The 112,386-nt window shown below is 71.0% G+C and carries 108 protein-coding genes and 3 pseudogenes (1 of these 111 running past the window's edge); 57 read left to right on the top strand and 54 right to left on the bottom strand.

Annotated features, from left to right (window positions below):
* Positions 1 to 17 precede the first annotated feature (17 nt).
* Genes P3T34_RS28575 through P3T34_RS28555 form a run of 5 tightly spaced genes read left to right on the top strand, consistent with a single transcriptional unit; the run spans position 18 to position 6,544 of the window.
* Complete coding sequence (locus tag P3T34_RS28575; protein ID WP_280668902.1) at positions 18 to 968, top strand: cobalamin biosynthesis protein; 951 nt, start codon at positions 18 to 20, stop codon at positions 966 to 968.
* Positions 965 to 2,491: a cobyric acid synthase gene (locus tag P3T34_RS28570; protein ID WP_280668901.1), complete on the top strand. Its 1,527-nt coding sequence runs from the start codon at positions 965 to 967 to the stop codon at positions 2,489 to 2,491. The genes P3T34_RS28575 and P3T34_RS28570 overlap by 4 nt, the downstream gene beginning before the upstream one ends.
* A 35-nt stretch (positions 2,492 to 2,526) precedes the next feature.
* Entirely contained in the window at positions 2,527 to 4,560 is a 2,034-nt protein-coding gene (locus tag P3T34_RS28565; protein ID WP_280672461.1) for a putative cobaltochelatase, read from the top strand.
* Positions 4,561 to 4,564: 4 nt separating this feature from the next.
* Positions 4,565 to 5,161: a cob(I)yrinic acid a,c-diamide adenosyltransferase gene (gene cobO, locus P3T34_RS28560; RefSeq protein WP_280668900.1), complete on the top strand. Its 597-nt coding sequence runs from the start codon at positions 4,565 to 4,567 to the stop codon at positions 5,159 to 5,161.
* A 12-nt stretch (positions 5,162 to 5,173) separates the two neighbouring features.
* Entirely contained in the window at positions 5,174 to 6,544 is a 1,371-nt protein-coding gene (locus tag P3T34_RS28555) for a cobyrinate a,c-diamide synthase (RefSeq protein WP_280668899.1), read from the top strand.
* Here the strand turns inward: P3T34_RS28555 and P3T34_RS28550 are convergent.
* Positions 6,527 to 7,675, bottom strand: coding sequence for a hypothetical protein (locus tag P3T34_RS28550; protein ID WP_280668898.1), 1,149 nt, complete (start codon positions 7,673 to 7,675; stop codon positions 6,527 to 6,529). The genes P3T34_RS28555 and P3T34_RS28550 overlap by 18 nt on opposite strands.
* Positions 7,676 to 7,796: 121 nt before the next feature.
* Between P3T34_RS28550 and cobC the strand changes: the two genes are divergently transcribed.
* Positions 7,797 to 9,233: an Rv2231c family pyridoxal phosphate-dependent protein CobC gene (cobC, locus tag P3T34_RS28545; protein WP_280668897.1), complete on the top strand. Its 1,437-nt coding sequence runs from the start codon at positions 7,797 to 7,799 to the stop codon at positions 9,231 to 9,233.
* On the opposite strand, the gene P3T34_RS28540 is transcribed toward cobC, so the two are convergent.
* Positions 9,209 to 9,835 carry a MerR family transcriptional regulator gene (locus tag P3T34_RS28540; RefSeq protein ID WP_280668896.1) on the bottom strand — a complete coding sequence of 209 codons (627 nt, stop codon included), beginning with the start codon at positions 9,833 to 9,835 and terminating at the stop codon, positions 9,209 to 9,211. The two genes, cobC and P3T34_RS28540, sit on opposite strands and share 25 nt — an antisense overlap.
* A gap of 120 nt (positions 9,836 to 9,955) precedes the next feature.
* On the opposite strand from P3T34_RS28540, the gene P3T34_RS28535 reads away from it, so the two are divergent.
* Entirely contained in the window at positions 9,956 to 10,459 is a 504-nt protein-coding gene (locus P3T34_RS28535) for a DUF4188 domain-containing protein (protein WP_280668895.1), read from the top strand.
* Between the two features lie 178 nt (positions 10,460 to 10,637).
* Here P3T34_RS28535 and P3T34_RS28530 read toward each other — a convergent pair whose 3' ends face one another.
* Positions 10,638 to 11,609, bottom strand: coding sequence for a DUF5937 family protein (locus tag P3T34_RS28530; RefSeq protein ID WP_348534705.1), 972 nt, complete (start codon positions 11,607 to 11,609; stop codon positions 10,638 to 10,640).
* Between the two features lie 71 nt (positions 11,610 to 11,680).
* Between P3T34_RS28530 and P3T34_RS28525 the strand changes: the two genes are divergently transcribed.
* Positions 11,681 to 13,030 (top strand): MFS transporter, encoded by a 1,350-nt coding sequence (locus P3T34_RS28525; RefSeq protein WP_280668894.1) that lies wholly within the window; start codon positions 11,681 to 11,683, stop codon positions 13,028 to 13,030.
* A 63-nt stretch (positions 13,031 to 13,093) separates the two neighbouring features.
* Here the strand turns inward: P3T34_RS28525 and glnII are convergent, their stop codons facing one another.
* Positions 13,094 to 14,116, bottom strand: a complete 1,023-nt coding sequence (gene glnII / locus P3T34_RS28520; RefSeq protein WP_280668893.1) for a glutamine synthetase — start codon at positions 14,114 to 14,116, stop codon at positions 13,094 to 13,096.
* Between the two features lie 167 nt (positions 14,117 to 14,283).
* Positions 14,284 to 14,472, bottom strand: a complete 189-nt coding sequence (locus tag P3T34_RS28515) for an LAETG motif-containing sortase-dependent surface protein (RefSeq protein ID WP_280672457.1) — start codon at positions 14,470 to 14,472, stop codon at positions 14,284 to 14,286.
* Positions 14,473 to 14,768: 296 nt separating this feature from the next.
* Between P3T34_RS28515 and P3T34_RS28510 the strand changes: the two genes are divergently transcribed.
* A complete protein-coding gene (locus tag P3T34_RS28510) occupies positions 14,769 to 15,440 on the top strand; it encodes a hypothetical protein (protein ID WP_280668892.1) in 672 nt (223 codons plus the stop codon).
* Between the two features lie 19 nt (positions 15,441 to 15,459).
* Here the strand turns inward: P3T34_RS28510 and P3T34_RS28505 are convergent.
* Positions 15,460 to 15,606, bottom strand: a pseudogene (locus tag P3T34_RS28505) (uracil-DNA glycosylase); the annotation flags it as partial.
* A gap of 60 nt (positions 15,607 to 15,666) precedes the next feature.
* The gene (locus P3T34_RS28500; RefSeq protein ID WP_280668891.1) at positions 15,667 to 16,548 is read right to left on the bottom strand and encodes an SDR family oxidoreductase; all 882 of its coding nucleotides are present in this window, start codon (positions 16,546 to 16,548) and stop codon (positions 15,667 to 15,669) included.
* A 138-nt stretch (positions 16,549 to 16,686) separates the two neighbouring features.
* Between P3T34_RS28500 and P3T34_RS28495 the strand changes: the two genes are divergently transcribed.
* Positions 16,687 to 17,280 (top strand): helix-turn-helix domain-containing protein, encoded by a 594-nt coding sequence (locus P3T34_RS28495; RefSeq protein WP_280668890.1) that lies wholly within the window; start codon positions 16,687 to 16,689, stop codon positions 17,278 to 17,280.
* 42 nt (positions 17,281 to 17,322) lie between these two features.
* Here P3T34_RS28495 and P3T34_RS28490 read toward each other — a convergent pair whose 3' ends face one another.
* Positions 17,323 to 17,643, bottom strand: coding sequence for a helix-turn-helix domain-containing protein (locus P3T34_RS28490; protein WP_280668889.1), 321 nt, complete (start codon positions 17,641 to 17,643; stop codon positions 17,323 to 17,325).
* Positions 17,644 to 17,785: 142 nt separating this feature from the next.
* Between P3T34_RS28490 and P3T34_RS28485 the strand changes: the two genes are divergently transcribed.
* Positions 17,786 to 18,625, top strand: a complete 840-nt coding sequence (locus tag P3T34_RS28485; protein ID WP_280668888.1) for an NAD(P)H-binding protein — start codon at positions 17,786 to 17,788, stop codon at positions 18,623 to 18,625.
* Positions 18,626 to 18,721: 96 nt separating this feature from the next.
* Here P3T34_RS28485 and P3T34_RS28480 read toward each other — a convergent pair whose 3' ends face one another.
* On the bottom strand, positions 18,722 to 19,972 hold the full coding sequence (locus P3T34_RS28480; protein ID WP_280668887.1) for a M24 family metallopeptidase: 1,251 nt from the start codon (positions 19,970 to 19,972) through the stop codon (positions 18,722 to 18,724).
* Positions 19,973 to 19,983: 11 nt separating this feature from the next.
* Complete coding sequence (locus tag P3T34_RS28475; RefSeq protein WP_280668886.1) at positions 19,984 to 21,018, bottom strand: NAD-dependent epimerase/dehydratase family protein; 1,035 nt, start codon at positions 21,016 to 21,018, stop codon at positions 19,984 to 19,986.
* 99 nt (positions 21,019 to 21,117) lie between these two features.
* Here P3T34_RS28475 and P3T34_RS28470 point away from each other — a divergent pair, with 99 nt between their 5' ends.
* Entirely contained in the window at positions 21,118 to 21,555 is a 438-nt protein-coding gene (locus P3T34_RS28470; protein ID WP_280668885.1) for a MarR family transcriptional regulator, read from the top strand.
* A 202-nt stretch (positions 21,556 to 21,757) separates the two neighbouring features.
* Here the strand turns inward: P3T34_RS28470 and P3T34_RS28465 are convergent.
* Positions 21,758 to 22,213 (bottom strand): annotated as a pseudogene (locus tag P3T34_RS28465) (uracil-DNA glycosylase); the annotation flags it as partial.
* A gap of 35 nt (positions 22,214 to 22,248) precedes the next feature.
* Entirely contained in the window at positions 22,249 to 22,524 is a 276-nt protein-coding gene (locus P3T34_RS39985) for a hypothetical protein (RefSeq protein ID WP_348534704.1), read from the bottom strand.
* A 184-nt stretch (positions 22,525 to 22,708) separates the two neighbouring features.
* Here P3T34_RS39985 and P3T34_RS28460 point away from each other — a divergent pair, with 184 nt between their 5' ends.
* The 3 genes from P3T34_RS28460 (at position 22,709) to P3T34_RS28450 (ending at position 26,783) form a co-directional block, all read left to right on the top strand.
* Positions 22,709 to 23,125, top strand: a complete 417-nt coding sequence (locus P3T34_RS28460; RefSeq protein WP_280668884.1) for a hypothetical protein — start codon at positions 22,709 to 22,711, stop codon at positions 23,123 to 23,125.
* A 173-nt stretch (positions 23,126 to 23,298) separates the two neighbouring features.
* Positions 23,299 to 25,770 (top strand): FxSxx-COOH system tetratricopeptide repeat protein, encoded by a 2,472-nt coding sequence (gene fxsT / locus P3T34_RS28455; RefSeq protein WP_280668882.1) that lies wholly within the window; start codon positions 23,299 to 23,301, stop codon positions 25,768 to 25,770.
* A gap of 179 nt (positions 25,771 to 25,949) precedes the next feature.
* The gene (locus P3T34_RS28450; protein WP_348534761.1) at positions 25,950 to 26,783 is read left to right on the top strand and encodes a hypothetical protein; all 834 of its coding nucleotides are present in this window, start codon (positions 25,950 to 25,952) and stop codon (positions 26,781 to 26,783) included.
* Positions 26,784 to 26,870: 87 nt separating this feature from the next.
* On the opposite strand, the gene P3T34_RS28445 is transcribed toward P3T34_RS28450, so the two are convergent.
* The 3 genes from P3T34_RS28445 to P3T34_RS28435 form a co-directional block, all read right to left on the bottom strand.
* The gene (locus tag P3T34_RS28445) at positions 26,871 to 27,548 is read right to left on the bottom strand and encodes a uracil-DNA glycosylase (protein WP_280668880.1); all 678 of its coding nucleotides are present in this window, start codon (positions 27,546 to 27,548) and stop codon (positions 26,871 to 26,873) included.
* 36 nt (positions 27,549 to 27,584) lie between these two features.
* A complete protein-coding gene (locus P3T34_RS28440; protein ID WP_280668879.1) occupies positions 27,585 to 28,676 on the bottom strand; it encodes an amidohydrolase family protein in 1,092 nt (363 codons plus the stop codon).
* An 82-nt stretch (positions 28,677 to 28,758) separates the two neighbouring features.
* On the bottom strand, positions 28,759 to 29,601 hold the full coding sequence (locus tag P3T34_RS28435; RefSeq protein WP_280668878.1) for an EamA family transporter: 843 nt from the start codon (positions 29,599 to 29,601) through the stop codon (positions 28,759 to 28,761).
* A 54-nt stretch (positions 29,602 to 29,655) separates the two neighbouring features.
* Between P3T34_RS28435 and P3T34_RS28430 the strand changes: the two genes are divergently transcribed.
* Positions 29,656 to 31,431, top strand: coding sequence for a TauD/TfdA family dioxygenase (locus P3T34_RS28430; protein ID WP_280668877.1), 1,776 nt, complete (start codon positions 29,656 to 29,658; stop codon positions 31,429 to 31,431).
* An 82-nt stretch (positions 31,432 to 31,513) separates the two neighbouring features.
* On the opposite strand, the gene P3T34_RS28425 is transcribed toward P3T34_RS28430, so the two are convergent.
* Positions 31,514 to 31,870, bottom strand: coding sequence for a ricin-type beta-trefoil lectin domain protein (locus tag P3T34_RS28425; RefSeq protein ID WP_280672455.1), 357 nt, complete (start codon positions 31,868 to 31,870; stop codon positions 31,514 to 31,516).
* Between P3T34_RS28425 and P3T34_RS28420 the strand changes: the two genes are divergently transcribed.
* Positions 31,812 to 31,994, top strand: coding sequence for a hypothetical protein (locus tag P3T34_RS28420; RefSeq protein ID WP_280668876.1), 183 nt, complete (start codon positions 31,812 to 31,814; stop codon positions 31,992 to 31,994). The genes P3T34_RS28425 and P3T34_RS28420 overlap by 59 nt on opposite strands.
* Before the next feature lie 144 nt (positions 31,995 to 32,138).
* Entirely contained in the window at positions 32,139 to 32,744 is a 606-nt protein-coding gene (locus P3T34_RS28415; protein ID WP_280668875.1) for a hypothetical protein, read from the top strand.
* Positions 32,745 to 32,812: 68 nt separating this feature from the next.
* On the opposite strand, the gene P3T34_RS28410 is transcribed toward P3T34_RS28415, so the two are convergent.
* On the bottom strand, positions 32,813 to 33,625 hold the full coding sequence (locus P3T34_RS28410) for a GntR family transcriptional regulator (protein ID WP_280668874.1): 813 nt from the start codon (positions 33,623 to 33,625) through the stop codon (positions 32,813 to 32,815).
* Positions 33,626 to 33,948: 323 nt separating this feature from the next.
* On the opposite strand from P3T34_RS28410, the gene P3T34_RS28405 reads away from it, so the two are divergent.
* Genes P3T34_RS28405 through P3T34_RS28380 form a run of 6 tightly spaced genes read left to right on the top strand, consistent with a single transcriptional unit; the run spans position 33,949 to position 39,070 of the window.
* Positions 33,949 to 35,112 (top strand): ABC transporter substrate-binding protein, encoded by a 1,164-nt coding sequence (locus P3T34_RS28405; protein WP_280668873.1) that lies wholly within the window; start codon positions 33,949 to 33,951, stop codon positions 35,110 to 35,112.
* Positions 35,113 to 35,120: 8 nt separating this feature from the next.
* Entirely contained in the window at positions 35,121 to 36,086 is a 966-nt protein-coding gene (locus P3T34_RS28400; protein WP_280668872.1) for an ABC transporter permease subunit, read from the top strand.
* Positions 36,086 to 36,907, top strand: a complete 822-nt coding sequence (locus P3T34_RS28395; protein WP_280672453.1) for an ABC transporter permease subunit — start codon at positions 36,086 to 36,088, stop codon at positions 36,905 to 36,907. Before P3T34_RS28400 ends, P3T34_RS28395 begins: the two co-directional genes overlap by 1 nt.
* A 53-nt stretch (positions 36,908 to 36,960) precedes the next feature.
* Positions 36,961 to 38,061, top strand: coding sequence for an ABC transporter ATP-binding protein (locus P3T34_RS28390; protein WP_280668871.1), 1,101 nt, complete (start codon positions 36,961 to 36,963; stop codon positions 38,059 to 38,061).
* An 8-nt stretch (positions 38,062 to 38,069) separates the two neighbouring features.
* On the top strand, positions 38,070 to 38,741 hold the full coding sequence (locus P3T34_RS28385) for an HAD family phosphatase (protein ID WP_280668870.1): 672 nt from the start codon (positions 38,070 to 38,072) through the stop codon (positions 38,739 to 38,741).
* A gap of 5 nt (positions 38,742 to 38,746) precedes the next feature.
* Positions 38,747 to 39,070 (top strand): multidrug efflux SMR transporter, encoded by a 324-nt coding sequence (locus P3T34_RS28380; RefSeq protein WP_280668869.1) that lies wholly within the window; start codon positions 38,747 to 38,749, stop codon positions 39,068 to 39,070.
* Positions 39,071 to 39,102: 32 nt separating this feature from the next.
* On the opposite strand, the gene P3T34_RS28375 is transcribed toward P3T34_RS28380, so the two are convergent.
* From P3T34_RS28375 to P3T34_RS28360, 4 genes are all read right to left on the bottom strand, one after another.
* Positions 39,103 to 39,732 (bottom strand): MBL fold metallo-hydrolase, encoded by a 630-nt coding sequence (locus P3T34_RS28375; RefSeq protein WP_280668868.1) that lies wholly within the window; start codon positions 39,730 to 39,732, stop codon positions 39,103 to 39,105.
* A 142-nt stretch (positions 39,733 to 39,874) separates the two neighbouring features.
* Positions 39,875 to 40,870 (bottom strand): transporter, encoded by a 996-nt coding sequence (locus P3T34_RS28370; protein WP_280668867.1) that lies wholly within the window; start codon positions 40,868 to 40,870, stop codon positions 39,875 to 39,877.
* The gene (locus P3T34_RS28365; RefSeq protein WP_280668866.1) at positions 40,867 to 41,766 is read right to left on the bottom strand and encodes an ABC transporter ATP-binding protein; all 900 of its coding nucleotides are present in this window, start codon (positions 41,764 to 41,766) and stop codon (positions 40,867 to 40,869) included. Before P3T34_RS28365 ends, P3T34_RS28370 begins: the two co-directional genes overlap by 4 nt.
* Positions 41,763 to 42,164 carry a GntR family transcriptional regulator gene (locus P3T34_RS28360; RefSeq protein WP_280668865.1) on the bottom strand — a complete coding sequence of 134 codons (402 nt, stop codon included), beginning with the start codon at positions 42,162 to 42,164 and terminating at the stop codon, positions 41,763 to 41,765. The genes P3T34_RS28365 and P3T34_RS28360 overlap by 4 nt, the downstream gene beginning before the upstream one ends.
* A gap of 107 nt (positions 42,165 to 42,271) precedes the next feature.
* On the opposite strand from P3T34_RS28360, the gene P3T34_RS28355 reads away from it, so the two are divergent.
* On the top strand, positions 42,272 to 42,655 hold the full coding sequence (locus tag P3T34_RS28355; RefSeq protein WP_280672678.1) for a hypothetical protein: 384 nt from the start codon (positions 42,272 to 42,274) through the stop codon (positions 42,653 to 42,655).
* A gap of 44 nt (positions 42,656 to 42,699) precedes the next feature.
* Positions 42,700 to 42,981, top strand: a pseudogene (locus P3T34_RS28350) (IS630 family transposase); the annotation flags it as partial.
* Between the two features lie 31 nt (positions 42,982 to 43,012).
* Here the strand turns inward: P3T34_RS28350 and P3T34_RS28345 are convergent.
* The 4 genes from P3T34_RS28345 to P3T34_RS28330 all read right to left on the bottom strand — a co-directional run bounded on the left by P3T34_RS28345 (position 43,013) and on the right by P3T34_RS28330 (position 45,418).
* Positions 43,013 to 43,438 carry a hypothetical protein gene (locus tag P3T34_RS28345; protein WP_280668864.1) on the bottom strand — a complete coding sequence of 142 codons (426 nt, stop codon included), beginning with the start codon at positions 43,436 to 43,438 and terminating at the stop codon, positions 43,013 to 43,015.
* A 208-nt stretch (positions 43,439 to 43,646) separates the two neighbouring features.
* A complete protein-coding gene (locus P3T34_RS28340) occupies positions 43,647 to 43,922 on the bottom strand; it encodes a hypothetical protein (protein ID WP_280668863.1) in 276 nt (91 codons plus the stop codon).
* Positions 43,915 to 44,214, bottom strand: coding sequence for a hypothetical protein (locus P3T34_RS28335; protein ID WP_280668862.1), 300 nt, complete (start codon positions 44,212 to 44,214; stop codon positions 43,915 to 43,917). Before P3T34_RS28335 ends, P3T34_RS28340 begins: the two co-directional genes overlap by 8 nt.
* Positions 44,215 to 44,332: 118 nt before the next feature.
* Positions 44,333 to 45,418 carry a Scr1 family TA system antitoxin-like transcriptional regulator gene (locus P3T34_RS28330; protein ID WP_280668861.1) on the bottom strand — a complete coding sequence of 362 codons (1,086 nt, stop codon included), beginning with the start codon at positions 45,416 to 45,418 and terminating at the stop codon, positions 44,333 to 44,335.
* Positions 45,419 to 45,560: 142 nt separating this feature from the next.
* Here P3T34_RS28330 and P3T34_RS28325 point away from each other — a divergent pair, with 142 nt between their 5' ends.
* The 3 genes from P3T34_RS28325 (at position 45,561) to P3T34_RS28315 (ending at position 49,644) form a co-directional block, all read left to right on the top strand.
* Positions 45,561 to 45,791 carry a hypothetical protein gene (locus tag P3T34_RS28325; RefSeq protein WP_280668860.1) on the top strand — a complete coding sequence of 77 codons (231 nt, stop codon included), beginning with the start codon at positions 45,561 to 45,563 and terminating at the stop codon, positions 45,789 to 45,791.
* A gap of 416 nt (positions 45,792 to 46,207) precedes the next feature.
* Positions 46,208 to 47,662 (top strand): hypothetical protein, encoded by a 1,455-nt coding sequence (locus P3T34_RS28320; RefSeq protein ID WP_280668859.1) that lies wholly within the window; start codon positions 46,208 to 46,210, stop codon positions 47,660 to 47,662.
* Between the two features lie 11 nt (positions 47,663 to 47,673).
* The gene (locus P3T34_RS28315) at positions 47,674 to 49,644 is read left to right on the top strand and encodes a phospholipase C, phosphocholine-specific (RefSeq protein ID WP_280668858.1); all 1,971 of its coding nucleotides are present in this window, start codon (positions 47,674 to 47,676) and stop codon (positions 49,642 to 49,644) included.
* A gap of 245 nt (positions 49,645 to 49,889) precedes the next feature.
* Here P3T34_RS28315 and P3T34_RS28310 read toward each other — a convergent pair whose 3' ends face one another.
* Both P3T34_RS28310 and P3T34_RS28305 read right to left on the bottom strand, forming a co-directional pair.
* Positions 49,890 to 54,575, bottom strand: coding sequence for a LamG-like jellyroll fold domain-containing protein (locus tag P3T34_RS28310; RefSeq protein WP_280668857.1), 4,686 nt, complete (start codon positions 54,573 to 54,575; stop codon positions 49,890 to 49,892).
* Positions 54,576 to 55,159: 584 nt separating this feature from the next.
* Positions 55,160 to 55,315, bottom strand: a complete 156-nt coding sequence (locus P3T34_RS28305; protein ID WP_280668856.1) for a hypothetical protein — start codon at positions 55,313 to 55,315, stop codon at positions 55,160 to 55,162.
* A gap of 175 nt (positions 55,316 to 55,490) precedes the next feature.
* Between P3T34_RS28305 and P3T34_RS28300 the strand changes: the two genes are divergently transcribed.
* From P3T34_RS28300 to P3T34_RS28285, 4 genes are all read left to right on the top strand, one after another.
* Positions 55,491 to 62,186: a polymorphic toxin-type HINT domain-containing protein gene (locus P3T34_RS28300; RefSeq protein WP_280668855.1), complete on the top strand. Its 6,696-nt coding sequence runs from the start codon at positions 55,491 to 55,493 to the stop codon at positions 62,184 to 62,186.
* Complete coding sequence (locus P3T34_RS28295) at positions 62,176 to 62,502, top strand: hypothetical protein (protein ID WP_280668854.1); 327 nt, start codon at positions 62,176 to 62,178, stop codon at positions 62,500 to 62,502. Before P3T34_RS28300 ends, P3T34_RS28295 begins: the two co-directional genes overlap by 11 nt.
* 315 nt (positions 62,503 to 62,817) lie before the next feature.
* Positions 62,818 to 63,282: a hypothetical protein gene (locus P3T34_RS28290; RefSeq protein WP_280668853.1), complete on the top strand. Its 465-nt coding sequence runs from the start codon at positions 62,818 to 62,820 to the stop codon at positions 63,280 to 63,282.
* A 125-nt stretch (positions 63,283 to 63,407) separates the two neighbouring features.
* Positions 63,408 to 63,866 (top strand): hypothetical protein, encoded by a 459-nt coding sequence (locus tag P3T34_RS28285; protein WP_280668852.1) that lies wholly within the window; start codon positions 63,408 to 63,410, stop codon positions 63,864 to 63,866.
* A gap of 267 nt (positions 63,867 to 64,133) precedes the next feature.
* On the opposite strand, the gene asnB is transcribed toward P3T34_RS28285, so the two are convergent.
* The 10 genes from asnB to P3T34_RS28235 form a co-directional block, all read right to left on the bottom strand.
* Positions 64,134 to 65,978, bottom strand: a complete 1,845-nt coding sequence (gene asnB / locus P3T34_RS28280; protein WP_280668851.1) for an asparagine synthase (glutamine-hydrolyzing) — start codon at positions 65,976 to 65,978, stop codon at positions 64,134 to 64,136.
* 9 nt (positions 65,979 to 65,987) lie between these two features.
* Positions 65,988 to 66,971, bottom strand: a complete 984-nt coding sequence (locus P3T34_RS28275; RefSeq protein ID WP_280668850.1) for an alpha/beta hydrolase — start codon at positions 66,969 to 66,971, stop codon at positions 65,988 to 65,990.
* A gap of 200 nt (positions 66,972 to 67,171) precedes the next feature.
* Positions 67,172 to 68,245, bottom strand: a complete 1,074-nt coding sequence (locus P3T34_RS28270; protein ID WP_280668849.1) for a hypothetical protein — start codon at positions 68,243 to 68,245, stop codon at positions 67,172 to 67,174.
* Entirely contained in the window at positions 68,242 to 68,622 is a 381-nt protein-coding gene (locus P3T34_RS28265; RefSeq protein ID WP_280668848.1) for a hypothetical protein, read from the bottom strand. Before P3T34_RS28265 ends, P3T34_RS28270 begins: the two co-directional genes overlap by 4 nt.
* A gap of 16 nt (positions 68,623 to 68,638) precedes the next feature.
* Positions 68,639 to 69,844, bottom strand: coding sequence for a hypothetical protein (locus tag P3T34_RS28260; RefSeq protein ID WP_280668847.1), 1,206 nt, complete (start codon positions 69,842 to 69,844; stop codon positions 68,639 to 68,641).
* A gap of 20 nt (positions 69,845 to 69,864) precedes the next feature.
* Entirely contained in the window at positions 69,865 to 70,968 is a 1,104-nt protein-coding gene (locus tag P3T34_RS28255; RefSeq protein WP_280668846.1) for a hypothetical protein, read from the bottom strand.
* Positions 70,969 to 71,105: 137 nt separating this feature from the next.
* Entirely contained in the window at positions 71,106 to 71,795 is a 690-nt protein-coding gene (locus tag P3T34_RS28250; protein WP_280668845.1) for a phosphonatase-like hydrolase, read from the bottom strand.
* Positions 71,796 to 71,810: 15 nt separating this feature from the next.
* Complete coding sequence (locus tag P3T34_RS28245) at positions 71,811 to 72,932, bottom strand: TIGR03364 family FAD-dependent oxidoreductase (protein WP_280668844.1); 1,122 nt, start codon at positions 72,930 to 72,932, stop codon at positions 71,811 to 71,813.
* A 170-nt stretch (positions 72,933 to 73,102) separates the two neighbouring features.
* A complete protein-coding gene (locus P3T34_RS28240; protein WP_280668843.1) occupies positions 73,103 to 73,741 on the bottom strand; it encodes a phosphatase PAP2 family protein in 639 nt (212 codons plus the stop codon).
* Positions 73,741 to 74,427: a DedA family protein gene (locus P3T34_RS28235; protein WP_280668842.1), complete on the bottom strand. Its 687-nt coding sequence runs from the start codon at positions 74,425 to 74,427 to the stop codon at positions 73,741 to 73,743. The genes P3T34_RS28240 and P3T34_RS28235 overlap by 1 nt, the downstream gene beginning before the upstream one ends.
* 137 nt (positions 74,428 to 74,564) lie before the next feature.
* On the opposite strand from P3T34_RS28235, the gene P3T34_RS28230 reads away from it, so the two are divergent.
* The 5 genes from P3T34_RS28230 (at position 74,565) to P3T34_RS28210 (ending at position 80,352) form a co-directional block, all read left to right on the top strand.
* Positions 74,565 to 74,957, top strand: coding sequence for a BlaI/MecI/CopY family transcriptional regulator (locus P3T34_RS28230; protein WP_280668841.1), 393 nt, complete (start codon positions 74,565 to 74,567; stop codon positions 74,955 to 74,957).
* Positions 74,954 to 75,973, top strand: coding sequence for a M48 family metalloprotease (locus P3T34_RS28225; RefSeq protein ID WP_280668840.1), 1,020 nt, complete (start codon positions 74,954 to 74,956; stop codon positions 75,971 to 75,973). The genes P3T34_RS28230 and P3T34_RS28225 overlap by 4 nt, the downstream gene beginning before the upstream one ends.
* A 21-nt stretch (positions 75,974 to 75,994) precedes the next feature.
* Complete coding sequence (locus P3T34_RS28220) at positions 75,995 to 76,981, top strand: carbohydrate kinase (protein WP_280668839.1); 987 nt, start codon at positions 75,995 to 75,997, stop codon at positions 76,979 to 76,981.
* Between the two features lie 137 nt (positions 76,982 to 77,118).
* Positions 77,119 to 78,438 carry a GAF domain-containing protein gene (locus P3T34_RS28215; RefSeq protein ID WP_280668838.1) on the top strand — a complete coding sequence of 440 codons (1,320 nt, stop codon included), beginning with the start codon at positions 77,119 to 77,121 and terminating at the stop codon, positions 78,436 to 78,438.
* A 156-nt stretch (positions 78,439 to 78,594) separates the two neighbouring features.
* The gene (locus P3T34_RS28210; RefSeq protein WP_280668837.1) at positions 78,595 to 80,352 is read left to right on the top strand and encodes an alkaline phosphatase family protein; all 1,758 of its coding nucleotides are present in this window, start codon (positions 78,595 to 78,597) and stop codon (positions 80,350 to 80,352) included.
* Between the two features lie 94 nt (positions 80,353 to 80,446).
* On the opposite strand, the gene P3T34_RS28205 is transcribed toward P3T34_RS28210, so the two are convergent.
* Positions 80,447 to 80,947, bottom strand: a complete 501-nt coding sequence (locus P3T34_RS28205; protein WP_280668836.1) for an SsgA family sporulation/cell division regulator — start codon at positions 80,945 to 80,947, stop codon at positions 80,447 to 80,449.
* Positions 80,948 to 81,292: 345 nt separating this feature from the next.
* On the opposite strand from P3T34_RS28205, the gene P3T34_RS28200 reads away from it, so the two are divergent.
* The 4 genes from P3T34_RS28200 (at position 81,293) to P3T34_RS28185 (ending at position 86,223) form a co-directional block, all read left to right on the top strand.
* On the top strand, positions 81,293 to 82,438 hold the full coding sequence (locus P3T34_RS28200) for a hypothetical protein (protein ID WP_280668835.1): 1,146 nt from the start codon (positions 81,293 to 81,295) through the stop codon (positions 82,436 to 82,438).
* 281 nt (positions 82,439 to 82,719) lie between these two features.
* Complete coding sequence (locus tag P3T34_RS28195) at positions 82,720 to 83,973, top strand: TerD family protein (protein WP_280672452.1); 1,254 nt, start codon at positions 82,720 to 82,722, stop codon at positions 83,971 to 83,973.
* A 176-nt stretch (positions 83,974 to 84,149) separates the two neighbouring features.
* A complete protein-coding gene (locus P3T34_RS28190) occupies positions 84,150 to 85,763 on the top strand; it encodes a peptide chain release factor 3 (RefSeq protein WP_280668834.1) in 1,614 nt (537 codons plus the stop codon).
* 112 nt (positions 85,764 to 85,875) lie between these two features.
* Positions 85,876 to 86,223, top strand: a complete 348-nt coding sequence (locus P3T34_RS28185) for a PadR family transcriptional regulator (RefSeq protein WP_280668833.1) — start codon at positions 85,876 to 85,878, stop codon at positions 86,221 to 86,223.
* Positions 86,224 to 86,255: 32 nt separating this feature from the next.
* Here P3T34_RS28185 and P3T34_RS28180 read toward each other — a convergent pair whose 3' ends face one another.
* Positions 86,256 to 86,510 (bottom strand): hypothetical protein, encoded by a 255-nt coding sequence (locus P3T34_RS28180; protein WP_280668832.1) that lies wholly within the window; start codon positions 86,508 to 86,510, stop codon positions 86,256 to 86,258.
* 226 nt (positions 86,511 to 86,736) lie between these two features.
* Between P3T34_RS28180 and P3T34_RS28175 the strand changes: the two genes are divergently transcribed.
* Positions 86,737 to 87,240, top strand: a complete 504-nt coding sequence (locus P3T34_RS28175; RefSeq protein ID WP_280668831.1) for a hypothetical protein — start codon at positions 86,737 to 86,739, stop codon at positions 87,238 to 87,240.
* Positions 87,241 to 87,245: 5 nt separating this feature from the next.
* On the opposite strand, the gene P3T34_RS39980 is transcribed toward P3T34_RS28175, so the two are convergent.
* Both P3T34_RS39980 and P3T34_RS28165 read right to left on the bottom strand, forming a co-directional pair.
* The gene (locus P3T34_RS39980) at positions 87,246 to 87,509 is read right to left on the bottom strand and encodes an alpha-N-acetylglucosaminidase C-terminal domain-containing protein (protein WP_348534703.1); all 264 of its coding nucleotides are present in this window, start codon (positions 87,507 to 87,509) and stop codon (positions 87,246 to 87,248) included.
* Positions 87,510 to 87,698: 189 nt separating this feature from the next.
* Entirely contained in the window at positions 87,699 to 88,193 is a 495-nt protein-coding gene (locus P3T34_RS28165) for an ATP-binding protein (RefSeq protein WP_280668829.1), read from the bottom strand.
* Positions 88,194 to 88,356: 163 nt separating this feature from the next.
* On the opposite strand from P3T34_RS28165, the gene P3T34_RS28160 reads away from it, so the two are divergent.
* From P3T34_RS28160 to P3T34_RS28140, 5 genes are all read left to right on the top strand, one after another.
* Positions 88,357 to 89,268: a helix-turn-helix transcriptional regulator gene (locus P3T34_RS28160; RefSeq protein WP_280668828.1), complete on the top strand. Its 912-nt coding sequence runs from the start codon at positions 88,357 to 88,359 to the stop codon at positions 89,266 to 89,268.
* Positions 89,265 to 89,471 carry a DUF397 domain-containing protein gene (locus P3T34_RS28155; protein WP_280668827.1) on the top strand — a complete coding sequence of 69 codons (207 nt, stop codon included), beginning with the start codon at positions 89,265 to 89,267 and terminating at the stop codon, positions 89,469 to 89,471. The genes P3T34_RS28160 and P3T34_RS28155 overlap by 4 nt, the downstream gene beginning before the upstream one ends.
* A 33-nt stretch (positions 89,472 to 89,504) precedes the next feature.
* Positions 89,505 to 90,341 carry an inositol monophosphatase family protein gene (locus P3T34_RS28150; RefSeq protein WP_280668826.1) on the top strand — a complete coding sequence of 279 codons (837 nt, stop codon included), beginning with the start codon at positions 89,505 to 89,507 and terminating at the stop codon, positions 90,339 to 90,341.
* Positions 90,342 to 90,361: 20 nt separating this feature from the next.
* Entirely contained in the window at positions 90,362 to 91,009 is a 648-nt protein-coding gene (locus tag P3T34_RS28145; protein ID WP_280668825.1) for a class I SAM-dependent methyltransferase, read from the top strand.
* A 144-nt stretch (positions 91,010 to 91,153) separates the two neighbouring features.
* The gene (locus P3T34_RS28140) at positions 91,154 to 91,921 is read left to right on the top strand and encodes a DUF2071 domain-containing protein (protein WP_280668824.1); all 768 of its coding nucleotides are present in this window, start codon (positions 91,154 to 91,156) and stop codon (positions 91,919 to 91,921) included.
* 11 nt (positions 91,922 to 91,932) lie between these two features.
* On the opposite strand, the gene P3T34_RS28135 is transcribed toward P3T34_RS28140, so the two are convergent.
* Positions 91,933 to 92,919, bottom strand: a complete 987-nt coding sequence (locus tag P3T34_RS28135; RefSeq protein WP_280668823.1) for a hypothetical protein — start codon at positions 92,917 to 92,919, stop codon at positions 91,933 to 91,935.
* A 273-nt stretch (positions 92,920 to 93,192) separates the two neighbouring features.
* On the opposite strand from P3T34_RS28135, the gene P3T34_RS28130 reads away from it, so the two are divergent.
* The 4 genes from P3T34_RS28130 to P3T34_RS28115 all read left to right on the top strand — a co-directional run bounded on the left by P3T34_RS28130 (position 93,193) and on the right by P3T34_RS28115 (position 95,663).
* Positions 93,193 to 93,777 carry a Uma2 family endonuclease gene (locus tag P3T34_RS28130; RefSeq protein ID WP_280668822.1) on the top strand — a complete coding sequence of 195 codons (585 nt, stop codon included), beginning with the start codon at positions 93,193 to 93,195 and terminating at the stop codon, positions 93,775 to 93,777.
* A gap of 88 nt (positions 93,778 to 93,865) precedes the next feature.
* Complete coding sequence (locus tag P3T34_RS28125; RefSeq protein WP_280668821.1) at positions 93,866 to 94,495, top strand: LysE family translocator; 630 nt, start codon at positions 93,866 to 93,868, stop codon at positions 94,493 to 94,495.
* 131 nt (positions 94,496 to 94,626) lie between these two features.
* Positions 94,627 to 94,962 (top strand): metalloregulator ArsR/SmtB family transcription factor, encoded by a 336-nt coding sequence (locus P3T34_RS28120; RefSeq protein WP_280668820.1) that lies wholly within the window; start codon positions 94,627 to 94,629, stop codon positions 94,960 to 94,962.
* A complete protein-coding gene (locus tag P3T34_RS28115; protein WP_280668819.1) occupies positions 94,962 to 95,663 on the top strand; it encodes a cation transporter in 702 nt (233 codons plus the stop codon). Before P3T34_RS28120 ends, P3T34_RS28115 begins: the two co-directional genes overlap by 1 nt.
* Before the next feature lie 281 nt (positions 95,664 to 95,944).
* On the opposite strand, the gene P3T34_RS28105 is transcribed toward P3T34_RS28115, so the two are convergent.
* The 3 genes from P3T34_RS28105 to P3T34_RS28095 all read right to left on the bottom strand — a co-directional run bounded on the left by P3T34_RS28105 (position 95,945) and on the right by P3T34_RS28095 (position 97,041).
* Positions 95,945 to 96,169, bottom strand: coding sequence for a hypothetical protein (locus P3T34_RS28105; protein WP_280668818.1), 225 nt, complete (start codon positions 96,167 to 96,169; stop codon positions 95,945 to 95,947).
* A gap of 41 nt (positions 96,170 to 96,210) precedes the next feature.
* Positions 96,211 to 96,687, bottom strand: a complete 477-nt coding sequence (locus P3T34_RS28100; protein WP_280668817.1) for a hypothetical protein — start codon at positions 96,685 to 96,687, stop codon at positions 96,211 to 96,213.
* A gap of 141 nt (positions 96,688 to 96,828) precedes the next feature.
* Complete coding sequence (locus tag P3T34_RS28095) at positions 96,829 to 97,041, bottom strand: hypothetical protein (protein WP_280668816.1); 213 nt, start codon at positions 97,039 to 97,041, stop codon at positions 96,829 to 96,831.
* Between the two features lie 137 nt (positions 97,042 to 97,178).
* On the opposite strand from P3T34_RS28095, the gene P3T34_RS28090 reads away from it, so the two are divergent.
* Together P3T34_RS28090 and P3T34_RS28085 are read left to right on the top strand one after the other, a co-directional pair.
* Entirely contained in the window at positions 97,179 to 98,516 is a 1,338-nt protein-coding gene (locus tag P3T34_RS28090; protein WP_280668815.1) for a transcriptional regulator, read from the top strand.
* Between the two features lie 48 nt (positions 98,517 to 98,564).
* Positions 98,565 to 99,101 carry an NUDIX hydrolase gene (locus tag P3T34_RS28085; RefSeq protein ID WP_280668814.1) on the top strand — a complete coding sequence of 179 codons (537 nt, stop codon included), beginning with the start codon at positions 98,565 to 98,567 and terminating at the stop codon, positions 99,099 to 99,101.
* A gap of 91 nt (positions 99,102 to 99,192) precedes the next feature.
* Here P3T34_RS28085 and P3T34_RS28080 read toward each other — a convergent pair whose 3' ends face one another.
* Entirely contained in the window at positions 99,193 to 100,122 is a 930-nt protein-coding gene (locus tag P3T34_RS28080) for a proline dehydrogenase family protein (protein ID WP_280668813.1), read from the bottom strand.
* Between the two features lie 184 nt (positions 100,123 to 100,306).
* Positions 100,307 to 101,935, bottom strand: coding sequence for an L-glutamate gamma-semialdehyde dehydrogenase (gene pruA, locus P3T34_RS28075; protein WP_280668812.1), 1,629 nt, complete (start codon positions 101,933 to 101,935; stop codon positions 100,307 to 100,309).
* 172 nt (positions 101,936 to 102,107) lie between these two features.
* On the opposite strand from pruA, the gene P3T34_RS28070 reads away from it, so the two are divergent.
* Positions 102,108 to 103,751: a helix-turn-helix domain-containing protein gene (locus P3T34_RS28070; RefSeq protein WP_280668811.1), complete on the top strand. Its 1,644-nt coding sequence runs from the start codon at positions 102,108 to 102,110 to the stop codon at positions 103,749 to 103,751.
* 168 nt (positions 103,752 to 103,919) lie between these two features.
* Here the strand turns inward: P3T34_RS28070 and P3T34_RS28065 are convergent, their stop codons facing one another.
* A complete protein-coding gene (locus P3T34_RS28065) occupies positions 103,920 to 105,254 on the bottom strand; it encodes a hypothetical protein (protein ID WP_280668810.1) in 1,335 nt (444 codons plus the stop codon).
* 211 nt (positions 105,255 to 105,465) lie between these two features.
* Here P3T34_RS28065 and P3T34_RS28060 point away from each other — a divergent pair, with 211 nt between their 5' ends.
* A complete protein-coding gene (locus P3T34_RS28060; RefSeq protein ID WP_280668809.1) occupies positions 105,466 to 105,909 on the top strand; it encodes a VOC family protein in 444 nt (147 codons plus the stop codon).
* A gap of 71 nt (positions 105,910 to 105,980) precedes the next feature.
* Here P3T34_RS28060 and P3T34_RS28055 read toward each other — a convergent pair whose 3' ends face one another.
* Entirely contained in the window at positions 105,981 to 107,600 is a 1,620-nt protein-coding gene (locus tag P3T34_RS28055; protein ID WP_280668808.1) for a hypothetical protein, read from the bottom strand.
* Between the two features lie 420 nt (positions 107,601 to 108,020).
* Here P3T34_RS28055 and P3T34_RS28050 point away from each other — a divergent pair, with 420 nt between their 5' ends.
* Positions 108,021 to 109,349: an MFS transporter gene (locus tag P3T34_RS28050; RefSeq protein WP_280668807.1), complete on the top strand. Its 1,329-nt coding sequence runs from the start codon at positions 108,021 to 108,023 to the stop codon at positions 109,347 to 109,349.
* Here the strand turns inward: P3T34_RS28050 and P3T34_RS28045 are convergent.
* The 5 genes from P3T34_RS28045 to sufC form a co-directional block, all read right to left on the bottom strand.
* Positions 109,346 to 110,005: a Uma2 family endonuclease gene (locus P3T34_RS28045; RefSeq protein ID WP_280668806.1), complete on the bottom strand. Its 660-nt coding sequence runs from the start codon at positions 110,003 to 110,005 to the stop codon at positions 109,346 to 109,348. The genes P3T34_RS28050 and P3T34_RS28045 overlap by 4 nt on opposite strands.
* Before the next feature lie 135 nt (positions 110,006 to 110,140).
* Positions 110,141 to 110,530, bottom strand: coding sequence for a metal-sulfur cluster assembly factor (locus tag P3T34_RS28040; RefSeq protein ID WP_280668805.1), 390 nt, complete (start codon positions 110,528 to 110,530; stop codon positions 110,141 to 110,143).
* 19 nt (positions 110,531 to 110,549) lie between these two features.
* Positions 110,550 to 111,002 carry a Fe-S cluster assembly sulfur transfer protein SufU gene (sufU, locus tag P3T34_RS28035; protein ID WP_280668804.1) on the bottom strand — a complete coding sequence of 151 codons (453 nt, stop codon included), beginning with the start codon at positions 111,000 to 111,002 and terminating at the stop codon, positions 110,550 to 110,552.
* A gap of 15 nt (positions 111,003 to 111,017) precedes the next feature.
* Positions 111,018 to 112,265 (bottom strand): cysteine desulfurase, encoded by a 1,248-nt coding sequence (locus P3T34_RS28030; RefSeq protein ID WP_280672451.1) that lies wholly within the window; start codon positions 112,263 to 112,265, stop codon positions 111,018 to 111,020.
* Positions 112,266 to 112,294: 29 nt separating this feature from the next.
* A protein-coding gene (gene sufC / locus P3T34_RS28025; RefSeq protein WP_280668803.1) for a Fe-S cluster assembly ATPase SufC crosses the window boundary here: on the bottom strand, positions 112,295 to 112,386 show its 3' portion. Its footprint extends 673 nt past the window's final position; 92 of the gene's 765 nt are visible here — the last part of the coding sequence; its start codon lies off the right edge, out of view — the gene reads right to left on this strand; it ends in the stop codon at positions 112,295 to 112,297.

Raw genomic sequence — 112,386 nt, 5'->3', positions numbered from 1 at the left:
GTGAGGACACGCACGCCATGTCGGCTGCCCGCCGCACGCTCCCGTACGCCGTCGGCGCGGTGGCCGGATATGCCGCCGACGTCGCGCTCGGCGATCCCCGGCGGGGCCACCCGGTAGCGGGTTTCGGCCAGGCGGCCGGCCGGGCCGAACGGACGCTCTGGCGTGACCACCGCGGCGCGGGCGCCCTGCACACCGCGCTCTGCGTGGGCGCCGTCGCGGCCGGCGCGGTGGCGGCGGATCGGCTCGCGGGCCGGGCCCGGGCGCTGACGGCCGCCGCGGCCACCTGGACGGTGCTCGGCGGCACCTCGCTCACCCGGGAGGCGCGCACCATCGGCGGCGCGCTGCGGGCAGGCGAGCTGACGGCCGCTCGGGAGCGGCTGCCGCACCTCTGCGGGCGTGATCCAAGCAGCCTGGACGAGGCGCAGATCGCCCGCGCGGTGGTCGAGTCGGTGGCCGAGAACACCGCGGACGCGGTGGTCAACGCGCTGGTCTGGGGCGCCCTGGCGGGCACCCCCGGGCTGCTGGCCTTTCGCGCCGTCAACACGCTGGACGCGATGGTGGGTCACCGCTCGGAGCGCTACCGGCGGTTCGGCTGGGCCGCGGCGCGGCTGGACGACGTGGCCGGCTGGCCGGGCGCCCGGCTGACCGCGCTGCTCACGGTGGCCGCCGCGCCCTCGCCGCGGACCGCCTGGCAGGTCTGGCGGCGGGACGGCTCGGCACACCCGAGCCCGAACGCCGGGCAGGCCGAGTCGGCGTTCGCGGGCGCGCTGGGCGTCCGGCTGGGCGGCACCCTGCGGTACGGCTCCCGGGTGGAGGAGCGGCCGGTGCTCGGCGGCGAGCTGCGGGCGGTGGCCGTGGACGACATCGAGCGGGCCTGCGTGCTGTCGCGCCGGGTCGGGCTGCTGGCGCTGGGGGTGACGGTGGCCGGACGGTTCGCCGTGTCGGCACTGCGGAGGGGACGGATATGAGCAACGCACTGCTGGTCGCGGGGACCACCTCGGACGCGGGCAAGAGCGTGGTGACCGCCGGGATCTGCCGTTGGCTGGTCCGGCAGGGGGTGAGGGTCGCCCCGTTCAAGGCGCAGAACATGTCGCTCAACTCGATGGTCACCGCCGACGGCGCGGAGATCGGCCGGGCGCAGGTGATGCAGGCCGCCGCCGCCCGGGTGGAGCCCGAGGCGGCGATGAACCCGGTGCTGCTCAAGCCGGGCGCGGACGGCCGCAGTCAGGTGGTGCTGCTAGGGCGGCCCGTCGCGGAAGTCGGCGCGCTCGACTACCGGGAGCGCAAACCCTATTTGCTGGAGCGTTCGCTGGAGTGCCTGGCGGACCTGCGCCAGCGCTTCGACGTGGTGGTCTGCGAAGGTGCCGGCTCCCCCGCCGAGATCAACCTGCGCGACCGCGACATCGCCAACATGGGCCTGGCCAGGGCCGCCGACCTGCCGGTCGTGGTGGTCGGCGACATCGACCGCGGCGGGGTCTTCGCCGCGATGTTCGGGACCCTGGCGCTGCTGAGCGCCGAGGACCAGCGGTTGGTGGCGGGCTGGCTGGTCAACAAGTTCCGCGGCGACGCCCGGCTGCTGAAGCCCGGCCTGGACATGCTGCAGGAGCTGACCGGCCGTCCGGTCCTCGGCACCCTGCCGATGCTGAAGGGCCTGTGGCTGGACGCCGAGGACTCGCTCGACCTCTCCACCGTGGTGGACCGCGACGACGTCGCCGGCCCGTACGGCGCCGACGTGCTGCGGGTCGCCGTGCTGCGGTTCCCGCGGCTGTCCAACTTCACCGACCTGGACGCGCTGGCCCAGGAGCCCGGGGTGCTGGTGCGCTGGGCGACCCGGCCCGAGGAGCTGGCCGACGCCGACCTCGTCGTGCTGCCCGGCACCCGGGCCACCGTCGCCGACCTGGCCTGGCTGCGCGAGCGCGGCCTGGAGCGGGCGCTGCGCGAGCGCGCGGCGGCCGGGCAGCCGGTGCTCGGGGTCTGCGGCGGCTACCAGATGCTGGCGCACGAGATCGTGGACGAGGTCGAGTCGAAGGCCGGCGCGGTCGGCGGGCTCGGCCTGCTGCCGACCCGGGTGGTGTTCGGCGTCGAGAAGGTGCTCGGCCGACCGGTCGGCGAGGCCTTCGGCGAGCGGGTCGAGGGGTACGAGATCCACCACGGGGTGGTGACGGTGGAGGGCGGCGCACCGTTCTTGGACGGCTGCCGGGAGGGCGCGGTGTGGGGCACCACCTGGCACGGCGCGCTGGAGAACGACGGCTTCCGCCGGGCTCTGCTGCGCGAGGTGGCGGCGCTGGCCCGGCGGCGGTTCGTGCCGGCCCCGGACACCTCGTTCGCCGCCGCGCGCGAGGCCCGGCTGGACCGGCTGGGAGATCTGATCGAGGAGCACGCGGACACCGATGCCCTGTGGCGGCTGATCGAGGGCGGCGCCGGCGACGGCCTGCCGTTCGTGCCGCCGGGGGCACCGGCCGTCCGCGCTATGGAAGGTGACCGCTTGTGAGCGACGTCCGATACCCGTTCACCGCCATCGTGGGGATGGCCGATCTGCGGCTCGGGCTGCTGCTCAACGCCGTGTCGCCGGCGGTCGGCGGGGTGCTGGTCCGCGGCGAGAAGGGCACCGCGAAGTCGACCATGGTGCGCGCGCTGGCCGGGCTGCTGCCGTCGATCGCGGTGGTGGACGGCTGCCGCTTCGCCTGCGACCCGGGGGCGCCGGACCCGCAGTGCCCGGACGGGGCGCACCCGCAGGCCGTCCCGCTGGACCGACCGGCGCAGCTGGTCGAGCTGCCGGTCGGCGTGACCGAGGACCGGATCGTCGGCTCGCTCGACCTGGAGCGGGCGCTGGCCGAGGGCGTCAAGGCGTACGAGCCGGGGCTGCTCGCCCGGGCGCACCGCGGCGTGCTCTACATCGACGAGGTGAACCTGCTGCAGGACCACGTGGTGGACCTGCTGCTGGACGCGGCGGCGATGGGCCGCTCGTACGTCGAGCGCGAGGGCGTGTCGGTGCGGCACGCCGCGCGGTTCCTGCTGGTCGGGACGATGAACCCGGAGGAGGGCGAGCTGCGGCCGCAGCTGCTCGACCGGTTCGGGCTGACGGTGGAGATCGCGGCCACCCGTGACCCGGCGGAGCGGGCCGAGGTGGTCCGCCGCCGGCTCGCCTACGACGCCGACCCGGCCTCGTTCGCGCGGCGCTACGACGCCGAGGAGCTCGCGCTCGCCGAGCGGATCACCGCGGCCCGCGCGCTGCTGCCCGCCGTCGAGCTGGGCGACGCGGCGCTGCGTCAGATCACCGCGGTCTGCGCGGCGTTCGAGGTGGACGGGCTGCGCGCGGACATCGTGATGGCCCGCACGGCCGTCGCGCTGGCCGCCTGGGACGGGCGGACGGCGGTGAGCGAGGAGGATGTGCGCAAGGCCGCGCAGCTGGCGCTGCCGCACCGGCGCCGGCGCAACCCGTTCGACGCGCCCGGGCTGGACGAGGAGCAGCTGGACCGGACGTTGGAGGAGCACGCGGACCAGCCGGAGGAGGGGGATGGGCCTGAGGACGACGGGCCGGACGGGGGCGGTCCGGACGATGGCGGCGGTGCTCCCGAGCCCTCCTCCTCCGACCCCGGCGACGCGCCGGCCGGGGAGGCACCTTCGCAGGACGCTCCCCCGCAGATCCCCAAGCCCGGCTCGCCCCGCGAGTCCGCCCCCGTGGCGGCCGGCGACCCCTACCGGACCAAGCTGTTCAAGGTGCCCGGCACCGGCAAGGGCGCCCACGGCCGCCGCTCCCCCGCCGAGACCGACGGCGGGCAGACCGTCCGCTCGCGCCGTCCGGCCGGTCAGCTGACCCGGCTGCACCTGGCCGCCACCCTGCAGGCCGCCGCGCCGCACCAGGTGGCGCGCGGGCGCGACGGGCGGGCGCTGGTGCTGCGGCACGACGACTTCCGCGAGCAGGTGCGCCAGGGCCGGGAGTCCAACCTGGTGCTCTTCGTGGTGGACGCCTCCGGTTCGATGGCGGCCCGCCAGCGGATGACCGCCGTCAAGGGCGCGGTGCTGTCGCTGCTGATGGACGCCTACCAGCGCCGCGACAAGATCGGCATGATCACCTTCCGCGGCGCGGGGGCCGAGCTGGCACTGCCGCCGACCTCCTCCGTCGAGGTCGGCGCGGCCCGGCTCGAGCAGCTGCCCACCGGCGGCCGCACCCCGCTGGCGGCCGGCCTGCTGCGGGCGCACGAGGTGCTGCGGCTGGAGCGGCTGCGTGACCCGCACCGCCGGCCGCTGCTGGTGGTGGTCACCGACGGCCGGGCCACCGGTGGCCGCGCCGCGCTGGCCGACGCCGGCCGGGCGGCCGCCCTGCTGGCCGCGCAGGGCACCGCCGCGGTGGTGCTGGACTGCGAGTCGGGCCATGTCCGACTCGGCCTGGCCCGCACGCTGGCCGGCCAACTCGGCGCCGCCGCCGTCACCTTGGACGAACTGCGGGCCGAGGGCGTGGCCGCCCTGGTGCACGCCCATCGCCCCTCCTCCACCAAGTCCTCCGCCAAGTCCCCCACCAAGTCCTCCGCCCAGCCCCAGCAGCGAAAGGCAGCGTGACAGCATGCCGCAGGGACAGCCGACCAGCGTTCCCGAGGACGGTCTGACGACCCGTCAGCGCCGTACCCAGCCGATCACCGCCGTGCACACCGGCCCCGGCAAGGGCAAGTCCACCGCCGCCTTCGGCCTCGCGCTGCGGGCCTGGAACCAGGGCTGGCCGATCGGGGTGTTCCAGTTCGTCAAGTCCGCCAAGTGGAAGGTGGGCGAGGAGAACGCGCTGAAGGTGCTGGGCGCCTCCGGCGAGGGCGGCACGGTCGCCTGGCACAAGATGGGCGAGGGCTGGTCCTGGGTGCAGCGCGGGATGGAGTCCAGCGAGGAGGCCGCCAAGGAGGGCTGGGAGCAGGTCAAGCGCGACCTCGCCGCCGAGACCTACCGGCTGTATGTGCTGGACGAGTTCACCTACCCCATGCACTGGGGCTGGGTGGACGTGGACGAGGTGGTCGCGGTGCTGAAGGACCGCCCCGGCTCGCAGCACGTGGTGATCACCGGCCGGTACGCGGCCGAGCCGCTGATCGAACTCGCCGACCTGGTCACCGAGATGACCAAGGTCAAGCACCCGATGGACGCGGGCCGCAAGGGCCAGCGCGGGATCGAGTGGTAGGCGTCTAGCACGATGGACATCCCCCGTCTCGTCATCGCCGCGCCCTCCTCGGGTGCGGGCAAGACCACCGTGGCCACCGGGCTGATGGCGGCGCTGGCCGCCCGCGGCCTGGAGGTCTCGCCGCACAAGGTCGGCCCGGACTACATCGACCCCGGCTACCACGCGCTCGCCACCGGGCGGCCCGGGCGCAACCTGGACGCCTTCCTGTGCGGGCCGGAGCGGATCGCGCCGCTCTTCCTGCACGGCGCGGCGGGGGCCGACGTGGCGGTGGTCGAGGGCGTCATGGGGATGTTCGACGGGGCTTCCGGGCGTGGCGAGTTGGCCTCCACCGCGCATGTCTCCAAGCTGCTGCGGGCACCGGTGGTGCTGGTGGTGGACGGCTCCTCGCAGTCCCGCTCGGTGGCCGCGCTGGTGCACGGCTTCGCCTCCTGGGATCCCGAGGTGCGGCTCGCCGGGGTGATCCTCAACCGGGTCGCCTCCGACCGGCACGAGCAACTGCTGCGCGAGGCGCTCGAGGAGGGCTCGGGCGTGCCGGTGCTGGGCTCGGTGCGGCGGCACGCGGCGGTCGCCACCCCGTCCCGGCACCTGGGCCTGGTCCCGGTGGTGGAGCGCTCCGCGCAGGCCGTCCAGGCGGTCCGCGACATGGGTGAACTCATCGCCGCGTCGGTCGACTTGGAGGCTGTGCTGGCGCTGGCCCGGTCTGCGCCGCCGATCCGTGACGAGCCCTGGGACCCGGCCGCCGAGGTGGCGGCGATCAGTGGCGAGCGACCGCGGATCGCACTGGCGGGCGGGGCGGCGTTCTCGTTCTCGTACGCGGAGAACGCCGAACTGCTGGCAGCGGCCGGGGCCGAGGTGCTGCCCTTCGATCCCCTGCACGACACCGCGCTACCTGACGGTACGTCAGGACTGGTGATCGGCGGGGGCTTTCCCGAGGTGTACGCCTCGGAGCTCAGTTCCAATGCCCGACTGCGCGCGGCGGTCGCCCAGTTGGCGGCCTCCGGTGCGCCGATCGCCGCCGAGTGCGCCGGACTGCTCTACCTCGGGCGGGAGTTGGACGGCCTGGCGATGTGCGGCGTACTGGACTCCACGGCCACCATGACCGAGCGGCTCACCCTCGGCTACCGCGAGGCCGTCGCGCTGCACGACAGCCCGCTGGCGGTCACCGGCACCCGGGTGCGCGGCCACGAGTTCCACCGCACCGCCTGCACCCCCGCCGCCGGCCCCACCCCCGCCTGGGCCTGGCGCACCCCCACCGGCGCCCCGCACACCGAGGGCTTCACCTCCGCCACCGTGCACGCCTCCTACCTGCACGTCCACTGGGCGGGCGCGCCGCAGCTGGCCGAGCGCTTCGTCCGCAGCGCGAGCTCAACGCCTGTGCAGTAGCGCGTCGTTGACCGGTGGACGGCGGGCCGCCGACTGGGCCAGCGCGATCGCCTCGGCGGCCTCGGCGGGGTCGGGCAGGCCGAGCAGTTTCGGGGGCTGCCTGGGGGCGGCCGGCCAATCGGCTGCCACCCTGTCGTTCCGGCCGCGCCTGCGCCGGTCGGCGCGCGCCGTGAACACGTCGTCACCGTCCCGGACCGGTGGCAGCAGGGCGGTCAGCGGCTCGTCGATGACCACCGTGGACAGCAGCCGCCAGCAGACGACGAGCCGGTGGTCCGTCAGGACGTAGCTGGAACGCATGATCCTGGCCCGGCGCAGCAGGACACGTCCGATCGCCTGATAGCCACCGAGGGGGAGCAGGAAGACAAGGACGGGCCAGGCTCCCACACCGGCCAGCACGCCCACGGCCGCGCCGAGGACGAAGAAGACGCACCCGAACACCGACCGCCCGACGTCCGCCGCGTCGTACCACCAGCGGACGCTCTCGGGCCGGCCGGACCACAGCACCTGCTCGCCGGGCGCGAGAGCCACGGCTGCGGGCACCGGGACGCGCTGGGCGCCGGTCGGGGCCGGCAGCGGGGGGAGCTCCGGGAGGCGGAAGTGGGCCTCCAGGGCGACCGCATGGGCCGGGTCCGCGTCCGCCAGGCGCCGGAAGACCGGCAGCAGCGCGATGTCGGTGCGGGCGGCCTGCTGCTGCATCAGCGGGTCCCGTCGTCGGCCGTCGAAGCGCAGGTCGGTGCCGCGGCGCAGCGGTGGGGGCAGCTGGTCCAGCCACGCCGAGCAGGTCAGCCCGGCCCGGGTGGTCAGGGCCCGGCGGTCGGTGATCCGGTACACCTCGGCCCGCGCCAGCTGGGGGACCCGGATCAGTGCCTGCCAGCCCAAGGCCAGCGCGAGCACCGACCACACGGCCAGCATGATGCTGCCCGCGGTGTCCCTGGGGGCGGCGGCCAGGGGGAGCAGGGCGAGCAGCGGGATCAACGCGAACGCGTTCTCCAGGGTCAGCCACCGCACGCCGGTCGGACGGCCCGTCCAGAGCAGCCGCTCCCCGGGTAGCAGGCCGTCGAAGGGCGGGTCGGTGTGCAGCAGCAGCTGTGCGTCAGAAGTCGGCTGGGCCGATCTTTCGTAGTCCCCCATGGCGCACAGCATGCCACCGGCCGATCAGCCCAGGCAGGCCGGGCCGGCGGACGCCGTTCGGCTTGATTGACTCGCTGTCGCGGCCCGTGGTGGGATTCCGGGGCGCGGAGGGAGAAAATCAATGGTCAGCGGCGTGCGAGTGGTCGTAGGCGTCGGCGCGAGCAGCGGGGTCGGCGAGGACGAGGTGCTCGGGCTGATCACCACCGCGCTCGCCGAGGCGGGAGTCGCGGCCAGCGACGTCGCCGGGCTGGCGACGGTCGAGAGCCGCGCCGCAGAGCCCGGACTACGCGACGCGGCAAGCGCATTGGGGGTCACGCTGGTCGGGTACCCGGCGGCGGAGCTGGCCGGGGTCGCGGTGCCGCACCCGTCGGCGGCGGTACGGGCGGCGGCGGGCACCGCGAGTGTGGCGGAGGCGGCCGCGCTGCTCGGGGGCGGCGAACTCCTGCTCCCCAAGCGGAAGTCGGCGCTGGCCACGGTCGCCATCGCCAGCGTGGCACCGGCCGGCCCGGACCTGCGGCACCACGGTGACGCCGAGGTGCGGGCCGCCGGCCTGGTCGACCTCGCCGTCAACGTCCGCACCGGCACTCCGCCCGACTGGCTGCGCGAGCGGATCGCCCGCACCCTCACCGACCTGGCCGCCTACCCCGAGCAGAGCGCCGCCCGCGCCGCGGTGGCCGCCCGGCACGGGCGACCCGTCGAGGAGGTGCTGCTCACCTCCGGCGCCGCCGAGGCGTTCGTCCTGCTGGCGCGGACCCTGCGACCGCGCCACGCCGTCGTCGTGCACCCGCAGTTCACCGAGCCGGAGGCCGCACTGCGGGATGCCGGCCACACCGTCGACCGGGTGCTGCTCTCCCCCGCCGACGGCTTCCGGCTCTCCCCGGGCGCGGTCCCCGAGGAGGCGGACCTGGTGGTGATCGGCAATCCCACCAACCCGACCTCGATCCTGCACCCGGCCGCAGCGCTGGCCGAACTGGCCCGCGAGGGACGCACGTTGGTGGTGGACGAGGCATTCATGGACACCGTTCCCGGCGAGCGCGAGTCGCTCGCCTCATGGCACCCGCTGCCCGGGCGGGTCGTGGTGCTGCGCAGCCTCACCAAGACCTGGGGCCTGGCCGGACTGCGGATCGGCTATGTGCTCGGGCCGGCCGAGCTGATCGCGGAGCTCGGCCGCGCCCAACCGCTCTGGCCGGTCTCCACCCCCGCGCTGGCCGCCGCCGAACTGTGCAGCGCCCCGGCCGCGTTGGCCGAGGCGGAGGCCGCCGCCGAACTGTGCGGCGAGCAACGCGCGCACCTGCTCAAGGGATTGGCGGCCTTCCCGGCCGTGCGGGTGCACGGCGAGCCGGCCGCCTCGTTCGTCCTGATCGAACTGCCGGACGCCGCAAGGGTCCGGGTGCGACTGCGTGCGGCGGGCTTCGCGGTGCGCCGCGGTGACACCTTCCCCGGACTCGGGCCCGACTGGCTGCGGATCGCCGTCCGGGACAGTGCGACCACGGACCGCTTCCTGGCCGCGCTGGAGCGAGTTCTGACGGATGATCAGGAGTTCGCGCCGGAGAGATAGGTGTGGGCGATCCGGCGCAGCGCCAGCAGGACCGGCTCCTTGAGGACGGTCAGCGCCACCACCGCCTCCAGTCGCTCATCCCCGGCCGGGTAGCCGCTGACCACCTCCAGGTCGAACCTGGCCACCGGCAGCACGGCCGCGGCATAGGGGCGCAGCTGGGCCAGGTCGCACGGGTAGCCGAGCCGTTCCAGCGAAGCCACCGCGCCGACCAGCATCCAGTACGCCGGGGCGTTGTGGCACCGCTCCCAGCCGAGCTCCTCCAGCAGCTCGTCCACCGTCTCCTGGGCGTGCTCGCCCGGCTCCGGCGGGACGGCCTGCGGCCCCTGCTCCTCCAGCAGGGCCCGCTGGGCGGCGCCGAACTGCTCGTGCTGGTCGAGCGAGTCGTCCTCGGCCGCCTGCAGCACGCCCTTGGTCCCGGCCACCGACATGCCGCCCACCTGGATCAATGAGCGCACCAGTCGCAGCCGGCGCAGATGCGCCTCGCCGTAGTCGGACCGGGAGGCCGAGACCCGCTCGCCGGGCGGCAGCAGCCCCTCCCGCAGGTAGTACTTGATCGTCGCGGTCGGCACTCCGCTGCGGGCGCTGAGCTCGGACAGCCTCATAGGGTGGCGCCCTTTCGGGGAGTGGTCGGCAGTGAAGCCCTGGACAGGTCCTCAGGATAGTGCCACTATCCCCTCAAGGAGGGATAGTGACGCTATCCCATGCTGACTCCGGAGGAACCCATGGCTGTCCGCCCGTCCGAGAAGCCCGCCGCCGCACGAGTCACCGACGCGCACGACGGCGAGCTGGTGGTGTTCCTGATCGGCATGCGGATCAACCGCTGGCGCGCGGTCCGCCAGTGGTGGCCGGTCGTCATGGCGATGCCCAAGATGCTCCGGGAGCTGTTCGCCGACCCCGAGTCCGGGCTGCTCGGCGCCCGCACCATGGTCGGTGGCGGACTGCGCGAGATCACCCTGGTCCAGTACTGGACGGACGCCGACCGCCTGATCGCCTACGCCGGCGCGGCCGACCGCGAACACCGGCCCGCCTGGCAGGCGTTCAACCGGAACGCACGGGCCGCCGAGGCCGTCGGCATCTGGCACGAGACCTACCTGGTCCCGGCGGGCCGGCACGAGAGCGTCTACGTCAACATGCCGGCGTACGGGCTCGGCCAGGCCTCCGGCACCCAGCCGGTCGGCCCGCGCGGCGAGCACGCCGCCCAGCGCCTGAACCGCTCGGCGGAGTAGCAGCCTTAGACCGACCGGCAAATGGTGGGTGGGTGAAGGAGCGGGTCGAGGGCCGAGTCTGGGCGGTGCCGACGAGGGAGTAGCAGCGGAGCTGCGGCGACTGAGGAGAAGCCGTCCAGGCGACAGCCATCGGCCCGCGACGCCGCCCACCATTTGCCGGCCGGTCTTAAAGATCAAGCTAAGCGCCGGCGGCGGCGAGCAGGGTGTCGGCGACCGAGGTGCGCCGGTAGAGGACCGAGCGGCCCGAGCGCTGCGAGGAGACGATGCCGGCCGCGCGCAGGGCGGTCAGGTGCTCCGAGATGCCGCCCGCCGACATGCCGGTGCGGCGGGCGAGTTCGGTGGTGGAGGCCGGCGCGGAGAGCTCGGTCAGCAGCAGGGCGCGGGAGCGGCCCAGGACGGCGGCGACGGCCTGCGGCACCTCCGGCGCGGCCTGCTCCCAGAGCGCACCGACCCCGCGGCTCGGATAGCAGAGCTGGGCGGCCGCGGGCGCCACGTTGACCACCAGGACGGACGGCCAGACGAACGCCGACGGCATCAACAGCAGTCCCCGGCCCTCGAGTTCACCCGAGCCGCCGCAACACGTCTGAAGCGTCAGGATCTCGTCGCCCCAGCCGACCTGCGGGTGCAGTTCGCGCAGCACCGCCGCGTAGCCCTCGGCCGCGAACCGGCGCGACTGGTGCAGGACGTCCGCCTCCAGTACGCCGCGCAGCCGCGGCCAGTGCGCGGCGAGGGCGGCCTCCCAGTAGGCGTCGATCTCGGGGAGCAGCCGGTCGAGCCCGGCGCCGGGGTCGTCGTGCAGGGACCGGACGGCCGGGGTCCAGGACGGCAGGCGGGTGAGCTCCGCGCGGATCCGCTCGTACGGCGTGGCGGCGATCCGGTCGAGTTCCACCGCCAGCGTCGGCTCGGCCGTCTCGGGCGGCGGGTTCAGGAAGTCGGGGAGGTAGCCGTGCTCGGGGATCAGCCCGGCCAGCAGACCGCTGGTGAGGCCCGCCTCGGCCACTCGGGGGCGGGTGCGGGCCACCCAGCGGCGGTGCAGCGGGCGCGGCGCGGGCGAGTTGAGCGTCCGCAGGCTGGTCACCACCTCCCACATCGGCGAGACGGCGAGCCGGGTGTAGGCCAGATCGCGGGCCGAGAAGGTCAGTTCGAGCACGAAACCCCCTTTGGATTCGGACCTGACCGAATGAATGGTGGGAATGTCCCACTCCGTCGCACGATTCCCGCATGACCCGCCAGCTCCTGAAGCCCCATTCTCCGCTGCCCACCTCCCCGCCACCACCCCCAACCGGTGGGCGGCTGGCCGGCCGGTTCGCCGAGCGGTTCGGCGGGTACGGCGAGCCCTTCTGGGTGGTGATCGGCGGCACCGCCGTGAACCGGATCGGCAACATGGTGGTGCCGTTCCTGGTCTTCTTCCTCGCCACCCGCCAGGTGCCGGCCGACAGCATCCCCTATATCTCGGGGGCGCTGGGAATCGGCGGACTGGTCGGGCCGGTCCTGGGCGGGCTGATGAACGACCGGCTCGGCGGCCGAACGGCGCTGCTGGTCGGCCTGGTGGCCACCGCCGTCAGCCAGGGCGTGCTCTTCGTCGCGCCCAACCTGCCGGCGCTCGGGGCGGCGGCCGCGCTGCTCGGCGCCGCGGGCGGCCTGCACCCGCCGGCGTCGAGCGCGATGGTGGCCGACGCGGCGCCGCCGGCCCGCCGGATGGTGGCCTTCGGGCTCTACCACTGGGCGATCAACGTGGGGACGGCGGTCGCCGGGGCGATCGGCGGGTTCCTGCTGGAGCACGGCTACGGGCTGCTCTTCGGCCTGGACGCGCTGACCTGCCTGGCGTACGCGGGCCTGGTCGCCGCCCGGTTGCCGCGCGCGGACCGGCGGGTGCAGTCCGACCGGCCGCCGCGGGTGGCTGGGGACGTCGGCGGGGACGTCCGGGCGGAGGGGGACCGCGGCTACCGGGTCGTGCTGCGCGACCGGCTGATGCTCGCGCTGGTGGCCCTCATCGCGGTCTCCCAAGCCCTGTACGCGCAGACCGAGTTCACCCTCCCGCTGGCGATCCGCGACCACGGGCTGCCGGCCACCGCCTTTGGACTGGTCTGCGTGGTGAACGCGCTGATCGTGGTGGCGCTGCAGCCGTTCTCCTCATTCTGGTTCGCGCGGTTCGACCGGGTGCGGGTCTGGGCGGTGGCGTCGACGCTCATCGCGGTGGGCGTCGGGCTCACCGGAGTCGCCCACAGCACGTGGCAGTTCGTGTTGACGGTGGTGGTCTGGAGTATCGGCGAGGTCTGCGCGAGCGGGATCGTCACCGCGATCACGGCCGACCTGGCCCCGGCCGGTGCGCACGGTCGCTACCAGGGGGCGGCCAACTGGGCGCACGGGCTGGCCCGTTTCGTCGCGCTCGCCCTCGGGGCCGCCGTCTACACGGGGTTCGGCCCGAGCGCACTGTGGTGGGGGTGCGGCGTACTCGGGGTGCTGGGCGCGGTGGCGAGCCTGGGCATCGTCCGGGCGGTGGCGGCGCGCAGCGCGGCCGCGGGCGCGGGCGCGGGCGCAGCGCACGCCGGTAGCGAAGCCGGGGCGTAACGAGACCGCCGGCCCCTCCCCGAGGTGGGAAGGGCCGGCGGACGTGTCGTCAGTGCGGGCGGATCAGACCTGGCCGGCCTTCTCCAGCGCCGAGCAGCAGGTGTTGACCAGCAGGCGGGTCACCACGTACGGGTCGACGTTGGCGTTCGGGCGACGGTCCTCGATGTAGCCCTTCTTCTCGACCTCGACCTGCCACGGGATGCGCACCGAGGCGCCGCGGTCGGAGACGCCGTAGGAGTACACGTTCCACGGGGCGGTCTCGTGCTGGCCGGTCAGCCGGGACTCGATGCCGAAGCCGTACTGCTTGACGTGCTCCAGGACCGTCTCCTGGCTCGCGCCGAGCGACTCGCAGGCGGTGATGATGGCGTCGTAGCCCTCACGCATGGCCTTGGTGGAGAAGTTGGTGTGCGCGCCGGCGCCGTTCCAGTCGCCGCGGACGGGCTTGGCGTCCAGCGTCGCGTCGATGCCGAACTCCTCGGCGGTGCGGTAGAGCAGGTAGCGGGCGACCCAGAGGTGGTCGGAGACGGTCAGCGCGTCGACCGGGCCGATCTGGAACTCCCACTGGCCGGGCATGACCTCGGCGTTGATGCCGCAGAGCGCCAGGCCGGCCGCGAGGCAGCGGTCCATGTGCAGCTCGACGATCTCGCGACCGAAGACCTCCTCGGCGCCGATGCCGCAGTAGTAACCGCCCTGCGGGGCCGGGAAGCCGCCCTCGGGGAAGCCGAGCGGGCGCGAGCCCTTGAAGAAGGTGTACTCCTGCTCGATGCCGAAGATCGCCTCCTGCGCCGCGAACTGCTCGGCGATGGGCCGCAGCAGGGCGCGGGTGTTGGAGACGTGCGGGGTGCCGTCGGTCTCGTTGACCTCGCACAGGACGAGGATGTTGTCACCGCCGCGGATCGGGTCCGGGAAGGACGCGACGGGGGCGAGCACCCGGTCCGAGGCGTGGCCCTCGGCCTGGTTGGTGGAGGAACCGTCGAAGCCCCAGGTCGGCAGCTTGTCGGCGTTGGCCAGGATCCGAGTCTTGGAACGGAGCTTGGCGGTCGGCTGAGTGCCGTCGATCCAGATGTACTCGGCCTTGATAGCCACGGCGGTTACCTCGCAACTTGAGTGGTGGGTGCCCGCGTAGCGTCGCAAACCGCCGTTTCCCCGTTGTTCCTCTTATGTAACCAGCATGTGAACCAACCGTCCGAAATGGCACCCTCACTCTCCGAGAGTGCCAGCGGACATGACAGGGCCGAACGGGGGAACGGAGTTCAGTGGCGGTGGGCCGCCGACCGGCGCCGCCGGCCCGCCCAGAGCGCACCGCCGCCCACCACGAGCAGCGCGGCGGCGCCACCCGCGATCGTTCCGGTGCCACTGCTGCCGGTGAAGGCGAGCGACTGCCCGGTCTGCGGCTTGGCCGTGGAGCCCGCGGGCGCGGCAGCGGCCGCCGACGTGTCCACCACCTGCGCCACGCCGGTACCCCCCGCCGCCAGGGACCGCAGTAGTAGAGGAGGGGGCAGAAGAGGCGGACCCGGAGGGCGCGGTCGCCGGCCCGCCCGGCTTCTGGCAGCTCACCGAGGCGACCGTGATCGTCCCGTCCACCTTCGCCACATTGAGCTGCAGCGGATTCAGCGCGATGCTCACCTCCAGCGCCGAGGCCGCCGCCGTACTGGACGTCGTGGTGTGCGGCGAGTAGCTGATGTCCACGCTGCCGATCCCCGGGATGGCCACATGCGTCGACCCGTACAGGCTGAGCGTGACGGACTTGCCGAGCACCGTGAGCTGCGCCGGCGCGGTCACCTTCGCCGTCGGCGGCCCGTCGACCGGGCAGCTGACCTCGCTGCTGAGCGCCTGGAGTCCGAGCAGCGTGCTCAGCGGCAGCCCCGGTGCGTGCACATCGGCGTTGACCAGCTGGACGGAGGCCGAGGCGCCCTGCGCGTCGACATGGGTGACCGACTTGCCGATGTCCGCCTTGACCAGGGTGACCGGTCCCTGCTGGTCCACGCCGTCCACCGTCGCGGTCAGCACCGAGCCGCTGTGCTGCGCCGGCGACTGCACCTTGTTCAGCGCGATGTCCACCGGCACCTGGATCGCACTGTTCAACAGGCTGACGCGCAGAGCGAGTTCGGCAGTCACGGCACTGGCACTGCCCGGCTCGGGCGCGGCGCCCGCCGGGGTCGGCAGCGCCAGCACCGCGGTGGCGGCGGTGGCGGCGACCACGGCGCAGAGACTACGGGTGGAACGAACAGCGAACGGCACGGTGGAACCCCCACAAGTGGTGAATGAGAGCGCGCCACGGATCGTCACCCCACCGGCGGCCGTCGGCCGCACGAGACCGGGGGAGGCTGTCGCTCTCGACTGCCGCCATCCTCATGCGAACAGCGCGCAGCAGGGGCAACTCCCGCCCCCGGTTCACTCGTTGGAGTGAGCTTCGGCCCGTTCCGGTCCTACGGCAGCCGCCAGTCCACCGGCTGCGCGCCCTGCCGGGCCGGCAGCTCATTCGCCCGGCTGAACGGTCGGGAGCCGAAGAAGCCGCGATCCGCCGACATCAGGCTCGGGTGCGCCGACTCGATCGCCGGCACCTGCCCGAGCAGTCGTGCTTGCGCGGAGCGCGGTCGGGTGCCGGTCGGGCGTCAGGGCCGTCCCGGCGGGTCTCAGGGTTCGATGTTCTCCAGGTCGGCGAGCAGGCTCGGGTGGGTCGGCTGCCAGCCGAGGGTGGCGCGGGTGTGGGCGCTGGACGCGGGCTGGTCGGCCGCGAAGATCGGGCCGAGGGGGCCGAAGTTCTCCTGCGGTACCGACTCGACGGGCAGGCCCAGCCGTCGGCCGATGACCGCGGCGATGTCGCGGACCGCGTCGCCCTCGTCGGCGACGGCGTGCCAGGAGCTTCCGGCCGGGGCCTGCTCCAGGGCGAGCCGGAACAGCACGGCCGCGTCCCGGGCGTGGACGGCGGGCCAGCGCTGCGCGCCGTCCGAGGGGTAGCCGGCGACGCCGGTACGGCGGGCGATGTCGGTGAGCAGCCCGGCGAACCCGCCCCGGCCCTGGTTGTGGACCGTGCGCGGAAGCCGTACCGCCGAGCTGCGCACGCCGCGGGAGGCGAGTTGGAGCGCGCGGGTCACCGACCGGCTGCGGCCGGCGACCGGCCCCTCGGTCGGCAGGGCGTCGTCCTCGGTGGAAGCGCGCCCCGGCAGGTAGGGCGTGCCGGCCACGGTGACGAGCGGACGGTCCGTGCCGACGAGGGCGTCGCCGAGCGTCGCGAGCGCGGCAGCCTCCTCGGCCACGCCCTGGGCCAGGGCCTCGGGCGAGCTGAAGTCGTTGCTGAAGGCGAGGTGGATGACGCCGTCGGCCCGCTCCGCGCCGGCTCGCAGCACGGCGAGGTCGGCGAGTGCGCCGCGCAGCACCTCGGCGCCGGCGGCCTTGGCGTGCGCCGCGGAGGCGTCGGAGCGGGCGAGGGCGGTGACCGAGTGTCCGGCGGAGAGCAGTTCGGCGACGACGGCCGAGCCGATGAGACCGGTTCCGCCGGTGATGAAGATGCGCATGGTGACTCCCTGGAGCGTGTGGTGGGGGCGCGGCAGGGCAGGGCAGGGCCCGGCCGACCCAAGTGATGGGACTCGATCCCGTCACTTCCCTCACCGTAGCGCGTGATGGGACCAGGTGCCATCACTTAGGATGTCCGCATGGCCAGATGGGAACCGAACGCGCGTGAGCGCCTGGAGCGCGCCGCGCTGGCGCTGTTTTCCGAGCGCGGGTACGACGCCACCACCGTCAACGAGATCGCGGATCGCGCGGGACTGACCAAGAGCACGTTCTTCCGGCACTACGCCGACAAGCGAGAAGTGCTGTTCGGCGGGCAGGACGTGCTGGCACAACGCTTCAGCGACGCGATCGGGGCCGCCGCGCCTTCGGCGACGATCGCTGCCTGCCTCGTTGCGGCACTGGACTCCGCCGCCCCCGCGTTCACGCCAGAGCGTCACGACCTCGCCCTTCAGCGCCGGGCGATCATCGCTGACACCGGCGAACTGCGGGAACGGGAGCTCCTCAAGCGCTCCGGCCTCAGCTCCGCCATCGCCGACGCCCTGCGAGCACGCGGAGCCGACGACACCGCCGCGCGCCTGGCCTCCGAGGTGGGCGTCCTCGCCTTCAGTACCGCCTTCGCCCGCTGGGCGGAACCGGAGAACCGCCAGCCGTACACCGAGATCGCGCACACGGCGCTGCGGGAGTTGCAGGCCAGCGCGGCCGCCCTCGGATCGGAGACGGACAACCGGGCCTGAACTGGATTGCGGCCACGCACGGGTGAGCTCCGGGTTCGATTCCTATCCCGCGTTGCGCGGCGGGAGCCGCCGGGTAATCCGGTCGAACAGCTCCGCCAGCGGTTCGCCGACGTCCCGGCCGAACTCGGTCAGCCCGTAGGTGACCTGGGGCGGCGTCGTCGGCTCGACCTCCCGCCAGAGCAGGCCGTCCTGGAGCAGCGCGCGCAGGGTCTGGGCGAGCATCTTCTCGCTGATGCCGTGGATGCTCTCGCGCAGCTCGTAGAACCGGAGGTCGTTGCTCTGCAAGGAGATCAACACCCAGATGCCCCACCGGCTGGTCACGTGGTCGACCACGTCGCGCGCGGGGCAGTCGGTGTGAAACACGTCATACCGCTTCTCCGCCTCGGCCCGTGTGTGCTGCGCGCTTCCCGTCACGTGATGAGCTTACCTAAAGGTATGTCCTTACCAATTGTTAGCCCGGCTCCTACCGTGAAGGCCACAGAGGACATCGGACAAGGAGCTGTACATGATCGTGGTGACCGGGGCTACCGGGAATGTGGGCCGTCCGTTGACGCGGGCGTTGGCCGAGGCGGGCCAGCAGGTGACGGCGGTGTCCCGGCACCCGGCGGCGGTGCCGGACGGCGTCCGCCACGTGGTGGCCGACCTGGCCGAGCCGGCCGGCCTTGAGCCCGCACTGACCGGAGCGGAAGCGCTGTTCCTGCTGCTGTCCGGCGACCTGCACGCCGCCGGAGCCAGCCCGGCCGACATCATCGGCCAAGCCGCGACCAGCGGGGTCCGCCGGGTCGTCCTGCTCTCCACGCAGGGCGTGGCGACCAGGCCCTTTGGCGCAACGCGGATCGCGATGCGCGCACTGGAGGACGTGCTGCGTCAATCCGGCCTGGAGTGGGCCGTCCTGCGGCCGGGCGGCTTCGCCTCCAACGCCCTGTGGTGGGCCGAGTCCGTCCGCGCGCAGCGGGTCGTCGCCGCGCCCTTCGGCGACGTCGGGGTGCCGATCATCGATCCGGCGGACATCGCCGAGGTCGCGGCGGCCTGCCTGCTGGAGGACCGGCACACCGGCGGCGTGTACGAGTTGACCGGCCCGGAAGTGATCACCCCGCGCCAGCAGGCACAGGCCATCGCCGCCGCGCTGGGCTCGCCAGTGCGGTTCCACGACCTCACCCGCGACGAGGCCAAGGCCGCCATGGCCCAGAGCATGCCGGCGGAGCTCGCCGAGGACACCCTGGCCATCCTCGGTTCCCCGAACCCGGCCGAACTGCGCGTCAGCCCGGATGTCCAGCGGATCCTCGGCCGCGCCCCGCGCCCGTTCGCCGACTGGGCCGCGCGCAATATCGCCGCGTTCCGCTGAACGAGCCCGCATCCGCCAGCCCGGCGTGATCTGCCCCGGCAGGTTGGGTCCCGATGCTGCGTCCCGATGCTGCGGTTGAGGTTCGAGCCGGTGGCGCTATGCGGCCCGCAGCAGTTTCGCGGTCAGTGGGTTGAGCTCGACCGGCTCGTCTCCGCCGACGAGAACCGTCCCGCCGAGGGTGACCATGTGGTCGCCGATTCCGCAGCTCGGTTCGAAGGCGAAGGACATCCCGGGCTCAAGGGTCAGGTCAGCCAACGTCGCCGGCCGTGGGGCCGCTATCGGGTACAGGTCGCCGCCTTCGGCCTGGATGGGTCCCCCGGGGATGCGGCTGAAGGCGCCATAGGGGTTCAGCCCGTGGAGCTGAGGGCCACGGAACCAGGCGCCGACTGCCTCGGCGGGCGCCAGCATGGCCTCGGAGACTTCCCCGAAGGTCGCGCCCGCGCGAAGCGTCGCCAGGCCGGCGGCGTAGCACTCGCTCGCGATCCGGGCGACGTGCTCGATCGTCTGGTGGACCTCGCCGACGGCGATGGCGGCTTGGTGCTGCGTTTGACGGCCGCCGAAATTGCTGAAGATCTCGGTGGCGATGAGGTCGCCTTCCCGCAGGATGCGCGGTGGTTGCGGCCGGTAGCCCCACGCGGGTTGTCCGGATGCCGATGGTGCCGGGCCCGAGCAGAAGTGCAGGTGGGGCGCGAGTGTGCCGTGCCGGTACGCGGTGGCCATGGCCGCGGCGAACACGTCGGCCTCGGACACGCCCGGTGCGGCCGTGGCCACCATGGCCTCTGCCATCGCATCACCGACGCGGGCGGCATGACGCACCACGGCGATCTCTTCGTCGCTCAGCGGCATCATCAGGCGGGCGAACGCGTGCCCGACATTGCGGAAATCGGCGCCGGGCAGCTGGTGCAACACGGTGTCCCAGAACGGGTACGGGATTCGCCCTTCGGGATGCGCGGGAAGGTAGGGGTCAAGGCCCATGACCCCGATGGATCCGTTGCCGATCCCCAGGTCCTTCAAGGCCTGGACGAGCTGATGGGACTGCCGGCCCAGACGCAAGTCGTCCGCGGCGAGCCACAGTTCGTCGCCTCGCTGCACTGCCTCTCGATGGTCGAAGAGAAACGTCGGGATCGGCACGAGCGCTGTGGGTGTCCGGTCGCGGGGAAAGACAAGGAGGACGCCCGGTCGATCATTGGTGAACCAGCTGTCGAAGGCGAAGGGTGCAGGTCCTGCGTCTCCTTCGCCGAAGACGACCAATCCGTCGAGACCCTCCGCTGCCATGAAGCTGCGAGCCAGGTTCCAGCGCCTGCCCCGCTCGGTCAGCGAGTAGCCGGGAACGGAAGTGCGTTGCACCGGTGGGAACATCATGCTGTCTGGCCCTCTCGTGATTGGGCGAGGAGCGCGGTGGCGGTGTCGATGATCGTCTGCTCGGTGGGGCGGGGATGCCAGCCGAGCTGGGTGCGTGCCTTGCCGCTGTCGACGAGCCTGATACGGCCGAGCTCGGGTCGCAGCATCGCCAGCTGCGGGTTGCGCCGCGCGAGCAGTTTGACGATGAGGTCGGGCATGGTGCGCACGGGCACCTTGGCGGCTTCGTCCGGGAGCTTCTCGCGCAGGATGCGGGCGATGTCCCGGTACCACAGGAAGGTGCCCGAACCGAGGAAGCGCTGGCCCGCGGCGGCCGGGCTCGTCATGGCGAGGATGTGAAGCTCGGCGATATCGCGCACGTCGACGACGTTCCAGCCGATGTTCGGCACGGCGGGGAGCTTGCCGGCGAGCAGGCGGCGGATGACCTCGACCGTTCCCGGCCTGCTCGTTGTGCCCAGCATCGGGCCCTGCATGAACGTCGGGAGGACGGCGGTCAGTTCGAGCCCGGTCGCGGCGGCGAGATCCCAAGCGTCGCGCTCGGCAAGGATCTTGGAATCGGGGTACGCGCGAAGCGGGGTGCCGGACGGCTCGGTCCATGCCGTCTCGGTCGCGGGCGTGTCCAGGTCGCCGGTGTCGGCCGTGACGCCGGACGAGGTGAACACGGCACGCCTGACCCCGGCACGCGCGGCGGCACCCAGGACGCGGCGGGTGCCCTCACGTGCGGTGGTGATGAGGTCCACGCCCGAGCCGAAGGGCATCGGCGAGGCGGTGTGCAGCACGTAGTCGGCACCCGCGGTCGCCTCGGCCCAGCCGTCGTCGCCGAGAAGGTCGGCAGCCGCGAACTCGATGGTCCCGGCCGCCTGCCCGCCTGCCTGCTCACTCACGGCGTCGCGCACCTGCTGCGCCTTGTCGAGGCTGCGCACGGTGGTGCGCACCCGGTAGCCGCGCTGGAGCAGGCCCGCGATCACCCAGCCGGCCAGGTAGCCGGTTCCGCCCGTGACGAGCACCGTCTCGCCGTCGTGACTGTCGACCATCTGCTCCTCCAATATCATTGAGTTTCTCATTGATATTGGGAGCGTATCATGGCGGCATGACTGTGGGTAGTGACTGTGGGTAGTGACATGGAGGCAGCGGTGGCTCACCGTGCGGACGTCGAGCGGAAGGCCGAGATCGTCCGTGTTCTGGTGGAGGTGGGAAACGCCGCGGACGGGGTTGTGGCCCAGGTGCTCGGCGAGTTCGGGGTCCCGACCTCCGTCGCCGGCACGCTGTGGGCGCTTGCCCCGGGAACCGAGCCGCCGACGATGCGGGAGGTGGCAGCCCGCCTGCACTGCGACCCTTCCACGGTGAGCCTCGCCGCCGACAAACTCCAGAGCATGGGACTCGTCGCCCGTCAGCCTCACCCCGCCGACGGCCGCAAGCGCACCCTGGTCCTCACCGAACAAGGACACGAGCTGTGGGAGGCGCTCAGAACGCGGCTGCACGCCTCCGGCCTGTTCGCCGGCCTCGATCCGCAGGAACAGGACACCCTGCTCGCGCTGCTGACGAAAATGCGCAACCCGCAACGCCCATAGCGCGAAGCTGACCGAAGTACAGCCCGTCGCCCAGGACCGCGACCGGGAACGCCGCCTGCGGGAGGCCACCGCCCAACTCCTGGAGCAGGCAGGCACGGCCGCTTGAACGCTCCGCTCCATACTCCGCACTCCGCACTCCGCCGTTGCCGGCGACGCATGGGCGCGCGAGGACGGACCTTGGACACTGGCCCGAAGTTCAGCGTTACGGGAGACGCCAATCCACCGGCTGCGCGCCCTGCTTGACCAGCAGGTCGTTGGCACGGCTGAACGGGCGGGAGCCGAAGAAGCCGCGATCGGCGGACATCGGGCTCGGGTGCGCCGATTCGATCGCCGGCACCTGGCCGAGCAGCGGACGCAGGTTGCGGGCGTCGCGGCCCCAGAGGATCGCCACCAGCGGGGTCCCGCGGGCCACCAGGGCGCGGATGGCCTGCTCGGTGACCTCCTCCCAGCCCTTGCCGCGGTGCGCCGCGGGCTTGCCGGGCGCGGTGGTCAGCGCGCGGTTGAGCAGCAGCACGCCCTGCCCGGTCCACGGCGTCAAGTCCCCGTTGCTGGGCGGCGGGTAGCCGAGATCCTGACCGTACTCGCGGTAGATGTTGATCAGGCTGCCCGGGATCGGCCGGACCTCGGGGGCGACCGAGAAGCTCAGCCCCACCGCATGCGCGGATAACGGATCCGATAGCGGCGCCTTCTGGCTCACCGCCCCCTTAAGCGGGTAGTTGGCGTGGCGGTCGGCTTCGGGGCGCCGAACCAGCGGGCGAGAGAGAGTCGCAAGGCCTCCGGCGCGGCGGAGGCCCAGCAGACGCAGCCGTCCGGGCGGATGAGCATCGGCGCGGCGGAGGCCCACCAGCCGACGCGGCCCACCCGGTCCAGCCAGGGCGTGGCGGCCTCAGCGCAGGAGTCGTCCGGGTCGAGCACGACGCCGCGTCCAGAGCACAGCAGTTCGTGCAGGCGGGCCGGGCCAAGGTCCATGTCCGGGGCGGGGCGGGGCGACCGACAACGAGTGCGGGTCGCCGTCCTTGACCTGGATCGCCGGGACCAGCAAGGGATGCGGTCTCCCCCATCGAGATGTTCTGCATCTTCAGTGACTGAGCATCAGATCTCTCGGCTATGTTGACGCTAGTAGAACGCTCACCACGTGGATCAAGGAGCGGCCATGTCATCCGAGTTGGTGCAGCTGGCGGAGCAGGCAGGGCCCTACCTGAGCGCGGCAGCCAGTGCGTACGGTACTGCGGTGTTCACGCGGGCCCAGGATGCGGCGGCGGACGCGACAGCGAACCTTGGACAGCGAATCCTGCAGGCGGTATGGCGGCGCCGCGGGCGTCCCGACCAGGCGGCCCTGGCGGTCGCCGTCGGCGATGCCAAGGCCGAGCCGGGCAGCGTCGAAGCCGCTGCCTACCTGCGCCTTCAAATCGAGCGTGCTCTGCGGGAGGACGACGGTCTGCGCGCGGAGATCGTTGCCATGCTGCCGAGCGTTCCGCAGGTCACCGTCACGGCGACCGGCGAGCGAGGCATAGCGGCCCATCAGATTGGGACCGTGATCAATGGTGACAACAACTCAATCCAGCGGTGAGCGCACCTGACAGCTCAGCGGAGCGGGAGCGGATCGTTGCCGAGGGCGAGCGGGGGGTAGCGGCGCATTCCATCGGTGTGGTCATCAACGGTGACCTGCTTCTTCCGCCCAACGAAAATCGGTCCGCTCCTGAGACGGCGCAAGCCACTGGTCTTGGGCCTCAGTACTGGTCAGTGCCACAACGGAACCCGCTGTTCACCGGCCGAACCAGGACCTTGGAGATCCTGCACGCGAAGCTCGCTGAAGGCACGACTGCGCTGCTTGCACTGCCGCAGACGCTGTACGGACTTGGTGGTGTCGGCAAGACGCAGTTGGCCTTGGAGTACGCGCACCGGTACAAGTCGGAGTACGACCTGGTGTGGTGGATCGACGCCGAGCAACCGGAGACGACGGTCCGGTCGCTCGGCGAACTTGCCAGGAGCCTGAACCTCAAGGTCAGCGATGACCTTCACCAATTGGCTGAAGCCGCTCGCGACGCACTCCGCCGGGGAGTCCCGACCGCGAGATGGCTGCTGATCTTCGACAACGCGGACGACCCTGTCGCGGTCCGACGCCACTTCCCGGACGGCCCCGGCCACATTCTGGTCAGCTCCCGCACCCAGAACTGGTCTGCTCTGGCCGATGTGCTGAGTGTTGACGTGTTCGACCGGGCTGAGAGCATCGAGCACCTGTGCCGACGGGTCCGCGGTCTGTCCCGAAATGACGCTGACCAGGTTGCCGACGCCGTTGGCGACCTCCCCCTAGCTGTCGCGGTAGCCTCCGCCTGGCTTGACACAACCGGGATGCCGGCAATCACCTATGTCAACCACCTGCGCGGTGAGACCACCAAGGTCCTCGCTGCTGGGGGCGCGCCGGCGGACTATCCGACCTCGGTCGGCGCCACGTGGCGCGTTTCCATCGCGCGGCTGCGCGAGCAGTCCCCGGCTGCGGCGCGGCTTCTGCAGCTCTGCGCGTTCTTCGCACCCGAGCCGATCTCGATGAGGCTCTTCTACGGCGGCCAGTTGAGCCATGCCCTGCGGATGTACGACCCAGGCTTTGAGGGCGACATCATGCTAGGCACTGCGATCCAGGCGATCGGCCGGTACGCCTTGGCGAAGGTCGACAGCAGCAGCAACAGCTTCCAGGTGCACCGACTGGTACAGGCCGTCGTCCGCTCGGAGATGACTTCTGAGGAGCAGCATGACGCCACCCACGAGGTGCACCGGATCCTCGTCAGAGCCCGCCCGGACATCGGGGGCACCGACGATCCGGCCAACTGGCCCGCCTTCGAGGAGATCTGGCCCCACCTGACGCCGTCCCGAGCACACGACTGCGAAGAGCCAGGCACCCGCCAGCTGATGATCGACCGGGTCCAGTACCTGTGGAGGCGCAGCGAGTACCCCCAGGCTCGCCGCACCGGCCACCTGCTGGACGAGGCCTGGACCGCCAAGCTCGGCGAGGACGACCGGCAGACCCTGCTGGTGCGCTTCCAGCTCGCCAACGTGATCCGCTCCCAGGGCCAGTACGCCACCGCCATGGAACTGGACGAGGACACCTTGGAGCGCCAGCGCCGGGTGCTCGGCGAGCAGCACCCCTCCACCCTGATGACCGCCAGCTCGCTGAGCGCCGCCCGCCGGGCGCTCGGCGAGTTCGCCAAGGCGCTGGAACTGGACCAGGAGATCCTGGAGAGGTTCCGCGAGCAGTTCGGCGAGGACAACCCGCGCACCCTGTCGATCGCCAACAACCTGGCCATCGACTACCGGCTGGTCGGCGACAGCGCGGCCGCCCTGGAACTCGACCAGGACACCCTGGACCGGCGCGCCCTGGTGCTCGGCCCCAAGCACCCCTACACCCTCTCCAGCAAGTCCAACCTCGCCCGCGACCTGCGCGAACAGGGCGACTACGAGCAGTCGGTGGCGATCCACCAGGAAGTCGACGAGGCCTACGCCGAGACCCTCGACATCGACGTGCCGGAGGTCCTGCGCAACGCCACGGCGCTGGCCGTGGCACTGCGCAAGGCCGGCCGGCAGGCGGAGGGCCGCCGTCTCACCAAGGAGACCTACGAGCGCTACCTGGAACGGTACGGCGAGAACGCCCCCGACACCCTGGCCTGCGCCGTCAACCTCGCCGCCGACTACAGCGCCGCCGGCGACAACGACGCGGCCCGCGACCTGGCCCGCCAGCTCTATGTCGGCCACCAGCAACTCTTCGGCAGCAACCACCCGTTCACCCTGGCCTGCGCCAACAACCTCGGCATATACCTACGCAAGGTCGGAGAGATTGGTGAGGCAGCTCGGCAAGGCGAACACGCCGTTGCCGAGCTGCGGCAGGCTCTTGGCTCCGACCACCCCTTTACCCTTGGCGCCGTTGTCAACTTGGCTAACGCATACGCTGTGCAGGGGGAGTTGGACAGAGCCGTTGAGTTGGGGCGGGCAGCATACGCGGGGCTTTGCCAGCGTTACAGCCCCAACCACCCAGACGCCATCGCCAGCCAGGTAAACCTTGCCATCACTCTCCGCGACTCAGGGCACAACGAGCAGGGCATCGAACTGCGTGCCCGGGCAGTGGAGGAATCCGTCCGCCAGCTGGGCGAGCTGCACTCCTACACCGTCGCAGCACGAGAATGGAAGCGAATCGACCTAGATCTCGAACCGCAGCCAACGTAGAGCAGGCTGTCAGCGCTACCGACCCCCGACCAGTTGGCCGCGGCGGGGATCTTCAGCGGGAAACGCGCAGCCTGGATAGTCAAGGTGCGATCGTCCGTTCCACCAGTGGGCGGCGGCACGAGGCAGGAGTCAGAGCTGACGGTTCTGCGAGATGCAGTAGCGCGGCGTGGTTGGATCTGATGCTGGAAGCTCGCGGCAAGGGAGGGCATTTGACGCGGCAGGACCTGGCCGATGCACTGGATGCGGAGATACTCAGAAGACTCCTTCCCGTGACGGCAGTTGCGGCGCTGAACGACTGGCTGACCGGGACACGGGCTCGTTACGCCGTCGGCGTCGGAGCCCACACAGTCGAGTACGCGCCTGCACATTGGACAGAGGTAGACCCATGGCCGCCCTCGTTTGGCAGCCGGACGAGTAAGGCCGCCGCGGCCGTCAGCCGGAGCCAGGTCGTCTCAGCCGTCCAGGAGGCCACCACGCGTGGTGCTTGGCCAGAGGCCTTGACCGCCTCCTACATCTGGGGTCAAGGGCGGACAGGATACGGCCCTCACCGGCTGACGGAGATCCTCGCTCAACCCCGAGTCTCCACCTCCCTTGAGGAGGCGGCAAAGACCCTGCAGGAGAAGGGCGCCGTCGCCGCGTACCGCTTCCTGGACGGAGCTGGCGCTGTGAAAGGACTGGGACCCGCGTTCTTTACCAAGTACCTCTACTTCCTCAACCTCACGATGAGCGCACCGGCTGGTCCCGAAGCCCTGATCCTGGACCAACGCGTGGCCCGTACGCTCCGCGCTCACGCCACCCAGGTTGCGCAAAGCATCTGCCTGCCATCCAGCGCGGAGCTCGCGGCCTGGATTTGGTCCGACAGAGGGTGGACCGCTCACCGATACGACGTCTACCTGGACTGGATGGCCGCTGCGTCGAAGCAGCTCGAAGTGGTTGTCACCGAGTGGCCAACCTCAGCACCCGACATGCTCGAGCTGGCCCTCTTCAACGGTGCATGGGACCCACTTGAGTGACTGCCCGTATCCAGAACCAGCTGGCCATCGCTCCTGAACTGAGTTTCCCCCGACCGTCGTTCCCGCCCTATCGGTGTGGGCGTGCCGCTAGGGCAGACGCCAGTCAACTGGCTGGCTGCCCTGCTTGACCAGCATATCGTTGGCGCGGCTGAACGGGCGGGAGCCGAAGAACCCGCGGTCGGCCGACATCGGGCTCGGGTGCGCCGACTCGATCGCCGGCACCTGGCCGAGCAGCGGACGCAGGTTGCGGGCGTCGCGGCCCCAGAGGATCGCCACCAGCGGGGTCCCGCGGGCCACCAGGGCGCGGATGGCCTGCTCGGTGACCTCCTCCCAGCCCTTGCCGCGGTGCGCCGCGGGCTTGCCGGGCGCGGTGGTCAGCGCGCGGTTGAGCAGCAGCACGCCCTGCCCGGTCCACGGCGTCAAGTCCCCGTTGCTGGGCGGCGGGTAGCCGAGATCCTGACCGTACTCGCGGTAGATGTTGATCAGGCTGCCCGGGATCGGCCGGACCTCGGGGGCGACCGAGAAGCTCAGCCCCACCGCATGTCCGGGCGTCGGATACGGGTCCTGGCCCATGATCAGCACCCGGACGTCGTCGAACGGCTGCTGGAACGCCCGCAGCACGTTGGGCCCGGACGGCAGGTACGTCCTCCCGGCGGCAAGCTCACCGCGCAGGAAGTCACCCATGGCGGCAACCCGCCCGGCCACCGGCTCAAGGGCCTTGGCCCAGCCGGGTTCAACAATCTCGTGCAGCGGACGCGGTGCCATGCCCACCACCCTATCGGCCCAGTGTGGACCCGGTGTTCAGCCGGTCGGGCGGCCGCGGAGGACCACCAGCCGCGGGTCCGCCAGGACGCGGACGTCGGCGCGCGGGTCCTCGGCGTAGACCACCAGGTCGGCTGACGCGCCCTCGGTCAGGCCGTCCCGGCCCAGCCACTGGCGAGCGGACCAACTGGCCGCCGAGAGTGCGGCGGTGGGCGGCAGGCCGGCCTTGACGAGTTCGGCGACCTCCTGGGCGACCAGGCCGTGGGCGAGCGAGCCGCCCGCGTCCGTCCCGACGAAGATCGGCACGCCGGCCTGGTACGCGGCGCCCACGGTGTCGTAGCGGCGCTCGTGCAGCCGTCGCATGTGGGCCGACCAGGCGGGGAACTTGGACTCGCCGCCGGCCGCCAGGTCCGGGAAGGTCGCGATGTTCACCAGGGTCGGCACGATCGCCACGCCGCGCTCGGCGAACTGCGGGATCAGCTCCTCGGTCAGACCGGTGGCGTGCTCGACGCAGTCGATCCCGGCGGCCAGCAGGTCGGGCAGCGACTCGGCGGCGAAGCAGTGCGCGGTGACCCGCGCGCCCTCGGCGTGGGCGGCGGCGATCGCGGCCTTCAGCGCGTCGGCGGGCCAGCAGGCGGCCAGGTCACCCCGGTCGCGGTCGATCCAGTCGCCGACCAGCTTGACCCAGCCGTCGCCGCGCCGGGCCTCCTGGACCACGTACTCGGCCAGCACCTCGGGCTCGATCTCGTGCGCGTAGTTGCGGATGTAGCGGCGGGTGCGGGCGATGTGGCGGCCGGCCCGGATGATCCGCGGCAGGTCCTCGCGGTCGTCGATCCAGCGGGTGTCGGCGGCCGAGCCGGCGTCGCGGATCAGCAGCGTGCCGGTGTCGCGGTCGGTGAGCGCCTGCTTCTCGCTGGTCGCCTCGTCCACCGCGCCGTGCGCGTCCAGGCCGACGTGGCAGTGCGCGTCCACCAGGCCGGGCAGCACCCAGCCGCTGACCGTCCGGACGTCCCGCGCGCCGGCCGGCCGGTCGTACGCCACCCGGCCGTCCACCACCCAGAGTTCGTCCCGGACGTCCTCGGGGCCGACCAGCACCCGACCCTTGATGTGCAGCACCGCGCCATCGCTCATGGCCCCGACTCTACGACCCGCGCCAGGCGGTCGTCAGCCGGGTACGACGGTGACCAGCGACGCCGACGATCAGCGGCACGGCTTACATGCTCACCAGCACGATGCCGCCGGTGACGATCACCGCGCAGACGATCCGGTGGCGGCCCATCGCCTCCTTGAAGAAGAGCGCCCCGATCCCGGCGGCCAGGATGATGCTGGTCTCGCGCAGCGCCTCGACCCGGGCGACGGCGCCCAGCGAGAGGGCGGCCAGCATCAGGACGTAGGAGAGCAGCGCGGCGAGGCCGCCGAGCAGGCCGGTGCGCCAGTCGGTGCGCAGGTAGTCCAGGACGCGGCGGCGTCGGACGGCCGCCGTGATCAGTGGCATCGGGACGCTCTCGACCAGGAACAGGTAGACGGTGTAGCTCAGCAGCCCGGCGCCGGTGTGCAGGCCCGCGGCATCGGAGGCCGTGTAGCCGGCCACGCACAGGCCCGCGACGAGCGCGTAGGCGATGGGCAGCGGCCGGAAGCCGGCCCGGCCGCCCGCCAGCACCAGGCTGCTGATGCCCGCGGAGATCACCACAACTCCCGTCCAGGCCAAGGCGGTCAGCGACTGGTGCAGCACCAGCACGGAGAGCGCGGCGACGGCCAGTGGGGAGATGCCGCGGATGATCGGGTACATCTGGCCGAAGTCGCCGAGCTGGTAGGCCCGGACCAGGCAGAGCCGGAAGACGGTGTTGAGCACCAGCGAGAGGCCGATGAAGGTCCAGGCGGCGCCGGAGGGCGGCAGGACGAACGGTGCGGCGGCCGCGCAGATCACCAGCGCCGTCGCGTCGACCACCCCGACGGCGGTCAGGCGGTCGGCGCCGGACTTGACCGCCGCGTTCCAGGAGGCGTGCATCAGGGCCGAGGTCAGCGCGAGGACAGTTGCGAGCAGTGAGCTGGACACGAGCGCTGACGCTACACGAATTCGAACGAATATGGGCCAAGTTGTCTGTACAACTTGAGGCAACGACTGCACACCAAGACCGCCGGGCGAAGTGTTTCCGCACGCTTCACCTGCCCGACACCCGCGCCTCACCGCCACCCGGCACGGTGTTCCAAACGACAGAGTTGGCTATACAACTTCGTCGCCTCCGAGGAAGGAACACCCATGCCGCTCTCCCCGTACTGGCTGCGCGACAACTGCCCCTGCACGGACTGCCGCGACCCCCGCAACGGGCAGAAGCTGTTCCAGATCACCGACCTCCCGGACGATCTGACGATCAGTCACCAGGAGCAGGACGGGAAGCAGTTGACGATCGACTGGTCGGACGGGCACCGCTCGCGCTACCCGCTGTCCTGGCTGGAGCAGACGCACCAGGACGACCACCGCACCGAGCAGGGCAAGCGCCTGTGGCAGGCCGCCGACTTCGCCGCCGGCCTGCCCGAGGCGCCCTGGGAGGAGTACCTGACCGACCCCGCCGAGCAGGCGGCGGTGCTGCGCGCGGTGCAGCGGCTCGGCTTCGCGGTGCTGCGCGGGGTGCCGGCGGTCGACCGGCAGGTGCTGGCGGTGGCGGAGACCTTCGGCTACGTCCGATCGACCAACTACGGCGAGCTGTTCGACGTCCGGGTCGAGCCCGACCCCAACAACCTGGCGTTCACCAGCGTCGCGATCACGCCGCACACCGACAACCCGTACCGCGACCCCGTGCCCACCCTGCAGCTGCTGCACTGCCTGGAGAACGCCGCCGCCGGCGGTGACTCCGGGCTGGTGGACGGCTTCCGGGCCGCGGACCTGCTGCGCACCGAGGCGCCCGAGGACTTCGCGGTGCTGACCCGCACCCTGGTCCCCTTCGCCTTCCGCGACCGGCACACCGAGCTGCGCGCCGACCGGCCGCTGATCGAGGTCGACGCCACCGGCCGAATCCGCGAGGTGCGCTTCAACAACCGCTCGATCGGCACGCTGCGGCTGCCGACCGCCGAGCTGGACGCCTTCTACGCCGCCTACCGGACGTTCGCCGCGATCACGCTGCGCCCCGAGCTCCAGCTGGAGTTCCGGCTCGGCCCCGGCGACTGCCTGATCTTCGACAACGTCCGCCTGCTGCACGCCCGCACCGCCTTCGAGCAGGACGGCCACCGCCACCTGCAGGGCTGCTACGCCGACCTCGACTCGCTCGCCTCCACGCTCGCCGTGCTGGACCGCCGGATCGCCGCACTGGACACCCTGCAGGAGCTGTTCGAGGGCGCGGGCGCCGGTGAGTACCTCGGCGAGGTGGTCACCATGGCCGAGCACATGCTGCAGGCCGGCGCGCTGGCGCAGCGTTCCGGGGCGCCGGACGAACTGGTCGCCGCCGCCCTGCTGCACGATGTCGGCCACCTGTTCGACGAGCACAGCGTCGACGGCCACGGCGTCGACCAGCACAGCCACGGAGTCGTCAGCGGACGGCAGTTGATGGAGGGGACGGACAACCGCCACAGCGAGACCGGCGCCGACTGGCTGGCCCAGTGGTTCGGCCCCGAGGTCACCGAGCCGGTCCGCCTGCACGTGGCCGCCAAGCGCTACCTCTGCACGGTGGAACCCGGCTACCGGGCCAAGCTGTCCGAGGCCTCCGAGTACACCCTTCAGGTCCAGGGCGGCCCGATGACCGACGAGCAGGCCGCCGCCTTCGCCGCCCTCCCGGGCGCCGCCGACGCCGTCACCGTCCGCCGCCTGGACGACCAGGCCAAGGTGGCCGACGCCCGGACGCCGTCCTTCGAGCACTTCCGCCCGCTGCTGGCGGGCCTGCTGGCCGGTTGAGGCCCTCCCGGAAAACGGGGCGGGGCCCGCCCGACCTGGCTGGGTGCCAGGCCGGGCGGGCCCCGTACTCGGTGCTACCGGGTCAGCTTGCCAGCAGGCCGGTGGTCCAGCGCTGCGCGGGCGTGCCGTTGCAGTCGAAGATCTCCAGCCGGGTGGTGTTGGTGACGTTGGCGTTCGGGTCGTCCAGGCAGCGGCCCGAGGCCGGGTTCATGAACGAGCCGTCCGCGCGGGGTATCCACTGCTGGGTGTACGTGCCGTTGCAGGTGTACCACTCAAGGAGGTTGCCGTTGGTGGAGACGCCGTTGGTGTTGTCGAGGCAGCCACCCATGACGTTGAGGGTGCCGTTGGGGTTGACGGTCCACTGCTGGGCGGGAGTGCCGTTGCAGTCGAACATCTGGATGACCGTGCCGAGCGTCTGCCCGGCGCCGTTGTCGTCGATGCACTTGTTGGCCGCGACGCCGGAGATGATCGGGCCGGTGGTGGTGCTCGGGACGAACGGCAGGACCGAGACGTCCGCGATGGCGCCCTTGAACGGGTTGCTGTGGGCGTCGCCGTTGAAGTAGCGGCCGATGACCAGCGAGCTGGTGGAGGCGGCCGCGACCGTCGACGAGGTGCCCGCGCGCCGATCCGGTCAGCAGGTGTCCTAGCGTTCAGCTGCGGCGACGGTGGCCATGGGGGCTGCAGTGGCCATGGGGAAAGGAAGACTCATGGGGACGTTGATACGAATCGGCTACACCATCGTCTTCGCCCAGATCCTGGTGGGGACGGTGCTCAACCCGAACCTCTTCGGGCTGTCCGACGGCGCCTGGCTGCTGCTGGTGCTGGTGGAGTTCGTCGGCGGGCTGGTGCTGCTCGGTGTGCTGCAGGCGGCGTTGCCGCGGCGGTGGCAGCAGGCGGTGGCGGGGGCGCTGCCCACGTCGGCGATGCTGCGGCGGCGGGCGGACGGGGTGCTGGTGAAGCTGGGGGTGATCCCGGCGCGGTCGGCCGAGTTGGACATCGCCGAACTGGGCGCCGGCGTCACGCTGTTCGCGCGGGCGGTGCGGACGGACGGGGAGCGGCCGCGGCTCGGCGTGCTGCTGCTCGAGGCACCGGCCGCGGGCGGCGGGGCGATCCGCTGGCGCCAGGGGCCGGGGGCGCCCGAGCTGCTCGCCGGGCCGTACACGCTGTCGGAGCGCGGCGATACACCCGTGGGCGCCATCGCGCGGCGGCTGCGGGCCACCCGTACGGTACGGATCGGGGCGTTCGCCACGGTCCAGGTGACGCCGATGGACCTGGCGGTGCTGGAGCATGTGGCAAAGCGAAGCTTCGCATAGCGCTACGGAAGCCGATGCCCGCCCACCCCGACAACGGGTGGGCGGGCATCGGCATATCCGCGGGGGTGTCAGTCGTCGGCCCGGGCGTGCCTCGAAAGGGCCGAGGTGGCAAGGGAGTTGTGGACGCTGAAGGCCACCGTGCCGGGGAGGTAGCGGTCCTGGGACCACTCGACCGGAGTACCGGTGGGGTCGGTGGTGCGGCGGCGCTCGCGCAGCAGCGGGGCGCCGCGGCGGCAGCCGAGGAGCTTGGCGTCCTCGGCGTTGGCGGCCACCACGTCGATGGTGTGGTCGGCGTCCGTGAAGAGGATGCCGTGCTCGCGCAGCTGCTCGGTGTGCGAGACCACATCGGGCGGCAACTGGGCCACCAACTGGCCGATGTGCTGCGGGTAGACGGTGCGCTCGACCATCACCGGGGTGCCGGAGAGGGTGCGCAGGCGCAGCGTCACATAGACCTCGGCGCCCGGCTCCAGGCGCAGCTGCTCGCGTTCGGCGGCGTCGGCTGGACGGCGGATCAGGGATTCCAGGCGACCGCCGGGCTCCTCCCCCATCGAGCGCGCCCAGTGCGTGAAGCTGAGCAGTTCGGAGAAGCTCTGGACCCGCGCGTTGCCCAGCACCACGCGGCGGGTGCCACGGCGCGAGGTGACCAGTCCGTCGGCGCGCAGCACGGCCAACGCCTGGCGGACGGTGCCGCGTGACACCCCGTAGCGCTCGGCCAGCGCGCCCTCGGCGGGCAACCGGCCGGCCTCGCCGTACGCACCGGTGGTGATCGCCTCCCGCAGGTCGGCGGCGACCTGACGGTACAGCGCACCCCCGGCGTCCACCACGGCGGAGCCCCCCGGCTCCGCGGCGGCCTGCTCGTCCTGCGTGCTGCTGGCAGTCATGACCCTTCCCACCGGTCCCTCCCAAGTCGCTGTCCTGTGCACGGATGCGGCCGAGGACGAGTCCGACCTTATCCGCTACCACCAGGTCGTTCGTGCGACTGAGCGTCCGGTTTCACCCCACCGGACTCGACCGTTCCCGTAGCCGACCCCTGTTCTGGGCCGCCCGTTCACCTCCTGGACATCAGAGTCCGGCGTACTTACCCCCGTCAGGACAAGTTGGCTGGCCAACTTGATCTGCCCCTCAAGCTTCTCTCGAATTTCCCCGCACCTGAAGGTGCACCCCCTTGCGTCCCCGTGCCGTACCCCGACCAGGAGACTCTCCCGTGACCACGCACCGTGCCCGCACCGCCGCCTTCGCGGCCGTGCTGACCGCCGCCGCGCTTTCCCTCTCCGCTTGCGGTTCCGCTGGAACGGCGTCCACCGCCGGCGCTTCGGGCGGGGCCAAGGACGCGAAGACCGCGACCTCCGCCGCCGACTTCGGCGGCATGGACGCCCTGGTCGCCGCCGCGAAGAAGGAGGGCACGCTCAACGCGATCACCCTCCCCCGTGACTGGGCCAACTACGGCGCCATCATGGACGCCTTCACCGCGAAGTACGGCATCAAGATCCAGGACGAGAACCCGGACGGTTCCAGCCAGGACGAGATCAACGCGATCACCTCGCGCAAGGACCAGGACCGCGCCCCCGACGTGGTGGACCTCGGCAGCGCCTTCGCGCTGAGCGCCGCCAGCCAGGGCCTGCTCGCGCCGTACAAGGTCACCGGCTTCGACCAGATCCCGGACAGCATGAAGGACGCCACCGGCCTGTCCTACAACGACTACGGCGGCTACATGTCGATCGGCTGCGACGCCAAGAAGGTCGCGGTCTGCCCGAAGAACTTCTCGGACCTGCTGAACCCGGCCTACAAGGGCATGGTCGCCCTGAACGGCGACCCGACGAAGGCCGGTGCCGCCTTCGGTGCCGTCTACGCGGCCGCGCTGGCCAACGGCGGTTCGCTGGACAACATCCAGCCCGGCATCGACTTCTTCGGCAAGCTGAAGAAGGCCGGCAACTTCAACCCGGTCGAGGTCACCCCGGCGACCATCCAGAAGGGCGAGACCCCGATCTCGGTCGACTGGTCGTACCTGAACGCCGGCTACACCGACAAGTTCGCCTCGCAGGGCATCCAGTGGCAGGTGTCGATCCCCTCGGACGGCAGCTACGCGCAGTACTACAACCAGGCGATCAACAAGTGGGCACCGCACCCGGCCGCCGCTCGCCTCTGGGAGGAGTACCTCTACAGCGCCGACGGCCAGAACGGCTTCCTCAAGGGCTACGCCACCCCGGCCCTGTTCGACGCCATGAAGACCGCGGGCACCCTGGACCCGACCGCCGTCTCCAAGCTCCCCACGGTGACCAAGCCCTTCACCACCTTCCCGACCCAGGCCCAGACTGACGCGGCCAAGAAGGTCGTCACGCAGAACTGGGCCGCGGCGATCGCGGGCTGATCAACACCATGAATGACACGGCTCCCACCCCGGTGCCGTCCCCCGCCGCCACTGAAACCCTCAGTGGCGGCGCGGGGGCCGTCAGCACCGCGCTCCGCACCCCTACCCCCACCACCGCCAAGCGGCTGCGCCCGCGTGGCGGCGCCTGGCTGGCCACCCTGCCGCTGCTGATCTTCTTCGCGATCGGCTTCGGCCTGCCGGCCATCGCGATCGCCATCGGCGCCTTCACCACCTCGGACGACTCCCCCGGCGGCGGTGGCACGTTCACGCTGTCGAACATCACCGACTCGGTCCAGGGCGCCTACTGGACGGCCCTGCTCGGCAGCATCAAGCTCGCCGCGCTGACCGCGCTGATCGGCACCATCGTCGGACTGCCGCTCGCCCAGGCGATCGCCACCTCCCGCTTCCGCCTGGTGCGCGAGTTCGTCCGCTCCGGCTCCGGCGTGCTGGCCAACTTCGGCGGTGTGCCGCTGGCCTTCATGTTCGTCGCGACCCTGGGCAACGCGGGCGAGGTCACCCAGAAGCTGGACCTCACCAAGCACGGCTGGAGCCTCTACAGCTTCACCGGTCTGAGCGTGGTCTACCTCTACTTCCTGATCCCGCTGATGATCCTCACCATCACCCCGGCCCTGGAGGGCCTGCGGGTGCAGTGGCGCGAGGCGGCGGCCAACAACGGCGCCACCACCCTGCAGTACTGGCGGCACGTGGGTCTGCCGATCCTGCTGCCCTCGCTGCTCGGCGGCTACATCCTGCTGTTCGGCTCGGCCTTCGCCGCGTACGCCACGGCGGCCGCGATGGTGGGCGCCTCGGTGCCGCTGATCAGCCTGCAGATCTCCAACGCGCTGTCCGGCAACGTCCTGGTCGGCCAGGGCAACCTCGCCCTCGCGCTCGGTCTCGACATGATCGTGATCGCCGTCCTCGTCATGGCGATCTACCTTCCCCTCCAGCGCCGGAGTGCCAAGTGGCTAGCCTGATCTCCCGTCTGCGCGTCTGGCGCGGTTTCGTCCTGCTGCTCGCCGGGATCTACTTCGCGGTGCCGCTCGCGGCGTCGGTGCTCTTCAGCGTCGACAACCCGATGACCAAGACCTGGAGCCTGCGCGCCTACACCCAGCTGCTGGGCGCGCCGGGCTTCACGGACAGCCTGCGGCTCAGCCTGGAGCTGGCCGTGGTGACCGTCGCGATCCTGCTGCTCCTGCTGGTGCCGGCGATGGTCGCGACCCGGCTGGGCGCGCCCAAGCTGCGCCCGGTGCTCGAACTGATCTGCTCGATCCCACTGGTCGTCCCGGTGGTCGCGCTGACCACCGGCATCATCGGCGTGCTGCGCTGGGGCCCGGACTACCTGTCCAACACCCCGCTCTTCCAGACCATCCTGGCCATCCAGAACCCCACCTTCCCGGTGGTCCTGGTGATCGCGTACGTGCTGATGGCGCTGCCCTTCGCGTACCGCGCGATCGACGCCGGTCTGGGCGCCGTGGACGTCAAGACGCTCGTCGAGGCCGCCCGCAGCTGCGGTGCGAGCTTCCCGCGCGCCGTCTTCTCCGTGGTTGTGCCCAACCTGCGCACCTCGCTGCTGAACGCCTCGGCGCTCACCGTGGCCCTGGTGCTCGGCGAGTACACCACCGCCTCGATCCTCGGCTTCACGCCCTTCACGGTGTGGATCGCCTCGAACGGCAAGAACGACGGCCAGATGTCGGTCGCGGTCTCGATCCTGAGCCTGATGATCGTCTGGATCGTGCTGCTGCTGATCTCCGCGGTCGGCCGCGAGCGGCGCAGCCGCAAGTCCGCCGCTTCCTGATCCACCGCTTCCTGATCCGCAGCGTCCCCCCGTTACTCCAGGAGTTCACCCCCATGACCACCACCCCGCTCACCGCCCCGCCCACCGGAGTGCCGCTTCACCCGGGCAGCGCGACCGTCGAGTTCCGTTCGCTGCGCAGGGCGTTCGGCTCGACCACGGCGCTGGACGGTCTCGACCTGACGGTCCACCCGGGCGAGCTGCTCGCGCTGCTCGGCCCGTCCGGCTGCGGCAAGACGACGGCGCTGCGGATCCTGGCCGGCTTCGAGACGCACGACTCGGGCGAGGTGCTGGTCGACGGGGAGGACGTCACCAAGACCCCCGCGCACAAGCGTGACGCGGGCATGGTCTTCCAGTCGTACAGCCTCTTCCCGCACCTGACGGCGGCCGACAACGTCGCCTTCGGGCTCAAGATGCGCGGCACCGGCAAGGCGCAGCGCCGCGCCCGCGCGATGGAGCTGCTGGAGCTGGTCGGTCTGCCGCAGCGCGCCGAGCACTTCCCGCACCAGATGTCGGGTGGCCAGCAGCAGCGCATCGCGCTGGCCCGTGCCCTGGCCCTGCAGCCGCGCGTGCTGCTGCTCGACGAGCCGTTGTCGGCGCTGGACGCCAAGGTGCGACTCAACTTGCGTGAAGAGATCCGCCGCTTGCAGCAAGAGCTGGGTATCACGACGCTGTTCGTCACGCACGACCAGGAGGAGGCGCTGTCGATGGCCGACCGGGTCGCCGTGCTGCGCGCGGGCCGGCTGGAGCAGTGCGCCACGCCGTCCGAGCTCTACGCCCGCCCGACCACCGCCTTCGTCGCGGAGTTCGTCGGCACCATGAGCCGGATCCCGGCCACCCGCTCCGGCGACGGCGTCGAGGTCTTCGGCCGCCGCCACGCGGTGGACGGCACCGTGCCCGCCACCGGCGACCTCGACGTGCTGGTCCGCCCCGAGAACGTCGGCCTGAAGCCGGCCGCCAACGGCACGGCCGTGGTCATCGGCGCCAGCTTCCTGGGCGCGGTCACCCGGCTCACCGTCAGGCTGCCCGAGGGCACCGAGGTCAAGGTCGACCTGGCCACCGAGCAGGCCGCGCTGCTCCCGATCGGCGGCAGCGCCGAGCTCACCCTGCCGGACCGCCCCGTCCTGGTGGACGTGCGCACGAACGCCGGGCAGTGATCAACCAGATGAGCAGCACCCGAACCATCCCCGCCGCCGTGCTCTTCGACATGGACGGCACCCTCGTCGACACCGAGCACCTGTGGTGGGAGGCGAGCGCCGAGGTCGCGGCCGAGCTGGGCCTGACCCTGGGCGACAGCGACGTCCCCGAGGTGCTCGGCCAGGCGGTCGAACACACCGCGGCGCACCTGCACCGACTGGCGCCGAGCGACCGCAGCGAGGGCGAACTGGCCTCGCGGCTCTCGGAGTTGTTCACCGGCAAGGTGGCCTCCGAGGTCATCCCGCGGCCGGGCGCGCTGGCCCTGCTGGCCGCGCTGCACGAGGCGGCGGTGCCCACCGCGCTGGTCTCCGCCTCGCCGCGCGAGGTGGTCGACCTGGTGCTGCGCACGCTCGGCACCCAGTGGTTCACCACCACGCTGGCCGCCGAGGACACCCCGCGCACCAAACCCGAGCCGGACCCCTACCTGGCCGCCGCCGCGCGCCTGGGCCTGGACCCGGCGCAGTGCGTGGCCGTGGAGGACACCCCGACGGGCGTCGCCTCCGCCCACGCGGCCGGCTGCGCGGTGCTCGCGGTGCCGTCCGCCGTGCCGATCGCCGCCGCGCCGGGGATCACCCTGCTGGAGAGCCTGGTCGGCGTCGACCTCGCGTTGCTGGCCGGGCTCACCAGCCCCGCAGAATAGTCAGCATGCCTGCCTATCTGCTGCTCACCTTCGCCATCGCCAGCGAGGTCTGCGCCACCAGCTGCCTCAAACTCACCGACGGCTTCAGCAAGCTGTGGCCGAGCATCGGGGTCGGAGTGGGCTATGTGCTCTCCTTCCTGCTGCTCGGCCAGGCGCTGAAGCACATCCCGGTCTCGGTGGCCTACGCCGTCTGGTCGGGCGCCGGCACGGCGGCGGTGGCGGCGATAGGCACGATGGCCTTCGGCGAGCAGCTGGGCAGACCCCAGCTGCTCGGCCTCGCGCTGATCATCGCGGGCGTGGTGCTGCTGAACCTGCGCGGCAGCCACTGAGACCGCCGGCGGCAGCCGCGGGGCTACTGCGGCTACTGCGCGAGATCGACCGAGCCGCCCAGCGGGATCCGGGCGTACTCGGCCCCGCCCTTCGTCTCCACCCACCAGTCGAAGGTCTCCAGGCCGATCTCGTTGAGGTGGGCGTCGTGGATCGGGAACGCCCGGGCCGGCCCGACCGCTCGGACGAACCCGATCGCCTCGCCGAGCTTCAGCCACGGCCCGGACGCCGGCACCAGCAGCGTCTCGACCGCGTCCGCCTCGGCGGGGACGAACAGCGAGTCGCCCGGGTGGTAGATGCCGTCGACGATGAACCCCAGGTTGGGGCAGCCGGGCAGGTCGTCCACGACCCCGGCGTGCTCCCCGCCGACGGCGCGCACGGTGAACCCGCCCGCGCTGAAGGTGTCCCCCGCGGCGACCGGGATCGCACCGTCGCCGAGGGCTGAAGCCAGCGCGGCGTGGGTGTGCACGGTCAGTGCGGGGTTCCTGTCGCGGGCCGCCCGGAGCTGCTCGACGTCGATGTGATCGTCGTGCTCGTGGGTGATCAGCACGGCGGTGGCGCCGCGCAGTGACTCCGGATCGGACAGCGTGCCCGGGTCGATCACCAGCACCCGGTCACCGTCTTCGATCCGTACACAGGCGTGGCCGTATTTTGTCAGACGCATCTGCTCAACTTATCGTCCACTGTCGCGCGCTGACGCGCGGACCGTAGAGTTGCCGGGCGGCCGAAGCCAGTTGCGTTGGCTTCGGCCGCCCCGCGTTCTGCCACGGCCCGCGGCTCGGGTCAGGCGGTTCAGGTCCCGCGGTTCAGGTCAGGCGGCGCAGCCACCAGGCGCAGAAACCCGCCAGGCCTGCGGACAGGGCGAGGAAGAACGCGGTTTCTGACCACTGGACGGTCCAGTAGCGGTCCGCGGGCTCGTAGGAGATCGGCACCCGCAGACCGGCGTCGGCCACGCAGCTCGTCCAGTCGGCGCGCGCGGCCGCCGAGCAGGTCTGCCCCATGGTGACCGTCCTGCCTGCCGCGTTGATCGCGGGCGTGGCACCGGAGAGCACCCAGGCGCCCGGCATGGTCAGTTCCGCCTCGAAGTGGGCGTCCGGTCCCCTACCCGTGGTCCCGATGAGCCTCGCGGAGTTGATCGCCGCAGCGTTGAGCGCGACGTCGGCACGGACGGGCGTCACCAGGTGCGGCCGGATCGCGATCGGCATGAGCAGCTGGACGGCGGTGAACACGGTCAGCGTGACGGCCATCGCCGGCACGCTGCGACGGAGCAGCAATCCGGCGCAGGCCCCGAGCGTGAAGGCGAACGCGGCGTAGCCCAGCGGCGCGACACCGCGTGCGTCGAAGAGCAGCGGGATGAACCGGTTGTTGTTGATCCGGTCGATCGGAGCGGCCCACCAGGACACCAGGAGGCTGAGCAGTCCGGTACCGACCACCGCCGCCAGACCTACGGCCAGCAGCTTGACCATGAGCCAACGAGTGCGGGTGACACTCTGGTTCCAGACCAGCCGGTGCGTGCCGGCCTCCAGCTCGCGAGCGATCAGCGGCGCCCCCCAGAAGGCCCCGACGATGCCGGGCACGGCGGTCAGCAGAGCGCTGAACACGTAGGACGGCACGGCGTAGTGGGCGGCCAGCGCGGACATGGCCGAGCCGCAGCCGCCCTGGCCCCCGCAGCTCGCGAGAGCGCTGTCGTAGGAGTGGCGCAGCTGGGTGCCGGTGACCACCAGGAAGATCGCCGCAGCGGCCAGCGCGCCGAGCATCGCCAGGGCAGGCGTGCGGAATTGACGCCAGGTCAGCCAGATCATCGCTGCGCCTCCAGGACGGGTCGGCGGCCGGCCTCGGTGGCGGCTGCGGCCTGGATCATGTACGTGAGGACCAGATCCTCCAGGTCGAGGGGCTCCATCACCCAGGCCGGATCCTGGATCGCGGCGTCGGCGCGGACGATGAACGTGCTCTGCCGCTCGGTGTGCTCGGCCTGCAGGACCCGGATCCCGTCGGGCAGCGTGTCGGCCTCGCGGCGGGCGGTGGTGAGGCGGAAGTGGGTGGCGAGCAGCTCGTCGATCTCACCGTCGGCCTGCACCCGGGAGGCAGCGAGGACGATCAGGTGGTCGCAGACCCGCTCCAGGTCGGTGACCAGGTGCGAGGAGAGCACGACGCTCACCCCCTCCTCAGCCACGAACTCCATCAGGCTCTGCAGGAACTCGCGGCGGGCCAGCGGGTCCAGGGCGGCGACGGGCTCGTCCAGGAGGAGCAACTCCGGCCGCTTGGCGACCGCGAGGGTCAACGCCAGTTGCGCGCGCTGGCCGCCGGAGAGCCGGCCGGCCCGTTGAGCGGTGTCGAGGCCGAGCCGGCTGATGCGCTGCTCGGCCAACTGCTGATCCCAGCGCGGGTTGAGCCGCTGGCCCAGGCGCAGGTGGTCGGCGATGGACAGCGCGGCATAGGTCGGCGTGTCCTGGGCGACGAAGCCGACCCTCGCCAGCTGGGCCGCGCCGGAGCCGGGACGGGCGCCGAGGACTTCGATGCTGCCCGAGGTGGGCGTGAGCAGTCCGCACGCCAGTTGCAGCAGCGTCGACTTGCCGGCCCCGTTGGGCCCGACCAGCCCCACGACGCGGCCGGCCGGCACGCTCAGGGTGCAGTCGGTCAGCGCCTGGCGGCGGCCGTAGCGCTTGCCCAGCTCTCTGGCTTCGAGTATCGCGGTCATTTCTCCTCTTCTTCGGTTGCGGTGGACGTGCGGAAGGTGGCCTGGAACAAGGCCTGGATGCTCTCCTCGTCCAGCCCCGCACTGCGCGCCTTGGCGAGCCATGCCCCCAACTCGCGGCGCAGCGGCTCGTGTTCGGACAGCGAGCTGTCATCGCTGAGGGTGCGGGTCACGAACGTGCCCACCCCGGGCTTGGGTGAGACCAGACCCTCGTTCTCCAGCTGCCGATAGGCCTTGAGAACGGTGTTGGGGTTGATCGCGACCTTGGCCGCGACGTCCTTGACGGTCGGCAGCCGGTCCCCCACGGACAGCAGGCCCAACCGCATGGCCTGGCGCACCTGGTGGATCAACTGCATGTACGGCGCGACCCCTGATCGGGCCTCGATGTGGAACTCGATCACTGTCGTCTCATTCAGCTAGGTTCCTAGCACTATAGGACTATGACTCTGACGCCATGTCAAGACGCGCTGGTCGGAGGGATCGAGGACCGCGGCGATACTTGTCACCCATGAGAGTCAGATGTCTGGAGATCGTCCACCCCGACGGCGACGTCCCTGTCGCGGAGTTCGACGGGATCCGGGTGGGCGGTGTGTACGCGGTTCTGGAGATGGTCACCTACGACCTCGACTGCCAGATCCGCGTGCTCGGCCCCGGCACCCCCGACCCCGGACTGCTCTGGGACCCCGCCTCCTTCGAGACGGTCGACACCCGGATACCCCCCGGCTGGACCCTCGTCATCGCCGACGGCCACACCCGCCTCGCCGACACCCGCTGGCAACGCCCCGGATTCTGGACCGCCTACGCCAACAGCGACCCGCAGGCCCAGGCCGACTACGACCAAGTGAAGCGCGAACTCCTCACCCCCGCCCCACCCATGAGAACTGCCCCCTGAGCCCAGGTGCCCTCCCCGCATCCGGACTAGCGCTGCGACCGAGCCGCTGGGCGAACAGCAACAACGTCGACCTCTGCTTCACCCCGACCAACACCTCCTGGGCCAACCCCATCGAGGCGCACTTCGGACGACTGCGGCAGTTCACCCTCGCGAACTCCCACCACCCCAACCACACCGTCCAGACCCGAGCGCTGCACGCCTACCTGCGCTGGCGCAACGCCAACGCCCGCCACCCCGACGTCCTGGAAGCCCAACGCCGGGAGCGCCCCCGGATCCGAAGTGAGAAAGGCGTCCGATGGGGCGGCCGCTGCCCCGTGGCCGCTTGACGGCTTTCGGCGAGACTGGCCGGCGGCGGCCTTATCGGGTCTGCTCCTCAGGGGGAAGTCGAGAGATCTTCCTGCCGGCATCGGTCTCGACCAGGGTCAGAGCACCGACCCAGTCACCGTCCTTCGGGGAGTCCCAGCTGGCCTCATCTTCCAAGGCCATCGCAAGCTGATCGCGTGGCACCAGATCTCCTGGCTGGAGCCCCTGCTCTCCCATGGGCGAAACCCACGGCGCAATCCGCCGGACCTCGACCCACCCGCGATCGACAAGAGCGAGCAGGACGCCAGCGATCTCGCCCAGCGGTCGATCTCGATCGTCGTCCTCGAGATCACCCCAGAAGCCCGGAAGGATGTCGATCTCGAACGCATTGATCATGAAGGCCTTCTCAAGCCCGGACAGTTCGTCCCACTCGCACTCGCTCACGCCGTAAGCGTCGCAGAAGCCGATGACCGGTTTCATCCCGCATCCTGCCTACCTGCCGTTGCCCCTTGCCCCTTGCCCAGGAAGCGCACCATCCCGGTGAACGTTGTCGGTCACAGCACTAGCAGGCGTAACGCCGTCCCACCCGACGTCATCCGCGATGTGATCTCAGCGTCGAACCGGCCGACTTCTGGGTCCGGACGACGACCCGAGCATCAGCCGTGGCACCCAACACCGCACGGTCGGGTCAGAGGGGAATGATCCTGGTGAGTAGGACGACGTGCCGATGGCGGTCGATGACGTATTCGACCAGGCCGCGGCCGTGCGGGATCGGCAGCCTGCGCCAGTCGCCGGCGCTGTCACGGGCGGTGCTGGCAGGCAGCCACGGGTCTTCGGCGATCGCAACCGTGAGCGCGACCACCGCGCTGAACAGGTCGACCGGCAGAGCGGGGTCGGACAGCGCATCCTGGACCGCCTCGGAGGGCTCGACCGGCCACAGGTCGCCGTCCTCGTCCTCACTCACCGGGCATCTCCGCGCCGCGGTCGCGCCGCAGGCGGAGAACGTCGGCCATGGTGCCAGTGGGCAGGGTACCCGCGCGGGCGGCGGCGATGATGCGTTCCTGTTCGGGGTCGGCATCCAGCTCGGCCTCGCACCACCAGCGGTTCAGGACCTGCTCGACCTGGTCGATAGGGGCGTGGCCGAGCTCGCGGTAGAACTCCATCCGCCGCGCCCCGCTCAGGGCCTCGGCGATACCGTCCGGCGTGCGCGGCACGCGGGGCTGCGGTTGGTGGTGGTGAATGGGCTGAGCACTCATACGAACCTCCTGCAAGTACCTACCACGATATCCGCTCCGCGCGGGTTGGCGGCGGGCGTCCAGCCGTGCGGGGCCAGCCCGGCAACCTGCGCAGATGGGCAGCGGCCGTACGACTTGGTCAGACGGAACCGAACTCGCCGGCGGCGACGGCGGCGGTGAACGCGGACCAGGCGGCGGCGTTGAAGGTGAGCTGCGGGCCCTGGCGGTCCTTGCTGTCACGCACGGGGACCACACCATCGGGAGCGGCGAGGTTGAGGGCCACCTCGACGCACTCGCCGCCATCGCCCTGGCTGTAACTGCTGGTCAACCAGTCCGCTTTGCGGTGCGAGTACTGGATAGGCCTGGACTGATTGGTCGTGATGGTCACGTTGCTGAGCCCTCTCATGACGCCGCGGATCAGGCGAGCGGAGTCCGATACGGAGAGTGCTTCCGCCCTGAGCCGATCATAGAACCGGGAGTAGTCCGGAAGCACTTCTGGATCTCTGATGAAATGGCCGCTGCTCATGCTTTCCGAGTAGGCCCATTGCACCCCACCTGGCAGCTGCATGAGGATCATGCCGCCGCTCTTGCCAGTTCGCTCGCCCAGCTCGAACTGGGCTACCTGGACGATCACGTTGGGATGCCGCTCGCCGACCGCCAACAGGTGCTCCAGCTGCTCGCGCATTACCAGTCTGCCCCCGACGTGGCTCCGAATCGCCAGTTCACTGAGAACGGCGACCAGTTGCGGCCCACCCGGCACGAAGAACCGCCTCTGTCGGCTCATGCGGGCCGCGACACTGCTGGAGATCGCCCGCCCGTCGGCGTCTGGCCGGATGAACCGAAAGAGCGCGCGGGCGTAGGCCGGAGTCTGCAGCAGGCCTGAAATACGCTCGACGTGGTAGCCCCGGATGAGTTCCGCCTCCGACTCCAACTTCACGTAGAACTTGAACCAGTCCGGGTGCACCACCTCCCGCTGCCAGTCCACGTCCTTCCACGCGCGCACCAACGTGCCCTCGGTCAGGAGCAGTTCGTCCAGCCGCTCCGCGTACGCAATCCCCGGCGCCCGCTCGGCTCCTTCGAAGCGTGACAACAGCGAGGCATCACACGGCACTTCGCGCGCGAGCGCCGCCCCCTTCCACCCTCGGCGCTCGCGCCAGTCGCGGAGCATCCAGCCCCAGGCCTCGGGGGTCAGCGGGGCATGCTCGCTCGAACGTCGCGTCGCCATGTCCACACCTCTCGCTCAGGATCTGTGACAGACGGCCGCTGTCACGCCGTCGATCTTTCCAAGCTACTACCGGCTGCCGATGCTTGGTAGCAGAAAGCTACGAAAGGAGCGGTCCTTGGGCACGCACAGAGACGATTCACGGTTGGCCGCCATCACGGCCCAACTGCGGGACGAGGCAACCCGCGCCCTCAACGGGCTGATCACCACACTCAGGCTCGCGGACATCGTCCTCCCCTCCGCCTGCCTGGACGGGGTCTCGGGATTCACCGGGACCGTCCTGATCGACCTCGGCCGGGCCCGGCCTGACGTCGTGGTCGAGTTGACAGCACTCCTCCTCGACGGGTTGAACGCACGTGAGCAGCAGCAGAGTTGAGCTGGTGGGCGCGCCGGCGGGTGCGGCGCTGCCCGCTCGGTTGGCCGAACTGTCCGCTGTGCGAGGGGAACTGGACACGTGAGCCGAATGACGATCCGGGTCTACCGGATCACCGAAGGCGGTCAACGGGTCGAGCTGAACGCCACCCGGCACGTGCCGCTCGCCACCCCTAAGGAGATCCGCAACGCCCTCACCTGGCCGCCCTGCGCCTGCCCGCAGTGCACCTGCCCCCATAGACATACGCACCGAGCCCGCGCCACTACTGCACAGTAGCCGCCATCTCGCCAGCGTGTTCGGCCAACTCCCGACCGTCCGTCACGTCCTGTTCATGTGAAGTCCGTCGGCGGCCAGGTGAATGAGGACATAGTTGTTCAGCCAACTCCTCCCTCACCCAGCCCCTGGCGGACAGGAACACCGTGGCCACAGGCAGCTCCCTTGCTCTGAGCACCCCGACCACTCCCACCGAAGGCGACAAGCTCACTTTCCACTGGACCACCGACGCCTCCGATGCCAAGAACTGGGTCGGGATCTACGACGGCACCCGCCAGCCCGGCACCGGCTCCTCCCTCCTCTGGCAGTACACCCCGGGGGCCTCGGGGGATCTCACCCTCGACACCTCCGCGCTGACCGGCGGCCCGTACACCGCCTACCTGTTGGCGAAGGACGGCTACGGCATCCTCGCGCAGAGCGCGCCGTTCAGCTTTACGCCGAAGCCCGCGATCGTCGCCCCGCACAGCGCGGTGGACGCACTGACCGCCACGCCCGTCGCGCCCGGAGCCGCCGTCAGTATCAAGCTCGGCGGGCTCTGGTCCCGCCCGGCCGGCAACCCTGCGGGCAGCGCGACCTTCCGCCGTACGGGTGCGAGCTCCTGGCTGAACGTCTCGCCCGACGGCACCGTCACCGGCACCGCGCCCGCCTCGCCGCTCGCGCGCCCCGCACTGCTGACCGTCGCCGTCAAGGACAGCACGGGCGCCTCGGACACCGTGACCGTGCAGGTCCCGGTCGTCGACCCCAAGGCCAAGGGGCGCCTGAAGGTGGCCAGTTGGAACCTCTGGGACGCCGGTACGCACAGCACCGACGGGCTGGAGAAGCAGCTGCGGGTGATCCTCACCCAGGGCTGGGACGTCCTCTCCCTCCAGGAGACCGCCGGCAGCAACGCCCAGAAGCTGGCCGACGCGCTCGGCTGGTACGCCTACCAGAGCCCGGGCAGCGTCGGCATCCTCAGCCGCTACCCGCTCACCGCCGTCACCCCGGTGACCGCCGCGCTGCCCGCCGCCGGGGCCACCGTCCAGCTGCCGGGCGGCCGCAGCGTCCGGCTCTGGGCGGCCCACCTGGACGAGAACTCCTATGGCCCGTACGCGTTCCAGGACGGCCAGAGCGCCGCGCAGGTGACCGCCACCGAGACCGCGTCGCTGCGCTACCAGCAGACGCAGGCGCTGCTCGCCGCGATGCGGGCCGACCTCGCTGCCGCCGGAACCGGGGCCGGACACGTCCCGGTGATCCTGGCCGCCGAGCTGTCCTCCCCCTCGCACCTGGACTGGACGGTCGCCGCCCGCGGCACCGCCCTCAACTGGCCTGTCACGGTGGCACTCCAGGACGCCGGCCTGACTGACGCCTTCCGCGAAGACCACCCGAACCCGGTGAAGATCCCCGGCACCACCTGGTCGCCCACCCGCAAGGTGCGCGGCGCCACGGCCGAGCCGCAGGACCGGATCGACTACGTCCAGTACGCGGGCAGGCTCTCGCTGGTCGAGGCGCACACGCTGGCCACCGGCTGGCCCGCCGCCGCCCCCGCAGCGACACCCAACAGCGCTGCTGCCAACGGCTGGCCTTCGGACACCGCCGCCGCCGTCGCCACCTTCACCCTCTGAGAGGCCTCGACATGCCCGAGCTCAACCGTCGTACCTTCGTGGGCGCCGCGGCAGCGGCCGGAGCCGCCGCCGTGGTCGGCCTGCCCACCGCCGCCGAGGCCGCCTCCGACCGCGGCGACTCCCCCGACGGCGTCCGCGACGTCAAGCACGTGGTGATCCTGATGCAGGAGAACCGCAGCTTTGACCACTACTTCGGCTCGCTGAACGGCGTGCGCGGCTTCGAGGACAAGCAGGCGCTGCGCTTCCCGAACGGCAACTCGGTCTTCCAGCAGCCCGACGCCGGGCGCAGCGACGGCGGCGCGATGCTGCCGTACCGGATGGACACCACCAAGTACAACGCGCAGAACGCCGGCGGCCTCGCCCACGACTGGGCGACCAGCCACCAGGCGATCAACAACAGCGCGATGAACAAGTGGGTGGCCGCCAAGGGCGAGCGCACCATGGGCTACTTCACCCGCGCCGACATCCCCTACCAGTACGCGCTGGCCGACGCGTTCACGCTCTGCGACGCGTACTTCTGCTCGCTGGCCGGGCCCACCGACCCCAACCGCCTCTACCTGTGGACCGGCACCTCGGGCCCGGGCAAGGACGGCACCACCGGTCCATGGATCGACAACACCCCGGTGACGCAGAACCCGGTCGCCGACTGGACCACCTACGCCGAGCGCCTGGAGGCCGCCAAGGTCAGCTGGCGGGTCTACCACAACCCGAGCGAGGACGACCGCACCGGCGACTACGACGACAACGCGTTGTCGTACTTCAAGCAGTTCCACAACTTCCCCACCACGGACCCGCGTTACATCAACGCGATGACCAAGTTCGACCTCACCGCCTTCGACGCGGACTGCAAGGCCGGCACACTGCCCACCGTCTCCTGGATGGTCGCGCCGTACCTGTTCTGCGAACACCCCAACGCCAGCCCGGACTACGGCGCCTGGTGGGTCAACTCCGCGCTGCAGTCGCTGATGTCGAACCCGGAAGTGTGGAAGCACACCGTCTTCCTGGTGATGTACGACGAGAACGACGGCTACTTCGACCACATGGTGCCGCCCACCCCCGAGGCCGGCACGCCCGAGGAGTTCGCCCAGGGCCGGCCGATCGGCCTGGGCAACCGGGTGCCGCTCTGGGTGGCCTCCCCCTGGTCGCGCGGCGGCTACGTCAACTCCCAGGTCTTCGACCACACTTCGGTGCTGCGTTTCCTTGAGGTGGTGACCGGCGTCCAGGAGCCCAACATCTCCGACTGGCGCCGGACCATCTGCGGCGACCTGACCAGCTGCTTCGACTTCGACAAGCCGGACTACTCGATCCCCCAACTGCCCGACACCAACGCCCTGATGGCCAAGGCCGACGCGGGCGCTTCCCTTCCCCCCGTCGCACTGCCCGCAGTCGGCACCCAGTCCATGCCCGTCCAGGAGCGCGGCAGCCGGCCGCACCGCGTGCTGCCGTACCGCCCGTGGGCTGACATCGACGTCGACCGGGAGACCGGCAAGGTCACCTGCACGATGACCAACTTCGGCACGGTGGGCTACCACTTCACCGTCTACCCGAACATCGCGTTCCCGTTCGCGGGCACCCCGTTCACGGTGGCGGCCGGAGCCAGCAAGACGTACGTCTGGGACGCCTCAACCACCGACGGCCGCTACGACTTCACCGTGCACGGCCCCGACGGCTTCGTCGCCGCCTTCGCCGGCACGGTGACCCGCCTGGAGCAGGAGGACGTCCCCGTCCCGATGTGCACGGCCGACCTGCGCGACCCCAAGCTGATCCGCCTGGAACTCGCCAACGACGGCGAGGGCCCGGTCAGCTTCACCGCCACGGCCAACGACTTCGCGGGCACCCCGCAGACCGCCTGGGTCGACTCCGGCAAAACCGTCAAGCTCGACTGGCCCCTCGACCCCGCCGGCCGCTACGACGTCACCATCACCGCCGCCACCGGCACCCGCTTCACCCAACGCTACGCCGGCACCGCCCACCCCTCCTGACCCCCACCAACGCCCGACGCCCCGGCACCTCGCCTCGGCTCGTCGGGCCACGCTGATCCGCCATTGCTGCTGCGACTGAAAAGGGGTCCCGCTCCACCCGGATATCTGAGTGGAGCGGGACCCCTTTTGATGAGCAGTCAGCTCAGTCGGGACTGCCCTGACACTCCCTGACGGAGTGCGGAGCGTGCCGGGGCCGGTACAGAGGTCTCCGCGCCAGCCCCGGCATGTTCTCGCAGGTAGGTGGGTCAGTGGAGGGCGAAGGAGAGAGCTGTGGCGCTGCCGGCCGTACCCGCGATGGGGTTGTCATGCCAGCCGGAGGAATCGGTGTAGATCTCGTGCAGGACCCCGCCTTCGGAGGCCTCGATGATGCGCCCACCGTTAGAGAGGACCTTCATCGACAGCGCGGTGATGTTGCTGCCGACGCCCACGACCGGGTTGTCGTGCCAGACGCCGGAGGTGTCGTTGTAGATCTCGTGCAGGACTCCGCCTTCGGAGGCCTCGATCACCCGGCCCCCTGTGGGGCTGTAGGTGGACCCGAGGGGGGTGATGTTGCCACCGACGCCCAGGACCGGATTGTCGTACCAGTTGCCGGAGGAGTCCTTGTAGATCTCGTGCAGGACCCCGCCCTCCGAGGCCTCGATCACCCGGAGCCCTGTGGAAGTGTAGGTGAACCCGAGGGCCGTGATGCCGCCACCGACGCCCAGGACCGGATTGTCATGCCAGTTGCCGGAGGAGTCTTTGTTGATCTCGTGCAGGACTCCGCTTTCGGAGGCCTCGATCACCGGGAGCCCTGTGGGGTCGTAGGCGAACCCGAGAGCCGTGATGCCGCCACCGACACCCGCGACCGCGCTGTCATGCCAGTTGCCGGAGGAGTCGCAGGAGATCTCGTGCAGGACTCCGCCTTCGGAGGCCTCGATCACCGGGAGCCCTGTGGGGCCGTAGGCGAACCCAAGAGCCGTGATGCCGCCACCGACACCCGCGACCGCGTTGTCATGCCAGCCCGACGCGTCCGGGTACACCTCATGCAGGGCGTTGCCCTCGACTGCCTGGATCACCCGGTTGTACGCGGGGTTGGATGCGGTGTTGGTGGACCACAGGGGCGTCCCGTCCACGGAGTAGAGGACCAGGTTCCCGTCGGGCTGGAAGATCAGACCGTCGCCGCTGTGGCCGGCGGTCGAGGTGGACCACAGGGAGTTGGTCTGGTTGGCCGCGTCGGTGGCGGTGGGGTAGGCGACGAGATTGCCGTCCGTCTGCAGTGTCATGACCGCGGCCGCGTGGGTGGTAGTGACCTTGGAGTACTGCTGTATGCCTGCGACGGTGATGGTCAGCTGTCCCTGGTTGAACGCCATCGCGTTGGCGCCGAGCTGCCAGCTGCGCCCGGTCGGGTAGACGGTGCCGTCGGACGGAAGCGTGATCGCACTGTTGGGGCCGGCGGCACTGCCGACCTGGTAGGGCGTGAGCGCCTGGTTCCAGGTCTGGATCTGGGAGACCCGACCCGAGAAGTACGCGGCGTGGGTGGGTTTGCTGTTGGAAAGGAAGTCACCGACGGTGAATGGACCGCGGAAGAGGCTGCCACTGGCGGGAGTGTGGGTGCCAGTGCCCGCTTCAACGCCGTTGACGTAGATCGCCATCTGCTTGGTGACGGAGTTGTAGGTCGCGGTGAGGTGGGTCCAGAGGGTGAGGTTGACGGTTCCCCCGCGGGCGCAGTCGTAGGGCCAGCCAGTGCTGTCCGTGGTGGCCAAGCAGAAGAACCACTGGTTGCTGTTCACATCCGGGTAGAGCAGCAAGCCAGAGGTGTACGTACCGTCCTGGGAGAGGACGACACCGCCGCTGGCGCTGGGCTGTGCCCAGGCGGAGACGGTGAAGTTCCCGCTCACGTTGACCGCGGAGCCTGTGGCGGCCAGCGAGCCGGTCGTCGGGGTGGCGCCGGTGTTCAGGGCGACGTCGGGGGTGAACAGGTCCTTGGTGCTCCAGTTGGCACCAGCCTGTCCGGCCAGCGCGAGACTACCGGCGGGATCGGCGGCGGTGGTGACCTGGGTGCCGTCTGCGGTGCTGTCGTTCAGGGCCCAGCTGTGCGACGGCGGCGCGAGGGTCTGGGGGGTCGCCTGGGAGGTGAGGGTGGGCGTGGTGGTGCCGCTGAGGAAGTTCGCGGTGACTGCTCCTGCACCGCTGACAGACCACAGGTCAGGGTATCCGTCGCCGTTGATGTCGGCCGCTTCGAGGGTCGGCTTTGAGGTGGCGTCCCATCCGCTCGTGGCGAGTTCGACGGGGGTGACCGAAGCGCCGGCGAGGAGGTTCTGCATCGCCGTGGGGCTGTAGTAGTAGAGCTGGCCTCCGGAATCGGAGCGGGCGAAGAGAGCCGGCAGGTAGTTGACGACGGTAGTCGCGATGGTCCAGCCGGTCCAGTCGCCCTTGCCGGTCGGGTTGGTGCCCAGGTTGACCCAGGCGTTGAAACCGGAGAAGGCCGCGGGCGTTGCCGACGCGGGGTCTAGGTAGAGGGAGCCATCGACGGTGAGCAGGATGTCGGGAAAGAGGCTGACCGGGGTGCCGTCGTTGTTGGTGTTGCCGTTGGCGATGTTGCTGAGGCTTCCGCCGCTTGCGACGTGCGTCGCGTACTGCTTAGTTGTCGACGACTGGAAGACGTTGCTGGTGATGTTGACCTCGGCGCTGGAGTCGGGGGAGAGGGGAGAGCCGTCCCCATCGCCGTAGAGGATGTGTCCGACGCCGGTGGAAGGGTTGTAGTCGAGGACGTCGTTGAATCCGGTTCCGCCGAAGTGTCCGGTGATGGCCTGGGTGCCGTTCCAGTCGGTGGGTGTGCCGTTGGTGTTGAGGGCCGTTCCCTGCGCACCGATGTTGGTGGCGGCGGTGTTGATGGTGCTGGCCGTGCCTCCGGAGGCGAGCCACAGGCCAGGGGGCAGGCCGGCTTGGCCGCCGACGACGGTGAGGTCCGCGTGGCCAGCACCAGTGAGGTCGTTCTCGACAGCGGTGGCAGGGAGCTTAGCGTTCAGGATGACCGTGGCGGTGTCACCGATGTTGCCGCCGGGCGAAACCGCGGTGACGGTGAGGGTGTTGACCCTGCGGGTGGGGGCGATGTTGACGCTGGCGGTGCCAGCGTTGGCGGAAACCGTGCCGGGGGCTGCGCCGTTGAGTTGATAAAGGTAGCTGGCAGGGGTGCTGCCGGTGGAGTTGGCGGTGAAGGTGAAACCCGCAGCGGTGCCGACGGTGTAGCTGGTGGCGTTCTGGGTGACGGTTGGGGCGCCGGGGTGCGTGGGATCGAAGGCGAACCGGCAGGTGGTGCTGGCGGGGCTGTTGAACGTGCCGTCACTGGTGTAGACGGTCCACTCGAAGGGCGTCTGGGCGCCTGCGGAGGAGTTGACGAGTGTTGTCCGCGGTATGAGGAGGGAGGCGGTGGTACCTGAGGTGGCTGGCAGATTGGAGGTGGTGCTGGATGCGACGATGGCCCTGGTCAAGGAGTTGACGACAGTGAAGGCGACACCGAGAGTGCCGCCGTCGGGGTCACTGACGCCGGCGTACAGGGTGACGTCGCCGTTGCCGACGATGGTCGGGGTGGCGGCGCCGCACGCGGTGTTGGGCGAGGTGGTCAGCGGGCCGGGTGTGTTGGGCGCGTGGTCGTAGGTGGTGGACATGTACATCGCGGAGGGCTGGAACTTCTTCCAGCCGTAGGGGTCGGTCTCGTCCGAGGCGCGCAGTCCCAGGGTGACGTTGGACCAGGAGCCGTTGGCCGCGGACTGCATCAGGCTGGTGGTGTCGAAGCCCACGGAGGCCGTCGGGCAGGCGCTCGAGTAGCCGTTGGCGACCGACTGGGTGTCACTCTTGCTGTTCCACGAAGGCTGGTTGTTCCAGGTGGTGGCCGCCGAGATGGCGCCGGTGAACCAGAGTTCGACGTTGCGCGCGCTGCACGAGGGGGCGTAGGTCTCGGTGGCGTAGAAGCGCGAGGACATGACGGTGCTGCCGTAGATGCTGCTGGCAATCGACATCTGGGCGAAGGCGCGCCCCACGAAGTACGGGGATGTCCAGGCCTGGTCGCCGACGCGCAGTCCCTCAGTGTCGGAGGTCTGCGAGTAACTTGTATCGGGGAAAGAGGAGTTGACGTACGTCCAGGCCTGAGCCGCACCTCCGCCAGCCGAGTACGTCGGGTCGATGTAGAGCGGCCAGATGGTGTTCTTGCCCGTGAGCAGGGTCGGGTCCGGGGTCAGGGTGATCTTCCCGGAGCCGTAGACGGCCTTGAGGGGGGCGGTATGTGCGGCCGCTCCCGGTCCCGCCTTGCTGGAGGCGGCGGGAGCGCCAGAGCGGGCATCGAGGGTGGTGCCTGTGCTGGGGTCGGTCACGGTGGGAGCCGCGGGGTTGGTCGCGGAGTCCCACACACCCTTGTTGGGTGCGGGGGCGGAGAAGACGACGGTGCCGTGCGAGTCCTTGGCGGTGATGTTCCCGGCCGAGTCGGTGGCGAGGTCGACGCCGGTGGTCTTGGTGGAGAACGCCAGGGAGGCCAGGGCCGGGTTGGCGGCCGCCGTCGCGTCCTTGATGACCAGGACCTCGGAGAACCCGCCCTGGGTGTCTGCGGTGACCTGCAGGTCAACGCCGTTGAGGAGGGCATAGGTGGCGGTCGGCCCGGCCAGGGTGGGCGCGGGCAGCTTTGCCGTCAGAGTGCTGGGCAGTGTCAGGGCCAGCGACCGGGCGCCGGTCTTCATGACGGCCAGGGGTGAGCTCCCGCCACCGGAGAGGGTCAGGTCGCTGGTGCTCATCGCGGGTCCGATGGAGCCGTCCGCACGCTTGACCAGTGTGGCGTCCAAGGGCTTCCAGGCACCGTTTTGGCGTTTGCGGACCGGGGCGAGTGCCTGGTTGAGGGTGAAGGTGCCGTTGGCGTTCGCGGTCAGCTGGTCGGTCGCGGTGGTCGCCGCGTCGACAGACACGGCCTTCCCTGTCGACCGGGCCCTGACCGAGGCCTGATCAGCGGTCAACGGCGCCGTGCTGGGTGTGGTGACACTGCCGCGTGCGGCGGTTCCACCCGTGGTGGCCTGGGCGGGGATTGCGACGGCACTCAGCGTCAGTGCGGTGAGCGCTGTGGCAATCGTTGTGGCGAGTATGCGTATTCGTGATGTGGATAGTGGCATGGACTTCCCATCCAACCTTTCATTGCGCGTGGCGTGCCGGTCGGGCGTTAGCGTCGACCTTCCGATGGAGCGTTGCACGTCAGACGGACAGCTGCGGATGCGATTCCCGGAGGGTCCAGCACACGTTGGGCGGATTGCCCCCACTTTGCGGCATTTGCCAATGGTGATCTTGGCAAAGCTTTACCCAAACCCCATCAGGAACGTTCGAATACCCGATACCGCGATGAGCCCGCGCTGCCATAGTCGTGGGCGACCCAGTCTGATGATCGGTCTGGGCAGTGCTTCCGCCTGCCCGTCAGGCGGCTGATTCCGGGGATGGGGCAACACATGCGCCGAGGCGATGGTGGCGAGCGGGACGGTATACGGCAGCGGTTCCGACCAGCCTACGAGGGTGGTGTGGGGGGCCGGTTGCTGCGGACCGTCTGCGCGGTGGTTCTGCTCGCGGCGGCGACGACGGTGCCGGCGCAGGCCGCCGGGCTGAGTCTGGGGGCTCCCAAGCCGCCGGCGGCGCCGTTGACGAAGTCCGTCACGGGTGGCACGACGCTCACCCCGAAGCACATTCAGCCGAAGGACGACACGAAGCGGGCCTTCAAGCCTGCTGCGGTCAACTGGCCTGGTGCGGCGCAGGGTTCCACAACGTTGGGGACTGCGGCTGACGGCCACTCTGATGGTCCGAAGGCGACGATTGCGGGGACTCCCGTGTGGGCGCAGGCGGTGAAGGCAGCCGGTGGCGCCAGCAGCTCGGGGTCGGCGGATGTGCACGTCAGTGTGCTCGACCAGAAGAAGACGGCCGCGCTCGGCGTCGCCGGGGTGGCCTTCAGCGTCGAGGGCGCGGGCACCGGTCAGGGTGGCACCCGGGTCGGTTTGGACTACTCGGCCTTCGACCAGGCCTATGGCGGTAACTACGGTTCCCGCCTGCATCTTGTGTCCTTGCCGGCGTGTGCGTTGACGACGCCGCAGGTGGCGGCGTGTCGCGTTCAGACTCCTCTGCCCACCACGCGCGATGTGGTCGGCAAGTCCGTGTCGACCGTCCTGACCCCCGCCCCCTCGACGCGCAGCGCGTCCGTGCAGGCGGCACCGTCGGCTTCGGCGCAGGCTCTGTCGGTGTCGTCGGTGGTCGCGGCGACGGATTCGACCGGTCAGGAGGGCGGCGCGGCCGGTAGCTACGCGGGGGACTCCCTGCAGCCCAGCGGGAGTTGGGCTGGTGGTGGTTCGGCGGGGTCGTTCACCTACCAGTATCCGATCACTCTGCCGGGGGCGTCTACGTCGAAGGCCCCCACACTGGGTCTGGGTTATGACTCGGGTTCGGTGGACGGGCAGACCTCCTCGACGCAGGCGCAATCGTCGTGGGCGGGTGACGGGTGGTCGACGCCGGATTCGTTCCTGGAGCAGACGTTCGCCTCGTGTGCGGACAGTCCGGAGGGGACCGCGTCGCCGTCGGTGACGAACGACGAGTGCTATGCGGGGCCGGTCCTGACGCTGTCCCTGAACGGGTCCACCACCTCGCTGGTCTTCGACGCCTCGAAGGGCACGTACACGCCCGCCGACAACAACGGCGAGACGGTCACGCATGTGACCGGTTCCAATAACGGCTCGGGTGCGTACAACACGGATTACTGGACGGTGACGGACCGCTCGGGCACGGTGTACCAGTTCGGCCGCAACCAGCTGCCGGGCTGGTCGGCGGGGAAGGCTGCCACCAACTCGGTGGACACCGAGCCGGTGTACTCGGCGCACCCGGGCGACCCGTGCTACAACGCTGCCGGGTTCAGCTCGTCGGTGTGCACGATGGCGTACAAGTGGCATCTGGACTACGTCAAGGACGCCCGCGGGCAGGCGATGTCCTACTACTACAACCAGGACACCAACTTCTACGGCGAGAACCTGGGCGCGACGAACGTCTCGTACGTGCGTGACTCCTACCTGGCGCACATCGACTACGGCTTTATGGACGGCGGCGCGTACGGGACCGTTCCCGACCAGGTCGTCTTCACCACCGCGCCGCGCTGCACCGCCACGACCTGCGACCCGCTGTCCGCCACCACCGCGGCCACCGAGTACCCGGACGTGCCGTTCGACCTCGTCTGCGCGAGCGGCGCCACCTGCACCTCCTACGGGCCGGGATTCTTCTCCACCGTCCGCCTCGCGCAGATCACCACGAAGCAGTACTCGACCGCCACGTCCGCCTATGTCCCGGTGGACACCTACACGCTGACGCAGAGCGAGCCCGCCACCGGTGACGGGACGTCACCCACCCTGTGGCTGGCCTCCGTGACCCGTCACGGCAACGACACCAGCGCCGGCCCCGGTGGCGCCATCACGATGCCGGCGGTCACGTTCACCGGTCAGGACCTGCAGAACCGGGTCGACACCACCAACTACCCCGGCCTGTACCGCTACCGCCTGTCCTCGATCACCACCGAGCTCGGCGACGTCGTCGGCGTCAGCTACACCCTGCCCAACCCCTGCACGGCGGCCTCGGTCGCCTCCCAGGACCCCTCGACCAACACCGGGTCCTGCTACCCCGTGTACTGGACACCCAAGTTCTACACGGCGCCGATCCGCGACTGGTTCCAGAAGTACGCCGTCAGCCAGGTCCTGGAGTACGACGGCACCGGCAAGTCCACCACCAAAGCCACCACATACACCTACGGCGGTGGCGCGGCCTGGCACTACGACGACAACGAGCTCGTCCAGGCCAAGTACCGCACCTGGGGCCAGTTCCACGGCTACGCCACTGTGACCACCAACACCGGCGACGGCGCCAACGACCCGCAGACCCAGTCGACCGCCAGCTTCTACCGCGGCATGGACGGCGACTACCTCACCCCCACCACCAACCGCACGGTCACCCTCACCGATTCCCAGGGCGCCGGGCACACCGACTCCCCGCAGTTGACGGGTGATTTGCTGGAGTCCACCGCTTTCGTGGGCGCGGGTGGCGCGATCGACCACTCGGCGATCAGCTCGTACTGGATCTCCGCGCCCGTCGCCACCCGCACCCGTACCGGGCTGGCGCCGCTGACCGCCACCAGCACCCGGGTGGCGGAGACGTTCACCCGTCAGGCGCTGACCGACGGCGGCACCACCACCTGGCGCTCCACCGAGAACGACAACACCTACGACACCACCACCGGGCTGCTGACCACCGCCTACACGCACACCGTCCCGGTCAACCCCGCCTACGACCAGTGCACGACGTCCACCTACGCGCCGGCGAACACCGCCCTCAACATCGTGGGTCTGGTCGCCTCCCAGGAGAGCGACTCGGTGGCGTGCTCCGGCTTCACCGAGGCCGCGATCCCCTCCGCACCCTCCGCCCTCAACACGCTGGGCGCGCCCGCGAGTGTCAACCGCCCGGCGCAGGTGGAGTCGGCCACCCAGACGTTCTACGACGACCCGACCTTCGCCACCACCTTCCCCCAGACCACAGCTCCCACGGTCGGCAGTGTGACGATGGTCCGTAAGGCCGCCGACTACACAGGCGGCGCGTTCACCTGGCAGACCACCGCCCGCAGCACCTACGACGGTTACGGGCGCCCGACCAAGACCTACGACGGTGACGGCAACGCCACCACCACCGCCTACACGGTCAACTCGGTGGGCCTGACCACCGGCGCATCCGTCACCAACGCCAAGTCCCAGACCAGCCAGCAGACCTTCGCCACCACCCGCGGCCTGCCACTGACCGCCACCGACGCCAACGGCATCGTCACGACCACCCAGTACGACGCGCTGGGCCGAGCGACCGCGACATGGCTCTACTCCCGCCCCACCACCGCGCCGGCCAACACCCTCACCACCTACACGGTGTCCAACACCGGCCTGTCCGGCACCACCACGCAGCAGCTCAACGACTCCCTGGGCTACGCGACCTCCATCACGATCCTCGACGCGCTGGGACGCGTACGCCAGACCCAGACCCCCACCCCGCAGGGCGGGCGCATGATCACCGAGTCGTTCTACGACTCACGCGGCTGGGTCCGCAAGACCAACAACCCCTACTGGGACTCCGCCAGCCTCCCCACGCTCGCCCTGGCCTCGTTCCAGGACTCCACGATCCCCAACCAGGACGTCTACACCTACGACGGCCTGGGCCGCGCCGTGGTCGACACCTCCTACGCCTACTCGGTCGTCAAGCAGACCACCACCACGGTGAACACCGGCGACACCACCACCGTCTTCCCGCCCACCGGCGGCACCGTCAAGTCCACCGCCACCGACCCGCTCGGCCGCACCAGCAACGTCACCGACTACACCACCCCGCCCACCCTGGTGACACCGGCCAACACCTTCAACGGCACCTGGTACACCACCGGCGGCACCGCGGCCAGCACCATCGCCTACGGCTACGACGGCCACGGCAAGCAGTCCACCACCAGCAACGCCGGCTCCACCTGGACCACCACCTACAACCTGCTGGGCCAGGCCGTCGCCAAGAGCGACCCCGACGCCGGCACCAGCACCACCGTCTACGACGGTGCCGGCAACACCCTGCAGACCACCGACGCCCGAGGCGCCAGCACCTCCCTCACCTACGACGTCCTGGGCCGCAAGACCGCCCAGTACGCCGCCCCCACCTCCGCCCAGTCCACGGCCAACGAGAGTGCCTCCTGGGTCTACGACAACGACAACGCCGTCACCGGCGTCACCAACGCCGTCGGACAGGCCACCACCACCACCGCCTACAACAACGGCAACGCCTACACCACCCAGTCATTGGGGTTCAACGTCTTCGGCGAGTCCATCGGCCAGAGCGTGACCATCCCCTCCGCCGCGCAAGGCACCGTCCTGGGCCGCACCTACACCTTCAAGCACGACTACACCCCCAACACCGGCCTGCTCTACGACGACGTCTACCCCCTCGCCGGCGGCCTGCCCTCGGAGGTCGTCACCCACACCTACGCCACCGCCCTCGACCTGCCCGCCGGTCTGGCCGACTCCAGCTACGGCTACTCGCAGGGCACCACCTACGACGCCTACGGCCGCGTCACCCAGGAGACGATCGGCAGCAGCACCCTCCAGGCCTACCTCACCAACACCTACGACCCGCACACCGGCGCGCTCACCGACCAGCTCGTCTCCCGCTCCAACACCGGCACCCCCACCCCCGTCGACAACCAGGCCTACACCTACGACCCCGCCGGAAACCTCACCCAGCAGGACAGCACCCGCCTCGGCACCAGCACCCCCGCCGAGAGCCAGTGCTACACCTACGACCCCCAGGACCGCCTGAGCAGCGCCTGGACCGCCACCTGGGCCACCACCAACACCTGCACCATCGCCCCCACCACCACCGCACACACCCAGGTCACCGACACCCTCGGAGCCGCCAGCGCCTACTGGACCAGCTGGACCTTCACCCCCACCGGCCAACGCGCCACCCAGACCCAGCACAACCTCACTGGCGGAACCGACACCACCACCACCGACACCTACAACGGCAACGGCACCAACCAGCCCCACACCCTCACCAGCGATACCCCCGGCGCACCCGCCACCGGCGACAGCTACGCCTACGACGCCGCCGGCAACATGACCACCCGCACCACCCCCGCCACCGGCGCCCAGACCCTCACCTGGAACACCCTGGGGCAACTCGCCGCCATCACCCCCCAAGCCACCGGCGCCTCCTACCTCTACAACGCCGACGGCAGCCTCCTCATCAAGACCGACCCCGGCAAGACCACCCTCTACCTGCCCGGCGAACAGATCACCCTCAACACCACCACCAACACCGCCAGCGGCGTCCGCTACATCCCGCTGCCCGGCGGCGGCACCGTCGTGCGCACCGGCGGCGGCAGCAACTACAACTTCGAGATCACCGACCCCCACGGCACCGCCGACCTCACCCTCGACTCCACCGCCCAAACCCCCACCTGGCGCCAGTTCACCCCCTACGGCGCCCCCCGCGGCACCACCAACAACTGGCTCGACGACCGCGGTTTCCTCAACGCCCCCAACGACACCACGACCGGTCTCACCGCCCTCGGCGCCCGCCAATACGACCCCAACACCGGCGCCTTCATCAGCCTCGACCCCCTCTTCGAAGCCACCGACACCCAGCAACTCAACGGCTACACCTACGCCGCCAACAACCCCATCGGCGCCAGCGACCCCACCGGCCTCATGAAAGAGCCCGACTTCTACGGCGGCGCCGGCTACACCAACCAAACCGCCTGTGACCAGGCCTGCCAAGCCACCCTCCCCACCGACATCCCCGAACCCCCCATCCCCGACACCAGTGGGTTCGACCGCCCCGCGCACCGCACCGCGTGGATCAGCCACGGCTCCGGCGGCGGATTCTTCGAACAGGCATGGGGCGCGTTCAGCCACAAGATCGTTCAGACCGTGGTCGGCGGCTATCACACCTCGATGGGCCAAATCGACGACCTGGCCACCTGCGCGACCGGTGGTAGTGCCAACTCCTGCGCAAACGTTTTTGTCAACCTCGAACTTGGGCCCGCACTGGCGGCCGTCGGTGCTGCCACGGGGTTGTACCAGGACCTGAGCGAGATCGGTACGAACGTCCAGGACGGCAAGTACGGGGCCGCCACAGGAAACTCGACCTTCCTCGCCCTCTCCCTCGCCGGTGACGGCGATGGCGAAGCCGTACGAGGCCTGGGCTGGGGCGACCGACTCTCGACCATGTTCGACAGGGGGGACATCCCCACAGGCTGCACGAACAGCTTCCCCGCTGGCACGCTCGTCCTGCTCTCCGACGGCACCACCAAGCCCATCGAAACCCTTGCCAAGGGTGACATGGTCACCGCCACCAACCCCGAAACCGGAACCACCAGCCCTGAAGCTGTCCTAGCCACCATCGTCACCCCCGACGACCAGGACTTCACCGACCTCACCATCAAGTCGCCCAACTCTGCGACTGCTGACAGCACTACGCTGACCTCCACCCAGCATCACCCATTCTGGGACGTCACCACCCAGAGCTGGACTGACGCAGGCCACCTCAAGCCCGGCGATCAAGTCCGGACAGAGGACGGACAGGCAGCCGACGTCATCAGCGTGCGCAATTACCACACCGCGCCTCACACTGCCTACAACCTCACCATCGCCAACCTGCACACGTACTATGTACTCGCTGGCGCCACGCCGGTTTTGGTGCATAACGACGACCCGCTTCCCACACAGGTGCAGGGTAGGAATCAGCCGCTGACTAGCAAGCAAGCGACTGATCTGGCCAAATTCCTCGGATATCGTGATACGGGCCAGCGGCTCAAGGGTCAGAAGATCTTCACAAATGGGAAAACGTTCATATCTCAGGATATTGGCGACGGAGATGGCTCTCACAATGGCGGGACTTGGAAACTGGCTAAGTCTATAAAGGATCTCGGCAGTAAATCAACGCGCACCGGAACGTACGATGCCATGCTGAACAAGATTGGCTGCTGAATTCGTGATGGATTCAAATTCCAGCGAAAACCCTGATATGTACTGGAGTGTGGTCGTTCCGGGAATGACCGAGGAGCAAGCAGACTGGCTGCTCTCGGAGGGCGGAAAGGGGCCCCATGGCCTCTTGGGCTCGGTAGTTGATCCTACCTATTTCCTGTCGCTTCACATCGACCGTCACTCGGCGGAAGTCCTGAAGGAAGCTCTCCTGTTGCTGGAGTCCGGCAGTGCTGGAACTGAAGCGAAGGGAATTGGGCGTGGATTGCGAGAGGCTGTTGACGACTGGATCGACGGAGGAGGAAAATATTTGAATGACTGAGTGTTCGTAGAAAATTTCTGCGGATATTTGGCTTGACGGCTTGCACAGAGAAGAAACAACAGACACGACTTCGCTGGCTTGATTGCCACACCCGAAGCAGTGGTCCCAGCACGGTAATTGATTCCTGCATTTGGAGGAAGGGGTGGCGAATAGCCTCATCGAACCTATTTTCGATGAGGCTATTCGTACATCACGCGGCAATGCCGGTCAGCTGATGCTGCATGATCTACATTTTCTCGTCGTAATCAGGTGGCGACCGTCATCGCCCCCTTTCGGGTGTAGATCGCGAGGGTAAGGATGGCTGCCGCAGGTGACGTGAGCCAGTTCGGGCTGCAGTGGGCGTGGTGGAGGATTCGCCCCACTGTCGCTGACCTCCACGCATACTATGTGCTCGCCGGCGCCACGCCAGTTCTTGTCCATAATGATGATGCCAACGACCTAGGTGCGAGTCGCGAAGAGTATATTGCGCGGCTGGTTGGCGGATCCGTGGCAAAGGATGCGAATGGGCAGGATATTCGGGCAGTCATGCCGAATGTGGGTTCAACAGGCTTGGATGTGGTCGGTCGGAATGGGGAGTACATCTTCGTTGGTGGTGGCGCAAAGGCTAAGAATCCGGCAAACTTCGGAAAGCTTCTCAAGATCTCAAAGTACGTTGCGGACGAAGCTGGCGTAACGGCACAGCACTATCTTGCCGACAACACCCCGGACTCGGCGGTGGCTCAGGCACGGAAGGTATTTGGAGATGAAAATGTTCATATCTTCACACTGCCGGAGTGCTGACAATGCCTGACGGCTACATTCGGTGGTATCGCGAGCGAACTGGGACGCGAGGTTTCATTGAGCAGGTCAAATACTTTGACGCTCACGGACTCCTTGCGATCCATCCAGACCGGAGGGTCTTCGTGATGCTGGATGTTGATGGGAATGACGTTCCGATAGGGCTCGACGAAGCAGATCGTCTGCTGAGTCTTCGGCTAGGGTCGGTCAGTGTGACCTGGTGGCTTTCGGAAGACGTTGATGTGGTGTGTGAGTACTCCTATGAGCCGCTCGGATGTGAGATCCAGACATTCCGGCTGGATGGTCTGACGGTTAGGGAGATTGAGACAATCCAAGATGCCCTAACGGCGGCCGCCAGGGCGTTTCCAGCCTCTACCCACGCCCTGATCATCGACTGCCATGGTGTTTCTGAGCCGGAGATATGGGACTCGCTAATTCTTTATGGCGGCACTCGTGTGCCCAGGCTCCCAGACCTTGTCCTCGCCCGAGGGCCGGTCGCATCGCAGCTGCTAAGTATTTCACCGAAATTCCACGGACCGGACATCGGACAAGGGCTGACTCGCATCGAGTTGCGCCAATCTGCGTGAAGTAGCCAAAAGCCCCGCCGAGTTTCCTTGGCGGGGCTTTTGGGCGTCTTGGCGGCAGTAGTTGACGGCAACGTCAACGGATTGGGGCTGCACAATGCGGCGGGTCGTCGCTGTCGTCGGGCCCGGTGGCGGCCTCGAAGGGCCTGCCGAGAGTACGGCCGAGGAGGTCGATGGCGTCGCGCTGGAGGCGGAGTCGGACGTGGGCGTAGACGGTGGCGGTGGCGGTGACGCCGATGTGGGCGTGGCCGAGGATGCTCCGGCCGCCGGTCAGCGGAGGTCGAGGTGGACCTGGTGGTGGTGGAGCCAGGTGTGGAGGGATAGGAGGAGTTCGGTGGGTTGGCGGGTGTGCGCAGCCAAGGTGTCGGGTTTGGTGGCTTGGCGGAGGGCTTCGGGGTTGAGGAGGGGGTGGAGGGGGGAGGTGGGGTGGTCGAGGAGGGATTCGAGGGCTTGGCGTAGGGATGCGGCGTAGGCGGGGTCCTGGGTGAGGGGATAGGGGCTCTTCGGGCGGGAGGAAATCGAAGCGGGGAGGAGGTCGGTGGTGGCGGCGCGGAGGATGCTCTTCTCGCGGCCGTCGAAGGACTTCATCGACCAGGGGATGTTGAAGGCGTACTCGACGAGGCGGTGGTCGCAGAACGGGACGCGGACCTCCAGGCCGTGGGCCATGCTGAGGCGGTCCTTGCGGTCGAGCAGGTAGGGCACCGAGCGGGTCAGGTGCAGGTGGGCGAACTCGCGCATCCGGTGCTCGGCGGCGGATTCGCCGGCCAGGTGCGGGACGGCGCGCAGGGCTTCGCGGTAGCGGGCGGCGCGGTAGCCGTCGAGGTCGAGGTCGCGGAGGAGGGTAGGGGCGAGCAGGGATTCGCGGGCGGGGGTGCCGGCCGGGGAGAAGAGCTGGGCGGCGGCGATCCACGGGAAGGTGTCGGCGGCGATGACCGCCGGCTGGTGGAACCACCAGTAGCCGCCGAAGAGTTCGTCGGCTGCCTCACCGGAGAGCGCGACCGTGGAGTGCCGGCGCACCTCCTGGAAGAGCAGGTAGAGCGAGGTGTCGCTGTCCCCCAGGCCGAGCGGGAGGTCCCGGGCGCGGAGCACGGCGTCCCAGTGGCGGGGGTCGGTGAGCGCGACGGTGTCCAGGACGGCCTCGCTGTGCAGGGTCCCGGCGTGGGCGGCGAGGGCGCGCGCGAAGGGGGCGTCCGGGCTGGCGCGCTGCGGGTCGGGGGTGAAGTTCTCGGTGTGGTGGGTGAAGTCAACTGCGAAGGAACGGAGTTGGGACGCTCCCAGGTGGCGCGCGGCGAGGGCGGTGATGATGCTGGAGTCCAGGCCGCCGGAGAGCAGGGTGCTGAGCGGGACGTCGGCCACCAGTTGGCGGGCGACGGTGTCCTCCAGGAGTTCCCGGACGACACCGATCGTCGTGGGCAGGTCGTCGGTGTGCTCGCGCGCCTCCAGCTGCCAGTACGGCTGCTCGCGCAGGCTGGCACGAGAGACCAACACCGTGTGCCCGGGCCGGACTTGGCGCATCCCCCGGTAGACGGCGTGGCCGGGGGTGACGGTGAATCCGAGGAGTTCGCGCAGGCCGTCGAGGTCGACGACGGGTTCGACGGCGGGGTGGGCGAGGAGGGCCTTCGGCTCGGAGCCGAAGAGCACACCGTCGGCGGTGCGCTGGTAGTAGAGCGGTTTGATGCCCAACCGGTCACGGACGAGCAGCAGTTCCTCGGTGCGCGGGTCCCAGAGGGCGAAGGCGTACATCCCGTTCAGTCGGGTGACGAAGGCGCTCCCCCACTCCAGGAAGGCCCGCAGCACCACCTCGGTGTCGCTGCGCGAGCGGAAGTGGTGACCACGCGCTTGGAGTTGGGCGCGCAGCTCCTGGTGGTTGTAGACCTCGCCGCTGTAGCTGAGGACGAGGACCGTACGGCCGTCCTGCTCGACGGTCATCGGCTGCGCGCCGCCGGCGGGGTCGATGACGGCGAGCCGGCGGTGGCCGAGCGCCGCGTGCGGGCTGGTCCAGATCCCGGCGGCGTCCGGCCCGCGCGGGGCGAGCGAGGCCGTCATGGCGTCGATCTCGTCCGTCCGGGCGCTCAGGTCCTGGTCGAAGGAGATCCATCCTGCGATCCCGCACATCGCGAACTCCTAGTACTGGGCCTGGCAGTGGGTACCGAAGTGCTCGACCGGGTTGGTGTAGGGCAGGCCCTCGATCGACTGGCCGGTGCAGAAGCGGGCAAGCAGGTCGGCGAGGTCGTCGGGGCGCTCGACGGGGGCCAGGTGGTCGGACTCCGTGATGGTGGTGAAGCACGCGGACGCCAGCAGTCCGGCCACCTGGCGGCCCATCACCGGCGTGCAGAGGGTGTCGTACTCGCCGGTGACCACCAGGCCGGGCAGAACGGGCAACGGTTCGGGCCGGTACCACTCGTGGCGCATCAGGCGGGTGTTGTGCTCGGCCGACTTGCGCAGCTGCTCGGCGTCCTGGCCGGCGATCTGCTGGTAGACCAGCCGGGCCACGGCAGCGTGCCGCCGGACCGGGGCCCAGCCTGGCGGGGACATGAAGCGGTCCGTCAACTCCCGTGCGATCACCGCCGTCTGGCCGCCACTCTCGATCATCGCTGCCCAACGCTCCATCGCTGCCGTGTAGTCGTCGGGGATCCGCGGGGTCATGCCGACCAGCGCGAGGCGCTCGACCAGCTCGGGGTAGTGCTGGACGAAGCGCAGCCCGATCGCGCCGCCGTAGCAGACGGCCACCAGATTGACGCGGGGGATGGCGAGTTCGGTCAGCAGATGCCGGACTCCGGCGGCCAGGAAGTCGATTCCGTACTTCGCAGGCAGGAAATCCGCGTCACCATAACCGGGAAGATCGACGGTGATCATCGAGCCCAGCGGCGCGAGGCGTTTCTCGTAGCGGAGCCAGGAGTAGCGGTCCTGGGAGGAGCCGCCGAGGATCAGCACCGGCTCGGTCTGCGGCCGGCCCTGACGCACCGTGCGGCAGCGGTAGCGGAAGCCGTTGAAGCTGAACTCCCGCTCCTCGACCACGGGTTCACCGGAGGGTACGGCCCGGTCGGGAGCCGGCAGCCGGATCGGCGCGCGCTCCGACTCCGCAGCAGTGCGGACGTCAGCTGCCATAGGTGACTCCAGATATTCGGGACGGGCCTACATTCTCACTTCTGCCGAGGGGGGTCAGGAGCCAATGTCCATGACTCGTCCGGGCGAAACCTCCTCTCAACACTCGGACGTGAGAGCGATATAGGAATTCACGCACGAATACGCCACGTCGTTTCATGCCCCCGGACCGACGGACGAACAGACGGACGGATCGACGGCGGTCAGGCCGGTGCACCGGCTCCGCTCAAGGACGCCAGACTCTGCCGGACGCGCTCCGCCTGCGGGTCGTCGGAGGCGAGGTCCGCCAGCAGCGGGAGGAGCAGGGCACGGGCGGCGTCCGGGCCGTGGGCCTCGCCGGTGAGCCAGGCGTGCGCGTGGCGCAGGCGCAGGGTGTCCGGGTCGGTGCCGCCGAGGGCGGCGGTGGCATCGCGGACGATGTCGCCGAGCAGCGCGGCGGCCTGGGCAGGACGGTGCGGGGCGCGGACGTCGGCGACCCGGTAGGCGAAGCGGGCGCGGGCGAGCAGGCCGTCGCGGGTGAGGGCGGTGCCGTGGGCGGCGTTGCGGGCGAGGGCGAGTTCGGGGCCGGTGTGCACCAGGCGGTGGCACGGATTGGGCGGCTGGGTGCGGGCGGGCAGGCCCGCCGGGACGGCGCCGAGGGCGACCGCGAGGCGGCGGTGGATCAGCGGCAGGTCGAGGTAGGGCGGCCCGTCCGGCACGCCGTCGCGCAGCAGGGCGGTCAGCTCGGCTGCGAAGCCGGTGATCCGACTGCCGGGCGGGACCAGGGCCTTGCGGGTGCGGTCGGCGGCGGTGAGCAGGTTGACGTCGGCCGCCGCCGGCAGGTCCAGGGCCAGACCGCCGAAGCAGCAGTCCAGCCAGGCGACCCGGTGCAGCGCGCGGGCGGCCGAGCCGCCGACCAGCTCCAGGACGGCCTGCGCCGCGAGGGCGGTGTGCGGCACCCTCGCCGGGTCGGAGCTGGTCCCGGGCAGCGCGAGGTGCAGGCGCCGGGCCCCGTCCAGCACGCCGTGCCCGGCGTAGTAGCAGAGCAGCAGGCCGGTGGCCTCGGCGGCGACGGCGGCCAGCGGGCGCAGCACGTCGGCGGGGCTCTGCGGGTCGTGGATGCGGACCACGTGGTCCCAGCGCAGCAGCCCGGTCGGCCCGGTGAGCGTGTCGGCCAGCTCGTCGACGGAGGCCACCGCCTCGGGCAGGTCCGGGAGCCCGGGGTCATGGAACGATCCCGCGCCCACCAGCACCGCCCAGGAGGTCTGCGGATCGGGCAGCAGCGGCGGCCAGTTCACCCCTGCTCGGCCTGGTCGGGCTCCTGCGGGTCGAGGAAGCGCTCCAGCTGACCGATCAGCACGGCGGAGTCCCGGGTGCCCTCGGCGCTCAGCTCGATCTCGCTCCCATCGGCGCGGCGGACCCGGAAGGAGACCTTGCCGCGGTGCAGCCGGGCGGTCAGCCAGATACCGAGCGGGCCGGTGACGAGCGCCCCGAGGTCGGCGGCGCAGTGCACGGCGTCGGCGACGGCGCCCTGCTCGCCCGGACCGGGTGCCACCGTGCGGTTGGCCACCCGGCCACGCAGGTCGGCGTCCTGGTTGAGGAACTCCTGGAGGTCGCGGGCGTCGGCGTCGACCTGGTCGGGGGCGCCGTCGAAGGCGATGACGAGCTGGGTCATGGTGGGTGGACTCCGTTCAGAGGGGCGGGCGGCCCGCCGACGGCGAGACGGCGGGGGCGGACGAGGAGGAAGAAGAGGAGGAGGAAGCGGTCGCGGCTTGGCGGGTGCGGAACCGGTCGTCGAAGAGCGGCCGGTGCGCCGCGACCTCGTACGGCAGCCGCAGCGCGGCCGCCGCCTCGGTGGGGGTGCAGAACTCGTCGAGCAGCCGCTCGCCGGGCCCGTAGTCACGGTCGTGCAGGCCCTGCTGGTAGCTGCGGTCCAGTCGGACGAGGTCGAGCGCGGTGAGGTTCTGCCAACCGGCCGGCTGTTCGGGCGGTGCGACGTCGAGCACGACGGCGCCTGCGCCCGCGCCGGGCCCGCCGATGGTGCCGGCCACCAGTTGGGCCAGCCGCGCCGGGAGAGCGCCGGCGGCAGCCAGCGTGATGCGTAGCCGGTAGCCGGGGAACGCGACGCGACGCAGCGCCTGGTCGAAGTGGCCGGCACCGGCGGCGGCGGCCGGGGAGCCGGGGAGCGTCCGCTGCCAGGGCGGCGCGGTCAGCCCGGCGGCGGCGAGCCGGTGGTACTCGCCCGCGTACCGACGGAGCAGGTCGACCTCGCCCGGCCCGAGCCGGATCGGCTCCAGGGCGACCGAGAGCACCACCGGCACCGGCGAGGAGGCCAGCTCGGCCCAGAGCGGCTCCCAACTCACGCCGGACGGTTCGAAGTCGGCGACCAGGACGGCGGACTCCCGGTTGGTGTCCGGGCGTTGGAGCGGCAGCGGGGTCAACCGCCGCCGGATCTCCACCAGCCGGCAGCCGCCGGTTCCCCGGGCGACGGTGTCCAGGGGGTCCAACTCGGCCAGCAGCTCGGACGGTTCGAGGATCTCAGCGGCCGCGACGTGCCCCGGCAGGGCGGCCAGCCGCTGTCGCAGCGCGAGCGCCCCGCGCTCGGCCGCTTCGGGCGCGCCGGCCACCGTCTGCGCCAGCAGCACGCAGCGCAGCAGACCGCCGGGCCCGCCGGTGTACCGCAGGTCGAAGCGGGTCGGCGCACCCGGACCCGACCCGTCGGGCTCAGCGGGCCGGCACTGCGCCTGCAGCCAGGCGAGTTCGGCCGCGACGGCCTGGCGTCGGCGTTCCTCCTCCGCCAGGTCCAGGTAGCCGCGGTGCTCGGCGAGTGCGCGGGCGGGGGCCAGCCGCAGTCCGACCCACCCCCAACTGCCGTCGGGGGTGGTAGTGATGAGCACGCCGCCGGAGTCGGCGCCGGTCACTGCTCGGACGCGCCCGACGCCCAGCCGTCCCCGACCGTCGGCGGCCCGGCCGGCCTGCGCGGGGGCCCGGACGGCGGCTGCGCCACGGGCGCGGTCGGCGACGGCGCAGGAGCCGCCGGCGCCACCAGTGTGTGCGGCGACGGTCCATGCGCTGCCGGTGCGTGCGCTGCCGGTGCGTGCGGCGACGGTGCGTGCGGCGACGGCGCCTGTGCCCGCGCGCGCTCCAACGGCTGGCCGTACGGCACCGGCGCGACCGGGCCGGCGGGCGGCGCCGGCCGCCGCTCGACCAGCGGCGGCGCGCTCGTCGGGAACCCGAACGCCGCCGGCACCTGCTCCCGCTCGATCGCCGTCACCAGCCCCTCACGGCACACCGCGTGCACTGCCTCGCGCATGGCCCGGATGTTCTCGGTCCGCAGCATCGCCCAGGCCAGGTCGGACCGGCCGAAGATACTGCCGAGGACGTCGCCGAGGAAGCGCGCGATCAGCTGCCATCCGCGCCGGGTCCGCCACATCTGCCAGCCCAGGTACATGCTGTCGCCGTAGCGGAAGACCGAGATGGTGGCCTGGCAGTCACCGGCGGCGAGGGTCAGCCGGCCGTTGGACTGCTGGGCGCCGATGCCGGTCTCCAGGCGGCGGAAGTTCACCTGGAGCGGGAAGTTCCGGTACCGCAGGACGCCGCAGATCTTGTGGTAGGTCGACTGCACATCCTGCTCGGTGCGGTCGTGCAGCAGCACCCGCCACTCGCCGATCGGCTCGGTCAGCCGGGAGAACAGCAGCACGAGGAGGAAGACCAGCGGCGAGTCATAGATCAGGATCAGCCCGAAGCCGCCCAGCCCGCTGCTGACACTGTCCCCGCCGTACCCGTCGCCGCTGCCGGAGAACGCTGCCACCAGGCTGGCGATCGCGAAGGGAAGCTGCACCGCGAAGGCGATGGCGGCGACCACCGAGGCGCGGGCCAGGAGCCGCCAGACCGTCCGGCCCGACACCCGGTCGTCCAGCTGCACCTCGACCGGCTGGTGGCGCAGCGTCTTGTCCAGATAGGCGCTGTTGCCGTTCCCGCCGTCCCACCCAGGAACGGGCAGGGCGTTGCCGTTGATCATGTATCCCCCGTCGCAGACCGATCCGCAAACCTCAGTATTCGGTCAGCATGGTGGCACGGCACGCGATTTATTTCACCTGCCGTAACCAGGAACGGGCTCGGGGTGACGGCGGATCGCCGTCACCCCGGTGGGAGCAACTACGCCCCGAGCACGCCCGGCAGCTCGGCGATCGAGCCCAGCACGTGCGTGGCGCCGTCGGCGCGCAGCCGCTCGGCGTCGTGCGCGCCGGTCAGCACGCCGGCCACCACGGACGCGCCCGCCCGCACACCGGTGAGCATGTCGTAGCCGGTGTCACCGGACACCGCCATCTGCTGCACCGCGTCGGTGCCGGTGCGCAGCAGCGCGGTCAGCGCGAGGTCCGGGTACGGGCGGCCGCGGCCGGCGTCGGCCGGGCAGAGCGTCAGGTCAGCGATGTCCTGCCAGCCCAGCGCCTTGAGGATCTGGTCCTGGGTGGGCCGGGAGAAGCCGGTGGTGAGGACGACCTTGCGGCCCTGCGAGCGGAGCAGCTCGATGGCCTCGGCGGCGCCCGGCAGGGCCTCGCAGTGACCGGCGTCGACCAGGTCGTGGTAGGCCGCCTCGAACGCGACGTTGGCCTGCTGGGCCTTGTCCTCGGCGCCGAACAGGTGGCGGAAGACGGAGATCTTGGACTCGCCCATGGTGGCCCGGACGTGCTCCAGCATGCGCTGGTGCTCGGGGCTGCCGGCCTCGACGCCCAGCGCGTCGGAGGCGGCCTGGAAGGCGCGCTCGACCAGGCCGTCGTCGGCGACGGTGGTGCCGGCCATGTCCAGGACGACCAAGCGGATGTCGGTGCTAGCGGTGCTGCTCACAATAATCAACTGCCCTTACAGGTTGATGAGTTCGGCGGTGGTCTCGGCGATCGCCGGCGAGCAGGTCATGCCGCGGCCGCCGGGGCCGGTGACCAGCCAGACGCCGTCGCGCACCCGCTCGCGGTGCACCACGCGGGTGGTGTCGGTGCACTGCGCGTACACCCCGGCCCAGCGGCGGCGGATCCGCGGCAGCGGCCGGCCGAGCAGCTCCTCGGCGACGCCGGCCAGGTGCTCGTACGGCGCCTCGTCCACGTCGAAGGAGAACGGGTGCTCGTACTCATGGGTGTCGCCGATGGTGAGCCCGCCGTCGCGGCGCTGGACCATCAGCAGCTGCATCTTGTGCTCGGCGGCGACCGGCGGCTGCGGCTGCGCGGCCTTGAGCTGCTCCAGCGCGTCGCCCGCGAAGGCGGGGTAGTAGCGGAAGCTGTCGCCGTCGGCGACGGAGGTGGTCAGCGGCTCGTCCAGCGGGTCGGTCTGCATCATCTGCAGCCGCACCCGGCGCACCGGGAGCTCGGGGGCGAGCTCGCGCACCAGGCCGCCCAGCCAGGCGCCGGTGCAGAGCAGCACCACGTCGCCGGTGTGGACCTGACCGTGGTCGTCGCGGACGGCGTTCTCGCCGACCACCTCGCGGACCTCGCGCCCGGGCAGGAAGGTGTAGCGGCCGCTGGCCAGCAGCGCCTCGCGCAGCGCGGGCTGCGCGGTGCGCGGCTCGACGGCGCCGTCCCGCTCGCAGTGCAGCGCGCCGAGCAGCTTGCCGCGCAGGGCGGGGTTGAGGGCGCGGGTCTCGGCTGCGTCCAGCAGCCGGAAGCCGCGCGCCCGGGCGTCGTCCCGCAGCAGGGCCTGCTCGGCGACGGCCAGCTCGGCCTCGGTGCGGATTGCGGTGAGCGAGCCGTTGGCCCGGAAGCCCAGCGCGGGCACCCGCTCGCCGATCCGCTCCCACAGCTCGCGCGCCCGCAGCGCGGTGGCCAGCTCCTCGCCACCGGAACGCCCGCTGACCCAGACCAGGCCGAAGTTGCGTACGGACGCGCCGCGCGCCTCCGCCTCGCGCTCCAGGTGGACGACCTCGTGACCGCGCTCGACGGCCTGCCATGCGTGCATGGTCCCGAGCACGCCTGCTCCTACGACAATGACTCTCATGGCGTCCAGGCTGCGTGGCCAGGGTTGCCGATGGGTGACGAGGCAGCGACCAGCAAGCCAACAATCGCCAAGTTGTACAGCCAACATTGACCAGCCAAGCACCAGGAACGACGAAACCGGGCCGGCGCCGCCACAGCGGCACCGACCCGGCAGGCCAGCTACGTCGAACCTCAGGCCGCGACGCCCCCGGCCCCGCCCCCGGCTCCCAGCAGCGCGCCCAGCGGCCCGCTGCGCGCCCGGTCGACCAGCGGCGCGGCCCGCCCGGCGACCCGCGCCAGCGGCAGCGCGACGAGGGTGCCGACCAGCGCGCCGACCACCACGTCATGCGGGTAGTGCACGCCGATCCAGACCCGCGAGACGGCCATCAGCACGGCGGCGACCAGCGCGATCCGGCCGATCCGGCGACTGACGAACCAGAGCGCGACGGCCGCGGCGAAGGCGATCACCGAGTGGTTGCTGGGGAAGGACCAGTCGGTGGGCTGCGGGCAGGTCTCCAGCGAGACACTGCCGACGATCTGCCGGCACGGCCGGACCTCGTCCACCAGGCTCTTGAGGACCGAGTTGACGGCGTAGGCCACGACCACCAGCACCGGCGCGGCGAGCACCTGGGCCATCACCACCGAGCTGGTCCGCCGGGCGTGCCACCAGACCCAGAGCATCAGGACCGCGAAGAGGCCGAGGCCGAAGTCCGACCAGACCTTGATCAGCTGGTCCAGCCAGTGCGGGGAGTCGGCCGCCCAGCGGGTGACCGTGGTGTAGAGGCCGCCGTCGATCCGGCTGCCGTCGTACGCGAGGAGTACCTGACTCATCAGGCATCACCCCCGCGGCCGTGGTCGTGGCCGTGGTCGGCGGAGTCGGCGGCGCGGGCCGCCTTGCGGGCGCGGAGCAATTCGAGCGCAATCGGGATCACAGAGACAACTACTACCAGACCGATGATCGGGAGCAGATATGTGTCGATGTTGGGTACCGACGAACCGAGCGCGTATCCGGCCATGACGACGCCGATCGACCACAGCGCGCCGCCGACCACCTGCCAGAGCGTGAAGGTGCGCCACGGCACCTCCAGTGCTCCGCACATCGGATTGAGCACCGTGCGCACCACCGGGATGAAGCGGGCCAGCACGATGGCCTTGCCGTAGCCGTAGTCGGCCAGCAGCTGCTCGGCGCGCTCGACCCCGTGGTGCAGGCTCTTGTTCTTGGAGCGGCGCAGCAGCGCCTGGCCACCGCGGGCGCCGATCAGATAACCGACCTGGGCGCCGACCAGCGCGCCGACCAGCGCGGCGGGCAGCACCTGCCACAGGTGCAGCCGCGGTCCGCTGGTGGTGCCGGGCACGCAGAGCAGGCCCGCGGTGAAGAGCAGCGAGTCGCCGGGCAGGAAGAAGCCGACCAGCAGCCCCGTCTCCGCGAACAGCACGACGGCGATGCCCAGCGCGCCGAACGCTGCGAGCAGCGACGAGGCGTCCAACACGTTGACGGCAAGGAGCGTGGACGGCATCGACAAGATCGACTGACCTCCCATACTGGCGGACCTCCCATACTGGTGCGGGCGGTCCCACTCGAACGCGCCTCAACCGTCTACAGTGACGTAGACGGTCTACACGACTGTAGACGAAGACTGGAGGTCACGTCGACATGCCAGAGTTGCCCGCGCGCCGCCCCTCCGGAGAGCTCGAAGCCCAGGTGCTCGCCGCGCTCTGGGCCGCCCACCAGCCGCTCACCCCGCAGGACGTCCAGCTCGCCCTCGGCAGCGGCCTGGCCCGCACCACCATCGCCACGATCCTGGCCCGGCTGCACGACAAGGGCACCGTCGGACGGACCCGGGCCGGGCGCGCGTACGCCTACACCCCGACCGTGCGCGACCCCGCCGGCCTGGCCGCCCGCCGGATGCGCACCGAGCTGGACCGCGAGGCGGACCGCTCGACCGTGCTGGCCCGCTTCGTCTCCGACCTCTCGGACGACGACGAGCGCCTGCTGCGCGAACTGCTGAGCGAGGGTCCCGAGACCCGCGAGAGCAGCGGCCCGTGAACATCGCCGTCTGGGCGCCCTTCCTGGTCCCCTTCCTCGCCGCCCCCGTCGCCCGCCGACTGGCCGACGCGCTGCGCCCGCGCGCCGCCGCCTGGATGCTCACCGCGACGATGGTCGGGCTGGCCGCGGCCAGCACCGTCTCGCTGGGCCTGCTCGCGGTGGCCGGCCTGCTGCGGATCCCGCTGGTGGCCGCGCTCGGCCACCTCTCGCTGCCCTGGCTCAGCCACGCCTCGCCGAGCGCCGTCCTGATGGCCGGACCGGCCGCCGGCGCGCTGCTGGTAGCCTGCGGGCTGGCGCTGCGCACCGCGCAGCTGCACTACACCGACCTGCGCCGGGCCCGCGCGGCGGTCGACGGCGGCGCCACCCGCCGCCCCTGGTCCCTCACCTCCCTCACCTCTCTCACCTCCCTCACCTCCCTCGCGTCCCTCGCGTCCCTCGTACGGCCCGAGCACCCGCTCGCCGTCCTGGACGACGACCGCGCCGACGCCTACGCGCTGCCCGGCCGCCCGGGCCGGATCGTGGTCACCGCCGGCATGCTGCGCGCCCTGCCCGCACCCGAACGGGCCGCGCTGCTCGCCCACGAACGGGCCCACCTGGCCTGCCGCCACCACCTCTTCCTGGCCGCCGCCGCCTACGCCGCGGTGATCCACCCGGCGCTGCGCCAGCTGAGCACGCCGCTCGGCTTCCACCTGGAGCGCTGGGCCGACGAGTGCGCCGCCCGCGCGGTCGGCGACCGGGCGGTGACCGCCCGCGCGGTCGGCCGGGCCGCGCTGGCCGCCGCCCGTACGCCGCGCCCGGCCCGGCCGTTCCTGGCCCCGGCGGCGGCGGCCGGGCCGGTCCCCCGCCGGGTCGCCGCGCTGCTCTCCCCGCACCCGCGCACCGGCGCCCGGCGCCGCTCGGCGGCCGCACTGGCACTGGTGGCCTGCCTGGCGGTCAGCGCGACCGCTACCTTGGACGCCACCACCGACCTGCACCGCGCGGTGGAGACCGCCCAGGCCTCCACCCCGCAGCGCTGACCCAGTTACCCAGGGGGACAGTTGAGCATCACCGTGCTCGGCGAGTGCGTCGCCGACGCCTTCGTGCAACCCAGCGTCGCCGCGGGCGAACTCGGCCTGCGGGTGCTGCCCGGCGGCGGCCCGGCCAACACCGCCACCGCGCTGGCCCGGCTCGGCACCCCCACCCGGCTGCTCGCCCGGCTCTCCGCCGACCCGTTCGGCGCGCTGTTCCGCGAGCGGCTGACCGCCGCCGGTGTCGACCTCGGCGACTGCGTGGCCGCCGCCGAGTCGTCCACCCTGGCGATCGCCGCGCTGGATGCGAACGGGCAGGCCGGCTACTCCTTCCACGCCGAGGGCACCGCGGACTGGCAGTGGCAGCCGGCCGAGCTCGCGGCGGTCGATCTCACCGGCACGAGCGCCGTGCACACCGGCTCGCTCGCGCTGGTGCGTGCCCCCGGCGGCCGGGTGGTGGAGAACTTCCTGGTCCGTGCCCGCGCGCACGCCACCATCTCGATCGACCCCAACGTCCGCCCGCTGCTGGTCGCCCCCGAGCGCTACCGGGAGCGCATCGCCCGCTGGTGCGCCCTCGCCGACATCCTGCGCCTGTCAGCCGACGATCTCGCCCTGCTCCGTCCGGGTGTCACCGCCGAGCAGGCCTGTGACGAGTGGCACGCACTGGGCGTCCCGCTCGTCGTGCTGACCCTCGGCGAGCACGGCGCGCTGGCCTCGCTGGACGGCGTCCGGCTGCACGTGCCAGCCGTTCGTACACATGTCGTCGACACCGTGGGCGCCGGCGACGCGTTCACCGGCGCCCTGCTGCACTGCCTGGACAGGCACGGCCTGCTGGGCGGCCGACTGGCCGGCCTGACCCTCGAACACGTCGCCGAGGCCTGCCGGTTCGCAGCCGAAGCAGCGGCCCTGACCTGCGCCGTCGCCGGAGCCGAGCCGCCCCGCGCGGACCAACTGGGCGGCGCAGGCCGCCCCGCGGCGCGAGATCTTCCGACGGACCGTCAGAAACTGGTGCGGTAGAACCGGCGCGCTTCGGCCCGCGCCCGTGCAAGGATCGCCCGCCCGGCCGCTCACGAGCACCCGTACGCTGTGGGCGACAGGGCCGCGCGGCCTTGTCGCGGCCGAGCGGGACCGGACTGCGGTGAGGGGAGCACACGATGCGGGACTCCGCACACCTGGGCCGGACCGGCGAGGTCTCCCGCGAGGCGACCGCCCAGCTGGCCAAGGCGCATGAGGACGTCGTCACCGGGAACATCCCCCGCCAGGCGCCGCGCCCCGAGATCGGCGACTCCTGGGAGCGGGTGCGCCGGCTCGGTCTCGACCCCGAACACGGCCGTACCCCCGAGCATCTGAGCACCGCCGAGGTCGAGCACCGCCGCCGCTCCAGCGGACTGGACGCCGTGCTGCCGGCCCTGCGCAGCACCCTGCTCGACCCGACCACCGACCTGCCGCTGATCCTCGCCGTCGCCGACTCGCAGGGCGACGTGCTCTGGCACGAGGGCCCGCGCCAACTGCGCCGCAGCGCCGACCTGATCGGCTTCATGACCGGCGGGCGCTGGGGCGAGGAGTCGGTAGGTACCAACGGCATCGGCACCGCGCTGCGCACCGGCCGCCCGCTGCGGGTGCACTCCGCCGAGCACTACCTGCGCAACCAGCACTCCTGGACCTGCGTCTCCGCCCCGGTCCGCGACCCGCGCACCGGCCGGGTGGCCGGCGTGGTGGACCTCAGCGGCCCGGCCCGCGGCGTCCACCCGCAGCTGCTCGCGCTGGCCGTCACCGCCGCCCGGCTGGCCGAGACCGAGCTGCGGGCCGCCCAGTTGGAGTCGCTGCACCGGCTGCGCACCGTCGCGGCCCCGGTGCTCGCGCAGTCCCTGGGCCCGGCGCTGGTGGTGGACCGGGACGGCTGGACGGCCGCCACCGCGGGCCTGCCGCCGGTCACCCGGCTTCGTCTGCCCACCGACGGCTGGGGCTCCGCCTCGGTGCACTGGCTGCCCTCGCTGGGCGAGTGCGCCGTCGAACCGCTCGCCGACGGCTGGCTGGTTCGCCCGCTGAACGGCTCGGCCCACGCCGTCTCCGAGCAGGCCGAGGGCGCCCGGCTGGTGCTCGACCTCAGCCGCACCGACCGGCCCGGGCAGACCGCCGCCGAGCTGGCGGACGGCCTGTTCGGCGAGCCCAGCCGGACGGTCACGGTGCGCGCCGAACTCTCCCGGCTACGGCGCTACCTGGGCGGGCTGCTGGAGCACCGGCCCTACCGCTTCGCCGCCTCCGTGCAGGTCGAGGTGGTCGGCCCGGCCGACCCGTACCAACTGCTGCCGTCCTCCTCCGCGCCCGGGGTCCGCCGGCTGCGGGCCCTGTTGGACGGAGGATCGGTTCTGCTGCCCGGCTGCCGCGAGATGGGCACCGGAACGCCGGTGGACGACCCCGACCGGCACGTCCCGGGCCCGCGCAGACAGCAGGACGACGCGGTGACCGCATGATCCGCCGGTCACGTCCATAACGCGTTGGCCCGGTGTTCCCGGGCCGGACAGCCGCAGACGCTCCAATTGACCAGTGCACGACGGTGCTTCGGATCAAACGGATGGGTGGACCGGATAATGAGTCACGTTAGACGAGCGCTTGGCGGCGTTTTCGCGATGATGGGTGCCCTGCTCGTGGTCGCCGCGCCCGCACACGCGGCCACCACCAGCGGCAATCTGATCGTCAACGGCAACGCCGAGGCCGGTTACTGCACCACCGACTGGACCGCGGCGACCACCATGCCCGGCTGGTCGGTGCTCTCCGGCAGCCCGGCCGTCGACTGCTACTCGGTCGGCAGCTTCGGCCTGCCGAGCGGCACCGACGCCGGCAAGGCCTTCTTCGGCCCCGGCAACCAGGGCGACGGCGCGATGCAGCAGAGCGTCGACGTCTCCTCCGCGGCCACCGCCATCGACGGTGGCGGCGTCAGCTACAACCTGTCCGGCCTGCTCGGCGGCTGGACCACCTACGCGGGCTACGTGCAGGTCTCGCTGCAGTTCAAGGGCGCCACCGGCCAGCAGCTCGGCTCCACGGCGAACCTGCCCACCGTCTCGGCCGCCGACCGCTCCAACACCACCTCGATGCTGGCCCGCAGCGCCACCGGCGCCGTGCCGGCGGGCACCCGCTCGATCCAGGTCGAGGCGCAGTTCCTGAACAGCTCGGGCGAGTCCGGCTACCTGGACAACCTCTCGCTCACCCTGAACACCCCGGTCACGGCGGCCGTCCTCGCCCCGCCGGTCTCCCAGGTGCCCGGCTACGACCACGTCTTCACGGTCATGATGGAGAACACCGACTACAGCGAGGTGATGGGCGACCCGGCCGACACCCCGTACATCCACAGCCTGATGGCGCAGGGCGCCAACATGACCAACCAGCACGGCGTCTACCACCCCAGCGACGAGAACTACCTGGCCGTCGCGGGCGGTGACACGTACACCACCGGCGCGATCTACTGGCCCAACATCAAGAACCCGGCCACCAACCTGGGCGACACGGTGGAGGCGGCCGGCAAGACCTGGAAGGCGTACGAGCAGGGCATGGGCACGCCCTGCAACACCACCACCCAGTACGACGCCAAGTACGAGCCGGACGACGCGCCCTTCATCAACTACACCGACATCAGCGGCAATCCGACCCGCTGCGCGGCGCACCTCTTCGACACCACCCAGCTGACCACCGACCTGAAGAGCGCGGCCACCACGCCGAACTTCTCCTGGATCGCGGCCGACGACTACTACGACGGCGAGGCCTCCGGCAACGGAAACGCCACCAGCCTGAAGACCCAGGACACCTGGCTGCAGCAGACCCTGGCGCCGATCATGCAGTCCCCGGCCTGGACCACCCAGAAGTCGCTGATCCTGCTCACCTGGGACGAGGACAGCGGCGAGGCGGACAACCACATCGCCACCGTCGTCGTCGGCTCGCAGGGCACCGTCCCGGCGGGCACCAGCAGCACCAGCCGCTACGACCACTACAGCACCGCCCGCACCATCGAGGCGGCGCTCGGCCTGCCCGGCATCACCGCCAACGACACCTACGCCACGCCGCTCAACGACGCCTTCAAGCCGAGCTCGGCCCCCGCGCCGACCACCACGCTGACCACCGCAACGCCGAGTGTCAGCAACGGCTCCAGCGTCACCTTCCAGTACGCGACGCCGGCCGCGACCACCAGCTCGACCAACTGGATCGGCATCTACCCGGTGGGCGTGACGCCCGGCCAGCAGTCCTCGCTGACCTGGCAGTACGCCCCCAACAGCAGCGGCAGCCTGACCTTCAACACCAGCAGCCTCTCCGGCCCCGGCAGTTACGCGGTCTGGTACCTGTACAACGACGGCTACACCGCGCTGGCCGGCCCGCTCACCCTCACCGTGAGCTGACCGCCTCCGCACAGAACGCCACAGAACGCCGCAGGCCGCCAGGACAACCGTCCCGGCGGCCTGCGGCGTTCTCACAATCTCAGTGGTCGCCGAATCAGCGGTCGCCGAAGAGGAACTGCGACAACTGGGCGTCGGTGGGCCCGCAGTCCGGCTCGGTGCCCTCCGGGACCTCGGCGTAGGTGCGCTCCAGCCACTGCCGGATCCTCGGCGCGGACGCCTCCAACAGGGCGCTGCCGTACGGGGATTCCAGCGCCAGGTGCAGGGTCGCGCCATGGCAGGGGCAGTGCGCGGGCCAGAGCCGGACGTCGCCGTGGCCGGTCAGGCCGCGCAGGCCGTCGCGGAGCAGGTCCCGGGAGAAGACCCAGTCCACCTCGTCCGGGCGGCCGAGGTGGAAGGTGACCAGGACCTCGTAGGGCCGCCGCGGCTCGTAGCGGAAGCGGGTGGGCACGGTGCCGACCCGGTCGCTCCCGAGGGCGATACGCAGGGTCAGGACGTCCTCCACCGGGAGGGCCTGGCGCAGGTGCGGCAGAGCGGGCAGGCCGGAGCGGGCCGGCTGCGGGGCATGGGGACTGGCGGACAGTGGATCGCGCGGCATGGCAGATTCTCCGGGGGGAGGCGGGACCGGGCCAGCCTGCTCCGCCGCCCGCCCGGCCCGCAAAGGTTGCACAGGGTTGCAATGCGCCGCCGTCACCTGCCCGGCCGCACCCCCGTCCGTCCCAGCGAATCCGACGGTACGTCAACTCGACTGCGGCGGCAGGTGGTCGGCGTTATTGATCTGCATTGATCCGCTGCCGATGCGGCGGGCACTTCGCGGCATGCCGCTGGTAGTCTCGTGCTCTTGCCGACATGGGTGGGTGCGCGGGGGCGCCGATGCGACCAGCGGCAGGTGCGGCAGGTGCGGCAGGCAGAGCCCCAGGCTCTCAAGCAGGAAGGGAGTCCGGTGGCTCACCGGGAGGGCGCCCCTGTGGTGGCGCACCGTGCGACCGATCAGCCGGAGCGGGTCGTCGCGCATGGCAGGCACGGGCGGCCCAAGCCGCTCGGCGGGCAGTTCCGACTGCCCGTGTTCAGGGTCTCCGGCGCGGCAATGGCGATGTCCACCGTGGTCGGGATCAGCATCGCCACCACCGTGCTGATCAACGAGCAGCAGCGGGTCGGGGCGGACGCCCGGATGGCCAGCGCGCGCGTCACGCCGCTGGCGCCCGAGCTGGCCGCGAGCCCGTCGGCCGCCCTCGCCTCCCCGGCGGCGGGCCGCGGACCGGCGCACCCGGCCGCGCCGTCCGGGTCGGTCGGACGCGGCCCAGGGGCGTTCACCGGCCCGGGGCACTCGGTGCCGACCGGGCCGACGACGGCGCCGCCCGGGCCGGACGCGCTCACCGCGACGTCCGCGCCGACGCAGGCACCGACGAGCACCTCGCCGTCGCCCTCTGGATCGCCCTCGGCCTCCGGATCGGCCTCCTCCTCGCCGTCCCCGCACGAGACGCACGCGAGCCCGACGCCGAGCGGGCCGCTCCCGCCCGGGCTCGCGTCCGCGCCGTCCCACCCACCGGTGCCCATCACCTCGCCCACGCCCACCCCGACGCCCACCCCGACGCCCACGCCCACGCCCGACCCGACGCTCACCCCGCCGACGACGCCCACGCCCGCGCCCGCGCCGACCCCCGCCCCCGACGCGATCACCAACGCGGCCGGCAGCATCGTCCCCGCCGGCGGCCGGGGCGGCGCCGGCATCGGCCTCCAGCGCACCCTGACCCTCACCGTGACCGAGCCGCTGGCCGCCTTCGAGATCGACATCCGACTCGACGCCACCGACGCCGGCGCCGCCTCGGCGATGGCCTGGAGCACCCTGCCCGGCGCCCGGGTCTCGCTGGAGCAGCAGGACGACGGCTCCGTGCTCTACCGCTTCACCCCGCAGCCCGGCGATGACGTCCAACCCGGCGACTACACCTTCTCCGTGCAGGACTCCGCACCGAGCCCCACCCCCGAGGTGACGGCCGCGGACAGCTGGACGGCCTCCGGCTTCGCCCTGGACGACCCCCGCGCGGTCGCCTCCCACGGAACCTTCGCACTACCTGCGGAAGTTGGCTGACGCCTCGTCGGCATCGTCGCAGCTGGTCGGTCAAAGACCGCCCGGCAATTGGGGGGTGGGTGAAGGAGCGGGGTCCGGGCCGAGTCTGGGCGGTGCCGACGAGGGAGCCACTGCGGAGCTGAGGGCCCCTCCTGCCCGTTGCCGGGCAAGGAGGGAGACTGAGGAGAAGCCGTCCAGGCGAGAGTCCGGGCGTCGCGACGCCGCCCCCCAATTGCCGGTCGGTCTAAGGTGAGCTCGTACATCTGTGCCGCCCAGCTGAGGAGGACACCGTGACCACGGCCCTGACCCAGGGCGGCAACGCCCCGCTCACCGCCGCCCGGGTGATCGTTGAGGTCGCAGCGCCCAAGCGTCTGGACGTCTCGGCCCTGCTGCTCACGACCGCGGGCAGGGTCCGCTCGGACGCCGACTTCGTCTTCTTCAACGCCCCGCAGGGCCCCGGCGTGACCCATCGCCCCGCCGCCGGCGGCTCCCCCGACGCGATCACCGTGGACACCTGGGCGGTCCCCGCGGAGATCGACAAGGTCGTGGTGACGGCCAGCCTGGACGCCCGCGGTGCCATCTTCGCGGGCAGCGAGCCGACCGCGACCGTCCGGGACGCCGACAGCGGCCAGGTGCTGGTCACGTTCACGCCGCCCAAGCTGAGCCGGGAGACCGCCCTGGTGGTGGTCGAGGTCTACCGGCGCGGCGCGCAGTGGAAGGTCCGCGCGGTCGGGCAGGGCTACGCGAACGGTCTTGCGGGCCTGGCCACCGACTTCGGCGTCTCGGTCGACCGTCCGACGGCCGCGGCGGCGCCCCCGGCCGCAGCCGCCGCCCCGCCGAGGCCCGCGTTCGCCCCGCCGAGGCCCTCGACGCCGCCCGCACCGCCCGCACCGAACGGCCCGCCCGCCCCGAACGCACCGAACACACCGCCCGCCCCGCCCGCGAGGCCGACGGCGCCGCCCTCGACAGGCGGGCCGTCCAAGGTCACCCTCGACAAGGGCCGGATCTCGCTGGTCAAGGGCGGCTCGGTCTCGCTGGTCAAGAACGGCCGCCCGTTCCTCTCCTCGGTCCGGATGGGCCTGGGCTGGGAGCCCGCCCGACACGGCCGCAACGTCGACCTGGACGCCTCCTGCATCGCCTTCGACGCCCAGCGCGAACGGCTGGAGACCGCCTGGTTCATGAAGCTGCAGGTCTTCAACGGCTCGATCCAGCACAGCGGCGACAACCTGACCGGTGGCGGCAGCGGCGACGACGAGTCGATCACCGTGCACCTGGAGGGCCTGCCGGCCGAGGTCTGCGGGCTGGTCTTCGTGGTCAACTCCTTCTCCGGCCAGAAGTTCACCGAGGTCAAGGACGCCTACTGCCGGCTGCTGGACGCCACCAGCGGCCAGGAGCTGGTGCGCTTCGACCTCACCAACGCCGAGCCGCACACCGGCGTGGTGATGTGCAAGCTGGTCCGGCAGTTCTCGGGTGAGTGGGTGATGACCGCCATCGGCGAGTACGTGGACTCCAAGACCGCCCGCGGCATGGTGCAGCCGGCCGCCGCACTGCTCTGACCTGCGGCGCGAGCCGCTCTGACGTGCCCCTGCGGATTTTGGGCGGTGAAAGCCGTCCCGTAGTTCTCGCCGGTCCCCTTAGAATCGATCCTTGGGCCTGCGGAGAATGCACGCGGCTCAGCAGGCCCGGAGCGGCATCACCGGCCTGGTGCCGATCGGTATTCCGAGGGAACACGTTGAGCAACGAACTGTCCGCCAGCACGATCCAGGTCCTCGACGAGGCCGGCCGTCGCCGGACCTTCGCCGTCATCAGCCACCCCGACGCCGGCAAGTCGACGCTGACCGAGGCGCTGGCGCTGCACGCGCACGCGATCACCTCGGCCGGCGCCGTGCACGGCAAGGGCGGCCGGCGCGGCGTCACCAGCGACTGGATGGAGCTGGAGCGCGACCGCGGCATCTCGGTGACCTCGGCGGCACTGCAGTTCGACCACCGCGGCCATGTGATGAACCTGGTCGACACCCCCGGCCACGCCGACTTCTCCGAGGACACCTACCGGGTACTCGCCGCGGTGGACTGCGCGATCATGCTGGTCGACGCCGCCAAGGGCCTGGAGGAGCAGACCCGCAAGCTCTTCGCGGTCTGCCGCCACCGCGGCGTCCCGGTGATCACCTTCATCAACAAGTGGGACCGCCGGGGCCGCGAGGCGCTCGCCCTGCTGGACGACATCGAGACCCACCTCGGCATCACGCCGGTGCCGGTGGTGTGGCCGGTCGGCGACGCCGGCAACCTGCGCGGCCTGGTGCAGGCCGACAACACCGAGCAGATGCTCCGCTTCACCAAGGTCCCGGCCGGCACCCACGCCGCCATCGAGGAGACCCTCACCGCCGAGCAGGCCGTCGAGCAGGAGGGCGAGACCTGGGAGAACGCCCTGGAGGAGCTGGAGCTGGTGCTCTCCTCCGGTCCCGGGTACGACCAGGAGGCCTTCGAGGCCGGCAAGATCAGCCCGGTCTTCTTCGGCGCCGCGCTGACCAACATCGGCGTGAAGCTGCTGCTGGACGCCGTCGTCGACCTGGCCCCGGCGCCCGGCCCGCGCCCGCTGGCCAAGGGCGGCGCCCGCGAGGTGGAGTCCGAGTTCTCCGGTCTGGTCTTCAAGATCCAGGCCAACATGGACCCGGCGCACCGCGACCGGATCGCCTTCGTCCGGGTCTGCTCGGGCGTCTTCGAGCGCGGTATGAACGTCACCCGCGCCGCCAGCGGCCGCTCCTTCGCCACCAAGTACGCGCACACCGTCTTCGGCGCCGAGCGCACCGTCGTCGACACCGCCTACCCCGGCGACGTGGTCGGCCTGATCAACGCCGCGGCGCTGCGGGTCGGCGACACCCTCTACACCGGCAAGAAGGCGGAGTTCCCGCCGCTGCCCGCGTTCGCCCCCGAGTACTTCGCGGTCGCCCGCCCCAAGGACATCAGCCGCTCCAAGCAGTTCCGCAAGGGCGTCTCGCAGCTCGACGAGGAGGGCGTGGTCCAGGTGCTGGTCTCCGACCGGCGCGGCGACCAGGCGCCGGTGATGGCGGCGGTCGGGCCGATGCAGTTCGACGTCGTGCTGCACCGCATGGAGCACGAGTTCTCCTCCCCGATCACCCTGGACCACCTGTCCTACCGGCTGGCCCGGGTGACCGACACGGTCGGCGCGGCCGAGCTCGGCAAGGCCCGCCTGACGGACGGCGAGGTGCTGACCCGCCGCTCGGACAACGTGCTGCTCGCGCTGTTCGCCGACAAGTGGCACCTGAACGCCTTCCAGCGCGCCAAGCCGGACATCCTGCTGGAGCCGCTGATCGCGACCGCCGACTAGGCCCCCCGCACCCGTAACGCCACGCCGACGCACCGTCGGCGTGGCGTTCGTCGTTCCATCCCTTCGCGAAGGCGCTAGACGTCATATGCCGATGAGCGATATATATAGCCACATGACAGAACGCTCCATGCAGGAGCCCACGCTGCTTCTGCTCACCGCACTGGCCGATGCCCCACGGCACGGCTACGCACTGATCCAGGAGATCGCCGCGATCTCGGACGGCCGGGTCAAGATGCGGACCGGCACGCTCTACAGCGCGCTGGACCGGCTGCTCCAGCAGGGGCTGATCCGGATCGAGCGCGACGAGGTGATCGACGGCCGCGCCCGCCGGACGTACGCTCTCGCCGACGCCGGACGCGCCACGCTGGCCGCCGAGGCCGACCGGCTGCGCGCGGTGGTGGCCGAGGCCGACCGTCGTCTGAGCACCATCCGTCCGACGGCCAGGGGGGCCCTCGCATGAACACCGGCACCACCGGCTCCACTTCGCGGGGACTACGGCTCGCCCTGCGGGTCTACCCCGCCACATACCGCGCCGAGCGCGGCGAGGAGATCACCGCCGTCCACGCCGACCTCACCGAGGGCGCCGGCCGACTGGCCACCGCCCGCGAGACCGCCGGCGTCGCCGCGTACGGCCTGCGGGTCCGCACCGGCCTCACCTCCGGCGGCATCGGCGGGCAGCTGCTCGCCACCACCGCGCCGCTGGTCGCCGCCGTGGCGCTCGGCCAGCAGCTGCCCGTCCTGTGGCACCTCCCGCAGAGCTGGCAGACGGCGCTGCCCACGGCCGACACGCCTACCAACTACCGCCCCGAGGTGATCGCCTCGGCCTTCCCGGGCGTGCTCTGGCTGCTGGGTCGTCGCGGCCCTGCTGCTCCGCAAGTGGACCGCCGCCCGGATCCTGGCCGCCCTGGCCGGAGTCGCCGTCGTCGCCGAGTGGTTGGTCCGAAGCCACCTCATACAGGCGTGGGCGCCGGGCATGCCGCCGGACTACACCGACCTGGTCTCCACAGCCGGAGCGGGCGTGCTGTGGGCCCTGCTGGTCTTCGCCGCACCCGGCGACCTGCTCGGCAGCACGGTCGCGCGCCGACCGCGAGCCGCCGTCCTGCCCGCGCTGCTGCTGGCCGCAAGCACCCTGGTGCACTCCGCAGGCGTCATCAGCGCATCGCAGAACACCACCGAGACGCTGAGCGCGACCTTCCTCCTGCTGGGCTTGCTCTCGCTCGCCTTCCTGCGCTGGGGCCGACTGCTGCCGACCGCGACCGGACTGGCCATCCTCCCGATCGTCTTCACCAACGCCGTGTTGCTCCTCTCGTACCACGTGTTCTCCTGGTTCGACTACTGGCTCGGCGACCTCGGAATGCTCGTCAACTACGTCGTCGGGGCCACGCTGGTCGCTCTGCTGACAGCGGGCGCCGTGCGCTTTCTGTACCACCAGCCGTCGGCCTCACCCGAGGCGTCCTCGGACCTCAGCGCCCAGTAGGCGGGTCACCCCGCCACCGCAGTGGCGACCTCGCGGGCCAGCGCCACGGGGTCGCCGGACGGGACGACCGGGTAGCGCGTGGTCGAGCGCGCCCAGTCGTCCTCCAGCGCGAACCAGTCGATCGGCGCCGGGTCGGTGCGGGTGCTCAACGCCCGGTCCAGCGAGGCGAAGTAGGCCGCCCAGCCGGTCCAGCAGCGCCCCCACCGACGTCCCCGCCACCTCGACCGCCCCGGCCTCCCCGGCCACCGAGAACGCGTCACCCCCACCATCCCCGGCCATCGCTCGCAGCCCCAGCTGCGCGGCCCGCCCCGCCAGCACCCGCCCCACCACCGCAGCCGCCGGCCCGACATCGAACGCCGGCCGGGCCTCTCCCGACGGACCCGGGGACACCCCCACCCCACCGAACACCAGCACGAGTGGGACCACACTCCGACAGAACCGAAGGATCTTCCCCCGTTCTATGCCGATTCCTCCCCCTCCCAACCGACCCCCGCCGCACCACCCCAAAGATCAACCTCACACCACACCGTTTTCCCGGACGGCGGCCGCGGCTCACTCCCCCACCGATCGGCCAGCCCGGCGACCAGCAGCAGCCCCCGCCCGGACTCCAGATCAGCCGTCGCCGCGCCGGACAGCACCGGCAGCCGCTCACCCCGCGAGTCCGACACCTCGATGCGCAAGGTCGCACCGGCGACCGGGTGCGGCCAGAGCCCGAGCAGCAGGTGGAAGTCCCGCCCACGGACGTGACCGTGCGTGACCGCGTTCGCCGCGAGTTCGGCCACGATCAGGACGGCGTTCTGGAACGGCTCGTCAGCGCGGTCCCAGCCCCACTCGGTCAGCCGGCGCGCAGCGGCCAGCCGGGCCAGCCGCGCGCCGCGCCGACTGGACCCGAACAGAGCGGCGAACTGCGGTGTGCTGTCGGTCGATTGGGCAAGAGCAATTTCGGACGTCATGTCACCGAGCGTGGCCGGTTGACCGTACTCTTGCCAGCAGGCGAACCGGTACGGAACGTAGGTGTACGACTGCGCCAGGTTGCCGGTCCGGCCCGTCGGACGTGACGGGATGCGTGTCGAGGCGGTTCTCCGGTCAGTCGGTTGGTTGGGGTGGTGGTCGAAGATGACAGAAGCGGACGACGACGGGACCTGGGCGGGCGCGACAAGCCCCGCAGACCCGGTCGACGAGCAGCGACCGGAGGCACCCGACGACCCGGACGGCGCGACGGACTTCTTTCGCGCCCTCGGCAAGCAGATCAAGCTGCTACGCGAACGGGCCGGCCTGACCCAGAAGGAATTCGGCGACCGCCTCGGCTACGGCGAGGACCTGATCTCCTCCATCGAACGCGGCCGCCGCACCCCGCAACCGGAGTTCCTCGACGCTGCGGACGAACTGCTGGACGCGGGTGGCCTGTTGAAGGTCGCCAAGGAGGACGTGGCCAAGGCGCGAGCCAGGGCGCGAGTCCGGCACCCGGCCTGGTTCCGCGACTACGTGCGGCTGGAGGGAGAGGCGGTGGAGCTGCACGAGTACGCGAATCACAACATCCCGGGACTCCTGCAGACCGAGGCACACGCCCGCGCCCTCTACGCGATGCGCAGACCGCTACTGGCCGAGAAGACCATCGAGGAGCGGGTCATCGCCCGTCTGGCACGCCAGGAGATCCTGACCAAGTGGCCGCCTCCGATGGTGACCTGCATCATCGAGGAGGCCATCGTCCGACGACCGATCGGCGACTGGGACATCCACCAAGCGCAGCTCGAACAACTGCTCCGGCTCGGCCGGTTGCGCAACATCGAACTCCAGGTGATGCCCACGATCCTCATCGAACACGCCGGTCTCGGCGGCCCGTTCATCCTCCTGGCACCGAAGAAGCGTCCGCAGCTGGGATACCTGGAGGTCCAGAAGGTCAGCCAACTCTGCTCCGACGCCGAGGAAGTCCGTATGCTGGCCGCACAGTACGGCAGCCTCCGGGCTCAGGCCCTCACTCCACGCGAGTCCCTGACCCTGGTCGAGAAGATGCTGGGAGAACGATGAGCACCGAGGAATCACGGCGAAGCAGCGCTGAGCTCAGCTGGTTCAAGAGCAGCCACAGCAGCAACGAAGGCGGTGCCTGCGTGGAGATCGCCCTCACCCCCAGCACCGTCCATGTCCGCGACTCCAAGGACAAGTCCGGCCCCCACCTCACCTTCACCCCGCACAGCTGGACCGCCTTCCTCGACTTCGCCACCACCACCTGACGCTCTCCCCCACCGCTCGCTAATCTGGCGATCATGCTGATCGACCAGGTGACCGAGATTCTGCGCGAGGCCGCCGAGGTGGCCATCCTCCCCCGCTACCGGGCGCTGGCGGCCGGGGACGTCGTGGAAAAGACCCCGGGTGAGGTGGTCACCGTGGCCGACCGGCAGGCGGAGGAGCTGATCACCCGCCGCCTGCGCGGTCTGCTCGACGTACCGGTGGTCGGCGAGGAGGCCGCGGCAGCAAGCCCCGCGCTGGTCGCGGCACTGCGCGAGGCTCCGGCGGCGTGGCTGGTCGACCCGCTGGACGGGACGGCCAACTTCGTGGCCGGCCGCCCCGAGTACGCCGTCATGGCAGCCCTGGTACGGCACGGGCAGACCGTCGCCTCGTGGATCGTGCAGCCCGCCGAGGGGCGCAGCTACGTGGCCGAGCGGGGCTCCGGGGCGTGGCAGGACGGGGTGCGGCTGCACCGGCCCCCCGCGCCGCGCGATCCCGCCGAGCTGCGCGGCGCTGCGCTGACCAGGTTCCTCGATCCGGCGGCCCGGGCCCATCTCGAGGCCACCGCGCACCGTTTCGCCGCACTGGGCCCCGGCACCAAGTGCGCGGGCGTGGACTATCCTCACCTGACAACCGGCGAAGCAGACTTCCTCCTCTACCAGCGCACCCTCCCGTGGGACCACGCACCCGGCGTGCTGCTCCTCACCGAGGCCGGCGGCACCGCCCGTCGCCCGGACGGTACGGACTACCGGCCCTCCGATCCGGAGGCCAAGCGCGGCCTGCTGATCGCCGCCGACCCGCAGTGCTGGCAGACCGTCCACGGCCTCCTGGAGCGCTTCAGAAGTGGATCAAGCGGTGACCTGCGGAGCCGGTGAGGTCCGTATGCTGCACTCGCATGAAGGATCTTGGTAGTCAGATCGCATATTGGGACAGCGTCGGCGCAACGAAGACGTTCACTCATCCGGTGAATCTCAGCTGGCTGGCGGGGGTGGGTTCGAACGCTCGGGTCCTGGACTACGGGTGCGGATATGGCCGGGTCATGGCCGAGTTGAGCGAGTACGGCTTCTCTGACGTGTCCGGTGTGGACCTGTCTCCCACACTGATCGAGCGGGGCCGTCAGTCGAGGTCTGACCTGCGCTTCGCCGTCCTGGAGTCCCCACCGGACCTGACCCACGCGTCAGCGAGCGTCGATGTCGTCCTGCTGTTCGCGGTACTGACGTGCATCCCTGACGACAATGCTCAGCGGGCACTGGTCGCCGAGCTGAGCCGCGTCCTAGCACCCGGCGGACTGCTCTACGTCAGCGACATGGTCGTGCAGGACGACGAACGAAACCACAGCCGCTACGCCACCTACGCCCAGCAGTTCGGCACACCGTACGGGGTCTTCGCCACTGACGACGGCGCGGTGTGCCGGCATCACGACATCGCTGAGCTGCGAGCCCTGCTGTCGGACTTCGATCTGGAGGACGAGCACCGGATCGAGGTCGCCACGATGAACGGCCACCGGTCTCAGGCGGTGCAGTTGCTGGGCCGCAAGCGGTGACGATCACAGCCACTCGTTGATGGCCGCGATCAGCACGGTCGCCTCGTAGCGCACGGAGAGCTTGTCGTATCTCGTGGCCACCGCGCGGTGCCGCTTCAGGCGCAGGCCCTACTCCACTGACAAGTCAGCTCCTATGCTCGTCACATGACCCTCCCCCCTCCGGCCGCACCGGAGCCCGTCACCGTCGATCCGGCGCGGGCCGTGCGAGGGTCGCTGCTCACGCAGTCGTGGCTCGACCTCACCTTCCTGCACTGGGCGGTGGACCCGGCGGACGTGGCGCCGCTGCTCCCTCCGCGCACCAGGCCGGACGTGCTGGACGGGGTCACGTACGTCGGTCTGGTGGCCTTCCGGATGCATCGGATTGGGTGGTTCCGGCTGCCGGGAGTGCCCTACCTCGGGACCTTCCCGGAGACCAACGTCCGGCTCTACTCGGTCGACGGGCACGGGCGTCGCGGTGTGGTGTTCCGCTCGCTCGAAGCGGCCCGGCTGCTCCCAGTCGCGACGGCCCGGCTGGGGTTCCGACTCCCGTACGTCTGGGCCCGGATGGCGATCGAGCACGACAGCGACACCGTCACCTACACCAGCTCCCGGCGCTGGCCGGGACCGCGCGGCGCGCACAGCCGGATATCCGTGCGAGTCGGCGAACTCATCCAGGAGCCGAGCGAGTTGGAGCACTTCCTCACCGCCCGCTGGGGCATGCACAGCAACTTCTTCGGCCGCCAGCTGTACCTGCCCAACACCCACCCCCGCTGGCCCCTGCACCGGGCCGAACTGACCGAGTGCACCGAGGACTTGATCGTCGCCGCCGGGCTCCCCGAGCCCGTCGGCCCACCGGTCAGCGTGCTCTACTCCCCCGGCGTCCCGGTCCGCTTCGGCTGGCCGATGCGCCCGGCGGGCATCCCGACCCCGTAGCACGGACGCCGTCAGCCCGTCGCTGGCAGCGCTGCCAGCGTCGACGCGATGCGTTCGCGCCAACCGGGACCGGGACCAGGACCAGGACCGGCGGTACCACCACCGGCAGGGACAGCCGCCGCCGAGCGCTCCTGGCGACAACTCCCGCACTGCTGCTCACCGGTGACGGGACGGAAGGCTCGCTCGCAGCCCGCACAACTGACCAGCGCCTCCACCAGCGCCAGCGCAGGCACCGCCGGATCCGGCTCCGGCATCTTCTCCCGCAGGCGGCAACGCACCAGCCCGGCGGGCGACTTGATGAACTGCGGCAGCCCGGCGGTCAGCGCATGCCGCAGCCCCTCGGTCTCCACGCCTCTGGCCAGCCACTCTGCGGCGAGCGGCACCAGTCGCGCCACCTCGGTTCTACCGAGCACCAGCCGCGGATCAGTGCGCCGCAGCGACCGCAACACCCGTTCCGCCTCTGCGGCTTGAGGGCTGTCGCTCGAAACCGGCGGCGGGACCGGGAGGGGGGAAGTGTTCTTCTCCACCAGTGTTACTACCTCTGGGAGGTCGGTGCCGGTGTCCGGCGGCGCGGCCACACCGGATTCTCGCCTTCCGGCATCCGGGCCGCCGCTAGCACTGCCCCCACCCCCGCCCACATTCCCGCCCCCACTCCCGTCCTCCAAGTGGTCGGCGAAGAACTCGGCCGCCTCGGCCGCGTTGAGCGCAACGTTCGACACCAACGACTCGGTGCGCACGTGCCCCAGGTCGTTGCGCCACCTCGTGCAGTGCAGCAGCCCGCCCTTGGTGAGCTGACGGCGCGCCCGGTCCATGGTGACCCGGCCGCCGGACATCCCCGCCGCCAACGCGGTGACCGTCGTCGAACGGGCACGCGAGTCCGGCAGAGCCAACGCCCGCACCAGCAGCCTGAACGCCGCGTCCGACAGATTCGCGTCCCACACCAGGGCGTTGGCGATCTGGGTGAAGTCGCGCGAAGGCGCGATAACATTCCTGAGCATCCTCGGTGGCTCGCTTCCACTCGGCGGGTGAAGAGCCCGGCCCTGGTGCTGTAACACCTGCCGGGCTCGCCCCTTTTCCCCAGGAGCGACCCGCTTTGGCGGCCACCGTACACCGATACGGACCCAAACCACGACTCTCCGTGGCTACTTGCACACTCTAGGCAATCTCGACCCGCCACTCCATCGGGTGATTCCCCGGGCATTCCGCCGCTTCACCGCCCGTCAGCCGCGTTAGCCTCCGCATGACGCACGGAAGGAGGCATCACGAGAGCCATGACGCACGAGCAACCGGCCCAGGCCACGCCCACGCAGGAGGAGATCCTGCTGGAGGCGTTCCTCGGCCTGGACACCCCCGAGGGCTTGCGAACCGAGCTCATCGAGGGAGAGATCATCGTGTCCCTACCCACCGACGGAGACCACGAGGACTGCATCGGAGTCCTGATCGACCAGGTGATCCGGAGCTCCTCGACCAGGATGCAGGTATCCGGCTACAAGGGGCTACGCCTCCCCAGCGGCGGCCGGTGCCCCAAGAACCACGCCATCCCCGACGCCACCTTCGCCCCCTTGGAGCTGCGCCTCTTCCGCGGTGCGCCGCCCTGGATGGATCCGGACGGGGTGGCGATGGTCGTCGAGGTCACGTCCAGCAAGCCGCTCCAGGACCGGATCGCCAAGCGGCACTGCTACGCCCGCGCCAAGATCCCGCTCTACCTACTGATCGACCGCGACGAATCCAAGGTCAGCGTCTTCGGCAAGCCCGAGGGCGACGAGTACACCGAGGTCCACCTCGCCCCCTTCGGCAAGCCGCTGGCCCTGCCCGAGCCGTTCGCGTTCGAGCTGGACACCGCGCCTTTCCTGTGAGGAGCCCCGCAATCCGTTAGCAGCGCTGAACGGTTCCCCGAAGACATCGGCGCTAGTGCTGAACGCACCACGCACCGATCCTTGAACCATGATCGGAACGAACGCACTCCTCAGCGTCACCGCGGTGGCACTCGGCATGGTCCTGACCCCCGGGCCCAACATGATGTACCTGGTCTCGCGCAGCATCACGCAAGGGCGACGGGCCGGGGTGGTCTCGCTGGCGGGCGTGGCCGTCGGGTTCCTGGTCTATCTCAGCGCCGCCAACCTCGGGTTGTCGGTGGCGTTCCTCGCCGTCCCTGGGCTGTACCTGGCGGTGAAGCTCAGCGGGGCCGGCTATCTCGCCTGGCTGGCCTGGAAGGCAGTGCGACCCGGTGGGCAATCGGTCTTCGCCCCGCAGGAGTTGGCGCCCGACTCGCCCCGGCGGCTGTTCACGATGGGGCTGCTCACCAACCTGCTGAACCCCAAGATCGCCGTCATGTACCTCTCGCTGATCCCGCAGTTCATCGACGTCCGCGCGGGGCACGTCCTGCTGCAGGGCTTCGTCCTCGGCGGCGCGCAGATCGCCGTCAGCCTCGCCGTGAACCTGGCGCTGGTCATGGCGGCCGGCACGGTCGCGGCCTTCTTCGCCGACCACCCGGGCCGGCTGCGCGCCCAGCGCTACCTGATGGGCACCGTCCTGGGCGCCCTCGCCATCAAACTCGCCACCGACCCGGCATAGCGCAGAGTGCAGAGTGCAGAGTGCAGAGTGCAGAGCGAACGCGATCGGCCCGCGTCGCCGGGCACCCGGCCACGCCGCCTGCCCGAGGTGACAAGGTTTCCTGAATTCACGATTCTCTGTATCGTCATGCCGTGCTGACTCTCGCCTCCGACATCGAGGTGCTCGCGCGCTTCGGCCGCGCGCTCGCCGATCCGATCCGCTGCCGCCTGCTCCTCGCCCTGCGCGAGGCTCCGGCTCACCCGTCCGACCTCGCCGAGGCGCTGGGGATCTCCCGCACCCGACTGTCGAACCACCTGGCCTGCCTGCGCGATTGCGGCTTGGTCGTCGCCGTCCCGGTCGGCCGCCGCACCCGCTACGAGCTCGCCGACCCCCGCCTCGCCCACGCACTGGACGACCTTCGCACCGCCGTGGTCGCCATCGAGACCGACCGGGCCTGCGCGGACACCGCCGAGAAGGGCTGCTGCTGATGGCCACCCTCGCGATCGGCCCCACCCCGGCCCGCCGCGATGCCCTCGCCCGCCGCATCCGCCTCCTGGTCGCAGCCACCATCACCTACAACGCCGTCGAGGCAGCCGTCGCGATCACCGCCGGAACGCTGGCCTCCTCCACCGCGCTGGTCGGCTTCGGCCTGGACTCCGTCATCGAGGTGTCCTCCGCTGTGGCGGTCGCCTGGCAGTTCTCCGCTCGCGACCACGCCGTGCGCGAGTCCCGGGAGAAGACCACCCTGCGCATCATCGCGCTCTCGTTCTTCGCGCTCGCGGCGTACGTCACCGTCGATGCCGCCCACACGATGGCCGGCACCGGGGAGGCCGGACGCTCGATCCCAGGCATCGCGCTCGCCGCGCTGTCCCTGCTCGTGATGCCGGTCCTGTCCTCCGCCCAGCGCAAGGCCGGGCGGGAACTGGGCTCGGCCTCGGCGGTCGCGGACTCCCAGCAGACCCTGCTGTGCACCTACTTGTCCGCAGTGCTGCTGGCCGGACTGCTCGCCAACGCCACCCTGGGCTGGTCCTGGGCCGACCCCGTCAGCGCCCTGGCCATCGCCGCCACGGCGGTCAAGGAAGGCCGCGACGCCTGGCAAGGAAAGGGCTGCTGCGCGCCCCCCACCGCGACGAAAACCGACGCGCCCGACACCTGCGAGTGCGCCCCCGGATGCTCCTGCTGCACCTGATCCCGGCTACGCAAAACCAGAGCACGGGCTTCACCCGAGAGCGGTCATCGCCGCCGTGATGAGCGCGCGCGCACCCGATCCGTGGACAGCGAGATCCGCCAGAGCCGCGAACGCCTGCGCGTACAAAGCCATTTCGTGCGACTGTGTGATCGTGCGCGAATTGGAGTACGGGCCAGCGCCTGTCCCGGGACGAGTAGGGCCGTCCGGTCCGTGGGGAATCGGACCGCACGGCCGGCGATAAGCCCACCCCGCGCGGCTGACGGGTGGCGCCCAGGTCAGGGCTACTCGGTGGGGGCGGCGTACCAACTGTCCGGCAGGCGGTAGAAGACAGTCGGCAGCACGCCAGCCTTGCGCGTTCCGTCCGGGCCGGTCTGAGTGACCGTGATCGGGACCCGAACAGCGACCAGGTCCTCCTGCGCGATCTCCCCGACCTCGACCGCGCGCATGGCGACGGCGTGGTTCTCCAGCCATTTGTGCGCCTGGAACGGCGCGCTACTCTCAGTCATGCGGCCGAGTATGGCAGCGCCGCCATCACCGAGCTGGCCTTTCACTTGCTCGGCTTGTTCATGCACGAGACCTGGCAGTCGGGTGGCGAGTGCTGGCACGTCGCGGCGACCACGATCTCGCCGGTCGCCGGGTCACCCCACAGACGCGGGTCCGCCGGATAGCCGGCCTGCTCCATCATGCTGGTCGTGAACTGGATGACCGCGCCGTTGAACCTGGTCGGGTCGGGGCGTTCCGGGTAGTGATGCACCGGGCCGCCGATCTGGGCGCACAGTTCCTCGTAGGCCTTCGTGTGGAGGATGAGGGCATGCCAGCCCTCGTCGACGACCCGCGAGGGCGCCATGCCGCGATCGCGGTACCGGCCGCAGGTCGCGACGAACTTCAGCGCCTCGCGGACGATCCGCTCGGCGAGGTGCTGCTCCATCCCCGGGTTGTTGTCGCGGACGGTGGCGGTGACCGCCGCGAACGTGTCGGGCGAGATGAGGTCCGCCGGGTCCTTCGTGGTCGTGGCTGTAGTCACGATGTCCTCCCGTGATCGTGTCGCTCGGGACTGTCCCCGCGCTCTTGGGTCCTATGAGGCGTGGCAGCTCACGCGAGACCACCGGGTGCCCCCCGGTCGCTGCCGCCTCCACCGCGCCTGGGTTCAGCCCCGCATGGCCCGTCATCGTCCGGCCCCCGTGTGCTCAGCGCAGGCGACGACCGCCCAGCTGAGACGGCTGCTGCCCGAGCGGGTGAAGAACAGCCCGGCGGCCACCAGAGGCAGCTTGGTCCCATGGCGGTCGATGCACGCTTGTCCGTGTAGTTGGGCGCTGGTGGGGCTGCGCCTACGCGGCTCCACCCGCACGATGTCCTTCCTGGGTGTCACCTGCGTCATGTCCACCATGCTGATCGGCGAGCCCGAGCGCGGGCAGCAGGTGCGAAGGGCCAGGTTGAGTACTCGGTTCGCACCCCGTGTGAACCACAGTCGACTAGCCTCTGACGAGCAATCAAGTTCTCGCGTGAGGTGGGCCTATGGAGCCAAACATCCTGCTGGACGCCCTCCTCGAAGAGGCGGGAGGGATGTCCCACGCCGGCCTCGCAGCCCGAGTCAACAAGGCCGCCGCAAGCCGCGGCAGGGAGACACGCTACGACCACACCTCCGTGACCCGCTGGCTCCGCGGCCAGCGACCGCGTGGAGACGGACCCGACCTGATCTGCGACGTCCTCAGCCGGAAACTCCGACGCCCGCTGAGTCTCGACGACATCGGCATGGGCCAGCCCAACAGCCTGCCGCAACCCACAGCCCTCGGCGCGTTCGTTGACCGCGCAGCGGCATTCTGGCGCTCCGACCAGCAGGCCAGAACCGAGGTCCAGGCCACTCCGGCCATAGTTGGAACGCCGGCCATCGTCCCGGTCTGGGAGTGGGAGAACCCGCCGAACGACCCCGACGTCTCACGACGCGGCACCCAGAGCGTGGGCCAGAGCGACCTGACCATGCTCCGTGTCGCACGCGCCCGCTACGAGCAGATGTACCGCGCCACTGGCGGCATCGCCACCCGCGCCCGAGTCGTCGGATTCCTCGCCACCCACACCGCGCCCTTGATCTGCGGCACCTACACTGACGCCGTCGGCCGCGACCTCTACCGGGCAACCGGCGGCCTGGTTGCAGTGGCAGGCATCTGCGCCTACGACTCCGACCACCAGGGCCTGGCTCAGCGCCATTTTCACCACGCGCTGCGTCTGGCGAAAGCGTCCGGGGACCGGGCCTTCGGGGGCTATGTCGTCGCCCTGCTCGTCAACCAGGCGCTGTTCCTCAAGGACTACCGGCAGGCTGTCGCATTCGCTGAGTCTGGCGTGCGCAGCGCTGGTGCCGCTATCAGCCCCGCGCTCGCAACCGACCTGTTCGCGATGCAGGCGAAGGCGTTCGCCAGGATGGGCGACGGCAGCGGCGCTCACCAGGCCATGGCGCGCGCAGAGACCGCCGCCGCCAGCATCCGCCCGGAAAGCGAACCTCCAGAGACCGGATACGTACAGCCCGGCTTGGTCGAGGCTCAGCTCGCCGAGGCCCTGATCAGCCTCGGGGACTGGAGCCCCGCGCGTGCCTACGCCGAAGAAGCCGTACGAGTGCAGGCCCACCCGCGAGGCCGTGTTCACCGCATGGCGACGCTGACGACCGTCGACTTGGGACGCGGCGAGGTCGAGCAGGCCGCGGCCAGCGCGGTGGCCGCCCTCCAACTGGCAAGTGGCATGGAGTCACAGCGTCTCCGAGACCGTTTCACCGCGCTCCGCAGGCAGCTGACCGGCAGCCAGACAGCTGCTGCCCGCGACGCGGTCGGCCAGATCGACGCCTCGCTCTCCGTGCCCCTGTAGCTGCCCTACTCTGGGCACGAGCAGCTAGTCGAAAGCGGGGAGCACAGCGTGTCGTCGGTGTGGAAGAACCTGAGCGAGCACACGGTTTATGAGAACCCGTGGCTGCGGGTCAACCTGGCCGACGTCGAGCTACCCAACGGTCGCCATCTCGATCACTACGTGCTCCGGCAGCGGCCCGTCGCTCTCGCCACCGCCGTCAACGCGAACAACGAGGCGCTGCTGATCTGGCGGCACCGCTTCATCACCAACTCGTGGGGCTGGGAACTAGCGGCCGGAGTCGTGGAAGACGGCGAGAGCCTGGAGGCTGCCGCCAGCCGAGAAATGCTGGAGGAAACCGGCTGGCGCCCAGGCCCACTCCAGCACTTGCTCACCGTCGAGCCATCCAACGGGCTCGCGGACGGCCTGCACCACGTCTACTGGTCGGAGAGCGCCGAGTACGTCGGTCTGCCGGAGGACGACTTCGAGTCCGACCGCCGCGAATGGGTACCGCTCAGCACCATTCCAGAGCTGCTGGCCAAGGGCGAGGTACGAAGCGCGAATGCCGTGGCCGCGCTGCTCATGCTGCACCACCTGACCCGAGCCTGACGGCTGACGGCTGACGACTGACGACTGACGGCAGGAGAAGCGCCTGTGGCGGAGCCGAGATCGGCTCCGCCACAGGCGATATGACGTACCGTCAGCCCCGCGTCGCCATCGCGCGGAGGAAGAACGTCAGGTTGGCCGGGCGCTCCGCCAGGCGGCGCATGAAGTAGCCGTACCACTCCTGGCCGTACGGGAGGTACACGCGCATCGCGTTGCCGGCCTCGGCCAGGCGCAGCTGCTCCTCGGGGCGGATGCCGAAGAGCATCTGGTACTCGAAGCTGTCGGCCTTGCGGCCGTTCCACTCGGCCAGCTGGCCGGCGATCTTGATCATGTTCGGGTCGTGCGAGGCGATCATCGGGTAACCGTCGCCCGCCATCAGCACCTTGAGCGCCCGGACGTACGCGAGGTCGACGTCGCGCTTGCCCTGGAAGGCCACCGACTCGGGCTCCTTGTACGCGCCCTTGCACAGCCGCACCCGCGAACCGGCGGACGCGAACTCGGCGCAGTCGGCCTCGGTGCGCCGCAGGTAGGCCTGCAGCACGACGCCCAGCCACGGGAAGTCCGCGCGCAGCTCACGGGCGATCGCGAGGGTGGAGTCGGTGGTGGTGTGGTCCTCCATGTCCAGGGTGACCGTGGTGCCCGCGTCGGCGGCCGCGGCGCAGATCCGCCGGGCGTTCTCCAGCGCGATCTTCTCGCCGTCCACCGGCAGGAACTGGCCGACGGCCGAGAGCTTGACCGAGACCTCGGCGTTGGCGGCGAGCCCGGTGTCCTTGAGCGCGGCGAGCAGGTGCTCGTACGCCTCGGCAGTGCCGGCGGCCTGGGCCGCGTCCTTGGTGTCCTCGCCGAGGTGGTCGAGGGTGACCTTGCGGCCGGTGGCGACCAGCTCGTCGCAGGCGGTCACTGCGTCGTCGAGCAGCTCGCCCGCGACGAAGCGCTCGACTATCGCGTGGGTCGGCGGGAACTTCTCCACGAGGGTGCGCACCTGCGGGGAGCGGGAGGCGGCGAGGAGGGCGGAACGGAGCATCGGTACTCCTGGATGCGGATCATGCGGGCGTGGGGGGAAGAGAAGGGCGGCGGGACAGCCAACGAGGGTGTCGCGCACAGCGCGTCCCCAGAAGGGTGGCGGCGGGCGACGGGAGGGCTGCCCCGCCGGGATGCCCGGTCAGTGCCGACCGGGTGGTTCAACCGGGTGGTTCAACGGGCGAGGGTCAGCCCATGTGCGGGTAGCGGTAGTCCGTCGGCGGGACGAACGTCTCCTTGACCGACCGCGTCGAGCTCCAGCGCGCCAGGTTCTGCTTGGCGCCGGCCTTGTCGTTGGTCCCCGAGGCCCGGCCGCCGCCGAAGGGCTGCTGGCCGACGACCGCGCCGGTGGGCTTGTCGTTGATGTAGAAGTTGCCGGCCGCGAAGCGCAGCTTGTGCATCGCGTCCTGGGCGGCGGCGCGGTCCTGGGAGATGATCGCGCCGGTCAGGCCATAGGAGGAGACCGACTCCATCTGCGCGAGCATCTCGTCGTACTTCTCGTCCTCGTAGACGTAGACCGCGAGGATCGGGCCGAAGTACTCGTCCCGGAAGTACTCGGACGCCGGGTCCGAGCAGACCAGCACGGTCGGACGGACGAAGTAGCCCACCGAGTCGTCGTACGTGCCGCCGGCCAGCACCTCGACCGACGGGTCGGCCTGGGCGCGGTCGATGGCGGCCTTGTTCTTGGCGAAGGAGCGGTCGTCGATGACGGCGCTCATGAAGTTCGCCAGGTCGTTGACGTCGCCCATGGTCAGGCCCTCGACCTCGGCCTGGAACTCGTCCTTCAGGCCGGCCCAGATCGACGCCGGGACGTAGGCGCGCGACAGCGCCGAGCACTTCTGGCCCTGGAACTCGAAGGCACCGCGGGTCATCGCGGTCTTCAGCACGGCCGGGTCGGCGGACGGGTGGGCGACCAGGAAGTCCTTGCCGCCGGTCTCGCCGACGATCCGCGGGTAGCTGCGGTAGCCGGCGATGTTGTTGCCGACCTCGCGCCACAGGTGCTGGAAGGTCGGGGTCGAGCCGGTGAAGTGGATGCCGGCCAGCGCGGGGTGCTTCAGCGCGACCTCGGAGACGGCCAGGCCGTCGCCGGTCACCATGTTGATGACGCCCTTGGGCAGGCCGGCCTCCTCCAGCAGCTCCATCAGCAGGTGCGCGGAGAACTGCTGGGTGGGGGACGGCTTCCAGAGCACCACGTTGCCCATCAGGGCGGGCGCGGTGGGCAGGTTGCCGGCAATCGCGGTGAAGTTGAACGGCGTGATCGCGTAGACGAAGCCCTCCAGCGGGCGGTGGTCGCTGCGGTTCCACACGCCGTCGGAGGAGATCGGCTGCTCGGCGATGATCTGCCGGGCGAAGTGCACGTTGAAGCGCAGGAAGTCGATCAGCTCGCAGGAGGAGTCGATCTCGGCCTGCTGCGCGGTCTTGGACTGGCCGAGCATGGTGGCGGCGGCCAGCGTCTCGCGCCAGGGGCCGGCCAGCAGGTCGGCGGCCTTGAGGAAGATCGCGGCGCGCGAGTCGAAGGAGAGCGCCTGCCAGGCCGGAGCGGCGGCCAGGGCAGCGTCAATGGCGTCCTGCGCGTCGGCCTGGGTGGCGTTGCGCAGGGTACCGAGCCGAGCCGCGTGGTTGTGCGGCTGGACGACATGGATCTCGGCGCCGGCGCCCATGCGCCGCTCGCCGTTGATCGTCATGGTCAGCTGGACGGGCTCCTGGCCCCCCAGCTCCTTCAGCTTGGCCTCCAGGCGGGCCCGTTCCGGGCTGCCGGGGGCGTAGCTGTGGACCGGCTCGTTCACCGGCGCGGGGACCTGGGTTACAGCATCCATGAGCGCGCGCTCTCCTTCGAGTCGTGGGGGGATCAGGCCGAAGTGGGTCGCACGCCGGCTGCAGGGTCACGTTATGCCGCGCGACCGGTCCACTTGGTTGGCCAGGCGGCTAAAGTCATCCCAACGGCGTTGTCCAAGCGCACGAACAGGTCCCCGGCGAACAGGTCTTCAGGTGTCCGAGCCATCCGAGCCGTCCCCCGCCGGCCTCCCGCTGCGTCAGCTGCTGATGTCGCTCGGCGAACCGCTGGTCGAACTGCAGGCCGCGCCCGCCGGTCTTGACGTCCTGGTGCGCGACGTCGCGATCCTGGACCCCGAGGATCCGGCCACCGCCGCCCCCGGTGAGCTGGTGCTCGCGATCGGCGCCCGCGGCCGCGCCGCGCTGCCCGCGCTGCGCGCAGCCGGACGGGCCAGGGCGGCCGCCGTCGCCGTCAAGTTGGACGCCCCCGGCCAGGCCGACGCGCTGCGCGAGGCGGCCACCGAGGCCGGGGTGGCGCTGCTCTCGGTACGCCGGGAGACCCGCTGGGAGCACCTGGACGCGCTGGCCCGCGCGGTGATCGGCGGCCCGGACGCACCGGACACCGCCGAACACAACGTCGGCGACCTCTTCTCGCTCGCCCAGACGACCGCCGTGCTGACCGGCGGGATCGTCTCCATCGAGGACACCTCCAGCCGGGTACTGGCCTACTCACGCTCCTCGGACAGCGACGAGGTGGACGACCTGCGCCGGCTCTCCATCCTCGGCTGGCAGGGCCCCGAGCCCTACCTCTCCAAGCTCCGCGAGTGGGGCATCTTCCAGCATCTGCGCAGCTCGGACAGCGTGATCGCGGTCGAACCGCACCCCGAACTGGGCCTGCGCCGACGCCTGGCGATCGGCATCCGGGCGGGCGCGCAGCCGCTGGGGACGATCTGGGTGCAGGAGGGCGCGCAGCCGCTGGCCCCGCTGGCCGAGCAGGCGCTGGTCGGCGCGGCCCGGGTGGCGGCGGGTCAACTGGTGCGCCGGCGCCGGGAGCTGTCGGCGGACGTCCGGCTCACCCGGACCCTGCTGACCGGCCTGCTGGAGGGCAGCACCGGGCCGCAGTCGCTCGCCACCCACCTGGGCCTTGACCCGCACCGGCCGGCCACCGTGCTGGCGTACTCGGCGCAGGGCTCGGACGTCACCCGGGCCGAGGTGACCGGCCTGATCTCGGTGCACACCGCCGCCCGCCACCGCGGCGCGCTGCTCGCCCCGATCGACGCCCGGATCTACGTGCTGCTGCCCGAGCTGCCGGCAGGGCTGCCGATGACCACCGTGCGGGACTGGGCGCAGGAGGTGGTGGACGCTGCCCGCGACCACCTCGGCGTGGTGCTGCGGGCCGCGATCGGCAGCACCGTACCGGGGCTGGGCGCCGTGCCCGGCTCACGCGCGCAGGCGGACCGGATCCTGGACGCGATGGGACGCGGCGGGGTGGTGCCCGAGGTCGCCGCACTGATCGACGTTCAGGCGGAGGTGCTGGTCAGCGAGGTACTGGCGCTGCTCCAGGAGCGTCCGGCGCTGCGCGATCCGCGGCTGGCCGCGCTCTCGGCGTACGACCTGCGGCACGGCACCCGGCTGGCCGAGTCGGTGCTGGCCTGGCTGGACGCGCTGGGCGAGGTGCGGGTGGCGGCGCAGTCCCTGCACATCCACCCGAACACGCTGCGCTACCGGGTCCGGCGGGCCGAGCAGCTCACCGGCATCGACCTGGCCCAGCCGCAGCAGCGGCTCCTGGCGATGCTGCAACTGCGGCTGCCACCCGAGCCGGACGGCCCGCACGCCGGCCCGCACGCCGGCAACGGCTAGGGCGTGTCTGACAATTCGCGGCGGATCAGCGCGCGGCGTTGGGCGCCCGGCTGGGCGTGCCGGCGGAGCGCCCTCGTACTGGGTCGTACTTGGGTGCTTCGCCGGTGCGTCCAGGCGGGATGCCCAGCGTCGCGCGCCCGGCGGGAATTGTCAGACACGCCCTAGCGCTCAGCGCGCCCGCTCCCGGCGCCACTGCTCCCAGGCGTACAGCCAGGCCTGCTCGGCCAGACTCGCCTTCTCCTGCTCGACCTCCCAGTCCAGCCCGCTCCCACCGGTCAGCGCCGCCAGCGGGTCGTCCTCCGGCGACAGACCGGGCAGACCGGGCAGGTCGGGCAGCACCGGCAGGTCAGCCAGGTCAGGCAGGTCGGCCAGGTCGGGCAGGTCGGCCAGCGCGACGGAACGGGACGGGTCCGGCCCGCCGTCCCCGGTGCAGCCGGCCCACAGCAGCTCCCAGGCGCGCTGGGCGGGCAGGCTGGGCACCTGGCTGGCGAACGCCGTGTAGCGGACCACCTCCTCCACCGCCGCGCACCCGTCCGCGGTGCCGACCGCCCAGTCGGTCTGCTCGGCCAGCCTGGTCAGGTGGTTGACCATCGCGGTCACCGCGGCGTCCGCCTCCTCCCGGGTCTCCGAGGCGAGCCGCATCTGCTGGCGGACGGCGGCCTCCCAGCGCTGGAAGCGGTCCTCACCGCGCAGCCGGCGCGGCAGCCGTACCGGGCGCCGGGCCTGGAGTTGGGCCCGCACCGCGACCGCGTGCTCCACGCTGTAGGCGACGATCGCGCGGTGCGCGTCCAGGCCGGTGGCGTTCAGCCCGATCTGCTCGGTCGCGGCCTCCCGGCCGGCCCGGCGCAGCGCCAGCGCGCGCAACAGCTCGGTGCGGCCCAGCACATAGCGGCCGAAGTCCTCGACCCGGGTCAACTCGACACCGCCCGGCGGCACTCCGCGCCCGCAGACCGTGACGGTGATGCCGTGCACCCGCAGCCGGCCGGACCAGACGGCCTGCGAGTCCTCGCCCGGCGCGGTCTCGGCCCGGCGCTCCTCGTGGATCTGGACGGCGGTCGGCTCGCCCTCCACGGTGATCCACTCGCGCAGCGCGCGGACCCGCCCGGGGACCTCCCCCTCGTCCACCCCGATCTGCTCGTAGATCCGGTCGCGCTCGTCCTCGACCACATCCTCCAGCTCCGGCAGCGGGTGGCTGCGCTCGGCGCCGGGCCGGTAGGTCCGCACGGTGACGTACGGTCCGTCCAGCGAACTCCAGTCGCCGGAGCGCAGTTCGACCCAGCTGAGCTCGCCGTTGTGGGTTTCGTACGCGCTCAGCGCATCGCTGTCCACGGGGGGCTCGCGATCCTGGTCGCGCGCCGGGGCGGTACCGCGCGCGCCGTTTCCGGAGCGGTCCACACCGAACACCGGGAAGTCGGCCTCCTCCAGGATCCGGCGACAGCGGCCCTCTTGGTCGTCGAAGAAGTCCTCAGGCTCCGCGGTCCAACCCCCGCTGCTGAATCTCATCCTCTGCCGCACCCCCGGGTCACACCGTCGTCGGTCGGCGGCCGGCGGGGCGGGGAAGCCCGGGCGCGCCGGACCGCGTCCGACCCACGATACGTGGGCCGGACCTGCAGAGCCATCAGCTTCCCTCGTACGGTTGGCAGATCGTCGGTCCACGCCCCGACACGGGCCCGCCAGACCTAGGGTTGTCGGCGCCGCTACCTACGCTGCAGCCATGACCACAGACCACGGGGTACCCGCCCGGATCAGCATCGTCACCCTCGGGGTGGCCGACGTGGCGCTCAGCGCCGAGTTCTACACCGCGCTCGGCTGGCAGCGATCGACGGCCTCCAGCCCGGAGATCGTCTGGTTCCGCACCGCCGACTCGGTGCTCGGCCTGTTCGGCGTGGACGACCTCGCCGCCGACGCCGGCATCCCTCCCACCGGTGAGCCGTCGTTCCGCGGGGTGACCCTCGCGATCAACCTGGAATCCCGCGAGTTGGTGGACACGGCGCTCAAGACGGCGGTGGCGGCCGGTGCTTCGGTGGTCAAGCCGCCGGCGGAGACCTCCTGGGGCGGCTACTCCGGCTACTTCGAGGACTTGGACGGCCACCTGTGGGAGCTGGCCCACAACCCGTTCTTCCCCTTCACCGAGGCCGGCCAACTCGACCTGCCGTAGCCCTGGCGAGCCCCGGGCCGGGCGGGCGCGGCCCCGCGCCGCCGGCCCGCCCGCCCGTAACCGCGCTGCTCCTACTGCTTCGAGCGCGCCTTGAACGCCGCCTTGCGGGCCTCCTTGGCCACCTGGCGGTCCAGGTGCAGCTCGCCGACCGCCTCCAGGACGTCCGCGGTGTACGGGTGGTCCACCCGCCACAGCTCGCCGAAGAAGCTCGCCGGGTTGTCCGTCACCGGCAGGCCGCCGATCAGCTCGCGCAGCAGCTCCGCATCGCCCTCGCCGTCCAGCAGCTGGGCGGCGAAGGTGTCGACCATGGTCCAGAGCACCATCTGACGCTCGGGCGCCTGGATGTCCGTGTGCCCCTGCGCGACCAGCCAGGCGCGGGCTCCGCCGCCGAGCTCCGGGTCGTCCAGCACCTCGCGGACGGCCGGCTCGGCCGGGCTGCCCAGCTCGGTCAGCGCCAGCTGGCAGAGCATCCGGCGCAGCGGGCCGATCCGGTCGCGGCCGCGCGCCGCGTCCAGCAGCTCACGGGCGGCGGCCAGCGGCTCGCGCTCCGCCAGCCAGACCCTGATCTCCTGCTCGGGCAGCACATTGGCGGCCTCGGCGATGCCCTGCAGCAGCGCGGCCGCGTCGCCCTGGGCGAGCTCGCCGACCAGCGGCGCGTCGTACCCCTCCTCCAGCAGCCACTGGCGGATGCCGTACTGGCCGAGCGGGGTCAGCCGGACCAGGCCGAAGCGGGCCGCCTCGTCGTCGTCCAGCGGCTCCGAGGGGTCGGGCAGCTCCGCGCCGCCCTCCTCGTCCTCGTCGAACAGCTCGGGATCGATCGGCTGGTAGTCCAACATCCCGATCTCGGCCAGGTCGGCCAGCATCGGGTCCAGGGCGACCATCACATCGGTGATGTCACCGAGCATGTCCTCGTCCGGCTCCTCGCCGTCCGGCACCACAAGGAGTGCGGCCAGCACGCCCAGCGGCACGGTCTCCTGGCCGGGCTCAGCGAACGCGGTGGTCTCGTAGAGCACCTGCAGAGCCTCGTCGAGCAGCTCGGCGGCCTCCTCCTGGACCTCCTCGTACTGGGCCAGCAGCTCCTCGGCCCGCTCGTCGTCGGCGTCCTCACCGGCGTCCGGCTCGGCGTCCAGCGGCTCGATCTCGACGGCCAGCTCGGCGACCACGTCGGCGGCGGTCAGCCAGAGCTCCAGCACGGACTCGGGGTCGCCGGCCTCGACCGGCGCCAGCTCGTCGCTGGGCGCGGCGAAGCGGACACCCTCCTCGGTGGTGGCGACCAGCAGCAGCTCCAGGTCGCTGGCGAGCGACCAGGCTCGCATCGCCTCCAGGACGTCCTCCTCGGCGACCTCGCCCTCGGCCGGGGCCAGGCCCAGGAACCGGGCGGCGGCCTCCCGGTCGGCGTCCAGCAGGTCGCCGAGCTCGTCGACCCGGCGCTCGGGCGCGCTCCAGCGGGCCAGCCGGACGGCGCGCTGGATCAGCGGCACGGCGAGGGCGGCGGCGGCGAGCTCGGCCTCGGGCAGCAGCCGCACCGGCGGGACCAGGACGGCGGCGTCGTCCAGGTCCTCCTCGTCCGAACCGTGGGCCCCGTACAGGTCGGCCAGATCGAAGTCCGCGGGCAGCAGGCTCTCAGCCGGCAGCGCGCCCGCTCCGGTCGCCGACGGGTTGTCAGTGTTCTTGCGGCGTCGTCCGGCCATGATGGCGCGATCTCCTAGCGAAGATAAGCGAGATGAGCGTGATAAGCGGTGCTGTTGGTGCTGTTGAGCGGTGCTGCTGAGCGGTGCTGTTGAGCAGTGGTGGAGAGCGGCGTGGAGAGCCGGGTGGAGGGCTGTCCGCACTGCGATCAGCGTATCGGCCGCGGGCCCGCGGACGCCCATCCTGCAGGGGGCGCGCGCCACTCGTGCGCGCCCTGTGCGCACCACCACGTATCCTTCCTCTCGGCCCCGCTCACCACACCGCGGACGCCGATCCGGGCACCTTTGCCCAACTCAGCCAGCACACCTGCCCCACCTCGGACTCCTCCCGCACGCCACGGCCACCACCCCTGCGCCACCGGACGGGCATGTCGACGCACCCCGTCGGCCCGAGGCGGTGCCCGGCCACAGGAGACCCCTGCCATGGCGGACCTCTCCCCTGCCGGTTCCGGCCTGCCCACAGCGCAGTCGCCCGGTACCCGGCTCTCGGAGGCCCTGCACACCCTGGAGCTCGCCCCGCGAACCCAGCTCCAGCTCGCCGCACTCAGCCGCTGGAACGCGATGCGCGGCATCCGCGTCGGCCTCTGTGCCGCCGCCCTGCTCCTGCTCCTGATCGGGGCCAACCTCGCCACCCCGGTCTACCCGCTGCTCCAGCAGAGCCTGGGCCTGACCGCGTTCGACACCACGCTGCTCTTCACCGTGTACGTCTTCGCGCTGGTGCCGGTGCTGGCCGCGGTCGGCCACTGGTCCGACCTGCTCGGCCGCCGGGCGCTGATCCTGCCCGCCGTCGGGCTCGCGGCCAGCGGCGACGCGATCTTCGCCACCGCCAACAGCTTCGGCCAGCTGGCCGCAGGTCGCGCCGTCCAGGGCATAGCCGTCGCGCTGGCCACCGGCGCCGCCGGTGCCGCGCTGGGCGACCTGCTGCCGGACCGGCCCACCCTGGCCGCCAAACTCACGCTGGCCTGCTCGGCGGGCGGGGTCGCGCTCGGCCCGGTGGTCGGCGCCGCGCTGGCGAACGGGGCGCACCCGCTGCTGACGCCGTTCCTGGCACATGCCGTCGCCCTGCTGGTGCTCTGCGTGCCGCTCGCCCTGGTGCACCCGCGGATGCCCGGCGCCCGGCGCCCGGCCAGCGCGCCGCCCCGGGTCACCGCGCCCGTCCACCTGCGCCCGCGCCGCCTGGCGCTACCCGCCCAGGGACGCCGGGAGTTCCTGCTCGCGGCCGGCGCCGGCTTCATCTCGTACGCGGTCTTCGGCGTCTACCTCAGCCTGGCCCCGGCCTTCTCCGCCGGCCTGCTGCACACCCACTCCCGGATGGTCGGCGCCGTCGTCGCCGCCCTGCTGCTGGGCTCCTCGGCCGCCGCACAGCTGCTGGTCCCGCCCACCCGGGACCGCCGGATGGTCGCCCTGGGCATGACCGGCCTGGCGCTCGGGCTGGCCCTGGTCGTCATCGCGCAGTACGCCCACCTGCCGACCCTGCTCTTCGCCGGCAGCGTCATCGGCGGCGCCTGCCAGGGCGTGGCGTTCCGCTCGCTCTTCACCACTGCCGTCGCCGCGATGGACCCGGCCCGCCGCAGCAGCGAGATGAGCGCCCTGTGGGTGATCGTCTACATGGGCAGCTCGCTCCCCATCGTCGCCGTCGGCGCCCTGTCGCGGACGTACGGCCTGCTCCCAGCGGTCAGCGGCTTCGCACTGCTGGCGGCGACAGGCTGCCTGGCCCTGGCGGGCGCGGTGCTGCGCCGCGGGCGGAGCTAGTCGGACCAGGGGCGCCAGAGCTCGGTGGGGATCTCGATCCCGAACGGCTCCGGCAACGCTACGACGTCGCCGAACTTCCAGGCGCTGAGCGTCCGGTAGGTACCGGCCAGGTGGTCCGGCTCACCGAACAGGGTGACGCCGGGCCGCCCCGGGTCCCGGTCCACCAGCAGGTAGTAGGGAACCCGAGCGCGCGCGTAGCCGCTCCACTTGGTGGCCTGCTGACGACGACCGAAGACCGGCCCGCGGTCGTTCTGAGCGTTGGACTTCGAGGTCACCTCGACGACCAGCTCAACCTGATCGGGCCTGAGGAACCTCAGGCCTTCGGACCAGCCCCGGGCCTCGACATCGGCGTGGAAGACCAGCAGGTCGGGGATGTAGCCGTCGCCGATCTCGACCAAGTCGAGCCCGAGCACCTGCATGGTCCGCCACGGGAACACTGGGTCCACGAACCCCCGGCCGTCGATCGCTCGCTGAATGGTCGCGACGATCCCGCCATGTGGAAACCCCGGCGCGGGTGACACAACGAACTCCCCTCCGACCACCTCGACCCGCGTACCGTCGTCCGGGAGCCGCAGGTAGTCGGCGAGCTCACCCCGGGCCCACATGGCGTACGGCGAGTCGGGCAGTGTCCACTGTCCGAAAGCAACCACAGACATCTCGGCACTCCTTCCACGGTCGCGGGTCCAGCATGGCTCAGGGTAGGCGCATACACCGCTGCCGCGTGGATCATTCCCCCCAAGGGGTGATCCACGCGGCAGCGGTGTTGACGACTCGACTCAGACGGACTCAGCTCAGACGTTGAAGCCCAGCGCGCGCAGCTGGTCGCGGCCGTCGTCGGTGATCTTGTCCGGGCCCCACGGCGGCATCCAGACCCAGTTGATCCGCAGATCCTGGACCAGGCCCTCGGTGGCGGTCTTCGCCTGGTCCTCGATCACGTCGGTCAGCGGGCAGGCCGCCGAGGTGAGGGTCATGTCGATGGTCGCCACGTCGGTCTCGTCGATGTGGATGCCGTAGATCAGGCCCAGGTTGACCACGTCGATGCCCAACTCGGGGTCGACGACGTCCATCAGGGCCTCGGTGAGGTCCTCGACGGAGACGGTGCCTGCCGTGGTGCCGACGATGACCGTCGGCCCCTCGGACGCGACGGCCGGCGTTCCGGCGTCGGTTTCGGTGTCGCTCATGGGTGGGTTCCTCTTGGTTTCAGTCGTTGACGGCCGGCTGGCCGGCCAGCGCCTTGGCGGTGGCGTCCTTCCAGGCCATCCAGCTCAGCAGCGCGCACTTGACCCGGGCCGGGTACTTGGAGACGCCGGCGAACGCGACGGCGTCCTCCAGCAGTTCCTCGTCGCCCTCGCCCTGGCCCTTGCTCTGCATCAGCTCCAGGAAGGCCTGCTGGATGGCCTGCGCGTCGCCGACCGTGCGGCCCACCACCAGCTCGTTCAGCACCGAGGCGCTGGCCTGGCTGATCGAGCAGCCCTGCGACTCGTAGCTGATGTCGGCGACCACGGCGCCGTCCAGCCGCACCCGCAGGGTGATCTCGTCCCCGCAGGTGGGGTTGACGTGGTGCACCTCCGCGTCACCGTCCCGCAGCCCCTTGCCGTGGGGGTTGCGGTAGTGGTCCAGGATGATCTCCTGGTACATGGAGTCGAGCTTCATGCTTCAGGCACCGCCTCAGCCGAAGAAGTTGCGGACGTGGTGCAGGCCGTCGACCAGCTGGTCGACCTCGCCCGGCGTCGAGTACAGGTAGAACGACGCTCGCGTGGTCGCCGGAATTCCGTACCGCAGGCAGACCGGCCGCGCGCAGTGGTGGCCGACGCGCACCGCGATGCCCTGCTCGTCGAGCACCTGGCCGACGTCGTGCGGGTGGATGTCGCCCAGCACGAAGGAGATCGCCGCGCCGCGGTCGACGGCCGTGCGCGGGCCGATGATCCGCAGGTCGGGGACCTCCTGCAGGCGGTTCACCGCGTACTCGGTGATCGCGTGCTCGTGCGCGGCGATCTTCGCCATGCCGATGTTGGAGAGGTAGTCGATGGCCGCTCCCAGCCCGACCGCCTGGGCGATCGGCGGGGTGCCGGCCTCGAACTTGTGCGGCGCGGGGGCGTAGGTGGACGAGCCCATCGTGACGGTCTCGATCATCTCGCCACCGCCCAGGAACGGCGGGAGGTCCTCCAGCAGCTCCTGGCGGCCCCAGAGCACGCCGATGCCGGTCGGGGCCAGCATCTTGTGCCCGGTGAAGGCGACGAAGTCGGCCTCCAGCGCCTGCACGTCCATCACCATGTGCGGAGCGGCCTGCGAGGCGTCGATCAGCACCAGCGCGCCGACGTCCTGGGCGCGCCGGACGATCGTCTCGACCGGGTTGATCGTGCCCAGCAGGTTGGAGACCAGCGTGAAGGAGACGATCTTCGTCTTCTCGGTGATCAGCTCGTTGATGTTGGAGAGGTCGAGCCGGCCCTCGTCGGTCAGGCCGAACCACTTCAGCTTCGCCCCGGTGCGCTGCGAGAGCAGCTGCCACGGGACGATGTTGGAGTGGTGCTCCATCTCGGTGATGACGATCTCGGCGTCGGCGTCCACCCGGTACGGCTCGTCGGCCCAACCGAGCATGTTGGCAACGAGGTTGAGCGACTCCGAGGCGTTCTTGGTGAAGATCACCTCGTCCCGGCTCGGCGCGTTGATGAACGCCGCGACCTTGTCCCGGGCACCCTCGTAGAGCGCCGTGGCCTCCTCGGCCAGGACGTGGACGCCACGGTGCACATTGGCGTTGTGCTGCTCGTAGTACGCGTTCAGCGCCTCCAGCACCTGACGGGGCTTCTGCGAGGTCGCCGCGTTGTCCAGGTAGACCAGGGGCTTGCCGTCGTGCAGCACGCGCTGCAGGATCGGGAAGTCCTTGCGGATCGCGTCGGTGTCCAGGAGACCGGTCAGCGCGGTGAACGCCGAGCCAGAAGTGGTTGTCACTCGGAAGCGCCGCCCTTCACGTAAGACTCGTAGCCCTCGTTCTCCAGCTTGTCGGCGAGCTCGGCGCCGCCGGACTCGACGATCCGAC

This window comes from Kitasatospora sp. MAP12-44, assembly GCF_029892095.1.
Taxonomy (GTDB): domain Bacteria; phylum Actinomycetota; class Actinomycetes; order Streptomycetales; family Streptomycetaceae; genus Kitasatospora.
Note: the sequence above shows the minus strand (reverse complement) of the source record. Positions and strands in the feature narration are given on the sequence as shown.

Bases quoted from the DNA above. Each gene is read 5' to 3' on its own strand.
- P3T34_RS28565 (WP_280672461.1), top strand. From the start codon at position 2,527: ATGGCCGATCTGCGGCTCGGGCTGCTGCTCAACGCCGTGTCGCCGGCG.
- P3T34_RS28495 (WP_280668890.1), top strand. From the start codon at position 16,687: ATGGCCAGATGGGAACCGAACGCGCGTGAGCGCCTGGAGCGCGCCGCG.
- P3T34_RS28065 (WP_280668810.1), bottom strand. From the start codon at position 105,254: ATGAGATTCAGCAGCGGGGGTTGGACCGCGGAGCCTGAGGACTTCTTC.
- P3T34_RS28475 (WP_280668886.1), bottom strand. From the start codon at position 21,018: ATGGTCGACAGTCACGACGGCGAGACGGTGCTCGTCACGGGCGGAACC.
- P3T34_RS28400 (WP_280668872.1), top strand. From the start codon at position 35,121: ATGAATGACACGGCTCCCACCCCGGTGCCGTCCCCCGCCGCCACTGAA.
- P3T34_RS28185 (WP_280668833.1), top strand. From the start codon at position 85,876: ATGACAGAACGCTCCATGCAGGAGCCCACGCTGCTTCTGCTCACCGCA.
- P3T34_RS28575 (WP_280668902.1), top strand. From the start codon at position 18: ATGTCGGCTGCCCGCCGCACGCTCCCGTACGCCGTCGGCGCGGTGGCC.
- P3T34_RS28550 (WP_280668898.1), bottom strand. From the start codon at position 7,675: ATGGGGGACTACGAAAGATCGGCCCAGCCGACTTCTGACGCACAGCTG.
- P3T34_RS28450 (WP_348534761.1), top strand. From the start codon at position 25,950: ATGCTGGAAGCTCGCGGCAAGGGAGGGCATTTGACGCGGCAGGACCTG.
- P3T34_RS28050 (WP_280668807.1), top strand. From the start codon at position 108,021: ATGGCGGACCTCTCCCCTGCCGGTTCCGGCCTGCCCACAGCGCAGTCG.
- cobC (WP_280668897.1), top strand. From the start codon at position 7,797: ATGGTCAGCGGCGTGCGAGTGGTCGTAGGCGTCGGCGCGAGCAGCGGG.
- P3T34_RS39980 (WP_348534703.1), bottom strand. From the start codon at position 87,509: ATGGTGGGGGTGACGCGTTCTCGGTGGCCGGGGAGGCCGGGGCGGTCG.
- P3T34_RS28135 (WP_280668823.1), bottom strand. From the start codon at position 92,919: ATGCTCAGGAATGTTATCGCGCCTTCGCGCGACTTCACCCAGATCGCC.
- P3T34_RS28440 (WP_280668879.1), bottom strand. From the start codon at position 28,676: ATGAGCGATGGCGCGGTGCTGCACATCAAGGGTCGGGTGCTGGTCGGC.
- P3T34_RS28210 (WP_280668837.1), top strand. From the start codon at position 78,595: ATGATGGGTGCCCTGCTCGTGGTCGCCGCGCCCGCACACGCGGCCACC.
- P3T34_RS28060 (WP_280668809.1), top strand. From the start codon at position 105,466: ATGACCACAGACCACGGGGTACCCGCCCGGATCAGCATCGTCACCCTC.
- P3T34_RS28215 (WP_280668838.1), top strand. From the start codon at position 77,119: ATGCGGGACTCCGCACACCTGGGCCGGACCGGCGAGGTCTCCCGCGAG.
- P3T34_RS28230 (WP_280668841.1), top strand. From the start codon at position 74,565: ATGCCAGAGTTGCCCGCGCGCCGCCCCTCCGGAGAGCTCGAAGCCCAG.
- P3T34_RS28485 (WP_280668888.1), top strand. From the start codon at position 17,786: ATGATCGTGGTGACCGGGGCTACCGGGAATGTGGGCCGTCCGTTGACG.
- P3T34_RS28460 (WP_280668884.1), top strand. From the start codon at position 22,709: ATGTCATCCGAGTTGGTGCAGCTGGCGGAGCAGGCAGGGCCCTACCTG.
- P3T34_RS28500 (WP_280668891.1), bottom strand. From the start codon at position 16,548: ATGCGCATCTTCATCACCGGCGGAACCGGTCTCATCGGCTCGGCCGTC.
- P3T34_RS28115 (WP_280668819.1), top strand. From the start codon at position 94,962: ATGGCCACCCTCGCGATCGGCCCCACCCCGGCCCGCCGCGATGCCCTC.
- P3T34_RS28255 (WP_280668846.1), bottom strand. From the start codon at position 70,968: ATGATCAACGGCAACGCCCTGCCCGTTCCTGGGTGGGACGGCGGGAAC.
- P3T34_RS28380 (WP_280668869.1), top strand. From the start codon at position 38,747: ATGCCTGCCTATCTGCTGCTCACCTTCGCCATCGCCAGCGAGGTCTGC.
- cobO (WP_280668900.1), top strand. From the start codon at position 4,565: ATGCCGCAGGGACAGCCGACCAGCGTTCCCGAGGACGGTCTGACGACC.
- P3T34_RS28390 (WP_280668871.1), top strand. From the start codon at position 36,961: ATGACCACCACCCCGCTCACCGCCCCGCCCACCGGAGTGCCGCTTCAC.
- P3T34_RS28155 (WP_280668827.1), top strand. From the start codon at position 89,265: ATGAGCACCGAGGAATCACGGCGAAGCAGCGCTGAGCTCAGCTGGTTC.
- P3T34_RS28095 (WP_280668816.1), bottom strand. From the start codon at position 97,041: ATGACGCAGGTGACACCCAGGAAGGACATCGTGCGGGTGGAGCCGCGT.
- pruA (WP_280668812.1), bottom strand. From the start codon at position 101,935: ATGGATGCTGTAACCCAGGTCCCCGCGCCGGTGAACGAGCCGGTCCAC.
- P3T34_RS28235 (WP_280668842.1), bottom strand. From the start codon at position 74,427: ATGCCGTCCACGCTCCTTGCCGTCAACGTGTTGGACGCCTCGTCGCTG.
- P3T34_RS28540 (WP_280668896.1), bottom strand. From the start codon at position 9,835: ATGAGGCTGTCCGAGCTCAGCGCCCGCAGCGGAGTGCCGACCGCGACG.
- P3T34_RS28275 (WP_280668850.1), bottom strand. From the start codon at position 66,971: ATGGCAGCTGACGTCCGCACTGCTGCGGAGTCGGAGCGCGCGCCGATC.
- P3T34_RS28245 (WP_280668844.1), bottom strand. From the start codon at position 72,932: ATGAGAGTCATTGTCGTAGGAGCAGGCGTGCTCGGGACCATGCACGCA.
- asnB (WP_280668851.1), bottom strand. From the start codon at position 65,978: ATGTGCGGGATCGCAGGATGGATCTCCTTCGACCAGGACCTGAGCGCC.
- P3T34_RS28205 (WP_280668836.1), bottom strand. From the start codon at position 80,947: ATGCCGCGCGATCCACTGTCCGCCAGTCCCCATGCCCCGCAGCCGGCC.
- P3T34_RS28125 (WP_280668821.1), top strand. From the start codon at position 93,866: ATGATCGGAACGAACGCACTCCTCAGCGTCACCGCGGTGGCACTCGGC.
- P3T34_RS28345 (WP_280668864.1), bottom strand. From the start codon at position 43,438: ATGAAACCGGTCATCGGCTTCTGCGACGCTTACGGCGTGAGCGAGTGC.
- P3T34_RS28365 (WP_280668866.1), bottom strand. From the start codon at position 41,766: ATGACCGCGATACTCGAAGCCAGAGAGCTGGGCAAGCGCTACGGCCGC.
- P3T34_RS28535 (WP_280668895.1), top strand. From the start codon at position 9,956: ATGGCTGTCCGCCCGTCCGAGAAGCCCGCCGCCGCACGAGTCACCGAC.
- P3T34_RS28335 (WP_280668862.1), bottom strand. From the start codon at position 44,214: ATGAGTGCTCAGCCCATTCACCACCACCAACCGCAGCCCCGCGTGCCG.
- P3T34_RS28160 (WP_280668828.1), top strand. From the start codon at position 88,357: ATGACAGAAGCGGACGACGACGGGACCTGGGCGGGCGCGACAAGCCCC.
- P3T34_RS28375 (WP_280668868.1), bottom strand. From the start codon at position 39,732: ATGCGTCTGACAAAATACGGCCACGCCTGTGTACGGATCGAAGACGGT.
- P3T34_RS28445 (WP_280668880.1), bottom strand. From the start codon at position 27,548: ATGGCACCGCGTCCGCTGCACGAGATTGTTGAACCCGGCTGGGCCAAG.
- P3T34_RS28130 (WP_280668822.1), top strand. From the start codon at position 93,193: ATGACGCACGAGCAACCGGCCCAGGCCACGCCCACGCAGGAGGAGATC.
- P3T34_RS28315 (WP_280668858.1), top strand. From the start codon at position 47,674: ATGCCCGAGCTCAACCGTCGTACCTTCGTGGGCGCCGCGGCAGCGGCC.
- P3T34_RS28040 (WP_280668805.1), bottom strand. From the start codon at position 110,530: ATGAGCGACACCGAAACCGACGCCGGAACGCCGGCCGTCGCGTCCGAG.
- P3T34_RS28555 (WP_280668899.1), top strand. From the start codon at position 5,174: ATGGACATCCCCCGTCTCGTCATCGCCGCGCCCTCCTCGGGTGCGGGC.
- P3T34_RS28140 (WP_280668824.1), top strand. From the start codon at position 91,154: ATGACCCTCCCCCCTCCGGCCGCACCGGAGCCCGTCACCGTCGATCCG.
- P3T34_RS28145 (WP_280668825.1), top strand. From the start codon at position 90,362: ATGAAGGATCTTGGTAGTCAGATCGCATATTGGGACAGCGTCGGCGCA.
- P3T34_RS28055 (WP_280668808.1), bottom strand. From the start codon at position 107,600: ATGGCCGGACGACGCCGCAAGAACACTGACAACCCGTCGGCGACCGGA.
- P3T34_RS28080 (WP_280668813.1), bottom strand. From the start codon at position 100,122: ATGCTCCGTTCCGCCCTCCTCGCCGCCTCCCGCTCCCCGCAGGTGCGC.
- P3T34_RS28150 (WP_280668826.1), top strand. From the start codon at position 89,505: ATGCTGATCGACCAGGTGACCGAGATTCTGCGCGAGGCCGCCGAGGTG.
- P3T34_RS28045 (WP_280668806.1), bottom strand. From the start codon at position 110,005: ATGTCTGTGGTTGCTTTCGGACAGTGGACACTGCCCGACTCGCCGTAC.
- P3T34_RS28330 (WP_280668861.1), bottom strand. From the start codon at position 45,418: ATGGCGACGCGACGTTCGAGCGAGCATGCCCCGCTGACCCCCGAGGCC.
- P3T34_RS28090 (WP_280668815.1), top strand. From the start codon at position 97,179: ATGGAGCCAAACATCCTGCTGGACGCCCTCCTCGAAGAGGCGGGAGGG.
- P3T34_RS28385 (WP_280668870.1), top strand. From the start codon at position 38,070: ATGAGCAGCACCCGAACCATCCCCGCCGCCGTGCTCTTCGACATGGAC.
- P3T34_RS28175 (WP_280668831.1), top strand. From the start codon at position 86,737: ATGCCGCCGGACTACACCGACCTGGTCTCCACAGCCGGAGCGGGCGTG.
- P3T34_RS28370 (WP_280668867.1), bottom strand. From the start codon at position 40,870: ATGATCTGGCTGACCTGGCGTCAATTCCGCACGCCTGCCCTGGCGATG.
- P3T34_RS28570 (WP_280668901.1), top strand. From the start codon at position 965: ATGAGCAACGCACTGCTGGTCGCGGGGACCACCTCGGACGCGGGCAAG.
- P3T34_RS28285 (WP_280668852.1), top strand. From the start codon at position 63,408: ATGCTGGATGTTGATGGGAATGACGTTCCGATAGGGCTCGACGAAGCA.
- P3T34_RS28355 (WP_280672678.1), top strand. From the start codon at position 42,272: ATGAGAGTCAGATGTCTGGAGATCGTCCACCCCGACGGCGACGTCCCT.
- P3T34_RS28525 (WP_280668894.1), top strand. From the start codon at position 11,681: ATGACCCGCCAGCTCCTGAAGCCCCATTCTCCGCTGCCCACCTCCCCG.
- sufU (WP_280668804.1), bottom strand. From the start codon at position 111,002: ATGAAGCTCGACTCCATGTACCAGGAGATCATCCTGGACCACTACCGC.
- P3T34_RS28415 (WP_280668875.1), top strand. From the start codon at position 32,139: ATGGGGACGTTGATACGAATCGGCTACACCATCGTCTTCGCCCAGATC.
- P3T34_RS28410 (WP_280668874.1), bottom strand. From the start codon at position 33,625: ATGACTGCCAGCAGCACGCAGGACGAGCAGGCCGCCGCGGAGCCGGGG.
- P3T34_RS28105 (WP_280668818.1), bottom strand. From the start codon at position 96,169: ATGACTGAGAGTAGCGCGCCGTTCCAGGCGCACAAATGGCTGGAGAAC.
- P3T34_RS28265 (WP_280668848.1), bottom strand. From the start codon at position 68,622: ATGACCCAGCTCGTCATCGCCTTCGACGGCGCCCCCGACCAGGTCGAC.
- P3T34_RS28165 (WP_280668829.1), bottom strand. From the start codon at position 88,193: ATGACGTCCGAAATTGCTCTTGCCCAATCGACCGACAGCACACCGCAG.
- P3T34_RS28240 (WP_280668843.1), bottom strand. From the start codon at position 73,741: ATGAGTCAGGTACTCCTCGCGTACGACGGCAGCCGGATCGACGGCGGC.
- P3T34_RS39985 (WP_348534704.1), bottom strand. From the start codon at position 22,524: ATGGACCTTGGCCCGGCCCGCCTGCACGAACTGCTGTGCTCTGGACGC.